The organism is Tardiphaga robiniae, assembly GCF_001618955.1.
In the GTDB taxonomy this organism is placed as follows: Bacteria; Pseudomonadota; Alphaproteobacteria; order Rhizobiales; family Xanthobacteraceae; genus Tardiphaga; species Tardiphaga robiniae_A.
Window position 1 is genome coordinate 230,687 of record NZ_LVYV01000053.1, and the last position, 93,270, is coordinate 323,956.

Genomic DNA, 93,270 nt, shown 5'->3' on the forward strand with positions numbered 1-93,270 from the left:
TCTTCGCCTGATACTCCGAGGCCCACTTTGCGAGGATCGGATACACGAACGTCGATCCGGATCCGTTGCTTTCCGCCGCGAGGGCAGCACTTCCCGAGTGGACAAGGACTGCGCCGACAGCCATGGCCCGAAACAGCTTGATCATGAGACGATCCTCCCTTATATGTCGATATGTCTCGACATATATACACATCATGACAACCCTTTGACAATCGGAGTCTGAACGGTGGCGATACTGGAGCCCGATCCAAGCGAAGTCGCCGTGGAACGCTTCGCGTCGATCGCTCAGCCGACCAGGTTGCAGGCGCTCCGGCTGCTGCTTTCCGTTTATCCGGAAAGCCTCGGCGCGGGCGAAGTCGCCAGGCGTTGCGAGGTGCCGCACAATACGATGTCGACCCATCTTGCGACGCTGATGCGCGCCGGAATGATCGAGGCGGCCAAGGACGGCCGGGCGATGAACTATCGCGCCGACCTGACCGGCTATCGCGGCCTCATCGATTATCTCACCCGAGACTGCTGCGGCGGACATCCAGAACTTTGCGCCCCGACGGCACCGCCGTTCGAAGAAACCCCTACACCTGACGTCCTTACGCCTGCCTTCAACGTCCTTTTTCTCTGCACCCATAACTCCGCGCGGTCGATCATCGCTGAAGCGGTCCTCGAACGTATGGGCAAGGGCAAATTCAGGGCCTATTCCGCGGGATCGGACCCCGGAAAGGCGCCTCTTCCGGAAGTGATCGAACGGCTTCGCCAGTTAGGCCACGATGTTGGCGGGCTCCACTGCAAATCGCTCGACGATTTCTCGGGCCCGGATGCGCCGAGGATGGATTTCGTCATCGCCCTCTGCGACACGCCGGAGGGTCAGTTCTGTCCGGACATCGACAGCCGGTTCGTGACGGGCGCATGGCCCCTTCCGGACCCCGCGCGCTTCGACGGCTCTCCCGTCGAGAAGACCACCCTCCTCAACGAACTGTACGCGATGATCCGCCGTCGCATCGAAATCTTCGTGAGCCTTCCGTTCGCCGCCCTCGACCGCATGGCGCTCAAGGCGCGCTTGGACGAGATCGGCGATAGCACGCGCATATCAATCTAGAAGGCATCGAAATGAAAATCGGCATCAACGGAATGGGCCGGATCGGCCGCCTTGCTCTGCGGGCGGGGCTTGGCGGCATGTATCGCCCCGATGGCGATCCACACCGTTCCAACCGGCTGGACGTCGTTCACGTCAATGAACTCAAGGGTGGCATCGACGCGACAGCCCATCTACTGGAATTCGACAGCGTCCATGGCAGGTGGCATGGCGAGATTGGCGTACACGGCGGCCGGTCGATCAGCGTGGCCGACAGGCGTATCAGCTTCTCCGAAGCGGCTGCTCCGGGCGATGTGCCTTGGGGCGACCTCGGATGCGACGTCGTGCTCGAATGCACCGGCAAATTCCTGAAGCCGGACCAGTTGCAGGGGTACTTCGATCGTGGCGTCAAACGCGTCATCGTTGCAGCACCGGTCAAGGATGATGCGGCTTTGAACGTCGTGGTCGGCGTAAATCACAAGACCTACGACCCGGCACGTCATCGGCTCCTCACCGCCGCATCCTGCACAACCAACTGTCTCGCCCCGGTCGTCAAGGTCATCCACGAAGCCATCGGTATACGTCACGGGCAGATTACGACGATCCATAACCCCACCAATACCAACGTCGTCGTCGATGCGCCCCACAAGGACCTTCGCCGGGCCCGGTCGTCAATGCTGTCGATGCAACCGACCACGACGGGTAGCGCAACCGCGATATCGCTCATCTACCCCGACCTAAAGGGCAAGTTGAACGGTCACGCCGTCCGCGTTCCTGTTCTCAACGCCAGCCTGACAGATTGCGTGTTCGAGATGGCCCGGGAGACGACGTCCGTTGAAGTCAATACGCTCTTCGAGGGGGCCGCGAAGACCGTGCTTGCGGGCATCTTAGGCATCGAACACCGCCCTCTTGTCTCCGCAGACTACACGAACGATACGCGAAGTTCGATCGTCGATGCCCAGAGCACGCTGGTCACCGACGGGACCCTGCTGAAGATCTACGCCTGGTATGACAACGAGGTCGGCTACGCCTGCCGCATGGTCGATCTCGCCAACATCGTGCGGAAGGCAGGATTCTGATCATGGTGCGCAACTACATCATAGTCACCGCTTCGTATTGGGGATTTACCCTCGTCGATGGCGCGTTGCGCATGCTCGTCCTGTTTCATTTCTTCAGGCTTGGATATACGCCATTTACCCTCGCGTTCCTGTTCCTGCTCTATGAAGCCGCCGGCATAGCCGCCAATCTTGCTGGCGGCTATTTTGCCTCCCGCTTCGGCATTCCGCGCATGCTGGCAATCGGACAAGGACTGCAGATCGCCGGGCTCCTCATGTTGTCGGCTCTTGATCCCGGTTGGGGCGCAGTCGCGTCCGTTGCGTGGGTCGTCGTCGCACAGGGCATCGCCGGCGTCGCAAAGGACCTGACGAAGACCGCCTCGAAGTCCGCCATCAAGGCCACTTCCGCTGAAGGTAGCGGCCAGCTTTTCAGATGGGTGGCCTGGTTCACGGGTTCGAAGAACGCGATGAAGGGCATCGGCTTCTTCGTCGGCGGCCTGCTGCTCGATCTTGTCGGCTTTTCGCATTCGCTGTGGTTGATGGCCGGTCTTCTCGCCATCATCTTCGTTGCAGGCCTGCTTCTGCTGCCTTCCGAACTCGGCAAGGCCAAGTCATCCAAGACAATCCGTGAGCTCTTCGGCAAGTCCAGGGGCGTCAACCTCCTGGCTGCTGCACGAATCTTCATGTTCGGCGCGAGAGACGTGTGGTTCGTGGTCGGACTACCCGTTTTCCTTTACGCCAATGGATGGAAATTTCTGCAGGTCGGCGGCTTTCTCGCAGCGTGGACCGTCGCTTACGGCTTCGTGCAGGCCGTCGCGCCATCATTGGTGACCCGGAGTCCCGACGGCCTCAGCCGCGAAGTGCCGTCCGCACGATTGTGGTCAGCGATTCTTGCGGCAGTCCCCATCATTCTTGCGGTCATCATGAACTCGACCGACGTTGCGAGGCCGGATCTCATTCTTGTAGTCGGACTCGCGCTGTTCGGGATTCCGTTCGCGGTCAACTCGTCGCTTCATTCCTACCTGATCCTGGCCTATGCCGGGTCTGAGAAGGCGGCTGAAGATGTCGGCTTTTACTACGCCGCGAACGCGGCTGGCCGCCTGCTCGGCATCACGCTGTCAGGCGTCCTCTATCAGGCTGGCGGCATTACTGGATGCCTCGTCGGATCGGCGATCATGCTGCTGCTTTGTTGCTTCATCACCTTCCTCATCCCGCTGAATCCAGTTCCTCTCGCCGAGCGCGCCGCGGCGACGAAGGACGGTGGACTGCCCACATCTTCAGCTTCATAACGACGGTCCCGTCATCTGCTCGTCACCAAAGTTGTCGATAATTCTAGACAACTTGAACAGGAGCAGAAAATGAACATGCGTCTCGCTTTGTCTGCAGTCAGCATCGGTGCTTGCCTGGCGACCTTTCCCGCAATGGCCGAGTCGTGGAAGGACAAGTACCCGGAGATCGTGCTGGCCATGGTGCCGAACGAGAATGCCACCGGCAAAAATGACCGGGTCACGTCGTTCGCGGACTATCTCTCGAAAGAACTCGGCGTGAAAGTCGTGCTGCGCATCGCCAACGACTACACGGCAGTGATCGAAGGCCAGAAGAACAAGCAGATCCATATCGGGCTTTACGGCCCTGGCTCCTATGCCCGTGCCAACACGGTCTCCGGCGGCAACGTGATTCCGTTCGTCACCACCCGAAACGCGGATCAATCCATCGGCTACTATTCGGTGATGTACGTGCGCGCGGACTCGCCCTACAAAACGGTGGAAGACCTCAAGGGTAAGGTCCTTGGCACCGTGGACGTAGAATCCACCTCCGGCTTTAAGGCTCCGAACTACTTCCTTACCGAACAAGGCTTTCCGATCGACAAGCACTTCAAGCTCGTGCAGACCACAGGCAGCCACGAAAACGCGGTTCTGGCGCTTGCGTCCGGTACGGTCGATGCAGCCGTCAATTGGTGGAATTCCGACGACGACTCCAATCTGACGCGCATGCTCAACAAGGGCATGGTCAAGAAGCTGGACGGCTCCCCCATGAAGAAGGAGGACTTCCGCCTGCTCTGGAAGTCTCCGCTGCTCCCCGGCCCGCCCTATGCATATCTGGCTGACATGCCCGACGACATGAAGAAGGCGATCGCGAAAGCGTTCCTGGACGCCCCGACCAAAGACAAGGAAGCATTCTCCAAGCTTTCGGACGGTAAGGACATCGAATTCGTGCCGGTGACGACCAAGGACTACGAAGAGTCGGTGAAGATGAACCTTTGGCTCGACGCTCAGCGGAAAAAGAAGACCTGATCTCGATCCACTCGTCGAACGAGGCCATTTCGGTGACCGTAGACACCGCAGACGTCACGCGGCAGCGAGCCATCTTGCTGCTGCGTGACTACAAGGCTGCCGTCCGTAGCAAGCGCATCCGCGCGGCGCTGCTCGCCGCCGCTGTGCTGATTTGCGCTGTGGCTGCCGCCTGGTCTGGAGAAGTCGACGTAAAGAAATTCGTCGAAGGTCTCCCCCGCTTCGGGTCCTATTTCCGCGACATCATGCCGACCTTGCGTCCAGCGACCTTCTGGTCGGACGTCGCCGAATGGTATTGGAATTTTCCGACCTGGATCGAGCTCCTGTTGGAAACCTTGTTGGTTGCCTACGTCGGCACGTTGACAGGCGCGACCGTCGGCTTTGCTTTGTGCTTCCTGACCAGCGCAAACATCTTCAGGAACCACGTGGTTGCCTTCGTCGTGAAGCGCACCCTGGAATTCTGCCGCACGGTGCCGGATATCGTCTTCGCACTGCTGTTCGTTTACGCGATTGGCTTGGGACCCGTTCCGGGCGTCCTTGCAATCGCCATTCATACCGTCGGCGCTTTGGGCAAACAATTCGCCGAGGTCGTCGAGAATATCGATCTCAAGCCAGTCGAGGGGCTCCGCTCCACAGGCGCGAATTGGGTTGAACAAATACGATTTGCAGTTCTGCCTCAGGTCATGTCGAACTTCGTCAGCTACGTCCTGTTGCGGTTCGAGATCAACGTCCGCGGTGCGACGGTGATGGGCTTCGTCGGCGCCGGGGGGATCGGTAAGGAACTCCTGAGCTCAATTCGACAGTTCTACTATTCGGACGTGAGCGCGATCCTCCTGATGGTCATCGCGACGGTCTTTGTGATCGACCTGCTGACCGAACGCCTGCGGCATCGGCTTCTCGGGCTGACGGGACACTGAGCGAATGCGCTTGCAGAACATCGATGGTCCGGAACGCGAACGTATCTTGGCATCCTACCCGAAGGTGTTCGCTCCCGACTATGGGCGGCGGGCGGCGACGATTCTCGCTACGGCAGGCATCGTCGGCCTTTTCGTCTTCGGGCTTGTTTGGCTCGGCTTTTCGCCTAGTGCATTGCTCCGCGGCGTCTCGAGGCTCGGCATCATCCTGCAAGCCATGTTTCCGCCGACGGCAGGGCAGCAGTTGCCGGTCTATATCACTGCGCTCGGCCAGACGCTTTCGATCGCATTCCTGGGGACAATGCTGGCGGCGGCGTTGGCGTTCCCCCTGGCCTTCTTCGCTGCCAAAAACGTAGCAGGCATGTGGGTCGTCCGTTTCTTGACCAAGCGCAGCTTCGACGTCATGCGAGGCATCGACACGCTGATCTGGGCGCTGATCTTCATCAACGTGGTGGGCCTTGGTCCGTTTTCCGGCATCCTGGCGGTCGCCATGTCGGACCTGGGATCCTTCGGAAAATTGTTCTCAGAGGCCATCGAGACCGCGAGCCGGAAGCAAGTAGAGGGCGTCCTATCGACCGGGGCATCCAAAGTGCAAGAAGTTCGCTTCGCCATCATCCCCCAGGTTCTTCCGATTTTTCTCAGTCAGGTCCTGTACTATTTTGAATCCAACGTGCGGTCGGCGACCGTAATCGGCATCGTCGGCGCTGGCGGCATCGGGCTCTATCTCTCCAACGAGATCAGTCAGCAAAGTTGGGATCATGTGTCATTTATCATCCTGATGATCCTGGGAACGGTCGCGGCCATCGATTTCGTGTCGGCACGGGTTCGGCGGTCCATCATTGGCATGCCGGTCCGGGCCTGAACTGCCGAACTTGGGGCACTCTGAAGTCGCGACACGGGCTTGACAGCGGCAGAATACATCCATAATTCCGGATGCATGGATTATGATGGTGCACTTCTCGCTTTTGCCGCCTTATCGCAGGGGACGCGCCTCGACACGTTCCGGCTGCTTGTGAGCAATGAGCCCGACGGTATTGCCGCGGGAGACCTCGCGCGAAAGGTCGGTGTTCCTCAGAATACGATGTCATCGCATCTAGCGATACTTTCGCGCGCCGGGCTGATCATAGGCGAGCGACAGAGCCGCTCGATCGTCTACCGCGCGAATCTTGCAACTTTCCAGGCTTTGACCATCTTCATGGTCCAGGACTGCTGCGGTGGACGGCGTGAATTCTGCGAGCCGCTTCTTGAGAGTCTCACGCACCGTCCTGCCAAGTCCCGAAAGAGCAAGACACGTGCTTGACCAAAATTGCATTTCAACATCCCCCGCTTTGGAGGTCCGCCCGTGACCGTCACCATCTATCACAACCCCGACTGCGGCACCTCCCGGAACACGCTCGCCATGATCCGCCAGAGCGGCGTCGAGCCCGAGGTGATCGAGTATCTCAAGAACCCGCCGTCCCGTGGCAAGCTCGTCGAATTGATCGCCGCCATGGGCATCTCCGTCCGCGACGTCCTGCGCGAGAAGGGCACCCCTTACAAGGATCTCGGCCTAGCCGATCCGAAATGGACCGATGACGAGCTGATCGAGTTCATGCTGGCCCATCCCATCCTGATCAACCGGCCGATCGTGGTGACCGACAAGGGCGCGAAGCTCTGCCGTCCATCGGAGGCTGTTCTCGATATTCTGCCGAACCCGCATATCGGCCGTTTCGTTAAGGAAGACGGCGAGGTCATCGATGCTGGCTGATCTCCCGAACATCGACTCTGCCGCCTTCCGGCTTCCGGATGCGACCGTCCTGCAGCATGGCCCGCTCGTCGGTCACCGGCCCCGTATCCTGTTGCTTTACGGCTCGTTGCGCGAGCGGTCGTTCAGCCGGTTTGCGATCGAGGAAACAGCCCGCCTGCTGAACGCTTTCGGCGCGGAGACACGCATTTTCAACCCCACAGGCCTGCCCCTTCCGGACGACGCGCCGGCGACGCATCCGAAGGTCGAGGAATTGCGTGAACTGTCCGCCTGGTCGGAAGGTCAGGTGTGGTGCAGTCCGGAACGCCACGGCGCCATGACCGGCATCATGAAGGCCCAAATCGACTGGATTCCGCTCTCCATTGGCGCGGTTCGTCCGACGCAGGGCAAGACGCTGGCAGTGATGCAGGTCAGCGGCGGTTCGCAATCGTTTAATGCCGTCAATCAGCTCCGCGTCCTTGGGCGTTGGATGCGGATGGTCACCATCCCTAATCAAAGTTCGGTTGCGAAAGCCTACGAACAATTCGACGACAATGGCCGGATGAAGCCGTCTCCGTATTACGATCGCATCGTGGATGTCGCCGAGGAGTTAGTGAAGTTCACACTGCTCACTCGGGACATCTCGGCGCATCTAACAGACCGCTACAGCGAAAGGAAGGAAGCCGCGATTGACTTAGCAAACCGGCTCAAACTGGAACAAGCCCTCTAAGATGGGCGCCGACCCGAACGCGGTGCGCCTCAAGCCCCGCAGACTGGAAGTTCGCCGCGGATAGGGGCAAAGTTTGGAGCCGACACACACTAAGAAATCTGAAACTTCGGTCTAGGTCATCTCCAAACGAGCTAAGAAGAACATTTCGACTAACGGACAGTAGGATTCTAAGTGCGGCTGGTGCACATTCCGAAAAAATAAGGATCGGGGGCGCCTTTGCATGACCAAGCAGCGATCATTGACCGATAGTGAGATCGCCTTCGTCAAAGCGATGCTACGCAAAGGTTGGCGCAACGACGCGATCCATTACTACTTCAACCGCTCTGACCGTCTGATCAGCTCCGGCCGTATTGCACAGATCAAGGCCGAGAAATATGGCGCGAACGTCGAAGAGGCACTTCCTGAGGAGCTGGACGCGTTTCTCGCATCCTGGGGCGACGGGAGCGCTGAAAGACCCCCCGCCCCTTCGCCGGTAGATCAGCGCGTCTTGCGAGCTATGTTCGTGCGCGCGGGCGGTGGATGGAAGCTCATCGGAGGTGAAACTGATCGTGCGGAGTGCAAGGCAAGCTTTCGCCTTCGGCCCGAAGACCACTTCTCGAAAATCCTGCGCGCCGTAGCCGGCCTCGCCAATAACAGAGGCGGCTACATCCTGTTGGGCATAACAGACGGAAGCTTCCAGGCCGAAGGGTTACGGGATGCCACTTTTACGAACACCGACGTGGGGTTGATCAATAGAGCCTTGGCAAGTTCTCTCGACCCTGTCCCTCATGTCACCAAGGCGTCACTTGATCTCGGAGGTCGATTGGTCGGCGTGTTGTATGTAGAGAAGCACGCCGATGCCCCCGTTCTTGCCATCAAAAATGTTGGTCAAGATATAAAGGAAGGGGGTATTTACTTCCGATATGTCGGCGAGACCAGGCTCATCAAGCCCGGAGAACTTCGCCAGATCATTGCCGCGCGAGAGCAACGCGCGATTGCAGAGTTCGGCGCGCGCGTCAGACGCGTAGCATCAGGTAAAGACGCGACGATCGACCTCGACAGTGGCGAGGTTTCCGGCGCCAGTGGCAGATTTGTAATAGACAAGTCCCTGCTCGCCTCCATCCAATTCGTTCGAGAAGGAGACTTTACGCAGCAGAAAGGATCACCCGCGCTCAAACTTATCGGCAACGTGGAGCCCGTGTCTGAAGCCGAGAAAGAACGTACACACGTTATCAGGCAGCACGTAACTCCAGATGCCGTGGTGCGCAACTTTCTTTTAAATGAAAAAATCGCTGAGCCGCTTTCATATATCCACTTTCAAGCATTCAATCAAAGACGTTGGATGCCGATTTGGTTCTATATCAATCAAACAACGCAAACAGCGTCGAAGATCGCTGACGATCTTCGATCAAGTGTTGCAACCCATCCCTCTTCACGCGACGCAGTCGTTAGACGTATCGAGGGTAAAGACTTGGCATTTCGTTCAGCTTCTGGAAAGCCTGGAGCGCTCGCGAAACAACTGATAAGAGGCGAAATTTCCGAACCGACCACAATCGAAGAAGACGTCGTCTTTGCTGGTGCGGTTCAGTCTTTGCCGGACACCGTCAAGAAAAAAGACGTCGAAACCATTCGGAAGATCCTTACTGCATGCCTGGACCGGGCCGAAAACGATATGAAGGGCAGCCGCAGGGGGATGATCTATCGTGCCGCTTGTCGCGTCGACGAACTCTTGAATGCGGCGAAGCAAATCGCACCTGAAAGCGTCGCAACGGTAGGGCAACCCGAGGCGAGCGGACGGTGACGTTCATCAGTGAAGTTGAATAAGCTTGCTGCCGCCCCGAAGCAGTACCGGCCAATCAGGTAAATGCTACGCCATCATTCATGAAAGCGAAGTAGACGGCTTCGTCTTTGTCATTGAACCTGACGTGAATAATGGAGCTGCCCCACACTTCGTAAGCCCAACCCGAGTTTCCCCAATAGGAAACTCGGTCGAGCATGTAACGTAGCCCGTCCGTCTGACAATCTACTAAAACGCCGTAGGGATAATCCCAGAATTCCCGCATTCAAATCTGCTTGGCATTCAAGTTGTAACTTGTGCAGCATTCGGCATGTACTTCCCCAGCTAATTGTTCGGTGGGCCCAGGTAGTCCTCTCTCAGTTGAGCCGCGACGCCGTGATCGTCCGGCATATGCATCCCAGAAACGATCGCAGTGTAGCTGAGGTATCGCGCCAATTCCTGAAGCACCCCCATCATTCTCTGCCCGGAAAACTTGTTCGTCCCCTTGGCGCACAGCACGGTGAACTCGGTGGACGTAAACGCCAGCTCGTAGACTTCTGAGCCCTCGATTCTCACTTTGTCCCCTATACTTGGCACCCTTAGTAAAGGCCAAAATCTGGCCATTTATCCCCATTCCACACAAGATAAGGTATTAACAAGAAAATAAACGACACTTCGCCCCTAGCTCTTGTATATTTCTGGAATAGCGATTTGCGAATCGCTCAACCACGGCCTGCGGGCTCACAACGATAAGAACAAAATGAGTCTTCTGGGTTCGTTCTCATAAGGGGCTTTGGATGGCAAATGGCAAACCTGCCGTTTCCAGTACCGTAAAGCGTAAGAGTTCAGACCAGCAGCAGCTACCCTGGCGCCCGTTCAAGGACAGGCCGTCAGGGATTTGGATCGACGAGACGGTGGCGCGGATCAAAGAGACCGCCCAGCCGGAGCTGATCGATTCCCTGTTCCGAAACCACATCCCCAAGGACGCAAAGTTCAGGGTACTCAAGCATCTCATCACGGTAGACGGCCGGAAACGGCCGGAGGGCGACAACTGCCCCTGTCCCATGTGCACGCCGAACCGCTTCCTGACCGGGTCGCTGGTCTGGTTCTACGAACTCCAGTGCTGCGCCTTCATCGGCAACTGCTGCGCCAACGATGACGTCCTGGCCGAGGCGGAGAAGGAAAGGAAGTGGCGCGACCGGCGCGACAGCGAGGAGGGCTACCTTCTCGATGCTTTGCCCCTGGTGGCGCCAAGACTGAATGTCTTGGAAAGCCTGAAGTCAGTCGCGGCCGAAGCGGTCAGAGCTTATCGGAAATTCCGCAACACTATCCCGGAAGTCCATGAGCTGCTCCGCCAGATGAAGCACCATCATGGTGGGCAGCTCACCCTAACCGAAATCATCCGGGACGAATCTCAGGAACAGGACGACGACTATTTCGGCCCGGCTGGTTTCAAGGGGCGCGGCAAGGATGGCGTAGAGAGCCGTGACCACGTCCTTGGAACTTTCAGCGGTCAGATCGCCGTTCAGAAAGACTACAATCCGACGAAAGAGCTGGAAGATATGCACCGCATGCTTTTGTCGGTCGCGTCGGACTCATACAGCCAGGATGCCTTGAACTTCATCGTCGGCATGTCTGAAAACCAACGGCACGCCGCCGTTGTCATTCTTCGCGACGTCGAGGAGCGCATCGTCAAGTTCAAGGCCAGGCTTCAGGATCTAGCTTCTTTCTACACGGCCGAGAATGCTCAGACCTTGCATGAGTTTTTTACCCATGACCTCAATAGGCTCTACTTCCGGGTCGAGTTCTCCAATGGGCGGGACGGGCCGACACTTAAGTTCAAGCGCGGAGCCAGCATCTACACCCTGATCCGGGGGACGTGGGCCAACAAGCTGGAGTTCGATTGGCCAAGGGCGGAATAAGGGGGTTATCTAAGTCCGTCTGCCTTCGGCGAACCTCCCCACGGCCTCCCGCCCAAGGGCTTGTCAAAGGCCGCTTGGAGACACCGGGCATCGTCGATAGGCCGGAGATCGGCATGGGCACCCGTCGCCCAGCCAGAGAGTCTAATTCGTCGCAGGGTTGAACCTTATCTTCACATCGGTGCTCTCTGAGTGGAAGACGCATGGGACGGGCCGGAGCCGGCAGGCCGGGGGCCTGAACGCGTTGCGGGTTTCTAACGCAGCTCCACTACGGCAACGAGGGCACACAAATACGGCCTGGCCGCCACGGGGCATTTGGCACAATCTCGCTTATGGCGCCGTCGCGATAGCTGTCGGCCACTCCATTGTGGGAGTTTGGTTCGCACGCCGCGCCGTTATTGCTGCTCTCACCTGACAGCGGAAAAACTGCGGAAAACACCGCAAAGCCCCGATAACATGCTGATTTTATTACGGTAGGTGTCGCCTTCACACGGGAGAGGTCCAAGGTTCGATCCCTTGTGCGCCCACCATTTAAAGCCTGTGATTGCTGGGCTTTTTTCGACCCTCCGAAAATCCGATCGGCAAGTCGGCATAAAACGATGCGCAAACCGCGCACGTCGATCCGTGGAAAATCCGTGGAATGCGTTCCCCTCTCGTCCGCTCGGGGGCTGGGATGAAGATCGCATGGGAAGAATGGTGCGGCTCGTTTGATGACCGCCCGTCGATGTTGATCCAACGTCTGCTGGATCGCTGGGGCTGGCGTGTGTGGGAATAGAGCACGTGGACAGGTAATGGCGGTGGCAGAAAGTCGGTAAGCACCTCGACCAGCGCGTTTTTCGGCGACCTTGCCCAAGCGAGATCTCCGACATGCTCGGGAATATCCGCAATCCGCACGCGACCTCATAAGGCCCCATGCGGCAACCGGGACGTCACATCGGAAAAGTGCGCTGACGCGCCCCATTCAAGTCTGGAGACCGCTATTGCCGTGCGCGTCGCGTTGCAGCTTCATGTTAAAAATATCAGCGTGGATTCGCGATGCAGCCTTTCACCCTGCCCCCTATGAACACTTAAGCAGACCAGCTCATGGACCCGCTCGACAGCCCCAATTCCAGGCCAGCGCGCCTGGCAGCGCATTCATCGCCGCAAGGAATTGCGGCTGATCTTGTTGCAGTGCTGGTAGCCGTGACCTCGGGTGAGCCTCGTGTTCTAACGATTCAGGATCAGCGCGCCCTGCCCTCCGGGCCTTTCGAACTCGCCCATCGTTCGCTGCAATCGGGGCTACGTGCCTGGGTCGAACGGCAGACACGGTTGCCGCTCGGTTATGTCGAACAGCTCTACACCTTTGCCGATCGTGATCGCGCGGGCACCACTGGGCAGCATGTCATCTCGATCAGCTATCTTGGCCTGACACGAGAACAACCGGCATTCGGCGAACACGAGGCCAGATGGCGCGGCTGGTATGATTACTTCCCCTGGGAGGATCATCGCGACGGCCCACCGCTGCTGATGGAGAAAGCTCTGCAGCCAGGGCTCAAAGCCTGGGCTTCTGCAGCATCCGACCGGGCGGCGCAGCGCGCCCGTCGGCAGCGCGCCGCAATGCTCTTCGGTTTCGAAGAGCACAGCTGGAACGAGGAACTGGTTCTGCAACGGTACGAGCTATTATATGAGGCGAAACTGATCCCGGAGGCGACACGCGGAAATTCCTCAACATCCACGTCGACCCGTGCGGCCTTATCGAACACGCCGGGTCACCCCATGATCCTGGACCATCGCCGGATTCTGGCCACTGGAATTGCAAGACTCAGGGCCAAGATCAAATATCATCCTGTCGTATTTGAATTGATGCCGGACACATTCACGCTGCTGCAATTGCAACGCTGTGTTGAGGCGCTGGCGGGACGGCAAGTGCACAAGCCGAATTTCCGCCGCCTGATCGAGCAGCAGGAACTCGTTGAGGAAACTGGCGAAACCAGCCAGGACACCGGCGGACGTCCTGCAAAGCTTTTCCGCTTTCGCCGTGCCGTCCTTGCGGAACGCGCCATTGCCGGAACCAAACTTCCCGTCTCGGGGGCTTGACAAGACTTATACTCGATTACAGTATAATATATGCTCAACGAGAGTATATATCATGCTGTCGATACCCGAACTGCGTCCTTCGGAACATCTCTATGCGAAAGTGCGCCACGCGATCCCTGCGATCGAATGGTCGATGCTGTCAGAAGATATCGACGCGATCATCGCGTTGAAGAAGAGCCGCAACGCGGTCATCCTTGCCCACAATTATCAGACACCGGACATCTTCCATTGCGTCGCGGACATAGTCGGCGACAGTCTCGCACTGGCGCGCGAAGCGATGCATGTGCAGGCGGATGTCATCGTTCTCGCCGGCGTTCACTTCATGGCCGAGACGGCCAAATTACTCAATCCGTCGAAGACCGTGCTGATTCCCGATCGCGGCGCCGGCTGCTCGCTTGCCGACTCCATCACGCCCGAGGACGTGAGGCTGCTGCGGCAAAAGTATCCTGGCGTGCCGATCGTGACTTATGTGAACACCTCGGCAGCGGTGAAGGCCGAGTCGGATATCTGCTGCACCTCGGGCAATGCCAAGGCGGTGATCGAGTCGCTTGGCGTTGAACGCGTGATCATGCTGCCGGACGAATATCTGGCCAGGAACATCGCTGCCGAGACCAAGGTTAAAGTGATTACCTGGACCGGGCATTGCGAGGTACATGAGCGATTTACCGCCGAAGAGGTGCGCCAATTGCGCGAGAACCACCCCGGTGTCGTCGTACTGGCGCACCCGGAATGCCCGCCGGACGTCCTGGCGGAGGCCGATTTCGCCGGCTCGACGGCCGCCATGTCATCCTACGTCGCAAGCAAACGACCACCGCGGGTCGTGCTTCTGACGGAATGCTCGATGAGCGACAATGTCGCCATCCAGTACCCGGACCTCGAATTCATTCGTCCGTGCAATCTTTGTCCGCACATGAAGACGATCACGCTCGGCAACATCCGTCACGCGTTGGAGACGATGCAGCATCAGGTCACGATCGACGACAGTGTCGCAGCGCGCGCACGCCTCGCGGTCGAACGAATGCTGGCCGTCACATGACAGCATTACACGATACGGACGGCGCTCCCGTCATTATCGGCGGCGGCATCGCCGGCCTCATGACCGCCCTGGCGCTGGCGCCGCGGCCAGTATTGCTTCTGACCGGCGCGCCGCTGGGCTCGGAATCGTCGAGCGCACTCGCGCAAGGCGGCATCGCTGCCAGTATCGGGGCGGATGATAGTGCTTCGCTGCATCTGGCAGACACACTCACCGCCGGTGACGGCTTGTGCGACGAAACCATCGCGGCCTCAATCCTCGCCGCAGCGCCCGCCGCGATCGAACAGTTGGCGCGGCTCGGCGTCCTTTTCGATCGGGATGCCAGCGGCAAGATCATCCTCGGCCTCGAGGCCGCGCATTCGCGCCGCCGGATCGTCCATGCCGGGGGTGATGCAACAGGCCGGGACGTCATCCGAGCCCTGGTCCGCAAGGTCCGTGAGACGCCTTCGATCACGGTGGTCGAGGGAGCCACGGCACAGCGCCTGGTCGTCGAAGACAATGCGGTGGTGGGTCTTCTTGGCCTTACCGGTCGAGGACCCGTGTTTTTTGCCACCGATCGTGTCGCCATCGCGACCGGTGGCATCGGAGGTCTGTTTCTGCATGGGACAAATCCGGCTGGATCCTTTGGCCAGGGCCTCGCGCTCGCAGCACGCGCCGGCGCCGTCATGGCCGATCTTGAATTCATCCAGTTCCACCCGACGGCGCTCGACAGCAAGTCCTCTCCACTGAAGCTCATCAGTGAGGCGGTGCGTGGAGAAGGCGCGATCCTGGTCGACGGAAATGGCGATCGCTTCATGGCCGGTGCCCCCGGCGCCGAGCTTGCGTCCCGCGATATCGTTGCACGTGCCGTCTGGCGGCACATCGCGGCAGGGCATCGGGTTTTTCTCGACGCAAGGGGCGTGAAGGGCCTCGACTTTACGCGGCGTTTCCCAGCCATCACGGCACTTTGTCGCGACGCAGGAATCGATCCGGTTACGCAGCCGATCCCCGTCCGTCCCGCTGCGCACTACCACATGGGCGGCATACTGGTTGACCGGACCGGGCGGAGCTCCGTCGACGGTCTGTGGGCCTGCGGCGAAGCCGCCTGCACCGGTCTCCATGGGGCAAACCGGCTCGCCAGTAATTCACTCCTCGAGGCGGCCGTGTGTGGCGGCTGGGTTGCCCAGAATATTGCCGCAACGACCTCCATCCGGCGGCGTCAGCCAATGTTGCCCGGTGGAGTAACGGACAGCGACCCAAGTTCGGTGCGCCCTATTCTGGCGCGTGCCGCAGGCGTGTTGCGCGATGGCGAAGGCCTGCGTGCCGCCGCCCGCTCGCTCTATCCCCTCGCGATCTCGCAGCAAGCTGCAAGCGATCCCGCAATTGTCGGCCTGATGATCGTGATCGCTGCCTTGCGCCGCCAAGAAAGCCGCGGCGCGCATGCACGCACCGACTTCCCGAAGCACACGAGTCTGGCACAGCGTTCGACGCTGCGCCTTGATGATGCGCTTCAAGCCGCGCGAGACGACATCCCGGAACTCGTCGCCTAACCCAAAGGATCGCCATGACGCCCTCACCGCTCCCCCATGTCATAATCGAGCCACTGGTTCGCATGGCATTGCTCGAAGATCTCGGACGAGCCGGCGATCTCACGACCAATGCGATCGTGCCAGCCGACCGACGCGCCACGACTCTTCTTGTTGCGCGCCAGCCCGGCGTGGTGGCCGGGCTCGACCTCGCTCGACTCGCCTTTCAACTGATCGATCCCGCGATCGAGGTGCATATCGAGCGCAACGACGGCGCAGTCCTGGCGCCCGGCGACGTGATCGCCACGATCACCAGCCCGGCGCGCGGTATTTTGACCGCTGAGCGGGTCGCATTGAATTTCCTGTGCCGCCTGAGCGGAATCGCGACGGCGACTGCTTCTGTGGTTGCAGCGGTCCGAGACTACCAGACGAAAATTGTCTGCACGCGCAAGACAACGCCAGGGCTGCGCGCCATCGAAAAATATGCGATCCGCGTTGGCGGTGGCAGCAATCACCGGTTCGGCCTCGACGATGCTGTACTCATCAAGGACAATCACGTCGCCATCGCCGGCAGCGTAACCGAGGCGCTGAAGCGGGCAAGAAATGGCGTCGGCCATCTGGTCAAGATCGAACTCGAAGTCGACACGCTCGATCAGCTGCGCGAGGCGCTCGATCACGGTGTAGACGCGGTACTCCTTGACAATATGGATCCACCCACGCTCACGGAAGCCGTCGCGATGGTCGCAGGTCGGGCGGTCACCGAAGCCTCCGGCCGCATCACGCCCGCTACAGCGCCACACATCGCTGCGACCGGCGTCGATCTGATCTCAATCGGATGGCTCACCCATAGCGTCGGCGTTCTCGACATCGGGCTCGATTTCAAACGGGACGATTTGAAGATGTGAGTCAAGCTACTGATGTCGTTGCGGTCGAACTCAATATCAGCAGAATGCCTTAGCAACTATCTCGATTGCAACTTTGTACCAGTCTGTTTGCAGGGACAGGCGAACTAAGCACCTCGACGATGATGGCGGAAGCCTGCTGGACTTTACCGGGCGTGCCCGATCGGTAAAGGCATCGTCACGTTCTAACTTCGCGTGGCGATGTTCCTCAACGCCTGAGCATTGAGAAGGACAAGTGTACGATTCTTGACCAGAACCCAGCCGCGCTCGGCCCAACCGGATATGATTTTATTTGCGCGCTCCCGCGAAATGCCCACCATCTCGCTGACGTTCTGTTGCGTCATATTCACTACTAGGGATCCATCCATTTGCAGATTCGGCTCCGCAAATTTTATGACGATATGGGCAAGACGAGCCTCAAGGCCGTGAAGAATTACCTCTTCCAGATGCTCGCTCGTCCATCTCAGGCGGGCGCATAACAAATCAATGAACTTGGCAGCCAAAGCCGGCTCGGTTCTAACCAGGGGGATCAGATCGCGCCGCGCAATTCCCCAGATTTCACAATCGCTGTTTGCAATTGCATCCGTTGTTCGGTCGAGGCCATCCAAAACAGCAATCTCGCCAAATGTCTGACCGGCACCGATCAGATTTAACACCGCGCTCTTACCGTCAGGAGAGGATGTACACATCCTCACCGAGCCTTCCACAACTCCGAACAGGCACGTCCCAGGGTCTCCGCGTCGAAAAATGTAGTCTCCGCGTTCGAAGGTCTGGAAAGACGCGCGGTGAAACAGCTGGGTAATCGTCTCTGGCGCAAGGTCGCTGAAGATCGCGTTCATGCGCATTGCCGCCTGACGGCTCGCTGAGCTCGCTGCCTTCGCTTTCGACACCGCGATGTCCCCTGTGCTCCACACGGGTCCAAAATCAAGGTCTGTTTGGACGTCCGCACCGATCGAGCCGGCCAGCCCCGATCCGCACGGCCAATGGTGAGCCGGGACCTGGCGCCTTTGTGTCTCCTGTTTTCGCGATGCGCTGTACGTCCAGACGATCGCAAGCAAGCTGCGAGATCATCAATTCCGAGATCAACCGTGTCACCTGCGGAGCCGCGACACTTGTCCCATTCATCATCACAACAGATCCGCTGCGCGTACCCGCGGCAAGCAAATTCCTGTGTACTGGCGACTCGTCTCCAACTGCCGACACATCGGGGCTTCGGATTGGGGACGCGCCATTTGTGGTCGTGCGCCCTCCAGCTCCCGAATACTCACTGACGGCTTTGTCACTGCGAAGATAAGCACCCACGACGATTGCGTGCGTCCCTGTTGCCAACGCGTTGATCGTACTTTCCCTCCGGACCGGGCTGGAGCCCCTGTCATCTTGCTCCGGTCGCCCGGCAAGATCGAAGCGCACGTAATTCTCGTCTTCAAGCCGAGATTGTCGCCCTGACAACGGATAGCCAAATGGCGTGTCGCCGCGCTGAACCCAGACATCGACTGTCGTGGCTACCCCTTTGTTTTTGAGTTCGATCAGCCACGTCCCGGACGGCGCAGTCAACGAGGGCATTGCGAGATCAGCCGTGGGGGCCATAGCAAGGAGTATCTGCGATCGCTCCCCGACTGCAGTATAGTATTTCGCGAAAAACCGGAGCTGGCCTGATATGCGCCACTGCCAGTTCTGGTTAGCCCCAATCCAAGGGCTGCGCTGGTTCGTCGGGGTGGTAATCCTGATGGCGATTTCGGGCTGGGACTTCTCTGTTGCCTGTTTGGGCAGCCACAGCTCCATAAAGCTGTTGGCTTTATTGTCGGGCTGCACGCGCCACCGCAAGCGCTTGGGCAGCTGGCCAGGGACTGATGCCTGAGACAGTTCGACCAAGGCATGACATCGCGCCAGATAGTGATTTCCGGCTGGCAGAACGACCCTGAGCGGCGCGGTGCGTGACGCTATCAACTGATCGATCGCAGCTTCCAGCTGTGACGTACCATCGTGCGGGCCGGCAATGGTCCCATAACTCAAATTGATGACCACAGGGATCGGCCCCGTTCCCTCGGCGGCGGAGATCTGATCCGCACGACTGAGCACATAGGAGATGGCGGCGTAGACATTCGGAGTCAGGAATGCGCCCGACGTCTCCTCTGTCACCCACTTCGGCAATTGAACGCCGATGATATAGGGAAGGTTGGGATCTTCGGGAACCGCATGTTTCGGGTCGAGCCCGCAAGCGATATCCATGACGTGCGTACCGTGCTTGGCGCGGCGAGCAGCCAGATTCTGGCCGGCCAACCGATAGAACTCATCCTCATCCAGCAATCCAGTATGCGTGCAGGACGCCAGCAGCTGATTGATCTCGTTCTCCTGCAACTCGCGTCCCCAGCCGAATCCGGCCGGCCGGCCTGTATTTGTGTGATCGTCCTGGTTCCAGAAATACTTCACCCGCGATCGGCCATCCTGAAAGCGGAATCTCTCATGGGCGAACGCCAATCCGTCATCGATGATCGCGACAATTGCCCGCCGCGACGGACTCGCGGCAAGCAACGACTGCTCGATCGGTTCAGTTCTCTCGAACAGATTCGTCGTCGGCGTTCCAAGCTCGATTCGATTGATCGAGGACAGTAGGGACGCAAACTGTTTGGCGTCACCGCGCGATACCTTGCCGGAAACAAATGCGGAAAGAGCCTCCCGTCTCGCAATCGCCATACAGCATGTTAGGTCGGCACCTCTCAGCGAGGGTGGCGCCTCCTGATAGACCGCGGGAATTCGAATGACCTGATCTAGCCCCGAGCGCATGACGGAACGGGCAAGGACTTCCGCTGGTCCATCAAGCTCCAACAAGACCCAGAACCACTCACCCGGGAGATAAGCGAACTCGGTCAGCACTGCCCATTCGAGATAAGGTGAAACTCGCTTCCGTTGTTCTGCCATAACGCACACCTCGCGAATGCGATCGCCCTACCGCCATTTCCCAGCAGCTACTTCACCTCTGTAAGCGCCGCGTCCCACAGCCACTTCATAATCGGTGATACAGCTGGCGGCGTGGAGGCGAGCAGATCGACATAGGGCGGATCGATCAGGGGGCTCAGCTTTTCCTGTCCGTTTGCTGGATTATAGAAATCATGGAAATTGAAGTCCTGAGTAGCTCCGTATCGCCCGCCGTCAAAACGCCAGGCGTTGAACCTCGGCCCACCTTTCGCCCGCAGAATGAAATAGCGGGCAAGTGATAGTCCAAGCACCTGACCGGCCGCAGTGTCGACCGGGAAATGGACACCCGCCACTGTGCGGTTGACCGCGATGCGTGCCGCCTGTCGCATCAACTGCTCACCTAGTCTCGGTTCGCGCCCGTACAGCTCCCACAGGATGCGCGCAATCATGTGATTTTCGGTTGAATGACCGCTCGGAAATGTCCCGTGGCCCGGCGTCAGAATGATTGGTTGAACCTGAGACGACAGCTCATAGGGTCGCCAGCACGCCAGAGCATGCTTGATGCGCATTTCCACCGCGGTCGCAAACCGAAGTGCAGCATCGAGCAGCTCGATCGTCTTCTTGGTGCGATCCGGATGCAAGTTCACGACCGAACTCCAGAACGCATATTGAGGGCCGAGTTGGGTCGCTATTTCCGAAACACGATCCTCGCGAAGATCGGAGTATTGATCCAGAAAATCCAGCTGGCCTTTGAAAGTGTCGACCGGCGGGCGAATCAAAGTCGCAATCCGGCTCGATTTCGCTTTGGGGGATGGATCTGTCGCTGTGGTTTGAACGTGGAACTGCCAGACCGTGACCGACTTTTCGCTCGGTGTCCGGGAGACGTTCTTGCCCTGATGCTTGTAGCTGAATCTCTCTGAGTGGCTTGTAAAATGGAGGTGCGACAGCAGTTCGAAGTCGATGACCGCCGCCCGTACCCACGGCTCCCAGAGCGCGAGGTTCTTCTTGTCGTCCAGCGCACGTGGCGAGCGATTGACGGTCTGACCGAGCCAACTTCCGACGATACCATCGCGGTGCTTGACGAGTGCATCGGCAACCAGCGGTGACCCATAACTGCCGTAGGGCCCGGCTCCAGCACCGCCCGCGCCTCCGGCGCCTCCGGCGCCTCCCGCTCCCCCGGCACCACCGGCGCCGCCTGCGCCCCCCGCACCTCCTGCGCCGCCTTCAGGACCCATCGTGCACATGTTTTCGCTCCCGTTCTGCTAATTCGGTACGCCAGCTCCCTGCAATGCGCTCGACCAGATGCGGCCGGTTTCATATCCCCCACTGGGGTGACGCTCGCGATATTTCGCGACCGTCAGGCCCGGCTCGAGTTTCATCAGTTCGGTCACCGTCTTGCGCGCCTCTTGCTGAAGGCCGAGTTGCCATTGCGCGATCGCCAGCGCGCGAAACGTGGATGTATGCGTGCGATTTGCGCGCAACGAACGGTTCGCAAGATCGATGGCGCGCTTGAATTGCCCGGCGGAGAGCGCAGCCGTTGCGGCCAGGGAATCGTAGAAATATCTGTGAGGGTCCAGCGGCGACAGTTTCAGCGCGTGCTCGGTGTGTTCGACTGCCGACTTTCCTGCATCCTTGAAGGCGAGAAGCGTTCCCTTTAGCAGCCACGCCATCGCATCGTTGGGATTGACGCGCAGCGCGAGGTCATACTGCTCCTGCGCGACGTCAAATTGTTTCAGCAGATTGGTATGAGCAAAGCCCATAACCACCAGCGCGAGGGAACAACGCGGATCGGCACTCAGCGCTCGCCGCCCGCAATCGAGCGCCAGTTGCGTGTCCGCACTCCGGTCATCGGTCCATCCCTGCTGGACCCGCAATATGTGCCACTTGGCCATCCATGCCCATGGTACGGCCTGCCGGGGCATACGCTCGGTCAGGACCTGGAGCATCTGACGCGACCTGTCAAAATCCTGCACCGAAAGGCGATGCATGAGCGCAATCGCCCCCATCAACAACGTATAGCTCTCGACGGTCGGGAGTGATTGCGACTGTGCACGTTCAAGCTCGCGCGCCATAATCGCCAGGCTGACCGCCGTCACAATGCCCGCGACGGCGCCGTCCTTTCCGCTGATCAAAGCTGTCGCGCTACAAACAAACGAGTCAGACCAAACGATCGTCAGATTCGACGACGATGCCAGTTCGAGATTCATCCGCAGCTTGCTTCCGGCCTTGCGATAAGAGCCCGACAGAACGTAGTTCGCCGTCAAATAACTGCTGATCTCCTCGACCGAACTATCCCGCCCGCGAAAGACAGACGTCGACAGGCGCGAGATGACGTTCAGCTCCGATGAGCGCGACAGCGCGGATATGACTTCGTCGGCGAGCACTTCGCCAATGACCCGATGTTCCGGACCATCATCCAGCCCGGCAAAAGGCACGACCGCGACAGTGGGGCGCAACTTCGGCATTGATACAGCACCTGGCTCGATCACGGGTCGCGGCCCCGGTGGGCCGATACGATACGCTCGAACGGGTTCATGCACATGTTTAAGGTAACAAGCTCCCAAATCCTCGACGTCGGCATCCAATACGGGCACGAGCTGGTCGCGAACATCGGCCGATACGACAATTTCCCCCGGCCCCGCTAAACCTGTGAGCCGGGCTGCAAGGTTAACGTCAGCCCCGTAAACATCGTGCTCGTCAGCAAGGAGATGACCGACGTGAGCTCCTTCACGGACGAGGATATACTGATCTGGCGGAACGCCTTCATTGATGCCCGCACACGCATTCTGAACTGCAAAGGCAGCTTTCACTGCGAGGGAAGATTGAGGGAATTCCATCAGGAGCCCATCCCCAAGGCTCTTTACAAGCCGCCCCTCGAACCGCGGCAGGATATCTTCATCTACCGTTTTAACGAGTTTACGCCATCGCTGTACGGTGCTGGCCTCGTTCTCTTCCATCAGTCGCACGGACTCGACCACGTCCACGAAGAGCAGTGTGCGCACCACCCATTCCGGATTCTCGAATGCGAGTGAAGCGCTTGATCTAACCATCAGCCACGCTGGTCACTGTTCTGATCTGCACTCTTGTGCACTAATGCGCACAAATTCAGTATCACGGGCGGATCGCACTCAATTTTGCCCGCCAAGAACTTGTTAGCTAGACTTGAACAACGGCGATTTCAGGACGCCGCTCCTGACAACTAGATTGCGCCCACATCGCCGCGTGACTCGACTTCGATCCGCCAGCCGTTGTCTTCAATGCCTGCCGGACCGAATGGTGCTATCCCGATCATAGACCAGGAGTTCTTCAGCCGGCAACTGCGACCTGCGCGTAGCGATGGCGCCTCTGACCCTGACGACGTGTGCATATCGTTAAAGCCTGAAACGATTTGCTTCACGATGGCAGGGACTGCGGCGCTCTGCGCAACCACGATCGCACACATGAGGACGACGCAAATCAGTCCGGCCCTGATCATCAAGCGGTGGTATAATCGACGATAGGATTGCTCCAGTTCATCTTCCGATGCACTCATGATTGCCTCCAGATAAGGCACATAGCCTTACTGCGTCCCGCTGGAGGTGGATGTGACGAGCGTCACATCTCGGGATGATTTTGTCTGATTGCCGATGCTCTTGTCCGGCCTCGCCGTCCAACTGGAAGATAGTGTATCATGCTACGCGTGGCAGACGATTGGGTAGCAAGCGACGTTGCCGCAATTCGTCGGGATGGAAAGTGAGTTCTGCAGGCTTCTTCAACTTCGAGGAAGCGCAGCGTACTCTTGGTCGTAGCTGGCGTAGGATTCCTTGAGCGTCGCCAGATTGAGCAGCATCGTCGCGACCGGCGCATTCGAATTGTCGAAGACTTCGGTGCGCACCCACAGGCTCTCGGTACGCTTGCTGCCGGACATCGCGACGACCTGGCGGTCTAAGCGGTAGTCTTCTCCAACGAACAGCGGACCTCGCAGCAACCGGATTTCCTGATCGGCGAACAAGCCGACTGACGGCCCCTTGACCGGCAGACGATCTTTCTTGCTGCCGTGCTGGAACAACACGCTGAGCATTTCCATCGGAATGATCGCGCGTCCCCATGGCGAGCTGCCTGCGCTCTCGGGCGCGTAATATGGCGACGGCTCGGTGATGACCTTGAGCTTCTGTTCAAGCGAGAATGGATAGAGCTCGCCCATGTTCTGATCGAAATCCATCCGAACCGTCTGAGATGCGGTGGTCATGCCAAGCTTGATGTCGCGCAGGATGACGGCATCACTCAGCGGCTTCAGCTCGGTGAGTCGGATATCCAGGGCGGAGGCCGGCGCATCGATGCCGATCGACGCGCTGCCACGCAGCACTTCGGTGCCGTCGCGCTTCATCATTCGGATCGTTGCATAGTTGCCGCCGTCGGCCGGCTTCTCGACGATGGCCTGCACCTCTTCGCCCTCGAAAGCGGCGGCGCGGTAGTGTGCCGAGATGCAGCCGGTCTCGAACCACGCCTTGCCCCATAGCCGCTCGCAGAGTGGTGCGAACTGGCTGAAATGAGTCGGACCTTCGATGGTGCCACCCTTGAAGCCGAGCTTCTGCGCAGTGGCGTCGTCATGGATGGACGCATGCGAGTCGTAGGTTTGCCCATGCAGCATCTGGCGCGGCTGGCGCCACGGGCCGGTGAGCGCCTCTACAGTTTCTTCGATCGACGTATCGAATGCGGCTGATGTCATGGGAGTTCTCCGAAATAAGATGTCGGTTCGTTGTGGCTACCAGGTATCGACACAGGGACGCTTGCGGCCCTCGCGTTGCGGCGGTTTTGGCACCGATCGCAAGCCGGCCATCACCCAGCGCCGCGTCTCGGCGGGGTCGATGACGTTGTCGATCTCGAACACCGAGGCGATCGAGGTTGCCTTGCCGTTGGCATAGAGCTCAGCGACCTTGTTCTTGTAATAGGTCTCGCGCTCGACCGGGTCGGCAATCGCCTCCATCTCTTTGCGGAAGCCGAGCCGGACGTAACCTTCCAGCCCCATGCCGCCGAATTCTCCGGTCGGCCACGCCGCCGTGAAGAACGAGGCGTGAAAACCGCCACCGATCATCGACTGCGCGCCGAGCCCATAGCCCTTGCGCAGCACGATGCCGAATAACGGCACCGTGATGCTCGCGCCAGTGACGAACATGCGCGCGACATGACGCACAATCGCAGTCTTTTCCGCTTCCGGCCCAACCATGAAGCCCGGCGTATCGCAGAGCGACACGATCGGAATGTCGAATGCATCGCAGAGCTGCAGAAAGCGCGCGGCCTTGTCGCCGGCCGCTGCATCGATGGCACCGCCGAGATGTTTCGGATTATTGGCGATCAGGCCGAATGGCTTGCCCTCGATGCGAATGAACGCCGTGATCATGCCGACGCCGAAATCGCGCCGGATTTCGAGCACGGAGTCCTCATCAGCGATGAGATCGATCACCGCGCGGATGTCATAGACGCGCAACCGGTTCTCCGGGATCGCACGGCGCAGCAGCCGCTGGTCAGGCGCACGCCATTCGGTGACGGCGCCCTGGAAGTAGGATAGATATTTCTGCGCGGCCCGTGTCGCTTCCTCCTCGTCCTCGACGAGAATATCGACGACGCCGTTCGGCGATTGGAACGACACCGGCCCGACTTCGGCCGGATGATAGACGCCGAGGCCCCCGCCTTCGATCATCGCAGGACCACCCATGCCGATCGAGGCGTTCTTCGTGGCGATGATAACGTCACAACAACCGAGCATCGCAGCGTTGCCCGCGAAGCAATAGCCAGACACCACGCCGACCACCGGGACGAGACCCGAAAGTTTGGCGAATTGCACGAAGGACGGCCCGTCGAGACCCGTCATGCCGAGCCGGTCGGTATCGCCGGGACGACCGCCGCCGCCTTCGGCATAGAACACCAGCGGCATCCGCCACTGCTCGACCAGCGACAGCATGCGGTCGATTTTCTTGTGGTTCATATGGCCCTGGGTGCCCGCCAGCACGGTATAGTCATAGGAGATCACCATACAGCGCGCTTCGTGCTCGCCGAATTTCGCAGCATTGACCGTGGCCGTACCGGCGACCAGGCCATCGGCCGGCGTGTTCTTGATGAGATCATCGACCGCGCGGCGGCGCCGCTGGCCGGCGATGGCGAGGCTGCCATATTCCATGAAGGAGCCGTCATCGACGAGTTGCGCAATATTCTCGCGCGCGGTGCGCTGATTGGTCTTGCGCCGGCGCTCGACCGAAGAGGGCCGGTTTTCATCGAGCGTGATCCCCTGGCGAACGATCAGTTCGGCAAGGTCGGGACGAATGTGGTCGAGATCGATATCAGCTTCTTCGGTGGCGAGGTCGCCGGCCACGTCCTGCGGTTCGATATACAGAATGGGCTCGCCTTGCATTAGCGTGACGCCATCAAATGCCTTGATCCGGGTGACGCGACCGCCCTGCTCCGCAGTCACCAGATGCTCCATCTTCATGGATTCGATGATGACGAGTTGCTGGCCGGGTCTGACAACATCGCCTTCGGCCACCGGGATGGACACGACCGTCCCCTGCAGCGGCGCCGCGACCGGGACCGATCCTTCCGGCGCGGGCTGCACGACGCCGGCGGAGGTCCGTGCATCACCGGTTGATCCGCTAGCGGCGAATAGCGGCTTGCTTGCTGTCAGTGCGGCAGCGACCAGATCGGCAACATTGCGATCAATGAAACTGGTGCTGATCCGGTTGGCCTGGAAGTCGGCATTGGCCAGGATCGCCTGCATCAGCGGGATATTGGTGGCGACGCCCTCGATGCGGAATTCGCGCAGCGCCCGCGTGCCCTTGGCGATAGCGTCGGGCCATTTCGACGACGGCGTGTGGACGATCACCTTGGCCAGCAGCGAGTCGAATGCCGCACTGGTCTTGTATCCGGCATAACCGAACGTATCGACACGCACGCCGGGGCCTGACGGCGGCTCGAAAATCGCGAGCGTGCCGCCGGTCGGCTTGGTGGCACCGGTGGCATCCATGGTCTCCATATTGATGCGGAGCTGCATGGCGAAACCGCGCGGGCTCGGCACCGAAGCCTGATCGAGGCCGAGCGACGCCAGCGTGGCGCCACCGGCAACGGCGAGCTGCGACCGCACCAGATCGACCGACAGCACTTCCTCGGTCACGGTATGCTCGACCTGCAGGCGCGGATTGGCCTCGATAAAGGCGAAGGCGCCATCGCCCTCGCCAGCCTCGCCATCGACGAGAAATTCGAACGTGCCGAGGCTGTCATACTTCGCCTCCGCCGCGAGATTTTTGGCGGCTTCAACGATGCGGCTCCGCAATTTGTGTGACAGCGACGGGCTCGGCGCAACTTCGACCAGCTTCTGATTGCGGCGCTGGATCGTGCATTCACGCTCCCAGAGCTGGCTGATATCGCCGTGACGATCGCCGATGATCTGCACTTCGATATGACGGGCATTGCGAATGAGACGCTCGACATAGACGCCTTCGCTGCCGAAGGCCGCCTTGGCTTCCGACTGGCAGCGCGCATAGGCATCTTCGAGATCCTCCGCGCGTTCGACCACGCGCATGCCGCGCCCCCCGCCGCCGGCCATCGCCTTGATCATTACAGCGGCATTGCTGCCGAGCGACGCGAAGAACGCCTTGACCTCGTCGAGCGTCGACGGGCCCCTGGTGCCCGCGATGATCGGAACGCCGCAACGTTTGGCGAGTTGCTTGGCCGCAACCTTGTCGCCGAACAGCTGCAATGCCGCGGGTGATGGGCCGACGAAGGTGATGCCCTCTTCGACGCAGCGGCGGGCCAGATCGGCGTTCTCGCTGAGAAAGCCGTAGCCCGGATGCAGCGCATCGCAGCCGGTGGCTTTCGCGGCACCAATCACACCTTCAATGTCGAGATAAGCACGCGCACCACGGCCGGGGATTTCCGCGGACTCGTCGGCGATCCGTACATGCAGCGACAGCGCGTCATCGGCGGGATACATCGCGACGGTGGCAAGACCTGCATCCGCCGCGGCGCGCGCGATACGAATGGCGATCTCGCCGCGATTGGCGATCAGCAACTTGCGAAAGGGCATCAAAACTCTCCGTGAACAATAGACGCGATCCGGGGTGGCATCATCCACACCGGGGGCCATGTAACGTCTCGATTTACTGCGGCGCGTTGGCGTCGAGTTCCTGCTTCTTCACCTTGCCGGTGGCAGTCATCGGCAGCGCGTCGATGATGCGGATCTCGGGCACCTTGTAGACGGCCATCCGTTCGGCACACCACGCCTGCAGTTCCGCTGGCGTGACGGTGCCCCTCTCTTCCGGCTTGAGCTGGATGAAGGCGACCGGCACTTGCCCCTTGCTAGCATCTTCGCGACCGACCACGCCCGATCCGAGAACCTTCGGATGCTGACCGAGCAGCGCCTCGATCTCCGGCGGGAATACGCTCATGCCCTTGACCTTCAGCATCTCTTTGCGACGACCGAGGAAATGCAGGAAGCCGTCGGTATCGATGGTGCCGATGTCGCCGGTGCGCAGCCAGCCATCGATCAACGACTCCGCTGTCGCTTCCGGCTTATTCCAGTAGCTCTTCAGCAGCGACGGCGTGCGGACACGGATCTCGCCCTCGCCGCCGAGCGGCACCAGTTCGCCGGTTTCGAAATCGGTGATTTTGAACTCGGCGCCGGGCACCGGGAGCCCAACGAAGATCGGCTGTGACAGAAGATCGAAATCATCATCCTGGAAACCCGCCGTAAGGGTGTTGGACGTATGGGTCTCGGTCATCCCCCACGAGGCTTCAGTCAGGATCGTGCCGGTGAGATCCTTCCAGCGCTTGCGATAGGCCGGATTGAGCTTCTTCACGAAGGATACGACACGCACCTGATTAAGCGACGACAGGTCGAATTCCCCGAACCGCGGATGATCCATCAGCTCAACGGCGCCATCCACCGGCATCGCAGTGACATTGACCTTGTAGCGATCGATTGCCGACAGTGCCCCGATCGCATCCCAGCGCGCCAGCAGGACAAGCGTTGCGCCCGTAAACATCGGGAAGATCAGGCCGAAATTCTCGCCGGCAATCCAGAACTCCGGGAAGAACGACAGAAAGACGCTGCCTTCATTGGCGACGACAGAGATGCCGTGATTGGCCGCGGCCGTATAGACCATATCGCGCTGGGTGTGCACGCAGCCCTTCGGCATGCCGGTGGTGCCACCGGTGTAATTCAGCGCAGCGACATCATCGAGCCCGGCGGGCGGCAGCGGCTTTGGCTCAGGCAGCGCAGCCAGCGCCGGCAACAGATCGGTCGCACCGGAGATGGCAATGCGCGGCGCGCTGATCGAGTCTGGAACGGGAATGGTCGGCTTGGCCGGAAGCACATCCGCAAAACTGGTAACGATCACTTCGCGCAGCTTGGATTCGCTCCGCACCTGGTCGACCACAGGCGCCAATTGATCCAGCGCCACGATGACTTCGGCGTCGGTATCATTCAACTCGTAGGACAATTCGAACGCGCGCGACAGCGGGCTGACGGGGACATGGATAGCACCAAGCTTGAGGATGCCGAAGAATACGATATGGAATTGCGGGCAGTTCGGCAGGAACACCGCGACACGGTCGCCCTTTCGGATGCCCTTCTCCATCAGCAACGCCGCGAAGCGATCACTCTGCGCGTCGAGTTCGGCATAGGTGGTGACGTGACCGTAGAAGATCACCGCAGGCTTTTCAGGATTACGTTTGGCCCACGCGCGCAAATATTCGGTCAGCGCCACTTCGCCATGCAGATATTGCGGCTTGTTCGGCGTACCCTTCGGCCAGGCCTTAGCCCACAGCTCGTGCAGCTTGGCGAGATATTCAGTTTCTTCGGCGCTTGCGGTCATCACCGTCTTCCTTGTTCTTGGTCTTGGTCAATTGCGTTTCATGGTCGGGTCGAGCGCGACGCGCAGCGATTCACCCAATGTGTTGAAGGCCAGTGCGGTGAACAGGATGGCGAGGCCGGGCGGATACATCTGCTCGGGCGCGATTTCCATGTTCTGATAGGCGCGCGCCAGCATCGAGCCCCAGCTCGGATCCGGCGGCTGGATGCCGAGGCCTAAGAAGCTGAGGCTCGCTTCCGCCAGGAGCGCCGCGGCGAGCAACAGCGTGACCTGCACGATGACGGGCTGGATGGCATTCGGCAGCACGTGGCGCCACAGGATGCGTGGCGTTGATCCGCCGAAACAGCGCGCGGCATCGACATAAAGCTCATTGCGCACCACCAGCGTGCGCGCCCGGACGAGGCGCGCAAGCTGCGGCGAAAACACGATGCCAACCGAGATCATGCCGTTCGTGAGGCCGATGCCGAGCGCACCTGTCACGGCAATCGCCAGTACGATGGCCGGGAACGACAGGAAGCTGTCGATAACACGGCTGATCACCGTATCGACCCAGCCGCCAAGGTAGCCGGCGAGAATGCCGACCGGCACGCCGATCAGAACGGCGATCGTGACCGCAAGGAAACTCGCATAGAGCGACGCCATACCGCCATAGATCAGGCGGCTGAGCATATCGCGACCGAGATCGTCAGCACCCAGCCAATGTTGAGTCGACATGGTCGCCAGCGCCGCGTCGAGATCCTGTGCGGCCGGCGCGTATGGCGAGATCCACGGGCCGAGGACCGAGATCACGAACAGCGCGACGAGGAAAGTCAGGCTGAAAGCGCCGCGTAGATCACTGACGAACCAGCGTACAGAACCCGAGAAACGTCCCGGCCGACGCTCGGGCGCCATCACAGCATCCGTCATGAGGAGATCCTCGGATCGAGGACGCTGTAGAGAATGTCCGTGAGCAGATTGAGTGTGACGACAATGAGGACCATGGTGAACACCACGCCCTGCACCACTGGGAAATCGCGGTTCATCGCACCGTTGACGATCAGGCCGCCCATGCCGGGAATCGCGAACACGGCCTCGACCACGACCGTTGCCGCGAGCAGGCGGTTCGCGAGCAGGCTGACGACGGTGAGCAGGTTGACGCTGACATTCTTCAAACCGTGACGCCACAGGATCGATGATGGCGGCAAACCCTTGGCGTGCAACGTGCGAACCTGTTGCGACGACAGTATCTCGACGAGTGACGACCGCAGCTGCCGCGCCACCTCGGCAATGCCGCCGGACGCAAGTGCCACCGCCGGCAGGATGGCATGACTAAGCGACGCCCACGGATCTTTCATGAGCGATACTGCACCCGTGGCCGGCAGCCAATTGAGCTGTAGCGAGAAGAACGCCACCAGCAGCATGCCGAGCCAGAAATTCGGCACGGCAACACCGAGTGAGGCAATCGCCATGACGAAGCCGTCGATCCACGAGCCGGGCTTGGTTGCCGCTGCAATGCCAAGGGGGATGCCGACCAACATCGCCATGAACAGTGCGAGTGCGACGATCAACAGCGTATGCGGCAGGCAGCGCTGGATCGAGGTCAGCACCGCCTCGTTGGAGATCAGCGAGCTGGAGAGATCGCCATGTGCCGCCTTCCAGAGCCACGAGCCATATTGCAGCAGGAACGGCTGGTTCAGACCATAGAGCTCGCGGATTTCGGCGATCCGCTGCTCCGACGCATTGTCGCCAGCAAGCGTCACGGCAACATCGCCCGGCACCAGCTTGAGCAGGCCGAACACGATGAAAGTCGACAGCACCACCACCGGGATTGCCTGCAGCAGGCGACGACCGATGATGCGGAGACGTCCGGAATTCAACATGCGCAATTCACACCAGTTGAGGGCGCCGCGATGATCGCGGCGCCGGTTGCTGTGTCGGACGGATTAGCCGAGCGAAATGTTTTCGAATTTCGGCTTGCCGAGCAGGTTGGGCTTGAAGCCCTTCACCTTGGCGGATAGCGCATCGAGTTCGAACTGGAATGCGAGCGGTGCCGACAGAGCGTTCTCCACCGTGAATTTCTGGATCTTGGCGAACACCTCGGCGCGCTTGGCGAGGTCTTCGCTGACGCGGCTCTCCTGGATCAACTTCGACAACTCCGGCTCGCCACTGCGGCCCGCATTGTAATAAGCGCCTTTGTCGAAGCTCAGCCCGTAGGTCATGCTTGGATCTGGACGCCCGGTCCATGCCGAGACAAGAAGGTCGAACTTCTTCTCGGTGGCGAAGAACTGCGCGCTGATTTCGGCGATGGTGCCGCGAGTGAATTTCAGACGGATGCCAGCCTTGCCGAGCTGATCCTGAATCACCTCGCCACGCCGCACGGAATCCTGATCCATATAGCCGCCTATGGTCAGTTCAAGACCATCCTTGTAGCCGGCCTCGGCGAGCAGCTGCTTCGCCCTTTCCGGATTGTTCGGATACATCCCGGCGACATCCTTGTTGAACGCCCAGTGCGAGCTCGGCAGCGTCATGCGCGCCGGTTCGCCGAGTCCGTTAAGGGCCGCCTTGACGAAGGCATCGCGGTCGAGTGCGAAGTTGATCGCCTGACGGACCTTGACGTTGTCGAGGGGCGAGCGGGCGTAGTTCAAGTAGAGCTGGATGCAATACAGCGTTGGCGACGTGACCGTCTCCAGATTCTTGGCGCGCTCGATCACCGGCTTCAATCGCGCCGGCAGCTGAAACGCCATATCGTTCTGGCCGGCAACAACCGAACGCAAAGCCGTGGCGTTTTCCGGGATGATGTTGAATTCGATGCCGTCCAGATAAGGTCGGCCCTGACGCCAGTATTGGTCATGCCGCGCCACGACGATGATCTCGTTGTCGTTCCAGCGCACAAACTTCCATGGACCAGCGCCGACCGGCTTGCGGTCGGTCTCATTGCCGAGCGCCTTGATATTGCTCGGCGACACCATCATGCCGGCGCGGTCTGACAGGATCGCCGGCAGCGCGGTGTCAGGGTTCTTCAGCTTCAGCGTTACCTGCAGCGGACCCGTTACCTCGACCGCATCCACACTGGACAGATCGGGCTTGACGTTGGAGCGCTGATCGGTGCGGTTGCGTTCGAGGTTGAACTTGACGGCCTCGGCATCCATCGGTGTGCCATCGTGGAATTTGATGCCGGTGGTGATGTCGAGCACCATGGTCTTCGGATCGGGAAACGCCCATTTCGCCATCCCCGGCTTCGGCTTCAGTGTCTCGTAGTCCCACTCCACCAGCGTGTCGTACATGGTCCACAGAATGCTGTGGTCGGAGCCGGCGCCGCCGGTGGCCGGATCGAGCGACGACGGATTGGCCGGCGCGGCGACCTTCAGCACGCCGCCCTTCTTGGCCTCTTGCGCCCAAGCCGGCAGGCCGAGTGCGCCGGTCACGGCAGCTCCGCCCATCAGCGCCAGAATGTCACGACGACGCAATGTTTGCTTGCCCAGATCAATTGTCTTCATTTGAAAATCCTCCCATTGATTATGATGCGCGTTGCGCTTTTTGATTGTCTGGCGGTGGACCGTCCGCCGTGGCGAAATGGCAGGCGACGCGGTGTCCCGGCTTGACGTCGCGCCAGGCCGGCACTTCGTTGGCGCAGCGCGGTTGCACCGACGGACAGCGCGTGCGGAAGCGGCAACCCGACGGCGGCGCCACCGGGCTTGGAATTTCACCTTCGAGAATGATGCGGCGGTCGACCCGCAAATGCGACGGCAACGGGACTGGCTCGGCCGACAGCAGCGCACGCGTATACGGATGCAGCGGGTGCTCGACGACATCCTCGGCCGGACCGAGCTCCATCAGCTTGCCGAGATAGGTGACGGCGATGCGGTCGGAGATGTGCGAGACCACCGAGATATCGTGGGTGATGAACACATAGGTCAGGCCGAATTCGCGCTGCAGATCGGCAAACAGATTGAGCACGTCGCCGCGGATGGAGACGTCGAGCGCCGCCACCACCTCGTCGCAAACGATGACCTTGGGCCGCAACGTCAGCACGCGCGCGATGTTAACGCGCTGCTTCTGGCCGCCGGACAGTTGATGCGGATAGCGATCGGCGGCTTCGGCGGCGAGGCCGACGCGCTCCAGCACCTCGATGCCACGGCGGTGGCGCGAGGCATGATCGCCCTCGCCCATGATCTCCAGCGGCTCGACCACGCTGTCGATGATCGTCATGCGCGGATTGAGCGCGGCATTCGGATCCTGGAAGATGATCTGGTAATCGCGGCGATGCTTGCGAAACGCGCTTATGCCAAGGGCAGCCGGATCGGTGCCGTCATGCAGAATTTTGCCGTGGCTCGGCGGCAGCAGCGACACCAGCGCACGGCCGAGCGTGGTCTTGCCCGAGCCGGACTCACCGATGATGCCGAAGGTCTCGCCAGCGCAGACCTCGAAGTCCATGCCGTCGATCGCCTTGACGGTGTCGCGGCCATCGCGGGTCGGGAACAGAATGCGCAGATCGCGCACCGCGAGAATTCCGCTATCGCTATTATGGTGCTGCGCGGAAGACATCAATTCACCGCCCCCGGCAGCACGAGTTCGGGGGCACGCCAGCAGCGCGCAGTACGACCGCTTTCGATCTCGATCATCGGCTGGCTCTGCTCGCAGCCCGCCACAACATGCGTGCAACGTGATCGGAAGCGGCAGCCGGCCGGCATCGCATTCGGCGATGGCACACGACCTGGGATCGAGGTCAACACGCCGCGGCGCTTGCTGAGGCCAGGCAGCGAGCGCAGCAGCCCTGACGTGTAGGGATGACGTGGCCGCGTCAGCACATCGTCCACCGGGGCATCCTCGACAACTTCGCCCGCATACATGGTGATCATGCGGGTGCAAGTTTCGGCGACGACGCCGAGATCATGGGTAATGAAGATCAATGCCGTGCCGGTGCGCTCGCTCAACGAACGCAAGAGATCGGTGATCTGCGCCTGCACCGTGACATCGAGCGCCGTGGTCGGCTCGTCGGCGACCAGCAGCTTCGGCTTGCAGATCAACGCCATCGCGATCATCACGCGCTGGCGCATGCCGCCCGAGAGTTGATGCGGATATTCGTCGCAGCGTCGCTCCGGCGCGGGGATACCGACTTCACGCAGCGCAGCGATGGCACGCTCGCGCCCCTCCGCGCGACTGACCGGAAAATGGATGCGATAGGCTTCGCTGATCTGATCACCGACGGTGAAGACCGGATCAAGCGCGCTCATCGGCTCCTGAAAAATCATCGCGATCTCACGGCCGCGCACCGCGCGCATGCGTCGCGGCGACAGCGTGGCCAGATTGGTCCCGTTGAACAGGATATCGCCCTGAATGCGCGCCGACTGCGGCGGCAGCAGGCGCAGCAGCGACAGACCAGTGACGGTCTTGCCACATCCGCTCTCACCGACCAAACCAACGCGCTCGCCCGGTGCGATGGTGAAATTTACGTTCCGGGTGATCGGCAATGCGCCGCGCGCCGTCGCGAAAGACAGCGATAGATCGCGTACTTCGAGCAAAGGCGGCTGCGGCGAAACGCCCGCGTCGGGCATTCCAGCAACGCGTGCTGACGTGGGAGCGGAGATGTCGATCACGCCTGTCATCACGCTTCGCCAGCCAGAACACGACCAATGACGCCGCGCATCATCCACTGCTGCAGGGTTTGCCGGTGCTGCACTTGCACATACGGATGAAAGCCGCAGACGCGTGTCTGTTGGGGTGTTGTCAGTCGGACATGCGCCGACGCGAACAGAGCCGCCATGTTCACCTCCCTTGCCATCCCTGTTCTGCAGATCTTGCATCGGGACGTTCCATCGCGGTCCGGCTTGTGCCGGTATGTATTGAAGCGACAGTAACCCAATGAAAGGTCATCGACTGTCAATTGTCAACAATTGACTTCTGCGGTAGACAGGACCGTATGACGCGGCAAGCGTGCATCGACAGGAGGCGGCCATGGCAGCGACACTTCGCAGGCCATTCAATGATAACGAGCACGACGTCGAACGGAGATTTGCGCCGCGGACGATCCCCGACCAGGTTGCGGAGGAGCTCGGCGCCGAGATCGTCTCCGGCCGTCGCAAAGCGGGCGAGCGTCTTGTCGAACTCGACCTGGCGCGCGATTTCGGCGTCAGCCGTGGCCCAATCCGTGAAGCGATCCGCATTCTCGAGCGCCGGCGCCTGGTCGACATCTTTCCGCGGCGCGGCGCCTATATCAGGCCGCTGTCACTCAAATCGGTGGCTGACCTATTTAATGTCCGCACCGCACTGTCGATGCTAGCAGTGCGCACCATGGCGGCCACGCCGGTCGAAAGCTTCATCGATACATTGGCGCGCCGCTGCGACGAGTTGAAAGCCGGAGTCGAGATCGATGATCCGATGGCTTTCGCACGCACCACGACGCGGGCAGTAAAGACCATTGCACGCGGCTCGGGCAACGAACTGCTCGTCGAACTGCTCACCGACCTTGCCAATCAAACCGTATGGGAAACCATATGGAAGACGCCGCTGGACTATCAGACCCGCGACATCCGCCGACTCAGCGCCGACCTGATGGCGTCGACATTGAAGGCGATCCGGCAGCGCAAGCCGAATGCCGCTGTCGCACATCTCGGTCAACTGCTGGAAAGTGATCGCGACCGCGCCTTATCCACCCTATCGCGCATTCGCGGAGAGACATTCGACCTGAGTGCACTAACACATAGCGATGGGCACGGTACTATGCCAGCGGACATTGCGCCCGCTCCGCGCGGGTGAAATTCGACGGGACGGCAGGCTCAGACGGTAGCGACCGCAATTCATCAAGGCAAAAACGTAAGGTGCACACGGGGCGTCAGTAACGCCCCGTGTGCCATGTCCGCCGCTAGACGAAGCGGAAGTCGTCAGCGGTAAGCGACGCCAAGCTGGTGTTGGCGAGCGTAACTGCGTGGTTTTCATCCAGCGTCACCACGATGCTGCTGCCGACCTGGGCGGTGTGAGACATCACATCGGCATAGTCGGAGAACAGATCGCTGGAGAACTGGATGAAGTCCTTGGAAGCCCCGCTCGCGACGAAGTCGGTGATCATATCCTTTCCGAACCCGGCGGCGAACACGAACACATCGGAGCCGGAGCCGCCGGTCAGAGCATCGTCGCCGATACCGCCGTTGATGATGTCGTTGCCCGAACCGGCGTTGACCTTGTCCGCACCCGCACCGGCCACGATGATGTCGTCGCCCGAGCCGGCATCGATGATGTCGTTGCCATCGCCGCCATCGACACTGTCATCGCCGGACCCAGCCTTCAGCGTATCGTTGCCGATGCCGCCGGACACCACGTCGTCGCCGGAACCGCCGTCGATCGCGTCATCACCAACGCCGCCGCTGAGCGCATCGTCACCCGCACCGCCATTGATGGTGTCGTTGCCGGCACCGCCATCGAAGGTGTCGTCGCCATTGCCGCCGGTGATCTGATCATTCCCGGCGCCGAACAGGATCGTCTCGATATTGGTGAAGTGATCGGTCCCGATCCCGGCACCGGTCACCGTTCCAGCGGCGTAGTTGACGGTCAGCGCTCCGGTCGCATCCGACAGGTCGAGCACATCGTAACCTGCTCCGCCGTCGATGGTGTCGTTACCGGCACCGCCGCGCAGGATGTCGTCGCCATCGCCGCCGTTCAGAACGTCGTTGCCGGCGCCCCCGATCAGCGTGTTGGCACCGCTGGTTCCGATCAGGAGATCGTCGTAGCCGGTACCGACCGCATTTTCGATATTGCTGAAATGATCGGCGCCTGCGAGATAGCCGGGGTAGTAGGCCAAGCCGGAGGCGAGATCGACCGTTACCTTAAACGTGATCTGGCTGTAGTCGATCGTGTCGGTGCCGTCGCCACCGTCATAGGTATCGAGACCTCCGGTGCCGACGAACGTGTCGTTTCCGCTGCCGCCGAACACCAGATCATTGCCGGCAGAACCGGTGATCGCGTCGTCGCCGTCGGTACCCGCCACCACGGCCCAGACCCCATCGGCAAAGCTGAGCCGCTCGACGTTGCGCAGCGTGTCGATGCCGTCCGGCATGCCATTGCGCAGATCGGTCACCTTGATGGAGCCATCCGCGTTCAACGCGTAGCCGTGGTTGTTGAACGTTCCCGTGTAGTGGGCGGTATCGAGCCCCTCACCGCCATCGATGCTGTCATTGCCTCCATCACCATGAATGGTGTCAGCTCCAATGCCGCCGACGATGTCGTCATTGCCGGCGCCGCCCTTGATCAGGTCATTGCCGTCATTGCCGTACAGCGTGTCGTCGTCCGCACCGCCATCGATCTGGTCATCGCCGGCACCGGCATAGATGTAGTCATTGCCGTTTCCGCCGCTGAGGATGTCGTTGCCGCCATATGCATAGTCCATGGCCATCGTGTCGCTGCCGTCACCACCATCGATCACGAAGCCACCGGCCGAGGTCGAGAGCGCCACGTCATCACCGGCGCCGAGCAGGATCTTGCCGGACACCGTGGCGCCGACATAGAGGTTCACCTGATCGTTGCCGGCGCCCATGTCGATCGCCGATCCACCCGTCGCGATGATCGAGCCGGAGTTGTTCAGGGTATCCCTGGCTCCGCCCATCGAGACGCCACCGATGATTCGACCGGTGCTGTTGTTGCCGACAAAGTCCTCATAGTCGCCAACCAGGTTGATCGCCTCATTGCCGCGCAAGTCAAAGCGGGCGGCGTCTCCTGCCGACACGCCTTCCGGACCGTGACCATCGCCCTGGATCAGGCCATCATTCACGATCGTGGACACACCCAGCGCATTGCCGTTGCCGGAATTGTCCACCTGGATGGCACGACCGTAACCATAGATCTCGCCAGTGGCGCTGTTGACCACGGTGCCACCGCCAATGGCGATGCCTTCGGAGACATTCGGTTCGCCATCGTGATAGCCCTCTGCACCGAGGCCGGCGATGCGACCATAGTTGAGGACCTGGACCAGACCGTCGACATCAATGGCGTCGCCATCGGAGTCGGCGAGTTCTGCCGAGCGGCCTTCCATCGTGCCGTGATTGGTGATGAAGACCTTCTCGGCTTCAGAACCGCCATTGTCGATGTTCACCGCCGAGCCGTTGCGACCGATCATCGTGCCTGCGTTGACAACGGTCACGGCATTGTCGCCGGTCACGACATGGCGCGAGCCCTCCATCCAGCCGCCGGCATAGTTGTTGACCTTGCCGCCGGTATCGCTCTGGAAGTCGATCAGGTCACCTCCACCGACGAAGCCCGGATCGGTCGTGATCGTGCCCCAGTTGTTGACAACCCCGTCATTGCCGGGGCGGATCACATCGGTGTCGCTGCCGTACTGGCGGATGATGCCGCCGGCAAGGTTGTTGATCACCGCAGAGGCGTCAGCTCCATCGAAGCTGCGGAAGTCCAGGACGCGACCGCCCGCTTCCATCACGCCGGCATTGTTGATCGTGAGGGTCGCATCGGCGTGTCCCGCCTGTTGCGGGCTCAGCGCTCCGCGGACAGTGCCGCCTGTTTCGTTGTTGAAGACCAGCGAGCCCGTCGCACCGATCGTGGTGTTGAGCACGCGGCTCGACCCTTCGATTAGTCCGGCATTATTGACCACAGCGGCGCCACCGCCCGACCAGGTGATGGCGGTGCCGGCGATCAGCCTGCCGCCAGCCTCAACGGAAAGCAGATCGCTGTTATCGACAACTACATTGCTGGTGAGCGTAGCGGCGCCCTTGACGGTAACCGAAGAGTAGTCGCTGGCAGCAACCGACCAGGTACCTTCGCTCACCACCAGATTTTCGACGTTGACGACGATGTTGCTGGTGTCGATGCCGCCGGTCGCGGAGCCCACCAGTTTCAGGGTGTCATTGCCGTTACCGCCGTCGATCAATGCCGGCGCATAGTCGTCGGTCGAGACCTCGATGACGTCGTCGCCTTCGCCGCCATACGCGATGTCGCCCTCGCCGGCGACCAGCCGATCGTTGCCGCCATCGCCTTCCAGCGTGTCATAGCCTTCGCCGCCGTCGAGGGTGTCGTCGCCGTTGCCGCCGGAAAGCGTGTCGTCTCCTTCGCCGCCCGCGAGAACGTCGTTGCCAGCATCGCCGCTGAGGGCGTCGTCACCCTCGCCACCGGCGAGCGTATCATTCCCCGCACCGCCGAGCAGCGTATCGTCGCCTTCGCCGCCGTCGAGGTTATCATCACCGCCAAGACCTGTCAGCGTGTCATCGCCCTCGCCGCCGGAGATCGTATCGTTGCCGAGTGCGCCGGTGAGGATGTTGTCATCGTCGTCGCCGACCAGCACGATCGGCTGCACGGAGAGCACCGTATCCGACCGATAGTCGAGGTTCTGGATTCGTGTGTCATGCGCGCGGTCGGTGTCGAGGACATCGTAGGCCGTTTCGGAATAGTGCGCCGCGAGATATTCGGCGAATGCGTCCTGTTCGGTGCCTTCAGCCGCGAAGTTGGCCACCTGACCAGCATCGGGCACGAGACTCGGAGACAGGTTCACAACATTGGCAAAGCCCGGATTGGCCGCAATGAAGCTCGCGAACGGATAGCCGTCGCCGCCCGTGAGCAGGAAGCTCAGCGTCACGACCCGGATCGCCATGTCGGCGTTGACGACGAGTTCACCGTTCTCGACCAGAACAAGGACGGGATTGCCGTTCTCGTCGATCAGCGCAGCTGACTGAATGCGGTTGCCGGCCGGGCTGTCCTTGTCGAAGGAGTAAGCGATACCGCCAACCTGAGCGAACTGACCGGGGGTGGCGCCATTCGCAGTCGCGGCCACCGCATGCTCCAGTACCGTCAGCAACTGTGTTGCCGTCACGGTAACCATGGACAGGGCATTGTTGAAGCGCAGCGAGTTGGCGATATCGAGCTGCGAGATGTCGCCCTCTTCCTTGCCGACACCGGGATTGGCCGATGGCGGGTTTTCCTGAGCGACGCCGCCCACTGCGGAGACGCTGCCGATCGAATCGCGGACACCGCCGCCATTCTTGATCGAGACCATCACCGTCGCATCGGCCTTCTGGGCGTACCAGAGATTGGCGTCGGCCGTGAGGTCGCCCAGATTGGTCTCCTCGGTGCGGACCTCGCCGCGACGGCCTTCCAGATAGACATTGGTACTGCCGAACAGATTGCCGTCCTGAGCGTCGATCACATTGCCGACCCCCTGGGCGATGTCGTTGACGAGATCGCCCTTGCTGCCTTCCGCAAACGGATTGGCATCCGCCGCATCGATATCGCCGTCACCGTCGACGTCGATGACGTCGTCATAAAGATCGGCGACCTCTTCGTCAGTGGTCGCATAAGCACCGCTGACATTCGGATCGACACTTCCCGCGGTAACGTTGCCATTGGCGTCGAAATCGACCACCAGCCGGCCGACATAGGAGTATTCGCCGTCAGTATTGACGATCAGCGTGGTATTGCCGTCGGCATTATGGGTCACGATCGGGTAAGTGCCATCGGCGGTGTCGCCGGGACGCAGCGTATCCTGCGCATCGGCAAGCAGCGTGTTCGATCCGCCCGAGATGATGATGTCGACGCCGTGCAGCAACGGTGCAAGCGCCTGCTCGAACGCGATCTGCTGGAGATGGCTGACCAGGATGATCTTGTTGATACCCTGGGCGATCAGGCTGTCGATAGTTGGCTGCAGGATCGCAGCAAGTGCGGCCATGTCGTCAACATCGTCGCCGATCACCTCGACGCCGCCGGTCGAAGAAATGCTTTCGACGATCTGAGTGGTGGCGCCCACCACGCCGATCTTTTCGCCGCCCTCCTCGATGATGGTCGCAGGCGCGATCTTCTTGCCTATGCCGGCAGCCGGCGGGAAGCCGGAATAGTTGTCAGCGTTCTGGATGAGGTTGGTGTAGAGGCCGGCAAGATTGGGATCGCCTGAGAAATCCAGATTGGCAGATAGAAGGGGGAACTGTGCGCCCGGGAAGCCGGCGGTTTGCCGAATGATCGCTGCGAGCGGGTTTGTGCCTGCGTCGAATTCGTGATTTCCGATCGCCGAGGCCTGCACGCCGATGATGTTCAGCATCGAGATGTCGGCACTACCGAAGCCCGGCGTGATGTTCAGCGTGCCGCTGGCAAGACCGTAATAGGTCTCGAGCGCGGTCTCATACACTTCCTTCAACGAGGCGTCGCTGCCGGCGCTGAAGAACGGGCTGGGGATGAAGTTGTCGCCCGACGACAGCGTGATCGAATTCGCCTGTGTTTCTTCGAGGTAATCGACGATGGCGGCGAAATTGCCCGCGCGATCGACCGCATCGAGACCGGCCTCGAAATCCGACGCATGCAGGATCTGCAGCCTGTAGGTCGACGGCGTCTGGTTCTGGTTCAGATCGAGGCCAACGATGACCGGATCGTGGTCGGAAACGCGGACATTCGTATCGGCATCGAAGATCGCCGGATCGCGCGAAAAGTCCGTGTTGTAGTCGAGGGCATCGGCCTCATCGGCATTGATGTGCCAAGTAGTGACGCCAGTAACCTGCGACGACAGGCTGTCATTCGCGAACGCGTAATCGAGGGTGCCGGTCTGACCGTCGAAGACGTAGGAATAGGCGTCGTTCTCCCGGCCATGCAGGTTCTCATAGCCTGCGTTCTCGATGATGCCCGTTGCCTGCTCCTTGGCGTAGCTGTTGAAATCGCCGAGCATCAGCACGTCGCTGTCGCCGGAACCGGTCGGGTCGCTATTGGCCCAAGCGGTGAGTGCAGTCGCCGCGAGTTCGCGCTGGTTCTGCCAGTTGCCCTGGCCGTCACTTTGGTCAGCGTCGAGGCCGGTGCCGGTGCCGCTCTTGGATTTGAGGTGGTTGGCGATTGCGGTGAAAGTTTCTCCAGTGGCGATCTGCTCGAACGTCACCGCGAGCGCATTGCGGCTGGTATTCGCGCCGTCGAAGATGTGCCCGATGGTGCTCTGGCTCAGTAGGCCAGAAAGCCCGAGTCCAGGCAGATCGGCATCGTTGAGGATCGCGACCGTCGTCCCGTCCGCGATTTTCACATCCGCGGTCTTGTAGATGAAGCCGACCGCGATGGCATCACCACCAACAAACTGCTGACCGGGATTGACCCAGGCATAGGTGCCGGGACCCGCAGCGGCATTGAGCTGGCCAACCAGATATTCGATCGCATTGCCCGACGAGCCGGGAAGAAAATCGTTCTCAAGCTCGGTCAGCGCCAGCACGTCGACATTCATTGCAAGAATGGTATCGACGAGCTTGCCGGTCTGACGGGAGAATTCGACGGAGTCGTTGGCGCCGCGCGGCTCCTGGCCGATGGCGGTGCTGGCGCCATCGTCCAGCGTCTTGAAGAAATTCAGGACGTTGAAGCTTGCGACCTGGAGCGTACCTCCGACATCGTCGGGAGCAGCAGTCCGCGGCGCGGCGCCGTCGTCGAATGTATTGGTGCCGTTCTCGACCGAGCGGACCCGCCAGGTCGCGCCGGAGGCGGCGTTTCCGGCCCATTGATAGTCCAGCACGCCGGTCAGACCGGTGATCGTATCGCCCATCCGCGGCGCGGTGGCGGTGTTGTAGGTCGGGCCGAAGCCGTCGAGATTGCTGATAGCCGCGTTCTGGGCGTTCAGGCCGTCATCATAGGTGATGGTGCGCGAACCGAGTTCGGCAAGATAGACCTGGTAGGCTGCAGCGTCCGGCGCATTTTCCTGCGTGAACTGGGCCGGGCGATCGCCTGCCACCAGCTTGATTTCATTGAAGCGATCGAGGTTGAATTGCTCGGTGATGACGAGCGTCTCTGGCAGCGTGACCAGCATGCCCTCATAGGCTTCGAGGTTCGGCTGATAGTCGCCGTCCTGGCTCAGCGTGGTGCCGGCGCCCGGGAGATCGATCACGGTCGCCATCGTGCCGATGTCGGCAACCGCGCCCGCTTCAACCACGGAAATGTTGGTCGCGGTGAGTTCGGTGAGACCGAAATACTCGCTGATCGAGCCGGTGACACGGACACGGTCGCCGACGGCCACATCACCGTTGCCGCCGAATACGAAGATGGCTTCGGAGGTCAGGACATTACCGTCGGAGTCAGTTACCTCTTCCTGAACATAGAAGCCGTTCAGATTGCGGCTGTTGTCGCCGTCCCCGTTCTGGAAATCGCCGACGACGATGGCTTCGACAGTGACCGTCTGGCCGACCATTCCGCTGGTGGCGCCCGTGCCCTGGATGGCGCTGATCTTGGTGATCGCAACATCATCATTGACGATGGTGCCGGTGGCTTGTGCAGTGCCGATCGTGGTCGCCACGGCGGCGGAATTGGAAGCGCTCTGAAGCGTCAGCGTGAAATTTTCATTCGGCTCGCTGGTGGTGTCACCGGCGACCATAACGGTCACCGTTGCCGATCCCTGCCCAGCCGGAATCACGCCGCTAAAGCTGCTCGGCACGCTTCCAACGAAGTCTGATGCGTCGGTCTGCGCAGAGGCAATCGTTCCGGAGAATGAGACATCGCCATCGGTGCCACCGCTGCGCTCAACAGTGAATTGATAGACCGTCGAGCCGCTATTGCCCTCGTCATGCGAGACCGACACCGTGCCTGCAGAAAAGCCGACGGTCTGGCCTACGACCGGGGTGCTGGCGTTGCTCGTGACGCGGATATCGTCGATCCCGACCCACTCGTCATTGCCACCGGCATTGGCGGTGAGGATCCGGACCTGCAAGTCCGCGTGACCATTGACTTCGGACGGCAGCAGCAAATTGAAAGGCGTCACTTGAGTTGCGGCATTCGCGGTGGTGACGTCGGCAGCGTAGCCACCCGTCACATTCGTCCAGGACCCGGTGGAACCGATCCGGTACTGCACGGCAATCGGCTGGGTCGCGTCGTCCACGCTGCCGTCGAGATCGCGCGCATTGAAAGTCAGTCGCACATTATCGCGGCCACTCGCATCGAGATAAAGCACGAGGCTCGGCGCGTCGGCAGTACCCGAGCCGTTCAGCGCAATGGTCGGATTGGCAATTGCGAATTCCGCAACGCCACCGTTGGTAACAGAATTCGGGGCGGTCTGATTGGCGATCACATCGACAGCGCCGAGCCCAGCGCCGGTCAATGTCCGCGGATCGGTGCCAGTTGGCGAACCAGCGTTGATGTCACCGAGATAGCCGACGATCGATGGAACGGAAGACCAATTGTCATCGGCGCTGATCGCGCCAGCATTGGACCAATCCTGGACGAGATCGCTAACGGCAAGAGCGTGATATGTCGTTGACATGAAATCTGCTTCCATCTTTGAGGCACGCGTCGAACATCGCTCGCTCCGCAAATGCGAAGACGCGCGACCGACCGCCTGTTGGTTAACGAAAAGTTAATGCGCCGGATGTAGCCACGTCGATTTAACAGCCGCATGACTGGTTTCTTACGTCGCAGTGAAGCCCCGCGCCGACCGCTCTTTTTGCTCGACTATACAAAGGCGACACAGAAAATCGCGACATCGTGCCACACCCGCAGGAGTGCAAAGCGTTGCGCGTTGCTACACCTCGGATTGGTAGCACCTTGCATCGAAGGACGATGGAAATGATCGAGCGACACTGAATTCGGACTCCCCAACGATCACACGGCAAACAACGGCCGAAGTTCACGCACGCAACGCGCAAGAACAAATGTGTTTGCTGTTGCAATGTCTTGCCGCGCAACATCGCTCACAATTCGTGTGGCCGATCGCGCGACTGCAACATTGCACGCGCACGCAGTCCACGCGCTGTCACGCAGTTGACGCTGAAGCCAGATAACGAACTCGATCGGCGCGCATCGCTGTCGCTTACTGGCCCAGGTGAAATATGACCGCAGCATTTTCGGCAGACAAAGCAGCCGGATCGAGACACCGAGACCTTCCAAGCGCTGCTCTCGCTTCTTGTCGCAGCGCATTCCTGTCTGTCGGGTTGTTCTCCGCCGTGGTCAACATCCTGATGCTGACCGGATCCATTTACATGCTGCAGGTCTATGACCGCGTCATTCCCTCACGCAGCATTCCTACTCTCGTATCGCTGTCGGTTATCGTAATTGCGATCTACGCTGTGCAGGGTGTATTCGACTGGCTGCGCCAGCGTATCCTGACACGCATCGGAGCTGCACTTGATGGCGCATTGTGGGAGCCGGTGAATTCCGCCATTCTGCGATCACCTTTGAAGTCCAGCCGCGGCGGCGGTGTTCAACTCGCGCATGATCTGGATTCAGTACGCGGGTTCCTGTCCGGCCTCGGGCCGACGACCCTGTTCGATCTGCCGTGGATGCCGCTATATCTCGCCGGATGCTTCCTGCTGCATCCGTATCTTGGATGGACCCTGGTCGGCGGCGCAACCATTCTGTTCGGCATTGCTCTTCTCACGGAAATTCTGACGCGGAAGCCCACACAAGAAGCATCCCGCAATGCCGCCATACGCAACATCCAGCTGGAGGGGGGCCGCCGCAATGCCGAGGTCGTCGCCGCCCTCGGCATGGAGCGACGAGTCATCTCACGCATCGGCGCAGCCAATGCCGATCAGATCGCTGCTCAGCAGCACGGTTCCGATATTGCCGGTGCACTTGGCACGCTGTCGAAGACCCTGCGGTTCATCTTGCAATCGGCATTGCTCGGATTAGGCGCTTGGCTGGTAATCGAAGGACAGGCCAGCAGTGGTGTCATGATTGCCTCCTCGATCATGGGCAGCCGTGCGCTGGCTCCCGTCGAACTGGCGATCTCGGTTTGGCGTCCTTTCGTCGGCGCCCGTCAGGCCTGGCAGCGGTTACGCGATGCGCTGTCGTCTCAAGACGAGAGCCCTTCTGCCATTGCGCCAGAACGTGCTCAGCACATTCTCACGGTCGATCAGGTTTTCATTGCCGCGCCGGGTGGTACCAAGGCCATCGTTCAGAATGCCACGTTCCAACTTAAAGCCGGCCAGGCTGTTGGAATCATCGGACCGTCGGCGTCAGGAAAATCCACATTGGCGCGTGCGCTGGTCGGGATCTGGCCTGCAGCGCGCGGCGAGATCCGCCTCGATGGCGCAACCCTCGACCAGTGGCCCGCCGAAATTCGGGGCGGCTTGATGGGCTATTTGCCGCAAGACGTCGAACTGTTCGACGGCACGGTGGCTGAGAACATTGCCCGCTTCGATCCGGAGATGGATGGACCGACCGTCATTGCCGCCGCGAAAGCCGCCGGTGCCTATGACATGATCCTCAACCTGCCAAAGGGCTTCGAAATGCGGATCGGGGAAGCCGGCGCTGCCCTCTCGGGTGGGCAGCGCCAACGGGTAGCGCTTGCACGTGCGCTCTATAGGGACCCGTTCATGGTGGTGCTCGACGAACCGAATGCCAATCTCGACGTCGAAGGCGACGCTGCGTTGACTCAGGCAATCAAGGGCGTACGTGGGCGCGGCGGAATCGCCATCATCGTCGCGCACCGCCCGGCGGCTCTTGCCGGGGTCGATCTCGTGATGACAATGGCCAATGGCCAGGTCCAGGCATTCGGTCCGAAGGACGAAATCCTGCGCAAGGCGCTTGCCTCGCAACATCCCGCAAACCAGGTAGCGCCGCAGCCAGTGCATGAAGTCCGCATGACTGCTGACGGCAGAGGCTGAGGAAACATGATGTCAAATTCTGCAGTGTCCAACTCAAGCCGCACTGATCCCTTCCGCGATATCCGGCGAACTGCATATGCGGGGCTGGCTCTACTCGCCGTGGCGATCTCCACCGCTGGCGTCTGGGCGGCAACCGCGCCACTCGCGAGCGCGGTGATAGCCCCGGCACAGATCGTGGTCGATAGCAACGTGCGCAGGATTCAGCATCCGACCGGCGGGGTGGTCGCTGAAATTCTCGTCAACGACGGGGACCGCGTGCGCGCCGGCGACGTTCTGGTCCGGCTTGACGAGACCATGACGCGCGCCAACCTGGCGCTGATCGAAAACCAGCTCAACCAGTTCTGGACCCGCCGGGCGCGGTTGCGCGCGGAACAGGAAGGTCGCGACGCCTTCGTCATCCCGGGCGAGCTTGCAGATCGAACGGAAACGCCTGCGATCGCCGATATTATCGCCGGTGAGACAAGCTTGTTGCTCCGACGACGCGAAGCCCTCAGCGGCCAGCAGTCGCAACTGCGCGAACGCACTGGCCAGATTGGCGAGGAGATCCACGGCCTCGCTGCCCAGATCGAATCCAAGCGCGAGCAGATCCGACTGATCAAGCGCGAGCTCGAAGGCGTCCGTCAATTGTTTGAGAAGAACCTCATTCCCTACACTCGGTTGACCACACTCGAACGCGAAGCCGCACGACTGATCGGCGAGGAAGGACAGCTCATCGCCGAAACGGCCCGCGCAAAAGGCCGCATCACCGAGACGGAACTGCAAACGCTTCAGGTCGTTCAGGATCAACGACGCGAGATCGCGACCGACCTGCGCGAGGTGGAGATCAAGATCGCGGATCTCTCCGAGCGTCGCGTGGCAGCGGTTGACCAGCTCGCACGCGTCGTGTTGCGGGCGCCACAGGACGGAATGGTTCATCAGAAAGCGATTCATACGGTGGGCGGCGTCATTACCGCAGGCGAACAATTGATGCTGATCGTTCCGGAGAGAGATTCCCTCGTGGTCGAGGCACGGGTCGATCCGCAGATGATTGACCGTCTCCGACTGGGTCAGTCAGCGAAACTGCGTTTCACCGCCTTCGATTCCGCGATCACGCCAGACCTCACGGGGATGCTCACACGCATCGCGGCAGATCTCACAAAAGACCAGCAGTCCGGAGTGTCCTATTATGTTGCACGCATCACCCTCGCCGAGGGAGAACTCACCAAGCTCGACGGCAAGGCACTCGTGCCCGGCATGCCGGTCGAAGCCTATATCCAGAATGGCTCACGCACCGCCTTCGCCTATCTCCGCAAACCGATCGAGGACCAACTGGCTCGCTCGTTTCGCCACAACTGAATCGAGCCGCACCGGCCTCAACTAGATAGAGATGTATGGGATTGAGATGGTGCAAACAAAGGCTCGACGCGCTAGCGCGTAACGTCGCACGGATTTCAGTTGACCGAGACCGATCGTCGGCCACGGGAGCCGCGCCAGCTTGCTGGCGCATAGGGCAGCGCCGTGTATGACGATGAGCGCCTTACCACTGCGGCGCCACGCGACACGCGGTCCTTCGGCGCAAACATCCATCCGATCAGGCCAAGCGTCGTTTTGCACGCCGTCGCGGGCGTCGACGCTGCCATCGATGTCGCCTTCAGTCCAAATTGTCTAGGCATTCAAACCTCCATCCCGGAATTCTGATTACGCCAAAAGGGCGTTCCGAATCCCAGCCGAGATTGAATTTATACACCGCGAATCTTGTGGCGCACTTGCGCTGCATCAAGTCACCAATCAGTGCAGAACGGCGTGCACCATGTGCTCATCGAACGGACGTGCGGCCATCTGCGCGCGCAACTCGGCCAGCTCGGTCTCGAGCTGCTGGTTAACGAGGATGAGTGCTGCCACGGTACCGCGAGTGTCGCCGTGGCAGGCGGCAATGAGATCGTCGACTTCTGCGTCCAGCTTGGTCATTGAAAAAATCTCCTGCCACGCTTTCGGTTGCCCTCAATAATCGGCTAAGCGTTGCATCAATATTAAACGATACCGGAGTCATCGGCTTCATCCTGACCGTGCATGATTACCGGTTAAAGGTGCCTTTCCGGACTCACAGAATCCACAGGCGACTTTCTGCGATCGGCCGGGACCGCCCGCCGCAATCGCTCCGGTGCAACCGCCCGTTGATCGCAAAATCACCGGTTTCTGATTAGTCATGGGCCGCAAAGGCGGTTACCGCCGCCAGACGGATCACGACGCGAATTCAAGGACATCCCAATGATGAACGACGGTCGCCCGTTCGGGCTCTACATCGATGGTCGCTTCCAGCCAGCCTCCACCGGCCGCACCATCAGGATTGAGAACCCGAAGGACCGGAGCCATCTGGCCGATGTCGCCGAGGGTGACGAGACAGATATAGACCTCGCCATCGACGCCGCGGAGCGCGCCGGCAAGATCTGGGCGGCGACGCCCGGCGCCGTGCGCGGCGACATCATGCACCGGGCCGGTGAATTGCTGGCCAAGGAGCTCCCGGACCTGGTTACCATCGAAGTCGACCAGATCGGCCGTGCCCGCCGTGAAATGACGGCGCAGCTCGGCCGCCTGCCGGAATGGTTTCGCTATTTCGGCGCAGTAGCCCGCACCCATGAGGACACCGTGCCGCCGTTCGGCGGCAAATTCCTGAACTATACCCGCCGCGTGCCGCTCGGCGTGGTCGGCCATGTCACGCCGTGGAATCATCCACTCCTGATCCTCACCAAGAAGATCGCGCCATCGATGGCCGCGGGTAACACCATGGTGGTGAAGCCCAGCGAACTGGCGCCGATCACGCCGCTGCTGCTCGGCGATATCTTCAAGGAAGCCGGCGTGCCCGACGGCGTCTATAATGTCGTACCCGGTTATGGCGCGACCGCCGGCAAGGCTCTGACCTCCAGCAAGCGCATCAAGAAGATCGACCTCACCGGCGGCACCGAGACCGGCAAGATGGTCGCGTCCATCGCGGGCGCGAACCTCACCAAGGTCGCGGCAGAGCTCGGCGGCAAGGCTGCCGTGATCATGTTCGACGATACGCCGATCGAGCGCGGCGTTGCGGCGGCGCTGTTCGCCTCCTTCATCGCCACCGGCCAGACCTGCGTGCAGGGCGCGCGCCTTCTCGTGCAGCGTTCGGTGCATGATGCAGTCGTGGCCGAATTGGTCCGCCGCACCAACATGATCCGCATCGGCAATCCGCAGGACATGGCGACGCAGATGGGCCCGCTCGTCTCGGCCAGGCAACGCGAGCTGACCGAACGCTACGTCAAGATCGGCCTCGAAGAAGGCGCGACACTTGCCGCCGGCGGCAAGCGCCCGAACGGCAAGCTGTTCGAGAACGGCTATTATCACCAGCCGACCATCTTCACGAATGTAACCGGCAGCATGCGCATTGCGCAGGAAGAGATCTTCGGACCAGTCGTCGTTGTGATCCCGTTCGACACCGAAGAAGAAGCCATCGCCCTGTCCAACGGCACCGAATTTGGTCTGGCCACCTCGATCTGGACCCGCGATGTCACTCGCGCCCATCGCGTCGCGCATCGGCTCGAGAGCGGCATCGTCTGGATCAACGACCACCACCGCATCGATCCGTGCTCGCCCTGGGGCGGCTTCAAGATGAGCGGCATCGGTCGCGAGAACGGGCTGATAGCCTATGAGGAATATACCCAGATCCAGAACGTGATCGTCAATCTCTCGGACGAGCCGTTCGATTGGTATGCGGACGATGGTCAGGAGAAGCGGTATAGCTGAGCGATGCCCACGCAGCTTCGACACACACAAATGTCGTCACCCGGCTTGACCGGGTGACCCAGTACACACTGCCATCAACAGGGACACGACGGCGTACACGACCGGCGCCATCGTTTACTGGATCGCCCGGTCAAGCCGGGCGATGACAGCCCGTGTGAGTGGCGACGACGATACGCTGGTCTAACCGAACCCCGCCACCGCATGCGGCACATAGGGCGCTTCGAGCGCCGCGATCTCTTCGCTTGTCAGCTTGAGCGACAGCGCGGCCACCGCATCCGTCAGATGCACCGGCTTCGACGCACCGATGATCGGCGATGTGATGCCCTTCTTCTGCAGCAGCCAGGCCATCGCCACCTGTGCCTGCGGCACGCCACGAGCTCTGGCGGTGGCTGCGACCTGTTCGACGATCGTGCGATCGGACTCCTCGGACTGCACATAGAGCGTCTTGCCGAATTCATCGGTCTTTTGACGCTCGCTGGTCTGGTCCCAGGCCCGCGTCAGGCGCCCGCGCGCCAGCGGGCTCCACGGCATGACGGCGATCTTCTGGTCGACGCAGAGCGGCAGCATCTCGCGCTCTTCCTCGCGGTTCAGCAGATTGACATGGTTCTGCATGCTGACGAACTCAGTCCAGCCATTCAGGCGCGACGTATACAGCGCCTTGGAGAACTGCCACGCATACATGCTGGACGCGCCGATATAGCGGACCTTTCCGGCTTTCACGACGTCATGCAGCGCTTCCAGCGTCTCCTCGATGGGCGTGGTCTTGTCGAGACGGTGGATCTGATAGAGATCGATATAGTCGGTGCCGAGGCGGCGCAGGCTGTGATCGACCTCGGTCATGATCGCCTTCCGCGACAGGCCCATACCGTTCGGGCCCCTGCGCATGCGGTTATAGACCTTGGTCGCCAGCACCACGTCGTCGCGCCTTGTAAAATCCTTCAGCGCGCGGCCGACGATTTCTTCCGACGTGCCATCCGAATAGACATTCGCAGTGTCGAAGAAATTGATGCCGAGCTCGATAGCCTGCTTGATCAGCGGCCGACTCTTCTCCTCGTCCAGCGTCCACGCATGTGCGCCGCGATCGGAGATGCCATAGGTCATGCAACCCAGACACAGACGCGAAACATCCAGACCGGTATTTCCGAATTTGACGTAGTCCACGGCGTTTCTCCCTTGTTGTTCTATTCGATTTTCTATTTGTGTTTGACGAATTCTGCGAAGGCCTCGGCATAATCGGGATGCCAGCGCGACAGCGCCGGCCTGTTCTCGACGACATCGCCGATCGCCCACAACATGCGGCGTTCATCGAGCGCGCGCGGCACGTCGTTGTCCGGGCACAGGATATAAAAGTCGCCGGCTTCGAGTCGTTGCATCATGAAGTCTACCGTCTGCTCGGCTGTCCACGCCGCATCCGGCTTCTCGCTGCGCCCGCCTGCTGCCAGTGGCGTGAAGACGAAGCCCGGGATCAGCAGATGCGCGGAGATCTGACAGTCCTCGGTATTGCGCAGCTCATGGGCCAGCGCTTCCGTGTAGGCTTTCACGCCAGCCTTGGAGACATTGTAGGCGGGATTGCCGGGCGGTGTGGTGATGCCCTGTTTGGAGCCGGTATTGATGATCAGGCCCGGACGCTTGCGCGCGATCATGTTCGCAGCGAAGGCCTGACAGCCATTGACGATGCCCCACAGATTGACCCCGAGCAGCCGCTCCCAATTCTCACGCGGCCCGAGCGCCGAGGTCGGCACCTGAATGCCGGCATTGTTCACCAGCACATCGCAGCCACCGAAGCGGGCCTGCACGTCGGCCGCGAGTCTGGTCATCGCGGCGACGTCACTGACATCGACAGCGGCCGTCATCACATCGTCACGTCCGCCGCGCGCCACACCGGCGATCTTGCCAGCCGCCTCAGCCAGACGATCCTCGCCAAGATCCACGATGCAGATGCGCATTCCCAAGCGCGCAAACGCCGTCGCTGCGGCCAAGCCGATGCCTGACGCACCTCCAGTAACGACGGCAACAGAGCCTGCGGACAGAGCGGGATGGGACATGGTGTTCTCCAGAACTGGGAGGTTTGCGCAAATGCGTATAGCATCAACGCGCGCCTTGGCATCTCACAACAGCGCTAACGCATGGACCGGCGTCCGTTCGCGCATGGCTATGACTTCTTCCCGTGAAACACCTCGTTCACGGTCTTGATCGCGCCGGTGTCCGACGCGGCATAGCCGGGCAGCTTGACCAGCACGTCATGAAACTCTGCGCTGCGCAGCAATGCGAGGATATGCTTCATCGGCTCCTGGTCGAGCAGCGTCTCGCGGCAAACGAAATAGTAGTCTTCGGTCAGCAGCCGTACGAAATCCAGCCCGAATTGCCGCGCCGCAGCCTCGACGCCGAAGGCGACGTCGGCCATGTCGCTGGCGACATAGGCGGCGACGGCCGCATGGGTGAACTCCACCTGCTGATAACCGTTGATCTGCTCGGGATCGATCTTGTGTTGACGAAGCAGCTGATCGAACAGCAACCCCGTGCCGGAATCCTGATCGCGATTGACGAAGCGGATCGCGGGATTGATCAGCGCTTCCATCGATGTGATGCGCAGCGGATTGCCGGGCTTCACCATCAGGCCCATTTCGCGGGTCGCGAAACCGACGACGCGATGGACGCGGTTGTCGACCCACTCCTTGCAGGCATTGACGCTGCGCTTGCGCAATTCGCCGCGCGGCAGATGCACGCCGGCGAGATCGCAGGTGTTATGCGCCAGCGACACCAGCGAGGTCTGGTTGCTGACATAGCGCAGATCGATACCCGTGCCCGCCGTGGTGTTCAGCATCTCGCGCAATTTTGACACGGCAAAACCGTGACTGGCATGAACGCGGATGACCGCAGGATGATTGGGCAGCAGCTCCTTGAGTTCGGTCGCCAGTTCCTGCGCCAGATTGTCGAGCTGCGGTCCGAGCCGCGCTTCCAGCCGTTCGCCGGCCCAGACCAGTTTCTCGCCAAATGCCGTCAGCTTGGTGCCCTTGCCCTTGCTCCGCTCGACCACCGGCACGCCGAAGAAGGCCGACCAGTCATTCACCAGGCTCCACGCATGGCGGTAGGACAGCTGGTTGCGGCTGGCCGCGAGCGTCAGCTTGCCGGTCTCGTTGATGTCCTTGAGAAAGCCGAGCATCACCGATGTCGGCTGGCGCGAGCCCGGCTTGCGGAATCGCCAGATGGTTTCGATATCGATGCGCATCGTGCTTCCTATCGCCCTGCCACCTATGTTCGCGATTGCATATGTGCCGCCGCGCCGTGACTCACGTTCTCATATTTACTGTCGATGCCCCTCCTGATCCGATCGTCGAAACATCGGGAGGTATACACTATGCCAGAGATCTCACATGCTGATCTTGCCATTTCTGCATCGTCGAAACTGACGCGCAAACGTCTCCTCATCGACGGCCAGCAGGTCGAGCCGTTGTCCGGCCGATATTTCGATGTCCTCAATCCCGCGACGGGCGAGATCATCGCCGTCGTCGCCGAAGCCGATGCCAGCGACATCGACCGTGCCGTCCGCGCCGCACGCAGGGCGCTCGAAGGCCCGTGGGGCCGCATGCGCGCGGCCGATCGCGGCCTCGTGCTGCAGCGCTTCGCACAACTGCTGGAAGATCACGCGCAGGAACTGATCGCGCTGGAAAGTCTCGATACCGGCAAGCCGCTCGCCGCCGTGCAGCGCCAGGACCTGCCTGCCGCCATCGACACGCTGCGCTACTATGCGGGCTGGGCCGACAAGATCAACGGACAGGTGATCCCGGCGCGCCATGACGCGCTGACCTATACGGTGCGCGAACCGATCGGCGTCGTCGGCGCCATCGTGCCGTGGAATTTCCCGCTGATGATCGGGATGTGGAAGATCGCGCCGGCCCTGGCCTGCGGCTGCACCATCGTGCTGAAGCCGGCCGAGATCACGCCGCTGTCCGCGCTGCGGATCGGCGAATTGGCACTCGAAGCCGGTCTGCCTCCGGGGACGCTCAATATCGTGCCGGGATTTGGCAAGACTGCCGGCCGCGCCATGGTCGATCATCCCGATATCGACAAAATCACCTTCACGGGATCGCCGACCGTCGGCCGCGAAATTCTCGCTGGCGCCGCCGGCAATCTGAAGCGCGTCACGCTCGAACTCGGGGGCAAATCGGCCAATGTGATCTTCGACGACGCCGATCTGGATTCCGCCACCAAGGCCGCCGCCTCCGGCATCTTCTTCAATTCCGGCCAGGTCTGCTCGGCCGGTTCGCGCATTCTCGCGCATGCGTCCGTCTATGACGAGGTCGTGGAGCGCATGACGGCCCGTGCCAAGGCAATCCGCGTCGGCGATCCCACGCAGTCCGGTACGACAATGGGACCGATCGTCTCCGAATTGCAGATGAAGCGTGTGCTGGACTATGTCGATATCGGCACCAAGGAAGGCGCAACCGTGACGACCGGCGGCACACGCATCGGTGATCGCGGCTATTTCGTCGCGCCCACGGTGTTCGCCAATGTCGAACACGAAATGCGCATCTCGCAGGAAGAGATCTTCGGCCCGGTCGTCAGCATCGTCAGGTTCTTCGATGAGGCCGATGCCATCAGCAAGGCCAATGGCACCAAATACAGCCTCGCCGCCGGTGTCTGGAGCTCGGATATCGGCCGCGTGCAGCGCTTCGCCAAACAGGTGAAGGCCGGTACGGTCTGGATCAACACTTATGGCTATACGGATGTCCGGCTCCCCTGGGGCGGCTCGCGCGATTCCGGCTTCGGTCGCGAGCATGGCGATGCGGCGCTCGAGAACTTTACCGAGCCGAAGGCCGTCTGGATGAATCTCAACGTCTGAGGCAACCAGCGCATCCGTGCGTCGCACAATCGGCTGTTGATCGTTATATTCTTATGGATATAACGATTGCCGGTCAATTGCGTGTGAGCCCCTCTTCATGAACCGTCACCGGCGTTCTGCCGTCGCCCTGCGTCATGTCGCTTTCGAGGACCTGGGCCTGCTGTCGTCGGTACTGGATCGTGAGGGATGGGACGTCTCGTTCTGCGATGCCGCCATCGACGATGTGTCGCACCGCTCCATCGTGGATGCCGACCTCCTGATCGTGCTGGGCGGCCCCATCGGCGTCTATGAGGCTGACGCCTACCCGTTCCTGACACGTGAGATCGCCCTGCTGGAACGGCGTCTCGCGCAGGGGCGCCCGACGCTCGACATCTGCCTTGGCGCACAATTGATGGCCCGCGCGCTCGGCGCCCGGGTCTATGCCGGCGGCATCAAGGAGATCGGCTGGGGCCAGGTGTCCCTGACCAAGCAAGGCGCAGGCTCATGCCTCGGCCCGCTGGCAGAGGATGGCGCCAGTGTCCTGCATTGGCATGCCGATACGTTCGATCTGCCGGAGGGTGCCATTCGTCTGGCCTCGAACGATGCCTATGACAATCAGGCCTTTGCCTATGGTCGCCATGCACTGGCGCTGCAGTTCCATCTCGAAGCCGATCCACGGCAGCTCGAGGAGTGGTATGTCGGTCACGCGGTCGAACTGGCCGCCGCCGGCATTCCCATCGCGCAGCTGCGTTCAAGCACCGCAGCCGTCGCCAACCGACTGCCAGCCCAAGCCGATCGCATTTTCACGCGCTGGATCCACGAGATCAGTTGAACGATTCCAAGCATCAATTCACGATCATGAATTCGCTGCGGAGACCTCCCATGCGCGGCGATAGGGTTCCCCGCCTTTACCCGTTTCGCGAAAACGATATATTCCGCGCGCTACAACGGCACTTCAAACAAACGTCCGGGAGGATCACATTATGGGCTTGATGCAGCCAATCTCTGCCACCGCGCACCCTTACGCGAACGGCTCCTACAAGCAGATGCTGATCGACGGCAAATGGCAGGACGCCCAATCCGGCAAGAAGTTCGAAACGCATAATCCCGCCACCGGCGAACTGCTTGCCACCGTCGCCGAAGGCGATGCTGGGGATATCGACCTTGCGGTCGCCGCCGCCCGCCGCGCCTTCGAAGGCCCATGGAGCAAGGCCAAGCCCTACGAGCGCCAGGCGCTGCTGCTGAAATTCGCCGAGCTCGTCGAGAAGCATTTTGACGAACTCGCAATGCTCGATACGCTCGATATGGGCGCGCCGGTCATGCGCACTTTCGCTGGCAAGCAGCGCATCCTGGGCATGCTGCGCTTCTATGCCGGCCAGGCCACACTGATCTATGGCGAAACGATCGAGAATTCGCTGCCGGGCGAGATCTTCTCCTACACGCTGAAGGAGCCCGTCGGCGTCGTCGGCGCGATCATTCCGTGGAACTCGCCGCTGTCAGCCAGCATCTGGAAGATCGGCCCTGCCATCGCCACCGGCTGCACCATTGTGCTGAAGCCAGCGGAAGAAGCACCGCTGACCTCGCTACGCCTCGGTGAGCTGGCATTGGAAGCCGGCTTCCCGGCTGGCGTCGTCAACGTCGTGCCGGGCTACGGCGAAACCGCCGGCGCCGCGCTGGCCTCGCATATGGACGTCAATAAGGTCGCCTTCACCGGTTCCCACTTCACCGGCCAGTCGATCATCCGCGCCTCGGCCGGCAACCTCAAGCGCGTGTCGCTCGAGCTCGGCGGCAAGTCGCCGAACATTGTGTTCTCCGATGCCGACCTCGATGCCGCCGTTCCCGGCGCAGCCATGGCGGTGTTCGCGAATTCCGGCCAGATCTGCAGCGCCGGTACGCGTTTGTTCGTCGAAAAGAAGATCTATGACGAATTCGTCGGCCGCGTCGCCGAATTCGCCAAGAAGCTGAAGGTCGGTAACGGTGCGAACCCCGACACCCAGCTCGGGCCATTGGTCTCCAAGGAACAGTTCGACCGCGTCACCGGCTATCTCACCACCGGAAGCGGCGAAGGCGCCAAGGCGCTGTCCGGCGGTGGCCGCCTGACGGACGGCGAACTGTCGAAGGGCTTCTTCGTGCAGCCGACCGTGTTCGCCAACGTCCAGGACAACATGAAGATCGCGCAGGAAGAGATCTTCGGGCCGGTGATCTCGGCAATCTCCTTCACCGACATGGACGAACTGGTACAGCGCGCCAACAACACGACATTCGGTCTCGGCAGCGGCGTCTGGACCAGGGATGTCAGCAAGGCGCACCGCCTCGCGAAGTCCCTGCAGGCCGGCTCGGTCTGGATCAATTGCTATCAGGCGATGGATCCCGCGGTGCCGTTCGGCGGCTACAAGATGAGCGGCTATGGCCGCGAGTCCGGCGTGCATCACATCGACGAATATCTCAACATCAAGGCAGTTTGGATCAACACCTGATCGCCGCTGTCCTCGAAAGAGAAAAGGCGCCGAGCAACGAGCTCGGTGCCTTCTTTTTGCGCCGTCATTGCAAGGAGTCCTTGCGACGACCATTGGCGATTAAGCGGCCGGCGCGGCACCGTATCGATCGCGCAGCTTGCGCTTGAAGATCTTGCCGGTCGACTCGCGCGGCAACGCAGTGTGAAAGTGGATCTCCTTCGGCACCTTGAAGTTGGCGAGGCGTTGCTTGAGATAGGCTTGGATCTCGGACGAGGAGAGCTGCGCATCATCTTCCAGCTCCACGCAGCCGACCAGCCGCTCGCCGAACTCATCGTCGGGCACACCGAACACCGCGCAGTCGCGCACGCCGTCCATGCCGATCAGCGTGTTCTCGATCTCGGCGGGATAGATGTTGACGCCGCCGGAGATGACCATGTCGCGCTTGCGATCGCACATGAACAGATAGCCGTCCTCGTCGAGATAGCCGACATCGCCGACGCTGATGAGCCCGTCGCGCCCGGCTTCGGCCCGTGCGTCGGGGCGGCCCTGATAATCGAAATCCGGCACAGAGGTCTGCCGCATGAAGATTTCACCGGGCACATTGACCGGACATTCCTTGCCATCGGCGTCGAAGATCTTGACTACGCCGCCCTCGATGGTGCGGCCGACCGTGCCCGGCTTCCTCAGAGCTTCCTCCGACGAATGCCAGATCGGCACGCCGGTCTCGGTGGAGCCGAGATATTCGTTGATCACCGGTCCCCACCACGCGATCATCGCCTGCTTCACATGGATCGGGCATGGCGCTGCGCCATGGATGATGAAACGCAGCGATGACAGGTCATAGCGCGACTTCACCTCGTCCGGCAGCCGCAGCAGCCGTACGAACATGGTCGGCACCATATGCATGTTGGTGATGCGGTGTTTTTCGGTGAGCTGCAGTAGGTCCTCGGGATCGAAACGCGGTTCGAGCACGATGGTGCTGCCGTGACGGAATGCCATCAGCCCATAGGAACTCGGCGCCGAATGATACATCGGCCCGTTCATCAGAATCATCTGATCTTCATTCGGCTTCAGCCCATAGGCGATGCCGCCGACGCGCTCGGATGCCGCTGCCTGTTCGGGCGTCATCGGCGCACGCGTCACGCCTTTCGGACGGCCGGTGGTACCGGATGTATAGAACATGGTCAGCGCGCGCTTGGAAGCGTTCTCCATCGGCGCTTGCTGCTCGCGCCAGTTATCGAAGTCGGTGCAGCCGGCAGGCACTTCGGTCGCGGTCTCGGGAATACCATAGGCGGCTGAGATTTCCGGTGGCGTGCGGACGACCAGAAGCGGCAACCCCTTTGGCAGGTTTTCCGCGATCTGCGGCAACAGGTCGGCGTGGCAGACCAGCAGCTTCGCTCCACTGTCAGCAAGAATATAGCTGACCTCTTCACCTTTCAGATGCCAGTTGATCGGCACCACACGTGCGCCAAGAGCGCCAGCGCCGAAAGCCGTCTCGAACAGGGCGAAATCGTTGCGCAGCATCATGCCGACCGGCGCATTGGCGTCGGCGCCGAGGCTCTTGAACCCGGTCGCCACCTTGGCAATACGCTGCATGATATCCGGATAGCTGATGGTCCGGTCGCCGCTGATAATCATTGTCCGCCCTTACGCTGTTCTTGAATCGATCGAAGCCATTGCTGGCTTCGATCTCTTTTCTGTCGATGTGATGGCACAGTTGCTCACTGATCGTCGAGCAATTCGCCAAAGCCTTCCCAGTTCTTGCCGTTGAAACGGCGCAGCCGCAGCTGCTGGAACGAAAGATAGTCGTCCTTGGCGGTATTCACCGTGACGCCCGCCAGCAGCAGCGGCAGCTTGACGTTCTTCATCGATGTCGCCTGCCGCAGGATATTCTCCCGGCTGACATCGTCGCCGCAGGCTTTCAGGATATGCGTGATAAGGTGGGCATTCAGGAACCCTGTCGCATAATTGGTGTTACGGGGGTCAGCCGACGGCAGGCTCTCCTTCATGAAGGCGAAATAGGCCTTCACGTCTTCGTCGTTGGCCCATTGCGCGTCATTGATGTCCTTCTGATAGCTCGACGTGATCAGACCGGTGGCATTGTCGAGACCGGCAGGCTCCAGAAATGTGATCGACGAGGCCGAGGTCGGGACGAACATCAGGTCAGGCTTCCAGCCGATTTCGGCAACGCCCTTGATCATCTGCGACGAGAATTTGCCGACCACGGCTCCGAACAGCACATTCGCGCCTGACGTCTTGAGCGTCGCAAGCTGCGACGAGATCGTCGGAGCGCTGGTCTCATAGGTCGCCTCGGACACGATCATCTTCGCGGCCTTGTCGCCCAAAGCCCGCTTGAAGCCGGCCACATAGTCTTTTCCGAGATCGTCGTTCTGCGCGAGAATGGCGATCTTCGCATCCGGCTTGGTCTTCAGGATGTGCTTGGCATAGACGACACCTTCCGATTCGTAGGCGGCCATGCCCGGCATGGTCCACGGAAAGCTCTTCGGATCCGCCCACTTGGTGGCGCCGCTCAGGACAAAGAGCTGCGGAATCTTCTTGCTGTTGAGATAGCGATGCACGGCATTGTTGGTCGCGGTGCCGAGCGTCCCGAACATCATCAGGACTTCATCCTGCTCGACCAGCTTGCGGGTCTGCTCCACAGTTTTCGGTGGCGAATAGGCGTCATCAAGGCTGATAAACTTGATCTTGCGCCCGTTGATGCCGCCGTCCGCATTCAGCTTGGCGAAATAAGCCTCCTGCGCGCGGCCAATCACGCCGAAGCCCGAGAGCGGACCGCTATAGGGCAGTGTCTGCCCGATCTTGATCTCTTCCTTGCTGCTGGCCGCAGCTTGCGTCGGCGCATTCACGCAGACGGCAAAAGCAAACAGCCCAAGCGTCCTCAGCATGACTGATGTCATGATTGTCTTCTCCCTATTTCGTTTTATCGAGCCGCGCTTATGCGCGTGCCCGTCTCGCAAAGTCAGAGGTCGCTTCCGCATATTCGCGCTTCAGGCGATCCACGAGTGCTGCCACCGACGGCGCATCGACGATTTGTCCGATGCCCTGGCCGCAGCCCCAGATGTCCTTCCAGGCCTTGACCTTCATGTTGCCGCCGGAGCCGAAGTTCATCTTGGTCTTGTCGGCCACCGGCAGATTGTCGGGATCGAGACCAGCTGCGGCGATGGACGGGCCGAGATAGTTGCCGTGAATACCGGTGAACAGGTTGGTGTAGACCGTGTCATGCGCGGCGAATTCGGTCAGCGCCTTCTTGTAACCCGCTTCGGCATTGGCTTCTTCGGTCGCAATGAAACGCGTGCCCATGTAAGCGAGGTCTGCGCCGAGCGCGAGCGCCGATGCAATCCCGTAACCGTCGGAGATTGCACCAGATACCAGCACAGTCCCCTTGAACCACTGCTTCACTTCACGCACCAGCGCGAAGGGTGACAACGTACCGGCATGCCCCCCGGCACCGGCGCAGACCAGGATCAGTCCATCGACGCCCTGCTCGGCTGCCTTGCGCGCGTGCTTGACGTTGATGACGTCGTGAAACACCACGCCGCCATAGGAATGCGCGGCCTCGACGATTTCTGACGGCGGGCGCAACGAGGTGATAATGATCGGAACCTTGTGCTTCACACAGGTCTCCATGTCCTTCATCAGCCGGTCGTTGGACGCGTGGCAGATCTGGTTGACCGCATAGGGTGCAACCTTCTTGCCCGGATTCTTCGCCTTGTAATCGGCCAGTTCATCCTCGATGCGCGTCAGCCACTGATCGAGCATTTCGACGGGCCGCGCGTTCAGTGCCGGAAACGAGCCGACGATGCCGGCCTTGCATTGCGCGATGACAAGTTCGGGACCGGAGACGATGAACAGCGGAGAGCCGAGCACAGGCAGCTCGAGGGTGCCATCGAGAGCTTTGGGGAGCGACATAGGCGTTTCCATTTTTATAACCGAACTATAGGGGTTGACCGCCCCCGCGTGTTGTTCGAATTTGAACAATAAGTCTTCCGGATTTGATCACATGGACTGGGATCTCTGCCGCACCTTCAATGCCGTCGTCGATGCCGGAAGCTATCTCGGTGCGTCCAGGCAATTGCGCACCAGCCATCCGACTGTCAGCCGCGAGGTCGCTGCGCTGGAGAAACAACTTGGCACCAAACTGTTCGTGCGCTCCGACGAAGGGCTGGTGCTGACCGCGCGCGGCCGCCGGTTTCACGAGAACACCAAGGCAATGGCCGAGGCCGCGCTGAAGGCGGAAGCCGTGGCCGGCGCGTCGGGCCAGAGCGCACGCGGCGTGGTCAAGGTATCGATCGGGCCGACGCTGGCGAATTTCTGGCTGATGCCGCATATCGGCGCCTTCATCCGCCAGCACCCTCATGTCGAGATCCAGCTCGTGACGCATCCATTTCCGGTCAGCGTGCGCAAACGCGAAGCTGACATCGTGCTACGCCTCTACCAAACCGGCGATGAAAATCTCACCGGGCGGAAAATCGCCAAGCTTGGCGTCGGCTTCTATGCGTCGCGCGATTACGCAGCGCGATGTCTGCTGCCGGAACAGCGCGCGGCGTGGAAGGACCACACGGTCATTGGCTTCGCGGACAAATCCTCGAATTCCGAATTGGGCCGCTGGAGCGACCACGTCACCAAGGACGCCACTGTCGCCATCCGCTGCTCGTCGCAGGCCGACATGCTCGCAGCGGTCCGCGCCGGAATCGGCATCTGCGTGCTATCATGCATCGTCGGTGACGCTCATGCGGATCTTATCCGCGTGGCGCCGCAGAAACTGACCAGCCTGTCCGATATCTGGCTGCTGGCCCATCCCGATCTCACGGATCAGCCGCCGGTGCGCGCCGTACTGGAATTCATCACCGCCTGCGCGCGCGACGACCGCGCGCTGTTACGCGGCCGTTGATGTCGCGCCCTTGCCGGGAAATGGCGCAGCACGGCTGACATAGCGTCCCTCGACTTTTCCGCCGACGAGCTTGCCGTCGCGCGTAACGAATTTCCCGCGCAGCATCGTTGCCACCGGCCAGCCCGTAATCTCCAGACCTTCATAAGGCGTGTAATCGGCGCCGTGATGCAGGTTCGCTTGGGTGAGCGTTGCTTGGCGCTTCGGATCCCACAGCGCGATATCGGCATCGTTGCCGATGGCGATGGAGCCCTTGCGGGTGAGGCCATAGGTCTTCGCATGATTGGTCGATGTCAGTGCCACGAACTGGTTGAGCGTGATGCGGCCCTTGCTGACACCTTCCGAGAACAGGATCGGAAGGCGCGTCTCGACACCTGGAATGCCGTTCGGAATCCAGCGGAAGCTGGTACGCGCGTTGGGTGGTTGCTTGCCCTGCACGTCGTCATAGCGAAACGGGCAATGATCCGACGAGAACAGTGAGAATACGCCCTGCTGCAGACCTTCCCAGCACGCCTGCTGGCTGGCGAGATCGCGCGGTGGCGGCGAGCAGACATATTTCGCGCCCTCCATACCCAGATCTTTCAGGTCTTCCTCGGTCAGCACCAGATATTGCGGACAGGTCTCGCCATGGATCGTCAGACCGCGCTGCTGCGCACGGCGGATTTCTTCCATCGACTCCCGGTTGGAGACGTGGACGACGACCATCGACACGTCGACCAGTTCCGCCAGCGAGATGGCCCGGTGCGTGGCTTCGCGCTCAACGACGATAGGCCGCGACTTGGCGTGAAAATACGGGCCGACATTGCCGTCGTGTTCGAGCTTGTCGACCAGAAAGCGGATGGCGTCGTAATTCTCCGCATGAACCTGAACCAGTGCACCGGATTCACGCGCCACGGCCAGTACCTGCAGGATCTGCAGATCGCTCAGCGCGAGGTCTTCATAGGTCATGAAGACCTTGAGCGAGGTGTAGCCATCGGCGATCAAGGCTGGCAGCTCCTGCCCGAGTACCGCTTCACTGGGATCGGCGATGATCAGGTGGAAGGAATGATCAATATGGCAATTCTGATCGGCAAGCGTGTGATAATTCTTCAACGCCTCGCGGATCGGTTGGCCCTTCGCCTGCAGACAGTAAGGCATCACGAAGGTGTTGCCGCCGAAGGCTGCCGCGCGTGTCGCACTCTCGAAATCATCGGCCATGACGATGCCGGGGCCGGATGGTTGCGCAATATGAACGTGGCTGTCGATACCGCCGGGCAGCACTAGCAGACCGGTTGCATCGACCGTCTCGTTCGCGTCGGTCAGCGCTTCGCCGATGGCAACGATGCGGCCGTTCCAGATGCCGACATCGGCTTTGTAGGTTTCGCTCGCGGTTGCAATGGTGCCATGACGAATGACGGTATCGAAAGCGGTCATGAGCAAAACCTCGTCAATTCAGCAACGCAGGATGCATATAGACAAATACTAGACTTGCTGAAACAGCGATCCCCATTGGGTGACGCGTTTGGTATCGACGCCAGCCATCTTCAGGCATTTCCAGACCACCGTGGCAATGGTGTCATAGACTGGAATGCCCGTTTCCCTTTCCAGTTTCGCCGCGGATGGTGCAACTCTCAAATTGGTGCAGATGATCGTGATAGCGTCTGGCTTTTCCTTGGCCACGTCCCGCGTCATATCCTCAAGTTGCACAACGGGCACTTCGGAGAACGAGAAGTTATCCTGCAGGCCGAGATGGCGTTCACCCTGGCACGCAAAGCCTAGCTTTTCATAATTCTCCAGAATCTTGGCCTGAACGTCGTCCAGATATGGCGTCACGTACCCCAGACGCTTCACCTTTTGATGTTCAAGAATCTCATTGAGAGCCAACATCGACGTCGTCGCAGGAATCCCGGTTGCTGCGGTGATCTGCTCGCACAGGCGGACATCCGCCTCAAAGCCGAGCCAGCCAGAGGATGTTCCATTCCAGCCGATGACATCGACCTTCGCATGAGCCAGCAATTCTGCGGCCCGCAGGATTTCCGAATTGTCGAATTGGGCGAGCGCCTTGTTCGACAGCGCGATCTCCGTGACCTTGAAACGCGAGAAATGCGCCGAGACTTCGGGCAATTCGCCAAGCATGGCAGTCGTGATCGGCTCCAGCGCCGTGTTCGACGAAGGCGTCAGCATTCCGAGAAGGACACGTTTGGTCATGGATGATCCAGAGTTTCGAGGGATGGTTTCGTCCGTTCAGATCGAAGCAGATCGAGAACGTGACGTTTGATTTCGTTGAACTGCGGGCTGGTGATGTCGCGTGGCCGCGGCAGGTCCAACGGGATGATTTCGCGTATAAGCCCCGGGCGAGCGCTCATCACGGCAACATGCGTGCCCAGCGTCAGTGCTTCGTCGATGCCGTGCGTCACGAAAACGATCGTGCCCTGGTGTTCCTGCCAGATCCGGACGAGTTCATTCTGCATATCCATCCGGGTCTGCTCATCGAGCGCGCCGAACGGCTCATCCATCAGGATGACCTGCGGATTCATCAGCAATGCACGGGCGATGCCGACACGCTGATTCATGCCACCTGACAGTTCGGACGGATAATGATTTTCAAATCCCGTGAGCCCGACCATGTCGATATAGCGCTGTGCTGTTTCGCGGCGCACGGCCTTCTGGCCGCCGCGCAGCAGCAGGTGGAAGCCGACATTCTCCCAGACCGGGAGCCACGGCATCAGGTTGGCCTGCTGAAATACCACCCCGCGCTCCGAACCGGGCGCCGTGATCAATTGACCATCGACGGTGACGGTGCCGGATGACGGCTTCTCGAAGCCTGCGATCATATTGAGAAGCGTGGACTTGCCGCATCCGCTGGGGCCGAGCAGACAGAGAAACTGGTTCTTCTCCACCTTGATATTGATGTCGTCGAGAGCCGTGACATCGGCCTTGCGTTTCGCGTCCTTGAAGACCTTGGAGACACCGGAGATTTCGATCGTCGCCATGACCTAGATCTCCCCGCTCTGGATCGTCGTGTTGCGCTGCCAGTGCAGCACGCGCGCCATCACGAGACGGATGCCGAAATCGCTGAGAAAACCGAGCAGGCCGATACTGGCCATCGCAGCCAGCACAAGATCGTAGCGCAGGAAGTAATAGGAATCCCACAGCACATAGCCGAGACCGCTTTTCACAGCGACCATCTCCGCCGTCACTGTCAGCATCCAGGCCGAGCCGATGCCGATCCGCAGACCGGCAAAGATGCTGGGCAGTGCGGCCGGCAGCACGATGAAGCGCAGCAATTGCCGATTGCCGCCACCCACCATCGCGCCGGCGCGGATCAGATTGCGATCGCAGGTCTTCACGCCGTGAATCGTATTGAGCAGGATCGGAAAGAACGCACCGAGGAACACCAGGAAAATCGCCGGCTTGTTGGCGATGCCGAACCAGATGATGGCGAGCGGAATCCACGACACCGGCGGGATCGGCCGGAGCGTCTGCAGCGTCGGCTCGATGATCACCTCGACAGTGCGGGACCACCCGATGGCGACCCCGACCGACACGGCCAGCGCCGTGGCAATGGCGAAACCCGCGAGAACGCGCGACAGGCTGGCGAGCATGTCGAACAGCCAGTGGCCGCTATAGGTCTGGGTATTGCCGTCGGTGCCGAACACCCAATCCGCCCAAGCCCAGGCCACGGTGGAAGGCGCCGGCAACAGCGCCGCAGGCAGTGCGCCGGATCGGGAAAATGCTTCCCAGCCGGCGAGGATCAGGACCGGCACGATATACCGATCCAGTCGCCTGAACATTGCGAGGGCCTGGGGCATGACCAGGCTCAGTAACCGAGTTCGGATTTCGGCTTGCCGGTGGCAGCCTCCAGGAAGCGGTAGTCCATGTTCTTCTCGACGGCCGCCGAAACGTCGGAATTGATATATTTCAGATCGCGCATCATCGCTGCGATGGCGAGCGCCGATGCGCGGTACATCTTCGGATCCGGATCGAGGTTCTCGACAGCGCCAGTGGCGATAGCTTTATCGAGGCCGGTGATCTTGGATATCACGTCGATCAGGGCACCCTTGTCCGCCGCGACGAATTCATCGACTTTCACAACCGCACGCACGGTCTCTTCGAGCTGCTTCGGTTTGTCCTTGACGACATCCGACCGCGTCAGAATCAGGTTGGTGAGCTTTCCCGCAGCCTGATCGTAGGGAAGGCCGAACATCTTGGCGGCCTTGGCCTGAAGGATCTGGGTGGCGAAGGGCTCCACGGTGCAGATCAGCTCGATTTCACCGCGACGCAGCGCCTGAAGGTGATCGGAGGGATTGGGAATGTTGACGAACTGCACGTCCTTGTTGATGTCGATGCCCTGCTTGGCAAAGGCGCCGCGCATATGAATGTCCTGCGCGTTGCCGCGGGACGCCGCGACGCGGAATGGCTTTCCCCCCGCCTTGTAGTCAGCGATGACTTTCTTGAGCGAAGCCCAGTCATTCGGAACGATCGACAGATCATTACCAACCAACATTGCCGAACCGCCATTGACCTGCCCGGAAATAGCGACCACGTCGAAACCCTTGTCGAGCGCGATCGCATAATGAAGATAGGTCACCTGCGCTACGTCGATGTTCTTCGAGACAAGCGCAGTCAGCGCATCCGTGCCTGTGTTAAATCCAACCGCATCGATCTGAACGCCCTTGGCGTATTGCGGGGTGAGCGACATCGGTGTGCAATGCGCACATTTCGCATAGCCGAGCTTGATCACCGACTCGGACTGGGCCATCGCGGCCGGGGCAATCGATGCCAAACAAAGCGCAATCAGAATGCCGAGCAGATTTTTCTTCATCGTCGCAATCTCCGGAGCGGGTGGCGGTGAATTCACGATACGTCCACCACTCAGCAAGCCTCATGCCAATCCGGATACGATATGCAATTATAAAATTATATAGTAATATCAATTACTATGAATTATTATCATCTCGACTTCGATGCTGCATTTTTGGGCGAAGGATGTCGTTTGGAGGCAACCTCGCCACCCGAGAGACTGAACCATGAGTGAGATTGCCCCACGCGCGAAGCTTCGGACGCGCTTCAAGCCGACACGGCTGAAACTCTCCTCGGATCATTCAAAACGGCCGCTGGACCGTATGTCGCTGCACGATCAACTCGTCGCGAAGGTGCGCGAAATGATTGTCGATGGCGAACTCCAGGCCGGAGCCCCTTTGCCAGAAAAGATGTTGTGCGAAACGTTCGGCGTATCGCGCACACCGTTGCGCGAAGCATTCAAGATACTGGCCTCCGAGGGGCTGATCGAACTGCGCCCTCACCGCACCCCTGTCGTCACCCCGGTCGACAGGGAAGAAATCGCAAACAGCTTTGCGATCATGGTCGCGCTGGACGGCGTTGCCGGCGCCGAGGCCGCAATGCGCGCGACGGATGAAGATATTGCCCGGCTCAGTGCGATGCATGACCAGCTTGTTACCCTTCATCGCGAAGCATCGCGCCCGGCCTATTTCAGGCTGAACCAGGACATCCATATCGAGATTACCAGGCTCGCCAAAAATCCTGTGCTCCTCAATATCTGGACGACGTTGAACGCGAATATCTATCGGGCACGGGCCACCGCCAATTATGACGCGGCACGATGGACGGAATCCGTAAGGGAACACGAGGCTTTCATGGCTCTGCTTCGCGCGCGCGACGCGCAAGGATTTGCAGCCTCCCTCAGTGCGCATACGCGCAAGACGGGCGATGCCGTTCTTGCGACATTGAAGATTGCGACCGACACGAAGACCTAGCAGGCCTCTATCACGACGAATAAAGCCTGGGCCCGTATCGCTGCACACCGCATAATCGCCAAGCGCCTGCAAAACGTGCTTTGGGCGTGGAGCGCAATGGTCCAAACAGGGGCGAAGGACCGCCTGGCGGTTCATAGGCTGATCGATGAAGATTCTCGTTTTTGGCGGCACCGGCTTTGTCGGATTGAATATCGCAGAAGCCCTGTTGAAGCGCGGCCATGTGGTGACCCTGTTCGACCGTTCGGGTCTGCCACCGGCGGCGCAGCTTGCCTTCGCTGACTATGGCGATAGGCTTTCGGTGATCATCGGCGATGTGCTCGACCGGACATTGATCGACAGTGTCATCACCACCGGCTTCGATGCCATCGTTCTCGGCGCTGCGATCACGGCAAGCACAGAGCGCGATGCCGCCGATCCGGAAAGCATCCTGCAAGTCAACCTGATGGCGCAAACGCCGATCCTCGCGGCAGCACGCCGCCATGGCGTGAAGCGGGTGATCAATCTGTCGTCCGCTGGAGCATACGGCACCTCCGCGTTCAAATATCCTGTTCTCGACGAAGAACTGCCCTGCGATCCCGTCTCGCTCTACGCCATCACCAAATTCGCATCCGAGAAGGTCGCATCGCGTCTTGCCGCGCTCTGGCAGACCGATTTCATCAGCGTGCGGCTCAGCGCCGTGTTTGGGCCATGGGAGCGTGCAACAGGCGTACGGGATACGCTCAGCCCGCTGATGCAGATTTTCACGGCGCACGCGAAGCAGAGCGCCGCCATTCTGGTCCGTTCCGGCGTGCGGGACTGGATCTATGCGCCCGATGTCGCCGATGCCATGACTTTGCTGATCGAGGCACCAAAGACGCAGCATCGCCTCTACAATATCTCGAACCCGACATCGTGGTCGGCGCTGGAGTGGGGCCAGCAAGTGGCAGAGCGCCGTCCGGGCTTTGTGTGTCGCCTGGCGAGCGTCGGTGAAACCCCGACCATCGATCTGCACAGCGACAGCGACCGCGCACCACTTTCGACGGCGCGACTGGAACAGGAATTCGGATGGCGCGCCAAATTCGGCTGCACCGACTCAGCCGCGGATCTGATCGACTGGTCGGCGCGGCACAGCGAAGGATGAGCATATGAGGCTTCAGGGACGTACCGCGATCATCACCGGCGGCGGCTCAGGGATTGGCCAGGCCAGCGCCATCCTGTTCGCACAGGAAGGTGCCTTCGTCGCCCTGGTGGACCGCGATCAGGCGGGCCTGAAGGAAACGCTGACGGCTTTGCCCGATCAAAACAATGCTTCGATGCATGTCGGCGATGTCGGCGACGGCGATTTTGCGCAGACAGTCACCAGCGAGATCATCGCGCAGCGCGGCCAACTCGACGTGCTGATGATATCGGCCGGTTTTTCCTGCGGCGGCACGGTGATCACCACGGCGCCTGAGGATTGGGATGCGGTATTTCGCACCAATGTCGGCGGCACCTGGCTGTGGGCGCGTGCGGCCGTCCCGCAAATGCAGAAGCAAGGCAAGGGCTCGATCATTACGCTGGCTTCGCAGCTCGCGATCGCCGGCGGCAAGGGCAACAGCGCCTATATCGCTGCCAAGGGCGCAATCATCAGCCTGACACGGACCATGGCGGTGGATTTCGCCACCGACGGCATTCGCGTCAACGCGATCGCGCCGGGCGCCATCGACACGCCGCTGCTGCGCCGCAGTTTCGCGCGCCATGCGGACCCCGAACCCGTGCGCGATGCCTCGCGCAATCGTCACGCCATGAAGCGGTTCGGTCTCGCCGAAGAAGTCGCGCAGACCGCGCTGCATCTGGCGAGCGATGCATCCTCCTTCACCACCGGCACGGTCATGCCGGTCGATGGCGGATGGCTCGCAGCATGAACGACGCGCTCAAGGCGCTGGAAGCGCAGGTCCGCGACGATCTCCACAAGATCGCCCATCCGAACATGCCATGGCTGCAGCCGAAATCCGCGCCGGACGGCACGCCCGCACTGGACGTACTGATCGTTGGCGCCGGTCAGTCCGGCGTCGTCACGGCCTTCGGCCTGCTGCGCTCGCAGGTCAGCAATATTCTCGTTGTCGACAAAAGCGCAGAGGGCCGCGAAGGCCCCTGGCTCACCTACGCCCGCATGCCGACGCTGCGCAGCCCGAAGCACTTCACCGGCCCTGATCTCGATATCCCCACCCTCACCTATCAGTCATGGCACGAAGCCATGTTCGGCAAGGATCACTGGCAGGCGCTCGATCGCATCCCGCGCGGCCACTGGGCGGACTATCTGCTGTGGTTCAGGCGCGTTACCGACGTGCCTGTACGCAATGGCTGCGAGGTCCTGGACATTGGGCCTGCCGCGAACGGCTTGCTTACAGCGACCGTGCAGAGCGCCGGCGGTATTGAAGTTATTCATGCGCGCAAGATCGTTCTGGCCACCGGCCAGGAAGGCATGGGCGACTGGATGCTTCCGGAGCAGCTCCAGCACCTGCCACGGTCACTCTGCGTCAACGCATCCGCGGATATCGATTTCGAAGCCCTGTGCGGCAAGACCGTCGCCGTGATCGGCGCCGGTGCATCCGCCTTCGACAATGCGGCGACCGCACTCGAAGCCGGCGCTGACGTGCACCTGTTGTGCCGCCGCGCGGAAATCCAGATCGTCCAGCCCTATCACTGGCTAACCTTCCGCGGGCTGCTGCGTCACTTCAGCGAGCTCGACGATGTCTGGCGCTGGCGCTTCATGCGCCGGCTGATGGACTTGCGCGAAGGCTTCCCGCAGCCGACATGGGATCGCTGCGCGCGGCATGCAAGCTTTCACTTGCATGAGAACGCGCCCATTCAGTCAGCACAAAAAATAGGCAACCAAGTTACGCTGCAGACACCACAGGATACCTTCACTGCAGACTTCGTGATCTGCGGGACCGGCATCGACATGGATTTCGCGAGCCGCCGCGAATTGCACAATTGCGCCGGTAACATCGCGACCTGGTCCGATCGCTATCAGCCGCCGGAAACCGAGCTCAGCCCGCGCCTTGGCTATTTCCCCTATCTCGGCGATGATTACGCGCTGATGGAACGCGTTCCCGGCACCACGCCGTGGATCTCCGACATCCATCTTTTCGCAATTGCGTCCACCATGAGCTTCGGCCCGTCGGGGTCATCGATCAATGCGATGACCACCGCGATTCCGAAACTGGTGCATGGTCTGACGCGCGGCTTGTTCCGCGCGGATATCGAGCGATACTGGACCGCGTTCGAGGCCTATGACGTTCCACAAGTGACCATTGCGAGGCAGCCGGCAGCTGCGTCGAAAAGCTAAAGGACCAAATTATCCCAGGCGGAAAACTCCTCCCGCCTGGCACCTATCGACCGTCGTTTGGCGCGTTCCTTGCTTCAATGGATGGGTCGCTCGACAGCCTCGGCACTGACGAGTCCGTTCAGAGTTTCCGTCGAATTCAGAGGATAGGGTTTATGGGACTGATCTATTCGAAGCAGATGCTCGGCGCCGCCGCAGCGCTGGCATTGTTTACCGCCGCCGTTCCTGCCAATGCGCAGACCCGTGCAGAAACCCTGCGCTACGTGACCGGCGCCGCCGTCAACACGCTCGATCCCAATATTCCAGGCTCGACCCGCGAAGCTTTCGCCGTCAGCCTCTCGACCTATGACCGTCTCGTCTCGTTCGGCCGCAAGCAGCTGAACGGAAAATGGGTGTTCGATCTCGACACGATCCGCGGCGAGCTCGCAGAGTCCTACACCGTCAGCCCGGATGGCCTGAAGATCACCTTCAAGCTGCGCAGCGATGCGAAATTCCAGGACGGCTCGCCGGTCACGGCCGAGGACGTGAAGTGGTCGCTCGACCGCGCCGTCACTGCGAAGATCCTCGGCAAGGCACAGCTACTGACCGGTTCGCTCACCGATGCCAGCCAGTTCAAGGTGATCGATGCTTCGACCTTCGAAGTGACACTGCCGCAGCCGGACAAACTGGCGCTGCCGAACCTCGCCACGGTCTATCCGATCATCATCAATTCGAAACTCGCCAAGGCCCACGCCACCGAGGAAGATCCGTGGGCACAGGCCTGGCTCAAGGAAAACACCGCCGGATCCGGCGCCTATATCGTCGAGACCTTCAAGCCCGGCGAGCAGGTTATCCTCAAGCGCAACGACGCCTGGAATCGTGCCGCCGGCGACAAGCAGGCCTTCTTCAAGCGCCTGATCATCCAGTCGGTGCCGGAGCCGGCAACGCGCGCCAACCTGGTTGAAAAGGGTGACGCCGATATCGTCATCGATCTGCAGGCCAGCGACGCGCAGGCGTTAGAGGCCAAGGGCAAACTGCAGGTGATCTCGACGCCGCAGTATAACGCGATCACCTTCATCTCAATGAATAACCAGATGGCTCCCTTCGACAAGCCGGACGTGCGTCGCGCCGTGGCCTATGCGCTGCCTTATGACGACATGTTCAAGGCCGCACTCTTCAGCCGCGGTGATTTGCTGGCCGGCGCGACCTGGGCCGATGGCAAGCCGCCGAGCGGTGCATTTCCGATCAAACAGCCGATCAAGCTCGACCTCGAAAAGGCCAAGGCCTATCTGAAGGCCGCAGGCTATCCGGACGGTTTCTCCACCACGTTCAGCTTCAATGTCGGCCAGTCGGCCACGGCTGAGCCGATGGCTGCGCTGCTGAAGGAATCGCTCGCCAAGATCGGCATCAAGGTCGATATCCAGAAGCTGCCGGATGCGCAGATGTCGACGCAGATCACCGAGAAGAAGCTGCCCTTCTTCACCGAGGGCATCGTCGCCTGGCTGCCGTCGACCGACTACTTCTACCGCAACTTCTACACCGGCAATCAGCGCTGGAACTACTCGTCAATCGACAACGCCGAGTTGACCGCGGTCGCGCAGAAGGCTCGTTTCGAGGCTGACAAGGCTAAGTACGAAGCCGACGGCAAGATGCTGAACGCGATGAACTTCGACTTGATGCCCCAGATTCCGCTGTGGCAGCCGAGCCAGGACGCGGTGATGGCCTCGAACCTGACGGGCTACACCTATCAGTTCCATCGCCAGGTCGATTACCGCGACCTCAGCCGGAAGTGATCGCCCGACCACCATGCGAGCAAATCCCGAAGCGCCCCTCTGCGGCGCTTCGGATCTACGCAGCTTGCGAACTTCACTGCAGCGAGCTGCCCATGACTACGAGTAACCGATCATGACGACACTGGGCGCAACGGCCATCCGCGCAGCGCGACGCTTCGCATCCTCTTTGCCTGCGTTGTTCGGCGTGCTGATCTTCACCTTCCTGCTGATGCGCGTTTTGCCGGGCGATCCCGCCGTGTTCTTTGCCTCCGGACCCAACTCCGGCAAGGAAGAGATCGAGACGATCCGCAAACAGATGGGTCTCGACAAGCCCGTGCCACAGCAACTGTTCCTGTATCTCTACGACGTCGGCCGCGGCAATCTTGGCCGTTCGCTGATGACGGGCCAGAACGTCACCAAGGACTTGCGTGAGCGCCTGCCCGCCTCCCTCGAACTGACTTTCTCGGCACTTCTGATCGCACTTGTTCTCGCAATCCCGCTGGGTGTCCTTGCAGCGCTGAAACCAGGATCGCTGGTCGATCACGGCGTGAGGCTCTTCTGCGCGCTCGGGGTCTGTGTCCCGACCTTCGTGTCGGGCCTGCTGCTGATCTATATCTTCTATTATCTGTTCGGCGTGTCGCCCGATCCGACCGGGCGCGTCGATATCTTCACAACGCTGCCGCCAGCACATACCGGCTTTCTGTTGATCGACTTTGCGCTCGCCGGCGACTTCGATGGCTGGTGGGCCGCATTCAAGCAATTGATCCTGCCGGCCTGCACCATGGCGCTGTTCGTTATCGCGCCATTGGCGCGTATCACCCGCGCCTCGATGCTGGCCTCGCTCGGCAGCGACTTCGTTCGCACCGCGCGTTCTGTCGGCCTGTCATGGTGGCGCATCATCATCACCTATGCGCTGCGTAATGCGATCCTGCCCGTCATCACCATCGCCGGCATCGTGTTTTCGACCATGCTCGGCGCCAATGTGCTGGTGGAGAAAGTGTTCTCCTGGCCCGGCGTCGCCTCCTACGCGCTCGACGCGCTGCTGTCGTCGGACTATGCCCCGGTGCAAGGCTTCGTGCTGCTGATGGCTTCGGTCTTCGTTATCGTCAATCTCGTCGTCGATGTGCTCTATGGCATCGCCGATCCCAGGATTTCCATCGGATGAGCAGCGCAACACTTCAACACGCCGCATTCATCCTGCGCGGCAACCCCATCACCGGCATCGCCGCCATCGGCGCCGCGCTGCTGATCTTCGTCGGCATCTTCGGTCCGTGGATCGTACCCTATGATCCCATCGCATCGAACGTTCAAAATGCCCTGATGCCGCCGAGTGCCGCGCATTGGGCCGGCACCGATCAACTCGGCCGTGACGTTTTCAGCCGCATCATCGTGGCCGCGCAACTCGATCTCGCGATTGCCGTCTCCGCCGTCGGCATTTCTTTCGCGCTCGGCGCCGTCATCGGCGCCCTCTGCGGCTATTCCGGCGGCAAGCTCGATCGCGCCGTTGGCCGCTTCGTCGACGTGCTGATGGCCTTCCCGCTGTTCGTGCTGGCTATGGCGATGGTCGCCGCACTCGGCAACCGCGTCGAAAACATCGTCATCGCCACCGCGATCATCAACCTGCCGTTCTATATCCGCTTCGCGCGCGCCGAAGTGAACGTCCGCCGCAATCTCGGCTGGGTCGAAGCCGCGCGCGCCTGCGGCGACAGCCATGTCTCCGTCGTGCTGCGCTTTCTGCTGCCGAACGTCCTGCCGGCAATGGTTGTGCAGATGTCGCTCAATCTCGGCTGGGCCATCATCAATGCCGCCGGCCTCTCCTTCATTGGCCTCGGCGTCAAGCCGCCGACGCCGGAATGGGGCATCATGGTCGCCGAAGGCGCTCGCTTCATCTCCACCGGAAAATGGTGGCTTGTGGCGTTTCCCGGCCTGGCGCTGATGCTGGCCGTGTTGTGCTTCAATCTGCTCGGCGACGGGCTGCGCGATATTCTTGATCCGAGACAGCGAACGTGATGACGACACCAAAACCGTTGCTCGATATCGAGAATCTTCAGGTCACCTTTTCAACGCGCCGCGGCCCAGTTGAGGCCGTGCGCGGAATTTCGCTGTCGCTTGCCGAGGGCGAGACGCTTGGCATCGTCGGCGAGAGCGGCTCCGGAAAATCCGTCACCGGTTTTGCGATGACGCGTCTACTGGACGCGTCGGGTAAAATCGCCGGCGGCCGCATCAGCTTCCGTGACCGCGATATTACCAAAATGACTAGCGCCAGCCTGCGCGAGATGCACGGCTCGGCGATGGCCATGATCTTCCAGAATCCACGCGGCGCGCTCAATCCGATCCGCGCCATCGGCCAGCAGATCGCCGACGCCATTCTGGCGCATCGCAAGATTTCCGCATCGGAAGCCCGCGCAGAGTCGCTCGAACTGCTGCGCGCGGTGAAGATCCGCGATCCCGACAAGCGAATGAACGCCTACCCCCACGAACTTTCCGGTGGCATGTGCCAGCGCGTGATGATCGCGATGGCGATCTCCAGCAATCCCGCATTGCTGATCGCCGACGAGCCGACCACCGGCCTCGACGTCACCACGCAGAAAGTGGTGATGGATCTCCTCGCCAGTATCGCGGCCGAACGAGGCATGGCGACGATCCTGATCACCCACGACCTTGGCCTCGCCGCCCGCTATTGCCGCCGCGTCGTGGTGATGGAACAGGGCAGACTGGTCGAGGAAGCCGACGCCCTGACGCTGTTCCGGTCGCCCCAGCATCCCTACACCAAGCGGCTCGTCGCAGCGTCGCCAACCGCGACCTCGCGGGTCCAGGATCTCGTGACCGACGACGAGAAGCTGCTGGTACCGGCCGTCCCCCTCGCTCCGCCGCCAAAGCCGGCGCATGGCACGCCGCCGCTGCTGGAAGTTCTCGATCTCGTCAAACGTTTCGACGACGGCACTGTTGGCGTCGAGAATTTCTCGATGGCCATCGCGCCCGGCGAAAGCGTCGGCCTGGTCGGCGAATCCGGCTCCGGCAAGAGCACGACCTCGCGCATGATCTGCCGTTTGCTCGATCAGACCGAAGGCACCATCAATTTCAACGGGCAGTCGATCAGCCATATTCCCGCACGCGACTTCCACCGTGCGCCGCAGCGCCGCGAGATCCAGATCGTTTTCCAGGATCCGAACGACAGCCTCAATCCGCGCTTCAACGCCTTCGATTGTATCGCGCATCCGCTGATCCGCCTGCTCGGCATGCGCAATGGAGCGGCGCTGCGCCAGCGCGTCGGCGAATGCGCTCACCGCGTCGGCCTGCCCGCCAATCTTCTGGAGCGCTTTCCGCACCAGCTCTCCGGTGGCCAGAAGGCCCGTATCGGCATCGCCCGCGCGATTGCCTGCCGGCCGAAGCTTCTGGTGCTGGACGAGCCGACTGCCGCCCTCGACGTCTCCGTTCAGGCCGTGGTGTTGCAGCTCCTCGACCGTTTGCGCCGCGAAGACAATCTCGCCTTCCTGTTCGTCAGCCACGATCTCAACGTCGTGCGCATGATGTGCCAGCGGACCATCGTGCTGCGCAACGGCGCCATCGTCGAAGAAGGCGAGAGCCATCAGTTGTTCGACAGCCCGAAAACTTCCTATACCCGCGAGCTCGTCGATGCAGTTCCGCATATCGAGATGATCGCCGCGGAAAAAATGGCCGCCGGCGCCTAGCCGCGGGTGGCCAGCGGCGAAAGGCCTCAACTGTCGGCCTTGTCCGGTTCCATTGGCGTAACCATACCGACTATAGTGTGAGTTGTACCGGCGCCGGATACCTTGCATCCGCGCCTTATCTCGCAGAACATAAGACCAAGCGTCCCCAATGACGCAATAAAATCGGGAGGATTCCGTGCGGATCAAAGCCGTTCACGTTGCCTTGCTTGCCGTCATGGCGAGCTGTTCTGCGATCACGACCGGCGCGTACGCCCAGTGGCCGCAGAAACAAGTCACCTTCATCGTTCCCTTCGCTGCCGGCGGCGGCACCGATGCCTTTGCGCGGCCACTGGCGGCGCAGCTCGATACCCAGCTTGGCAAGCGCGTCATCATCGAGAACCGCGCCGGTGCGGGCGGCACGGTCGGCGCCTCGGCAGCGGCCAAGGCCGCACCGGACGGCTACACTTTCTTCATGGGTGCGGCGCATCACGCGATTGCGCCGTCGCTCTATCCCACCCTCGACTACGACATCGAGAAGGACTTCATCCCGGTCGCTTTGATCGCCCGGCCACCGCAGGTCATCGTGGTCAATCCCGACAAGATCTCGGCCAAGACGCTCGGTGAATTCATCGCCTATGCGAAGGCCAATCCGGACAAGCTCTCCTATGGTTCGGCCGGCGCCGGCACAACGCATCATCTGGCCGGCGAGCTGTTCAAGATCCTGACCCAGACCAAGATCCAGCACGTGCCCTATCGCGGCGCGGGGCCCGCCATGCAGGATCTGATCGCCGGCCACGTGCCGGTGGTGTTCGACGGTCTCGGCTCATCGGCCGCACCGATCCGTGCCGGCCAGCTCCGCGCGCTGGCGATTGCCGCCCCGAAGCGCGTGGCGGCCTTCCCCGATCTGCCGACCGCGGCGGAAGCCGGTTTGCCGAATTATGAAGTCGCCACCTGGTACGGGCTGTTTGCGCCCAAGGGCACACCGCCCGACATTGTCGAACGCATGGCGAAGGAATTGAAGACGGCAATGCAGACGCCGGCGATCAAGGAGGCGTGGGAGCGCAACGGCTCCGATGTGCCCGATGTCGCCGGCGCTGACTTCGGCAAGATGGTGTCGGCCGAAGTCGCGCGTTGGCGCAAGGTCGTAACCGAGGCCAACGTCAAGCTCGACTGATCCGAGCGAACAAACGAAAGCCCACCGGACGCGGTAACCTGCGTCTGGCGGGCTTAATTTTATACGGAAACGACTTCCGCCTGCCTGGCGCCCGGACCGGCGAACATCGCGCGGCCGGGGATCGCATCCAGCAGCGCACGCGTATAAGCGTCGCTCGGATTCTGGAAGATCTTCTGCGTTTCGCCCTGCTCGACGATCTCGCCGCGCCGCATTACCACGATGCGGTCGGCGATTTCGGCGGCGACGCGCAAGTCATGGGTGATGAAGATCATCGCCAGGTTCATCTCCTCGCGCAATTCGGCGAGAAGCTGCAACACCTGCGCCTGCACCGACACGTCGAGCGCCGAGACGGCTTCATCTGCGACCAGCACCGAAGGCTTCAGGGCCAGCGCACGCGCGATACAGATGCGCTGCCGCTGACCGCCGGAGAATTCGTGCGGATAGCGGTTGGCTGCGCTCTCCTGTAGGCCAACGCGGGCCAGCAGGCGCTTGGCATCGGCCATGGCTTCCTTGGAGGGCGTGCCATAGGCAATCGGGCCGCCGGCAATCGCGTCGCCGACCTTCTGCCGCGGATCGAGAGCCGCGAAGGGATCCTGGAACACGATCTGAATCTTGCGGCGCATCTGGCGCAACCGCTCGCCGCGCTGTGACAGCAGATCCTTGCCATCGAAATGAATCGAGCCCGTGTCAGGCTCGATCAGCCGCATGATCAACCGACCCAGCGTGGACTTGCCCGAACCGGACTCGCCGACGATGGCCACGGTCTCGCGCGCCTTCAGACCAAGCGAGATGTTCTGCACTGCATCGGTCCGACGCGGCGGCAGAAACATGCCCTGCTTGGTGATGAAGGTCTTGTTCAGGCCGACCGCATCCAGCAATGGCTCGCCCGTGATCTTGCGATCAGCTTTGGTCAGCGAGCGCGCGCCAGGAACGGCGGCGATAAGACTCTTAGTGTAGTCGTCCTTCGGATTGCGCAGCACCTCATCGACGGTGCCCTGCTCAACCACGCGGCCATTGCGCATCACAACGACACGATCGGCGACGTCAGCAACGACGCCAAAATCGTGGGTGATCAGCAGCACGCCCATGCCGCGCTCCGACTGGAGCTTCTTCACCAGCGCCAGAATCTGCTTCTGCGTGGTGACGTCGAGCGCCGTGGTCGGCTCGTCGGCCAGGAGCAGCGCTGGATTGTTGGCCATCGCCATCGCGATCATGATCCGCTGGCGCTGGCCACCCGAGAGTTGAAACGGAAAGCTGCGCGCGAGCGCCACCGGATCCGGCAGACCGACGTCCCGGATCAGTTCCTGCACGCGCGCATCCACCGCCTCCTTGGACGGCGTCGGCTTGGTGTGCGTGATGATCGATTCCGCAATCTGCTGGCCAACGCGGGCCAACGGATTGAGCGCACTGAGCGGCTCCTGGAAAATCATCGAGATGGCGCCGCCGCGCAGCTTGCGCATCGTGGGCTCGTCCGCCTTGGCGATGTCATTGCCGTTGAAGCTGATGCTGCCCTGCGCAACGCCCGTTCGGTCGGGCAGCAGTCGCAGGATCGCATGCGCAGTCATCGACTTGCCGGAGCCGGACTCACCGACCAGACACACGATCTCGTTGCGGTTGACGGTGAGCGACACGTCTTCGATTGCGAAAGGACGATCAGCGCCCGGCGGCAGGCTGATGGAGACGTTCTCGATGGCAAGCAGTGTTTTGTCGGTCATGAATACTATCGCTTGCGTGAGATACGGGGGTTTAGCGTGTCATTGAGACCTTCACCCACGAGATTGATGGCAAGCACGGTGAGCAGGATGGCGAGACCGGGAAACACACTCATCCACCATGCCTGACGGATCACGGTGCGCGCAGCACCGATCATGAAGCCCCATGACATCAGATTTGGATCGCCGAGACCCATAAAGCTCAATGCGCTCTCGATCAGGATGGCGCTGGCAACGGCGAGCGATCCGGTGACGATAATCGGCGAAATCGCATTGGGCAGGATGCGACGCAGCACCACGGTCAGCGGACGCTGACCCTGGCAGACCGCAGCCTGGACGAACTCGCGCCCGCGCAGCCGCATGAACTCCGCACGCGTCAAGCGTGCCAGCGGCGGCCAGCTGACGATGCCGATGGCGAAGATGATGTTGGAGATCTTCGGCCCGATGGTCGCGACCAGCAAGATGGCGAGAATGAAGCCCGGAATGGTCTGAAACAGCTCGGTGATGCGCATCATCACCTCATCGACCTTGCCGCCGAAATAGCCGGCGGTTGCGCCGATGGTGACGCCGATGACCAGGGAGGTCAGCGTCGAGATGACGCCGATGATCAACGAGATACGGGCGCCATGCGCGATGCCGGCGGCCACGTCACGGCCAAGCATGTCGGAGCCGAGCCAGAGCCCTTCGCTGAACGGCGGCTGGAACGGCGCGCCGACCATCTCCCAGGGATCGTCAGGAAACAACCACGGGGCCGACACCGCGAGGAGAACCACCGCGAGAAGGACGAACAGACCAATCATCCCGGTGGGATGGCGGAGAAACGATTTGAGCGTAGACATCATAAAATCCCGTTCACGATGCTGCGCGTACGGAGACGCGTGGATCGATCACCCGGTAGATCGCATCCGTGAGAAGATTGAGCGCGATCACGATCACCGACATCACCAGGAATACCCCGAGCAATACCGGATAGTCGCGCTGCAGCAGCGCGTCATAGATAAGACGGCCAAGACCCGGCCAGGCAAACACGGTCTCGATCACCACCGCACCGCCAACCAGCGCACCGGCCTGCATGCCGGCGACGGTCACGATCGGCAGCATCGCATTGCGCAGGATGTGGCGAATGATGATACGGCCCTGCTTCAAGCCCTTGGCCTTGGCGGTCTTGATGAAATCCTGATGGGTTACGTCCAGCACCGACGAGCGCATCAGGCGGGTGTAGATCGCGAGATAGACGGCCGCGAGTGACACCGCCGGCAGGATCAAATGCCAACCGATGTCGACCATGCGCTGCAGTGCGGTCATCGGCACACCGATGGTCACGTAGCCAAACGCCGGCAGCCAATCGAGTTGCACCGAAAACAGCAAAACCAGCATCAGGCCAAGCCAAAACACCGGCGTTGCATAAAGCAGCAACGACACGACGGTCAGCACCGTGTCGGACCACTTGCCGGCGCGGACACCGGCCAGCATGCCGAGAATGATGCCTGACAGAAGCGCGAGGCTGAAAGCCGTCGCTGTCAGCAACAGTGTCGCCGGCAAACGCTCGAGAATGAGCGATGCCACAGTCCGCTGCTGGCGATAGGAATAGCCGAGGTCCAGCGTCACGACGCGCTTCAAATAATTGGCGAGCTGAATCGGATAGGGCTTGTCGAGCCCGTATTCAGCGCGCAGCTGCGCCAGAAGCTTTTCGTCAGAAGCACCGCTCTGGCCGGCGATCACCTGCGCGGGATCACCGGGTGCGGCGTGCACCAAAATGAAGTTGAAGGTCGCAATGACCAGAACGACCGCGATGAATTTGACAACCCATCCCGCGAGCGCGAGGGCGATCGCGAAAACACGGCCGCCTTTTGCATCGACCGATACCGCCGTCATCCGAAGCTCACGTCGCTGAACGATTCATGCACGCCGATCGCTGTTGTAGTCACGTTCTTGAGGCGCTTGTCGATGAAGGTGGGATAGGCCTGCTCGAACATCCAGACCACCGGCACGTCCTCGACCAGGATCTTCTGCACCTGGCTGTAGAGTTCCTGACGCTTGGCCTCGGAGGTCGAGGTTGCAGCCTCTTCGAACAGACGGTCGACTTCCGGATTGGAATAGCCTGCCGTGTTCGAGAACAGGATGCCCTTCTTGATATTCGACGAGATGTAGGTGCGCGACACGCCGAGCGCGGGATCGCCGAACTGATAGACCAGGTTGCCGGTCATCTCGTAGTCCCAGTTGCTGAACTTCTCGGCCCAGCCACCGACATCGGTGTTCTCGATCTGCAGGTCGATGCCAACGCGGCCGAGGGACTGACGAATGAATTCGGCAGCGCGCTGATAGATTTCGCCGTAAGGCGGGGTCAAATACTTGATCGTGACCCGCTTGCCGCCAGCACCGGGCTTCAAGCCCATGTCGTCGAGCAGCGCCTTCGCCTTGTCCAGCGAGTAGTCATAGCGCTTGACGTCCTTCTCGTAGAACCTGGTCGCCGACGACACCGGACCGGTCGCGACCTTGGGCAGACCGAAGTAAACACGCTGCGCCATCGACTTGAGATCGAGCGCATAGGCAATGGCCTGACGGAAACGCTTGTCGTCCATCGGCTTGATGCGATTGTTGAGCTCGAGCCACTGATGCGGGGCGAAATATTCGTAGCCCTTGGTGGTCATCTCGAAATTCGGCAGCTTCGACAGCCGCGCGACGTCGAACATTTCAATGTCGTTCCACTGCGTCAGCTGGATCTTACCCTGCTCCAGCGCCACCGCGCGCGAGGCCGAGTCGGGAATGATGCGGTAGATGATTTCGTCGAGATGCGGCTCGTCCTTGCGGTAATAGCCTTCGTGCCGCACCAGATGCACATGGGAGCCCTTGACCCATTCCTTCAGCTTGAACGGGCCCGAGCCGATCGCCTGCGCATTGGCCGGGTTCTTGCGATATTCGGTGCCGTCATAGATATGCTTGGGCACGATCGGTCCGGTGGTGCAGTCGAGCGCTGTCAGGAACGGTGCAAAGGTCGACTTCAGCTTGAACACCACGGTGAGCGGATCCGGCGCGTCTGCTTTCTCGATACGCGAGTAAATCCCACGCGCACGCGCATGGGTCTCCGGCAGCAGCTTGGTCATCGAGAAGATGACGTCGTCCGCCGTCAGCGGCTTGCCGTCGTGGAAGGTGATGCCCGGAAACAGCTTGAACGTATAGGTCAGGCCGTCCTGCGACACTTCCCACGACTGTGCAAGGCCGGGAAGCGGCTTGAGGTCGGGGCTGTAGCGCAGCAGGCTTTCATAGATCTTGCCGCCCAGGGTCAGTGTTGGCTGTTGCTGGTTCAGTGCAGTGACGAGAATCGGAGGTTCAGGTTGAATGATCGTGTTCAACGTGCCGCCCTTGGTCTGGCCAACGGCACGAGTGACGCCGAGGGGGATACCCGAGAGAGCGACCGCGCTCACGCCCATCAGCTTTGCGAATTCACGTCTATTCATAACCTAGTCCTTCAAACAGTGCATCTAACAGTGGCTGCAGCCAGACGCTTGCGCATCTGGCTGCAGCCGAGTCATCAAGTGACTTTGAGTGACCCTATCTTCAACCGAGCGTCACGGCCCCGAAAGTCTCATGCACACCAATGCCGGTGGTGATGACGTTCTTCAACCGCTTATCGATGAAATTGGGGAAGTCTTGCTCGACCATCCATGCGATCGGGACTTCTTCTACGACGATTTTCTGCACGGCCGTGTAGAGTTCCTGACGTTTTGCATCAGAGGTCGCCACGGCGGCTTCCTCGAATAGCCGGTCTACTTCCGGATTGGAATAGCCCGCGATATTTGAGAACAGAATACCTTTGCGGATATTCGCCGTAATGTAACTGCGCGACACACCGAGCGCGGGATCGCCGAACTGGTACAGCAGATTACAGGTCATCTCGTAATTCCAGTTGCTGGTGCGTTCGGCCCAGCCGGCAAGATCGAGGTTTTCCAGCTGTAAATCGATGCCCACTCGACCCAGCGACTGCTTGAAATATTCAGCCGAGCGCTGCCAGATTTCACCGTAAGGTGGAACCAGGAATTTGATGCTGACACGTTTGCCATCGGCACCGGGCTTCAGACCCATCTCGTCGAGCAGGGCTTTCGCCTTGTCCAGCGAGTAGTCGTATTGCTTGACGTCCTTTTCGTAGAACCGCGTCTTCGACGAAACCGGTCCGGTCGCGACCTTGCCGAGATTGAAGAACACACGTTGCAACAGCGCCTTGCGATCGACGGCGAACATGACGGCCTGGCGAAAACGCTTGTCGTCCATCGGCTTGACGCGAAGATTGAACTCCAGCCAGAAATGCGGTGCAAAGAACTCGTAGCCCTTGGTGGTCATTTCGACATTGGGCAGCTTTGAGAGACGCGCGACGTCGAATAGTTCGACGTCGGTCCACTGCGTCAACTGGACTTTGCCCTGTTCGAGCGCGACAGCGCGCGACGCGCCGTCCGGAATGACGCGGTAGATGATCTCGTCGAGATGCGGCTCGCCCTTGCGGTAGTAGCCCTCGTGCTTGACGAGATGAACGTGCGAGCCCTTGACCCATTCCTTGAGCTTGAACGGGCCCGAGCCGATCGCCTGCGCATTGGCAGGGTTCTTGCGGAAGTCCGTGCCGTCATAAACGTGCTTCGGCACGATCGGCGCGGTGGTGCAATCGAATGAATTGAGGAATGGCGCGAACGGCGCTTTCAGCGTGAATACGACGGTGAGTGGATCGGGCGCCTCGGCCTTTTCGATGCGCAGGAAGGTGCCGCGCGCGCGCGCATGGGTCTCAACGAGAACCTTGGTGACCGAGAACACCACGTCTTCCGAGGTCAGCGGCTTGCCGTCATGGAAGGTGATGCCCGGAAACAGCTTGAACGTATAGACGAGGCCATCGGGCGACACGGTCCAGGATTCAGCGAGACCGGGCAGCGGCTTGAGATCGGAGCCGTAGCGCAGCAGGCTCTCATAGATCTTGCCACCAAGGGTCAGCGTCGGCTGCTGCTGGTTGAGCGCCGTCACCAGGATCGGCGGCTCGGGCTGGATGATCGTGTTGAGCGTGCCGCCCTTGGTTTGGCCGACCGCGCGCGTAACGCCGAGGGGAATTCCCGAAAGCGCAGTCGCACTCAAACCCAATAGCTTCGCGAATTCACGTCTGTTCATCGTAATTCCTTTGTAACAAAGATATTTGAAACGTTCAACGTCACCCGAAGCTCACCGACCCGAATGTCTCATGCACCCCGATCGCCGTCGACAACACGTTCTTCAGCCGCTTGTCGATGAAGTTCGGATAGTCCTGCTCGAACGTCCAGACCACGGGAACATCCTCGACGAGGATCTTCTGCACCTGGCTATAGAGCTCCTGCCGCTTGTCATCGGACGTCGCCACAGCTGCTTCTTCGAACAGGCGATCAACCTCCGGATTAGAATAGCCGGCGGTGTTCGAGAACAGGATGCCCTTCTTGATATTCGACGAGATGTAGGTGCGTGCCACACCGAGCGCGGGATCGCCGAACTGGTAGACCAGGTTGGCGGTCATATCGTAATCCCAATCGGCGAACTTTTGCGCCCAGCCGGCGATATCGGTGGTCTGCAGTTGCAGATCGATGCCGACGCGCCCGAGCGACTGGCGCAGGAATTCGGCGGCACGTGTGTTGGCCTCGCTGACCGGCGAAATCAGAAAGCGCAGCGTGACGCGCTTGCCGTCCGGGCCAGGCTTCAGCCCCATCTCGTCGAGCAGCGCCTTCGCCTTGTCAACGGAGTAGTCATAGGTCTTGACGTTCTTGTCGTAGAACCGTGTCTTCGACGAGATTGGGCCGGTCGCCAGCTTGCCGAGCCCGAAATAGATTCGCTGCAGCATCGTCTTGCGGTCGATCGCATGCATCACGGCCTGACGAAAACGCTTGTCGTCCATTGGCTTGACGCGGTTGTTGAGTTCGATCCATTGATGCGGCGCGAAGAACTCGTAGCCCTTGGTGGACACCTCGTAATTCGGCAGTTTCGACAGCCGCGGCACCTCGAAGAATTCGATATCGCCCCACTGCGTCAGCTGCACCCTGCCCTGCTCGACCGCCACGGTACGCGACGCACCATCGGGGATCGCGCGGTAGATGATTTCGTCGAGATAGGGCTCGCCGGGCCGATGGTAACCTTCATGTCGGACAAAATGGATGTGCGATCCCTTGACCCATTCCTTGAGCTTGAACGGACCGCAGCCGATTGCCTGCGCGTTGGCGGGATTCTTGCGATAGTCGGTCCCCTCATAGATGTGCTTCGGCAGGATCGGCGCCGTGGTGCAATCCAGCGACGTCAGGAACGGCGCGAAGGGCGACTTCAGCGTGAAGATCACCGTCAGTGGATCGGGCGCTTCAGCCTTTGCGATGCGCGCAAATGTCACGCGACCGCGCGCATGGGTTTCCATCAGCACCTTGGTCATGGTGAAGATCACGTCTTCCGACGTCAGCGGCTTGCCGTCGTGAAACGTAATGTTCGGGAACAGCTTGAACGTGTAGGTCAGCCCGTCCGGCGAAACCTCCCAGGACTTGGCGAGACCGGGAATCGGCTTGAGATCGAAATCGTAACGCAGCAGGCTCTCATAGAGTTTGCCGCCTACGGTGAGGGTCGGCTGTTGCTGATTGATCGCCGTGACCAGGATCGGCGGTTCGGGCTGGATGATCGTATTGAGCGTACCGCCTCTGGTCTGCCCCGTGGCGCGGGTGATGCCGAGCGGAATGCCCGACAGCGCCGTAGCGCTCAGACCCAGCAATTTCGCAAACTCACGTCGATTCATTCAGCTCTCCCGATGGACACAGAGGGTTGAACGTCAGTGTATCCGACCGATCGCAGCAGGCCTGCGGCCTGAATTCCGAGGGTCCCGAGCCCCAGAATGCCGACGCGCTTGTCGGCTGCGGCGACCTGATCGTAGCGATGCCAGTGACCATTGCGGGCATTGGCGGAGACGCGGTCGAACTCGCGATGAAAATACAGCGTGCCCCACAGCACATATTCGGCCATCGCCTTGCCCAGCAGCGGATCGACGATCCGGCAAAGCGGCAGGTCCGGCAGCGCCGTGTCGGACAACACATTATCCACACCAGCGGCGATGGAATGGATCAGCCGCAAATTCGGCATGGTCGCCATCACGCCTGCGGGTGGTTTCCAGCAGACCACCACCTCCCCGTCCAGCGCACCTTGCTCCGGCCAATGGCTGACAACCGCGCCGGGAACCGCCCGCTTCAGATGGTCCTCCAGGAAGCCCATGGTGTTGGACAGGGTAGTCATGAGAGTAATACGGGTCATCAAATTCCTGCGTTTGTTTCTGCCATTGGCATGAAGCCTGCTTTGAGAATGGCAACGTCCGGAACGATGCGCCCAAAACCTCTATCCCAGGGTACGATGTTGGCGCATCATCTCCGTCTTCACAGGGTCAGGATTTGTCGCGTATGGGCCATATCTCTTCAATTTCATGCGCCACGCCGCGCCAGCGCGTCGCGCCGCCGGCCATGGTGAGTTTTTCCGGCTTCGAGGCCAGCGGCCGCCGTGCCGATGCACTCCAGGCCGCACAGCGGCCGGTAGTTGCGATGGCAGCCGAATTCTCCTCGGGCGGCGTCGGCGTGCGGCACAGCCACCGCCGCGCGCAATTTCTGCATGGCCTGACCGGGGTCATGACGGTGATCACCGAGACCGGCAGCTGGACCGTATCGCCGCAGCACGCGCTGTGGATCCCGCCCGGCGTCGTCCATCAAAGCCGATGCTGGGGAACCGTGCAGCTCCGCACGCTTTACGTCGAACCCGACGCGACGGTCGGCCTGCCAACATCGTGCCAGCTGATGGAAGTCTCCTCGCTCGTCCGTGCACTGCTCAACGAAGCCGTCACCTTCCCGACCGAATACGACATGGATGGCCGCGAAGGCCAGATCATGAATTTGATGCTCGCGGAAATCGGCCTTATGCCCGCCGTGCCATTGCGCGCGCCAATGCCGCAGGACCGCCGCCTCGCGCGGATCTGTGAAGCGATCCTGCGCGAGCCCGGCAACAATCAGGATCTGGAATCCTGGTCGCAGATCGGCGGCCTCGGCCGACGGACGCTGACACGGCTGTTTCGCCGCGAGACCGGCATGAGCTTCGCCGAATGGCGCCAGCAGGTGCGATTGATGGAAGCGCTGTCGCGCCTGACCATGCGCGAACCGGTGACCAATGTGGCGCTCGATCTCGGCTATGATAGTCCAAGTGCCTTCAGCGCCATGTTCCGTCGCTCGATGGGAATTTCACCACGCGACTATCTGCGCTGGAGCGAACAGACGGAGGACTTGGCAACGTGACCGACGCGCACCAGCTTAGGACTCGACCGCTGGCCGCGTTTCCATCGAAGCACGCAAACGCCGGATACCGGCTTCGATTTCGCGGATGTCGTCGTCGAGCTGCCCGAGCAGTACGCCGAAATTGAAGTCCATTCTGTTGCGGACGGACGCCGCCAGCGTTTCGCGATGCACCTTGAGATCTTGCAACGCACTTAGCTGGTTCGTATCGACATAGGCGGCAACCACAAGCTCAATCGCGCTTTTCACCGCAACGCTTTCTTCTCGGCTTCATCGATTTGCGCTTTCAGCCGCGCCTTGGTCGCTCGAACACCGGGGAATGGTGCTCCGAGCCGGCGTGCCTGGATCTGAACGGAGCTCTGCGGTCGTTTCATGATCACCGCGGCTCTGGCCAGCGATACTTTACGCGCGATAAGCCCTTTCAAAATTTCAATCTGTTCGTCGTCCCAACGATTTTTTGCCATCTGATCTTATGAGTGCGCTGAAATAACTTGTCTGTGCGGTAGCTGTCCCTTTGCAACGCGATGTTCACAACTATTGTTCCCGATGCACCCAGGTTGCAGAGCACAATCCCTGCCGGAGAAAGCGCTGCGTGGATTTGTGCCGGAAAATCGGAACGTGTTTCCATTGGTATCATTTCGTCAGCAGGGGACAGTACTGAAAAGGCTCCGGAGTGATCCGGAGCCTTTCTCTATTTGGCAGGCACCCCGCTTGGTAGCGGGGTATCTGTCAGCCGCGGCTTAGCCGCTGCTCACATCACCACTTCGATCAGCTTCGGACCCTTCGCGGCGATTGCGTTGGCGAGCGCCTTGTTGAAGTCGTCGACGTTCGACACCGAAACGCCGGGGACGCCCATGCCCTTGGCGAGCGACACCCAGTCGAGCGTCGGGCGATCGAGGTTGAGCATATCGAGCGCGCGCTGGCCGGGCTCGCCGGCATCGACGCCGGCGAATTCGCCGAGCAGGATTTGATACTTGCGGTTGGCGAACACGATGGTGGTGATGTCGAGTTCTTCGCGTGCCTGTGTCCACAGCGACTGCAGCGTGTACATCGCGCTGCCGTCACCGACCATGCAGATCACCTTGCGGTCCGGGCAAGCCACGGCGGCGCCGGTGGCGACCGGGGTCGAGAAGCCGATCGAGCCGCCCATGTTCTGCAGCCAGTCATGCGGCGCAGCCGCCGCGGTCGGCGGGAAGAAGCCGCGGCCGGTGGTCAGCGACTCGTCGACCATGATGGCGTTTTCCGGGATCGCATAGGCGATCGCCTGCGCAATCGTGGTGTGGTTCAGCGCACCGGTCGGCTTCACCAGTTCGGTAAGCTTCTGCGGCTTCACATCCGACGGCTTGGCACCGAGCGCGCCGGCCAGCGCTTCGAGCGCAGCGATCGAGTTCTCGCCGCCTGCGGTTATGCGATGCACTTCGCAGCCTTCCGGCTTCAGCATGCTCGGCTTGTTCGGATAGGCGAAGAAGGCCACGGGATCGTTGGCCTCGACCAGCACGATGTTCTTGAAGTCCTTCAGCAGCGGAAGTGCGGCTTCGATCACATAGGGGATACGGTCGATGGAGAAGCGGCCGCGGCCACGCGCCATGCGCGGATTGTAGGTCTGGCCCATCACCTTGCAGCCGGTCTTGCCGGCGATCTGCTCGGCCAGCGCCACGCCCTTTTCGGTCAGCCCCTGGCCGGTCATCAGCAGCAGCGTCGAGGCGCCACCGTCCTTCATGATCCTGGCGGCGGTCTCGACGGCCTGCGCCGAATAGCCGGCGCTCTGCTTCTCGGCCGGCACCGGCGCCACGCCATCGGCTGCGCCCCATGCGGTGTCAGCGGGCAGGATCAGCGTCGCAATCTGGCGATCCTTGGCGGCGGCAATTGCTGCGGCGCCGTCCTTGGCCACCGACTTGGAATCCGGCGAGGTGTGCACCCACTGCGACATCGGACGGGCGAGGCCCTCGATGTCCGAGGTCAGCGGCGCATTGTATTCGATGTGATAGACGGCGTGCTGGCCGACAATGTTGACGATGCCCGAATTGGCCTTCTTGGCGTTGTGCAGGTTGGCGAGGCCATTGGCGAGGCCGGGACCGAGATGCAGCAGCGTCGAGGCCGGGGTGCCCTTCATGCGGAAGTAGCCATCCGCCGCGCCGGTGACGACGCCTTCGAACAGGCCGAGCACGCAGCGCATGCCTTCGACGCGGTCGAGCGCCGCAACGAAATGCATTTCCGACGTTCCCGGATTGGCAAAGCAGACATCCACATTGCCCGCCACCAATGTCCGCACCAGGCTTTCCGCACCGTTCATCGTCTCACTCCGTTTGATTCAGGGTCGTATCTCGGTTTCTTGATCTCGGGGGCTGATGAACCATTGTTCGGAGGGCCCGTCAAAGGGTCGGAACGCAAGGCTTCGTTGTGAGGGCCGCGGGGCGGGCTGAACGCCGGTTATTATCGCTCCATCCGGGCTGTCCTCACACGGCCGTGGGTTGCGGATCGGGGCGATTTATGGCCTGTCTTGGGCCTCAATTTTTTCTGGCGAGGACCATGATGAAGCGCCTTTTTGCTCTCTTTTTTGCCGCAGCCGCGTTCACCACAATTGCGTTTCCTGCCGATGCACGCGTCCGCAACCAGCCACCAGCGCAGGACTTCGAGGTCGACGACGGCCCGTCGCTCTCCAACTTCTTCTCCAATTTCGGCAATGGCGGCGGCAACAGCTCCGGCCCGATCCAGCGCCAGACCGTCGGCTTCCACAGCAATTACGCCCCGGGGACCATCGTCGTGAACACCGCCGAGCGCCGGCTCTATCTGGTGCAGCCGGGCGGTCAGGCGCTGCGCTACGGCATCGGCGTCGGCCGCGATGGCTTCCGCTGGGGCGGCGTCCACCGCGTCACCGCCAAGAAGGAATGGCCGAGCTGGACCCCGCCGGCCCAGATGCTCGCCCGCCGGCCCGATTTGCCCCGCCACATGCCCGGCGGCATCGACAACCCGCTCGGCGCCCGCGCCATGTATCTCGGCTCGACGCTGTACCGCATCCACGGCTCCAACGAGCCGGAGACCATCGGGCAGGCCGTGTCCTCGGGCTGCTTCCGCATGACCAATGACGATGTCACCGATCTCTATAACCGCGTCTCGGTCGGCGCGACGGTCATCGTCAAGAACTGAGCTTGACCTGAGAACGAAGGCTTCCTGCGGGAAGCCTTCGAATAGTCCGCGGGGGCGGCACTGAACGCTTGCGCAAATACGCGCATTGCGAGAACTTGAGTAATAATGCCCGCCCCGACACCAGATCGATTCCTCGTCCGGACGATTGCCGCGCTGCTGGCGATAGCGTCTTTGACCACCTTCGTGCCGCAGCCGTCTTATGCCGGCGCGAGCGAACCGCCCGCCGTTACGGCGCGCCAGCGCACCGAGAAGAAGACCTTCACCGACAGCGAGATCATCGACGGTTTTTTCAAGACCGCCTTTGGCGCCGAATATCACCTCGCCGGCCGCGTCGACCGCATCCGCAAATATGAGCTTCCGGTGCGGGTCTTCGCCGAGGGCCGTGCCGACCGCAAGGCTCAAATCGCCAAGGTTGTGACCGACATCGCGCGCCGGGTGCAGCATCTCAACATCGCCATGGCGGACAACCGCGACGACGCCAATGTGCTGGTGAAGCTGGTGCGCGACCGCGATCTCTATCGCACCATCTCGACCTTCTACGGGACCGACCGGGCCAACGAGATCCGCGACTCCCTCGACCCGCAATGCCTGTCCGGCTTCCGCAAGAACGAGGCCTTCGAGATCGAACGCTCCGACGTGATCCTCACCGTCGACAATGGCGACTTCGTCTTTCTCGACTGCGCCTATGAGGAATTGCTGCAGTCGCTGGGCCCGATCAACGATACCAGTACGGTGCCGTGGACGATGTTCAACGACAACGTCCAGATGGGCTTCTTCGACGTCTACGACCAGTACATCCTCAACATCCTCTACGATCCCCGCATCAAGGCCGGCATGACCGTGCAGGAGGTCAAGGATGTGTTGCCGCAGGTGCTCACTGACGTGCGGATCTGGGTAAGCAAGGTGAACGATCTGCAGGATTAGCGGCGCGTCTCTTATCCCTCCCCCGCGCGAAGCGAAGCTTCGCTAGGCGGGAGGGATTCCACGACCGCCTGCGCGTCTCAGCGTCTTCGAATTTCAAACAGCCACTGCTCTTCAGACATGCGTCATCGCCCCCATTGTTTGCGGCGCGGGGGCGCCGTCGTCTGCTGCATTCCCTCCCCCTTGTGAGAGGGCGTGCGGAACGCCAGGTGCCCGTTGCACCCTTGGGCCTGATGCGAATGCGGTCTTCCGCAAGGATAATGCATCAGGACTTTCGGAGGCGCCGAGCGATTGCCCGACGTTCCGCATACGGTGTTTTTTCGGTTGCTTGCGCGTTGCCATGG

General features: G+C 60.9%; 75 protein-coding genes (1 of these 75 running past the window's edge). 35 read left to right on the forward strand and 40 right to left on the reverse strand.

Annotation, left to right across the window (positions count from 1 at the left end; translation table 11 throughout):
* On the reverse strand, positions 1–145 hold the beginning of the coding sequence (pstS, locus tag A4A58_RS25105) for a phosphate ABC transporter substrate-binding protein PstS (RefSeq protein ID WP_068737295.1). 872 nt of this gene lie to the left of the window's left edge; the window shows 145 of its 1,017 coding nt (coding positions 1–145); it begins with the start codon at positions 143–145; its stop codon lies beyond the left edge, outside the window.
* A gap of 81 nt (positions 146–226) precedes the next feature.
* Between pstS and A4A58_RS25110 the strand changes: the two genes are divergently transcribed.
* From A4A58_RS25110 to A4A58_RS25155, 10 genes are all read left to right on the forward strand, one after another.
* Positions 227–1,093, forward strand: a complete 867-nt coding sequence (locus tag A4A58_RS25110) for a helix-turn-helix domain-containing protein (RefSeq protein WP_068737297.1) — start codon at positions 227–229, stop codon at positions 1,091–1,093.
* Between the two features lie 11 nt (positions 1,094–1,104).
* The gene (locus A4A58_RS25115) at positions 1,105–2,148 is read left to right on the forward strand and encodes an ArsJ-associated glyceraldehyde-3-phosphate dehydrogenase (RefSeq protein WP_068737298.1); all 1,044 of its coding nucleotides are present in this window, start codon (positions 1,105–1,107) and stop codon (positions 2,146–2,148) included.
* A gap of 2 nt (positions 2,149–2,150) precedes the next feature.
* On the forward strand, positions 2,151–3,413 hold the full coding sequence (gene arsJ, locus A4A58_RS25120; protein ID WP_068737300.1) for an organoarsenical effux MFS transporter ArsJ: 1,263 nt from the start codon (positions 2,151–2,153) through the stop codon (positions 3,411–3,413).
* 69 nt (positions 3,414–3,482) lie between these two features.
* Positions 3,483–4,418: a phosphonate ABC transporter substrate-binding protein gene (gene phnD / locus A4A58_RS25125; protein WP_068737302.1), complete on the forward strand. Its 936-nt coding sequence runs from the start codon at positions 3,483–3,485 to the stop codon at positions 4,416–4,418.
* 32 nt (positions 4,419–4,450) lie between these two features.
* Positions 4,451–5,332 (forward strand): phosphonate ABC transporter, permease protein PhnE, encoded by an 882-nt coding sequence (gene phnE, locus A4A58_RS25130; protein ID WP_068737303.1) that lies wholly within the window; start codon positions 4,451–4,453, stop codon positions 5,330–5,332.
* A 4-nt stretch (positions 5,333–5,336) separates the two neighbouring features.
* Complete coding sequence (gene phnE, locus A4A58_RS25135) at positions 5,337–6,191, forward strand: phosphonate ABC transporter, permease protein PhnE (protein ID WP_068737305.1); 855 nt, start codon at positions 5,337–5,339, stop codon at positions 6,189–6,191.
* A gap of 75 nt (positions 6,192–6,266) precedes the next feature.
* Positions 6,267–6,629 (forward strand): ArsR/SmtB family transcription factor, encoded by a 363-nt coding sequence (locus tag A4A58_RS25140; protein ID WP_068737307.1) that lies wholly within the window; start codon positions 6,267–6,269, stop codon positions 6,627–6,629.
* A 42-nt stretch (positions 6,630–6,671) separates the two neighbouring features.
* Entirely contained in the window at positions 6,672–7,076 is a 405-nt protein-coding gene (arsC, locus tag A4A58_RS25145; protein ID WP_068737309.1) for an arsenate reductase (glutaredoxin), read from the forward strand.
* Entirely contained in the window at positions 7,066–7,782 is a 717-nt protein-coding gene (arsH, locus tag A4A58_RS25150) for an arsenical resistance protein ArsH (RefSeq protein WP_068737311.1), read from the forward strand. Before arsC ends, arsH begins: the two co-directional genes overlap by 11 nt.
* Before the next feature lie 220 nt (positions 7,783–8,002).
* Complete coding sequence (locus A4A58_RS25155; RefSeq protein ID WP_068737313.1) at positions 8,003–9,562, forward strand: AlbA family DNA-binding domain-containing protein; 1,560 nt, start codon at positions 8,003–8,005, stop codon at positions 9,560–9,562.
* A 321-nt stretch (positions 9,563–9,883) separates the two neighbouring features.
* Here the strand turns inward: A4A58_RS25155 and A4A58_RS30955 are convergent, their stop codons facing one another.
* Positions 9,884–10,114 carry a hypothetical protein gene (locus A4A58_RS30955; protein ID WP_158005742.1) on the reverse strand — a complete coding sequence of 77 codons (231 nt, stop codon included), beginning with the start codon at positions 10,112–10,114 and terminating at the stop codon, positions 9,884–9,886.
* 221 nt (positions 10,115–10,335) lie between these two features.
* Here A4A58_RS30955 and A4A58_RS25170 point away from each other — a divergent pair, with 221 nt between their 5' ends.
* The 5 genes from A4A58_RS25170 to nadC all read left to right on the forward strand — a co-directional run bounded on the left by A4A58_RS25170 (position 10,336) and on the right by nadC (position 16,976).
* Positions 10,336–11,460 carry a hypothetical protein gene (locus A4A58_RS25170; protein ID WP_068737319.1) on the forward strand — a complete coding sequence of 375 codons (1,125 nt, stop codon included), beginning with the start codon at positions 10,336–10,338 and terminating at the stop codon, positions 11,458–11,460.
* Positions 11,461–12,540: 1,080 nt separating this feature from the next.
* The gene (locus A4A58_RS25175; RefSeq protein ID WP_068737321.1) at positions 12,541–13,533 is read left to right on the forward strand and encodes an NUDIX hydrolase; all 993 of its coding nucleotides are present in this window, start codon (positions 12,541–12,543) and stop codon (positions 13,531–13,533) included.
* A 52-nt stretch (positions 13,534–13,585) separates the two neighbouring features.
* Positions 13,586–14,569 carry a quinolinate synthase NadA gene (nadA, locus tag A4A58_RS25180; RefSeq protein ID WP_068737323.1) on the forward strand — a complete coding sequence of 328 codons (984 nt, stop codon included), beginning with the start codon at positions 13,586–13,588 and terminating at the stop codon, positions 14,567–14,569.
* The gene (locus A4A58_RS25185) at positions 14,566–16,095 is read left to right on the forward strand and encodes an L-aspartate oxidase (RefSeq protein WP_068737325.1); all 1,530 of its coding nucleotides are present in this window, start codon (positions 14,566–14,568) and stop codon (positions 16,093–16,095) included. Before nadA ends, A4A58_RS25185 begins: the two co-directional genes overlap by 4 nt.
* 14 nt (positions 16,096–16,109) lie before the next feature.
* On the forward strand, positions 16,110–16,976 hold the full coding sequence (gene nadC / locus A4A58_RS25190) for a carboxylating nicotinate-nucleotide diphosphorylase (RefSeq protein ID WP_068737327.1): 867 nt from the start codon (positions 16,110–16,112) through the stop codon (positions 16,974–16,976).
* A gap of 182 nt (positions 16,977–17,158) precedes the next feature.
* Here nadC and A4A58_RS25195 read toward each other — a convergent pair whose 3' ends face one another.
* From A4A58_RS25195 to A4A58_RS30960, 14 genes are all read right to left on the reverse strand, one after another.
* On the reverse strand, positions 17,159–17,863 hold the full coding sequence (locus A4A58_RS25195) for a Crp/Fnr family transcriptional regulator (RefSeq protein ID WP_081422057.1): 705 nt from the start codon (positions 17,861–17,863) through the stop codon (positions 17,159–17,161).
* A 34-nt stretch (positions 17,864–17,897) separates the two neighbouring features.
* Positions 17,898–19,892, reverse strand: coding sequence for a S8 family serine peptidase (locus tag A4A58_RS25200; protein WP_068737329.1), 1,995 nt, complete (start codon positions 19,890–19,892; stop codon positions 17,898–17,900).
* 47 nt (positions 19,893–19,939) lie between these two features.
* Positions 19,940–21,133: a phosphatase PAP2 family protein gene (locus A4A58_RS25205; protein WP_139069943.1), complete on the reverse strand. Its 1,194-nt coding sequence runs from the start codon at positions 21,131–21,133 to the stop codon at positions 19,940–19,942.
* Between the two features lie 18 nt (positions 21,134–21,151).
* Positions 21,152–22,891 (reverse strand): adenylate/guanylate cyclase domain-containing protein, encoded by a 1,740-nt coding sequence (locus tag A4A58_RS25210; RefSeq protein ID WP_204378205.1) that lies wholly within the window; start codon positions 22,889–22,891, stop codon positions 21,152–21,154.
* Positions 22,892–23,088: 197 nt separating this feature from the next.
* Positions 23,089–23,421: a hypothetical protein gene (locus tag A4A58_RS25215; protein WP_139069944.1), complete on the reverse strand. Its 333-nt coding sequence runs from the start codon at positions 23,419–23,421 to the stop codon at positions 23,089–23,091.
* 219 nt (positions 23,422–23,640) lie between these two features.
* Positions 23,641–24,597: a hypothetical protein gene (locus A4A58_RS25220; RefSeq protein WP_068737337.1), complete on the reverse strand. Its 957-nt coding sequence runs from the start codon at positions 24,595–24,597 to the stop codon at positions 23,641–23,643.
* 36 nt (positions 24,598–24,633) lie between these two features.
* A complete protein-coding gene (locus A4A58_RS25225; protein ID WP_068737339.1) occupies positions 24,634–27,945 on the reverse strand; it encodes an acetyl-CoA carboxylase family protein in 3,312 nt (1,103 codons plus the stop codon).
* A gap of 73 nt (positions 27,946–28,018) precedes the next feature.
* Positions 28,019–29,734: an AMP-binding protein gene (locus A4A58_RS25230; RefSeq protein ID WP_068737341.1), complete on the reverse strand. Its 1,716-nt coding sequence runs from the start codon at positions 29,732–29,734 to the stop codon at positions 28,019–28,021.
* Positions 29,735–29,761: 27 nt separating this feature from the next.
* Positions 29,762–30,637, reverse strand: a complete 876-nt coding sequence (locus tag A4A58_RS25235) for an ABC transporter permease (RefSeq protein ID WP_068737343.1) — start codon at positions 30,635–30,637, stop codon at positions 29,762–29,764.
* Positions 30,634–31,590, reverse strand: a complete 957-nt coding sequence (locus A4A58_RS25240; protein WP_068737345.1) for an ABC transporter permease — start codon at positions 31,588–31,590, stop codon at positions 30,634–30,636. Before A4A58_RS25240 ends, A4A58_RS25235 begins: the two co-directional genes overlap by 4 nt.
* A gap of 63 nt (positions 31,591–31,653) precedes the next feature.
* Complete coding sequence (locus A4A58_RS25245; RefSeq protein WP_068737347.1) at positions 31,654–33,207, reverse strand: ABC transporter substrate-binding protein; 1,554 nt, start codon at positions 33,205–33,207, stop codon at positions 31,654–31,656.
* 19 nt (positions 33,208–33,226) lie between these two features.
* The gene (locus tag A4A58_RS25250) at positions 33,227–34,255 is read right to left on the reverse strand and encodes an ABC transporter ATP-binding protein (RefSeq protein WP_068737349.1); all 1,029 of its coding nucleotides are present in this window, start codon (positions 34,253–34,255) and stop codon (positions 33,227–33,229) included.
* A complete protein-coding gene (locus tag A4A58_RS25255; protein WP_433993654.1) occupies positions 34,255–35,316 on the reverse strand; it encodes an ABC transporter ATP-binding protein in 1,062 nt (353 codons plus the stop codon). Before A4A58_RS25255 ends, A4A58_RS25250 begins: the two co-directional genes overlap by 1 nt.
* Positions 35,316–35,474 (reverse strand): hypothetical protein, encoded by a 159-nt coding sequence (locus tag A4A58_RS30960; protein ID WP_158005743.1) that lies wholly within the window; start codon positions 35,472–35,474, stop codon positions 35,316–35,318. Before A4A58_RS30960 ends, A4A58_RS25255 begins: the two co-directional genes overlap by 1 nt.
* A gap of 191 nt (positions 35,475–35,665) precedes the next feature.
* On the opposite strand from A4A58_RS30960, the gene A4A58_RS25260 reads away from it, so the two are divergent.
* Entirely contained in the window at positions 35,666–36,466 is an 801-nt protein-coding gene (locus tag A4A58_RS25260) for a GntR family transcriptional regulator (protein ID WP_068737351.1), read from the forward strand.
* Between the two features lie 106 nt (positions 36,467–36,572).
* Here A4A58_RS25260 and A4A58_RS25265 read toward each other — a convergent pair whose 3' ends face one another.
* Entirely contained in the window at positions 36,573–44,906 is an 8,334-nt protein-coding gene (locus tag A4A58_RS25265; RefSeq protein WP_068737496.1) for an ExeM/NucH family extracellular endonuclease, read from the reverse strand.
* Between the two features lie 565 nt (positions 44,907–45,471).
* Between A4A58_RS25265 and A4A58_RS25270 the strand changes: the two genes are divergently transcribed.
* A complete protein-coding gene (locus A4A58_RS25270; RefSeq protein WP_068737353.1) occupies positions 45,472–47,250 on the forward strand; it encodes a type I secretion system permease/ATPase in 1,779 nt (592 codons plus the stop codon).
* Positions 47,251–47,259: 9 nt separating this feature from the next.
* The gene (locus A4A58_RS25275; RefSeq protein ID WP_068737498.1) at positions 47,260–48,585 is read left to right on the forward strand and encodes an HlyD family type I secretion periplasmic adaptor subunit; all 1,326 of its coding nucleotides are present in this window, start codon (positions 47,260–47,262) and stop codon (positions 48,583–48,585) included.
* A gap of 95 nt (positions 48,586–48,680) precedes the next feature.
* Here the strand turns inward: A4A58_RS25275 and A4A58_RS25280 are convergent, their stop codons facing one another.
* Together A4A58_RS25280 and A4A58_RS25285 are read right to left on the reverse strand one after the other, a co-directional pair.
* A complete protein-coding gene (locus A4A58_RS25280; protein WP_139069945.1) occupies positions 48,681–48,902 on the reverse strand; it encodes a hypothetical protein in 222 nt (73 codons plus the stop codon).
* Positions 48,903–49,017: 115 nt separating this feature from the next.
* Positions 49,018–49,197, reverse strand: a complete 180-nt coding sequence (locus tag A4A58_RS25285) for a hypothetical protein (protein WP_068737357.1) — start codon at positions 49,195–49,197, stop codon at positions 49,018–49,020.
* 303 nt (positions 49,198–49,500) lie between these two features.
* On the opposite strand from A4A58_RS25285, the gene A4A58_RS25290 reads away from it, so the two are divergent.
* Positions 49,501–51,000: an aldehyde dehydrogenase gene (locus tag A4A58_RS25290; protein WP_158005744.1), complete on the forward strand. Its 1,500-nt coding sequence runs from the start codon at positions 49,501–49,503 to the stop codon at positions 50,998–51,000.
* A 180-nt stretch (positions 51,001–51,180) separates the two neighbouring features.
* Here A4A58_RS25290 and A4A58_RS25295 read toward each other — a convergent pair whose 3' ends face one another.
* The 3 genes from A4A58_RS25295 to A4A58_RS25305 all read right to left on the reverse strand — a co-directional run bounded on the left by A4A58_RS25295 (position 51,181) and on the right by A4A58_RS25305 (position 54,229).
* The gene (locus A4A58_RS25295; RefSeq protein WP_068737361.1) at positions 51,181–52,161 is read right to left on the reverse strand and encodes an aldo/keto reductase; all 981 of its coding nucleotides are present in this window, start codon (positions 52,159–52,161) and stop codon (positions 51,181–51,183) included.
* Between the two features lie 32 nt (positions 52,162–52,193).
* Positions 52,194–53,045, reverse strand: coding sequence for an SDR family NAD(P)-dependent oxidoreductase (locus tag A4A58_RS25300; protein WP_068737363.1), 852 nt, complete (start codon positions 53,043–53,045; stop codon positions 52,194–52,196).
* Positions 53,046–53,152: 107 nt separating this feature from the next.
* Positions 53,153–54,229 (reverse strand): substrate-binding domain-containing protein, encoded by a 1,077-nt coding sequence (locus A4A58_RS25305; protein ID WP_068737365.1) that lies wholly within the window; start codon positions 54,227–54,229, stop codon positions 53,153–53,155.
* 129 nt (positions 54,230–54,358) lie between these two features.
* On the opposite strand from A4A58_RS25305, the gene A4A58_RS25310 reads away from it, so the two are divergent.
* The 3 genes from A4A58_RS25310 (at position 54,359) to A4A58_RS25320 (ending at position 58,299) form a co-directional block, all read left to right on the forward strand.
* On the forward strand, positions 54,359–55,843 hold the full coding sequence (locus tag A4A58_RS25310) for an aldehyde dehydrogenase family protein (protein ID WP_068737367.1): 1,485 nt from the start codon (positions 54,359–54,361) through the stop codon (positions 55,841–55,843).
* Between the two features lie 97 nt (positions 55,844–55,940).
* Positions 55,941–56,654, forward strand: coding sequence for a glutamine amidotransferase (locus tag A4A58_RS25315; protein ID WP_068737369.1), 714 nt, complete (start codon positions 55,941–55,943; stop codon positions 56,652–56,654).
* 151 nt (positions 56,655–56,805) lie between these two features.
* The gene (locus tag A4A58_RS25320) at positions 56,806–58,299 is read left to right on the forward strand and encodes an aldehyde dehydrogenase family protein (protein WP_068737372.1); all 1,494 of its coding nucleotides are present in this window, start codon (positions 56,806–56,808) and stop codon (positions 58,297–58,299) included.
* A gap of 99 nt (positions 58,300–58,398) precedes the next feature.
* Here the strand turns inward: A4A58_RS25320 and A4A58_RS25325 are convergent, their stop codons facing one another.
* The 3 genes from A4A58_RS25325 to A4A58_RS25335 form a co-directional block, all read right to left on the reverse strand.
* Positions 58,399–59,916 carry an acyl-CoA synthetase gene (locus A4A58_RS25325; RefSeq protein WP_068737374.1) on the reverse strand — a complete coding sequence of 506 codons (1,518 nt, stop codon included), beginning with the start codon at positions 59,914–59,916 and terminating at the stop codon, positions 58,399–58,401.
* 83 nt (positions 59,917–59,999) lie between these two features.
* Positions 60,000–61,184: an ABC transporter substrate-binding protein gene (locus tag A4A58_RS25330; protein ID WP_068737377.1), complete on the reverse strand. Its 1,185-nt coding sequence runs from the start codon at positions 61,182–61,184 to the stop codon at positions 60,000–60,002.
* A 49-nt stretch (positions 61,185–61,233) separates the two neighbouring features.
* Complete coding sequence (locus A4A58_RS25335; RefSeq protein ID WP_068737378.1) at positions 61,234–62,208, reverse strand: NAD(P)H-dependent flavin oxidoreductase; 975 nt, start codon at positions 62,206–62,208, stop codon at positions 61,234–61,236.
* Positions 62,209–62,299: 91 nt separating this feature from the next.
* Between A4A58_RS25335 and A4A58_RS25340 the strand changes: the two genes are divergently transcribed.
* Positions 62,300–63,190 (forward strand): LysR family transcriptional regulator, encoded by an 891-nt coding sequence (locus A4A58_RS25340; RefSeq protein WP_068737380.1) that lies wholly within the window; start codon positions 62,300–62,302, stop codon positions 63,188–63,190.
* Here A4A58_RS25340 and hydA read toward each other — a convergent pair.
* From hydA to A4A58_RS25365, 5 genes are read right to left on the reverse strand one after another with little or no spacing between them, the layout of a single operon-like run.
* Positions 63,176–64,600, reverse strand: coding sequence for a dihydropyrimidinase (gene hydA, locus A4A58_RS25345; RefSeq protein WP_068737382.1), 1,425 nt, complete (start codon positions 64,598–64,600; stop codon positions 63,176–63,178). The two genes, A4A58_RS25340 and hydA, sit on opposite strands and share 15 nt — an antisense overlap.
* A 48-nt stretch (positions 64,601–64,648) precedes the next feature.
* Complete coding sequence (locus tag A4A58_RS25350; RefSeq protein ID WP_068737385.1) at positions 64,649–65,374, reverse strand: maleate cis-trans isomerase family protein; 726 nt, start codon at positions 65,372–65,374, stop codon at positions 64,649–64,651.
* Complete coding sequence (locus A4A58_RS25355; protein WP_068737387.1) at positions 65,371–66,159, reverse strand: ABC transporter ATP-binding protein; 789 nt, start codon at positions 66,157–66,159, stop codon at positions 65,371–65,373. Before A4A58_RS25355 ends, A4A58_RS25350 begins: the two co-directional genes overlap by 4 nt.
* A gap of 3 nt (positions 66,160–66,162) precedes the next feature.
* Complete coding sequence (locus A4A58_RS25360; RefSeq protein ID WP_068737389.1) at positions 66,163–66,978, reverse strand: ABC transporter permease; 816 nt, start codon at positions 66,976–66,978, stop codon at positions 66,163–66,165.
* 8 nt (positions 66,979–66,986) lie between these two features.
* Positions 66,987–67,991, reverse strand: coding sequence for an ABC transporter substrate-binding protein (locus tag A4A58_RS25365; protein ID WP_068737391.1), 1,005 nt, complete (start codon positions 67,989–67,991; stop codon positions 66,987–66,989).
* A gap of 205 nt (positions 67,992–68,196) precedes the next feature.
* Here A4A58_RS25365 and A4A58_RS25370 point away from each other — a divergent pair, with 205 nt between their 5' ends.
* The 9 genes from A4A58_RS25370 to A4A58_RS25410 all read left to right on the forward strand — a co-directional run bounded on the left by A4A58_RS25370 (position 68,197) and on the right by A4A58_RS25410 (position 78,846).
* Positions 68,197–68,943, forward strand: a complete 747-nt coding sequence (locus A4A58_RS25370; protein WP_068737393.1) for a GntR family transcriptional regulator — start codon at positions 68,197–68,199, stop codon at positions 68,941–68,943.
* 145 nt (positions 68,944–69,088) lie between these two features.
* On the forward strand, positions 69,089–70,063 hold the full coding sequence (locus A4A58_RS25375) for an NAD-dependent epimerase/dehydratase family protein (RefSeq protein ID WP_068737395.1): 975 nt from the start codon (positions 69,089–69,091) through the stop codon (positions 70,061–70,063).
* Positions 70,064–70,067: 4 nt separating this feature from the next.
* Entirely contained in the window at positions 70,068–70,826 is a 759-nt protein-coding gene (locus tag A4A58_RS25380; RefSeq protein ID WP_068737397.1) for an SDR family oxidoreductase, read from the forward strand.
* Complete coding sequence (locus tag A4A58_RS25385; RefSeq protein ID WP_068737399.1) at positions 70,823–72,253, forward strand: NAD(P)-binding domain-containing protein; 1,431 nt, start codon at positions 70,823–70,825, stop codon at positions 72,251–72,253. Before A4A58_RS25380 ends, A4A58_RS25385 begins: the two co-directional genes overlap by 4 nt.
* A gap of 152 nt (positions 72,254–72,405) precedes the next feature.
* On the forward strand, positions 72,406–74,022 hold the full coding sequence (locus A4A58_RS25390) for an ABC transporter substrate-binding protein (protein ID WP_068737402.1): 1,617 nt from the start codon (positions 72,406–72,408) through the stop codon (positions 74,020–74,022).
* A gap of 112 nt (positions 74,023–74,134) precedes the next feature.
* Positions 74,135–75,166 (forward strand): ABC transporter permease, encoded by a 1,032-nt coding sequence (locus A4A58_RS25395; RefSeq protein ID WP_068737403.1) that lies wholly within the window; start codon positions 74,135–74,137, stop codon positions 75,164–75,166.
* Entirely contained in the window at positions 75,163–76,011 is an 849-nt protein-coding gene (locus A4A58_RS25400; RefSeq protein ID WP_068737405.1) for an ABC transporter permease, read from the forward strand. The genes A4A58_RS25395 and A4A58_RS25400 overlap by 4 nt, the downstream gene beginning before the upstream one ends.
* The gene (gene nikE, locus A4A58_RS25405; RefSeq protein ID WP_068737407.1) at positions 76,011–77,693 is read left to right on the forward strand and encodes a nickel ABC transporter ATP-binding protein NikE; all 1,683 of its coding nucleotides are present in this window, start codon (positions 76,011–76,013) and stop codon (positions 77,691–77,693) included. Before A4A58_RS25400 ends, nikE begins: the two co-directional genes overlap by 1 nt.
* A 175-nt stretch (positions 77,694–77,868) precedes the next feature.
* Entirely contained in the window at positions 77,869–78,846 is a 978-nt protein-coding gene (locus A4A58_RS25410; RefSeq protein ID WP_068737409.1) for a Bug family tripartite tricarboxylate transporter substrate binding protein, read from the forward strand.
* Between the two features lie 59 nt (positions 78,847–78,905).
* Here A4A58_RS25410 and A4A58_RS25415 read toward each other — a convergent pair whose 3' ends face one another.
* The 7 genes from A4A58_RS25415 to A4A58_RS25445 form a co-directional block, all read right to left on the reverse strand.
* A complete protein-coding gene (locus A4A58_RS25415) occupies positions 78,906–80,561 on the reverse strand; it encodes a dipeptide ABC transporter ATP-binding protein (protein WP_068737411.1) in 1,656 nt (551 codons plus the stop codon).
* Positions 80,562–80,566: 5 nt separating this feature from the next.
* On the reverse strand, positions 80,567–81,397 hold the full coding sequence (locus tag A4A58_RS25420) for an ABC transporter permease (RefSeq protein ID WP_068737500.1): 831 nt from the start codon (positions 81,395–81,397) through the stop codon (positions 80,567–80,569).
* Positions 81,398–81,410: 13 nt separating this feature from the next.
* Positions 81,411–82,433 (reverse strand): ABC transporter permease, encoded by a 1,023-nt coding sequence (locus tag A4A58_RS25425; protein WP_068737413.1) that lies wholly within the window; start codon positions 82,431–82,433, stop codon positions 81,411–81,413.
* On the reverse strand, positions 82,430–84,016 hold the full coding sequence (locus A4A58_RS25430; RefSeq protein ID WP_068737415.1) for an ABC transporter substrate-binding protein: 1,587 nt from the start codon (positions 84,014–84,016) through the stop codon (positions 82,430–82,432). Before A4A58_RS25430 ends, A4A58_RS25425 begins: the two co-directional genes overlap by 4 nt.
* Before the next feature lie 100 nt (positions 84,017–84,116).
* Entirely contained in the window at positions 84,117–85,703 is a 1,587-nt protein-coding gene (locus tag A4A58_RS25435) for an ABC transporter substrate-binding protein (RefSeq protein WP_068737417.1), read from the reverse strand.
* A 40-nt stretch (positions 85,704–85,743) separates the two neighbouring features.
* Positions 85,744–87,330, reverse strand: a complete 1,587-nt coding sequence (locus A4A58_RS25440) for an ABC transporter substrate-binding protein (RefSeq protein WP_068737419.1) — start codon at positions 87,328–87,330, stop codon at positions 85,744–85,746.
* Positions 87,327–87,821 (reverse strand): hypothetical protein, encoded by a 495-nt coding sequence (locus A4A58_RS25445; protein ID WP_068737421.1) that lies wholly within the window; start codon positions 87,819–87,821, stop codon positions 87,327–87,329. The genes A4A58_RS25440 and A4A58_RS25445 overlap by 4 nt, the downstream gene beginning before the upstream one ends.
* A gap of 161 nt (positions 87,822–87,982) precedes the next feature.
* Between A4A58_RS25445 and A4A58_RS25450 the strand changes: the two genes are divergently transcribed.
* A complete protein-coding gene (locus A4A58_RS25450) occupies positions 87,983–88,861 on the forward strand; it encodes an AraC family transcriptional regulator (RefSeq protein ID WP_204378206.1) in 879 nt (292 codons plus the stop codon).
* A 15-nt stretch (positions 88,862–88,876) separates the two neighbouring features.
* Here A4A58_RS25450 and A4A58_RS25455 read toward each other — a convergent pair whose 3' ends face one another.
* The 3 genes from A4A58_RS25455 to A4A58_RS25465 form a co-directional block, all read right to left on the reverse strand.
* Positions 88,877–89,107, reverse strand: a complete 231-nt coding sequence (locus A4A58_RS25455; protein ID WP_068737422.1) for a hypothetical protein — start codon at positions 89,105–89,107, stop codon at positions 88,877–88,879.
* Positions 89,104–89,322, reverse strand: a complete 219-nt coding sequence (locus A4A58_RS25460) for a hypothetical protein (protein ID WP_068737424.1) — start codon at positions 89,320–89,322, stop codon at positions 89,104–89,106. The genes A4A58_RS25455 and A4A58_RS25460 overlap by 4 nt, the downstream gene beginning before the upstream one ends.
* A 287-nt stretch (positions 89,323–89,609) precedes the next feature.
* Positions 89,610–91,151: an acetolactate synthase large subunit gene (locus tag A4A58_RS25465; RefSeq protein ID WP_068737426.1), complete on the reverse strand. Its 1,542-nt coding sequence runs from the start codon at positions 91,149–91,151 to the stop codon at positions 89,610–89,612.
* 239 nt (positions 91,152–91,390) lie between these two features.
* Between A4A58_RS25465 and A4A58_RS25470 the strand changes: the two genes are divergently transcribed.
* Both A4A58_RS25470 and A4A58_RS25475 read left to right on the forward strand, forming a co-directional pair.
* Complete coding sequence (locus A4A58_RS25470; protein ID WP_081422064.1) at positions 91,391–92,005, forward strand: L,D-transpeptidase; 615 nt, start codon at positions 91,391–91,393, stop codon at positions 92,003–92,005.
* Positions 92,006–92,110: 105 nt separating this feature from the next.
* The gene (locus A4A58_RS25475) at positions 92,111–92,929 is read left to right on the forward strand and encodes a DUF2927 domain-containing protein (RefSeq protein ID WP_068737430.1); all 819 of its coding nucleotides are present in this window, start codon (positions 92,111–92,113) and stop codon (positions 92,927–92,929) included.
* Positions 92,930–93,270 lie beyond the last annotated feature (341 nt).

Coding starts and splice junctions, on each gene's coding strand:
- A4A58_RS25330 (WP_068737377.1), bottom strand. CDS start 61,184: ATGCTGAGGACGCTTGGGCTGTTTGCTTTTGCCGTCTGCGTGAATGCG.
- A4A58_RS25390 (WP_068737402.1), top strand. CDS start 72,406: ATGGGACTGATCTATTCGAAGCAGATGCTCGGCGCCGCCGCAGCGCTG.
- A4A58_RS25340 (WP_068737380.1), top strand. CDS start 62,300: ATGGACTGGGATCTCTGCCGCACCTTCAATGCCGTCGTCGATGCCGGA.
- A4A58_RS25275 (WP_068737498.1), top strand. CDS start 47,260: ATGTCAAATTCTGCAGTGTCCAACTCAAGCCGCACTGATCCCTTCCGC.
- A4A58_RS25265 (WP_068737496.1), bottom strand. CDS start 44,906: ATGTCAACGACATATCACGCTCTTGCCGTTAGCGATCTCGTCCAGGAT.
- A4A58_RS25460 (WP_068737424.1), bottom strand. CDS start 89,322: ATGGCAAAAAATCGTTGGGACGACGAACAGATTGAAATTTTGAAAGGG.
- A4A58_RS25450 (WP_204378206.1), top strand. CDS start 87,983: ATGGGCCATATCTCTTCAATTTCATGCGCCACGCCGCGCCAGCGCGTC.
- A4A58_RS25355 (WP_068737387.1), bottom strand. CDS start 66,159: ATGGCGACGATCGAAATCTCCGGTGTCTCCAAGGTCTTCAAGGACGCG.
- phnE (WP_068737305.1), top strand. CDS start 5,337: ATGCGCTTGCAGAACATCGATGGTCCGGAACGCGAACGTATCTTGGCA.
- A4A58_RS25465 (WP_068737426.1), bottom strand. CDS start 91,151: ATGAACGGTGCGGAAAGCCTGGTGCGGACATTGGTGGCGGGCAATGTG.
- A4A58_RS25200 (WP_068737329.1), bottom strand. CDS start 19,892: ATGGCAGAACAACGGAAGCGAGTTTCACCTTATCTCGAATGGGCAGTG.
- A4A58_RS25155 (WP_068737313.1), top strand. CDS start 8,003: ATGACCAAGCAGCGATCATTGACCGATAGTGAGATCGCCTTCGTCAAA.
- arsJ (WP_068737300.1), top strand. CDS start 2,151: ATGGTGCGCAACTACATCATAGTCACCGCTTCGTATTGGGGATTTACC.
- phnD (WP_068737302.1), top strand. CDS start 3,483: ATGAACATGCGTCTCGCTTTGTCTGCAGTCAGCATCGGTGCTTGCCTG.
- arsH (WP_068737311.1), top strand. CDS start 7,066: ATGCTGGCTGATCTCCCGAACATCGACTCTGCCGCCTTCCGGCTTCCG.
- A4A58_RS25300 (WP_068737363.1), bottom strand. CDS start 53,045: ATGTCCCATCCCGCTCTGTCCGCAGGCTCTGTTGCCGTCGTTACTGGA.
- A4A58_RS25270 (WP_068737353.1), top strand. CDS start 45,472: ATGACCGCAGCATTTTCGGCAGACAAAGCAGCCGGATCGAGACACCGA.
- A4A58_RS25230 (WP_068737341.1), bottom strand. CDS start 29,734: ATGACCGCAAGCGCCGAAGAAACTGAATATCTCGCCAAGCTGCACGAG.
- A4A58_RS25470 (WP_081422064.1), top strand. CDS start 91,391: ATGAAGCGCCTTTTTGCTCTCTTTTTTGCCGCAGCCGCGTTCACCACA.
- A4A58_RS25350 (WP_068737385.1), bottom strand. CDS start 65,374: ATGACCAAACGTGTCCTTCTCGGAATGCTGACGCCTTCGTCGAACACG.
- A4A58_RS25435 (WP_068737417.1), bottom strand. CDS start 85,703: ATGAACAGACGTGAATTCGCGAAGCTATTGGGTTTGAGTGCGACTGCG.
- A4A58_RS25240 (WP_068737345.1), bottom strand. CDS start 31,590: ATGTTGAATTCCGGACGTCTCCGCATCATCGGTCGTCGCCTGCTGCAG.
- A4A58_RS25280 (WP_139069945.1), bottom strand. CDS start 48,902: ATGCCTAGACAATTTGGACTGAAGGCGACATCGATGGCAGCGTCGACG.
- A4A58_RS25315 (WP_068737369.1), top strand. CDS start 55,941: ATGAACCGTCACCGGCGTTCTGCCGTCGCCCTGCGTCATGTCGCTTTC.
- A4A58_RS25250 (WP_068737349.1), bottom strand. CDS start 34,255: ATGTCTTCCGCGCAGCACCATAATAGCGATAGCGGAATTCTCGCGGTG.
- A4A58_RS25420 (WP_068737500.1), bottom strand. CDS start 81,397: ATGTCTACGCTCAAATCGTTTCTCCGCCATCCCACCGGGATGATTGGT.
- nikE (WP_068737407.1), top strand. CDS start 76,011: ATGACGACACCAAAACCGTTGCTCGATATCGAGAATCTTCAGGTCACC.
- A4A58_RS25415 (WP_068737411.1), bottom strand. CDS start 80,561: ATGACCGACAAAACACTGCTTGCCATCGAGAACGTCTCCATCAGCCTG.
- A4A58_RS25365 (WP_068737391.1), bottom strand. CDS start 67,991: ATGAAGAAAAATCTGCTCGGCATTCTGATTGCGCTTTGTTTGGCATCG.
- A4A58_RS25115 (WP_068737298.1), top strand. CDS start 1,105: ATGAAAATCGGCATCAACGGAATGGGCCGGATCGGCCGCCTTGCTCTG.
- A4A58_RS25325 (WP_068737374.1), bottom strand. CDS start 59,916: ATGATTATCAGCGGCGACCGGACCATCAGCTATCCGGATATCATGCAG.
- A4A58_RS25445 (WP_068737421.1), bottom strand. CDS start 87,821: ATGACTACCCTGTCCAACACCATGGGCTTCCTGGAGGACCATCTGAAG.
- A4A58_RS25440 (WP_068737419.1), bottom strand. CDS start 87,330: ATGAATCGACGTGAGTTTGCGAAATTGCTGGGTCTGAGCGCTACGGCG.
- hydA (WP_068737382.1), bottom strand. CDS start 64,600: ATGACCGCTTTCGATACCGTCATTCGTCATGGCACCATTGCAACCGCG.
- A4A58_RS30960 (WP_158005743.1), bottom strand. CDS start 35,474: ATGGCGGCTCTGTTCGCGTCGGCGCATGTCCGACTGACAACACCCCAA.
- nadC (WP_068737327.1), top strand. CDS start 16,110: ATGACGCCCTCACCGCTCCCCCATGTCATAATCGAGCCACTGGTTCGC.
- A4A58_RS25425 (WP_068737413.1), bottom strand. CDS start 82,433: ATGACGGCGGTATCGGTCGATGCAAAAGGCGGCCGTGTTTTCGCGATC.
- A4A58_RS25285 (WP_068737357.1), bottom strand. CDS start 49,197: ATGACCAAGCTGGACGCAGAAGTCGACGATCTCATTGCCGCCTGCCAC.
- A4A58_RS25400 (WP_068737405.1), top strand. CDS start 75,163: ATGAGCAGCGCAACACTTCAACACGCCGCATTCATCCTGCGCGGCAAC.
- A4A58_RS25375 (WP_068737395.1), top strand. CDS start 69,089: ATGAAGATTCTCGTTTTTGGCGGCACCGGCTTTGTCGGATTGAATATC.
- A4A58_RS25310 (WP_068737367.1), top strand. CDS start 54,359: ATGCCAGAGATCTCACATGCTGATCTTGCCATTTCTGCATCGTCGAAA.
- A4A58_RS25305 (WP_068737365.1), bottom strand. CDS start 54,229: ATGCGCATCGATATCGAAACCATCTGGCGATTCCGCAAGCCGGGCTCG.
- A4A58_RS25215 (WP_139069944.1), bottom strand. CDS start 23,421: ATGAGTGCATCGGAAGATGAACTGGAGCAATCCTATCGTCGATTATAC.
- A4A58_RS25225 (WP_068737339.1), bottom strand. CDS start 27,945: ATGCCCTTTCGCAAGTTGCTGATCGCCAATCGCGGCGAGATCGCCATT.
- A4A58_RS25380 (WP_068737397.1), top strand. CDS start 70,068: ATGAGGCTTCAGGGACGTACCGCGATCATCACCGGCGGCGGCTCAGGG.
- A4A58_RS25220 (WP_068737337.1), bottom strand. CDS start 24,597: ATGACATCAGCCGCATTCGATACGTCGATCGAAGAAACTGTAGAGGCG.
- A4A58_RS25255 (WP_433993654.1), bottom strand. CDS start 35,316: ATGACAGGCGTGATCGACATCTCCGCTCCCACGTCAGCACGCGTTGCT.
- A4A58_RS25170 (WP_068737319.1), top strand. CDS start 10,336: ATGGCAAATGGCAAACCTGCCGTTTCCAGTACCGTAAAGCGTAAGAGT.
- A4A58_RS25360 (WP_068737389.1), bottom strand. CDS start 66,978: ATGCCCCAGGCCCTCGCAATGTTCAGGCGACTGGATCGGTATATCGTG.
- A4A58_RS25185 (WP_068737325.1), top strand. CDS start 14,566: ATGACAGCATTACACGATACGGACGGCGCTCCCGTCATTATCGGCGGC.
- A4A58_RS25290 (WP_158005744.1), top strand. CDS start 49,501: ATGAACGACGGTCGCCCGTTCGGGCTCTACATCGATGGTCGCTTCCAG.
- A4A58_RS25205 (WP_139069943.1), bottom strand. CDS start 21,133: ATGTGCACGATGGGTCCTGAAGGCGGCGCAGGAGGTGCGGGGGGCGCA.
- A4A58_RS25235 (WP_068737343.1), bottom strand. CDS start 30,637: ATGACGGATGCTGTGATGGCGCCCGAGCGTCGGCCGGGACGTTTCTCG.
- A4A58_RS25245 (WP_068737347.1), bottom strand. CDS start 33,207: ATGAAGACAATTGATCTGGGCAAGCAAACATTGCGTCGTCGTGACATT.
- A4A58_RS25175 (WP_068737321.1), top strand. CDS start 12,541: ATGGACCCGCTCGACAGCCCCAATTCCAGGCCAGCGCGCCTGGCAGCG.
- A4A58_RS25430 (WP_068737415.1), bottom strand. CDS start 84,016: ATGAATAGACGTGAATTCGCAAAGCTGATGGGCGTGAGCGCGGTCGCT.
- A4A58_RS25370 (WP_068737393.1), top strand. CDS start 68,197: ATGAGTGAGATTGCCCCACGCGCGAAGCTTCGGACGCGCTTCAAGCCG.
- A4A58_RS25320 (WP_068737372.1), top strand. CDS start 56,806: ATGGGCTTGATGCAGCCAATCTCTGCCACCGCGCACCCTTACGCGAAC.
- nadA (WP_068737323.1), top strand. CDS start 13,586: ATGCTGTCGATACCCGAACTGCGTCCTTCGGAACATCTCTATGCGAAA.
- A4A58_RS25395 (WP_068737403.1), top strand. CDS start 74,135: ATGACGACACTGGGCGCAACGGCCATCCGCGCAGCGCGACGCTTCGCA.
- A4A58_RS25140 (WP_068737307.1), top strand. CDS start 6,267: ATGGATTATGATGGTGCACTTCTCGCTTTTGCCGCCTTATCGCAGGGG.
- A4A58_RS25385 (WP_068737399.1), top strand. CDS start 70,823: ATGAACGACGCGCTCAAGGCGCTGGAAGCGCAGGTCCGCGACGATCTC.
- A4A58_RS25335 (WP_068737378.1), bottom strand. CDS start 62,208: ATGTCGCTCCCCAAAGCTCTCGATGGCACCCTCGAGCTGCCTGTGCTC.
- A4A58_RS25475 (WP_068737430.1), top strand. CDS start 92,111: ATGCCCGCCCCGACACCAGATCGATTCCTCGTCCGGACGATTGCCGCG.
- A4A58_RS25260 (WP_068737351.1), top strand. CDS start 35,666: ATGGCAGCGACACTTCGCAGGCCATTCAATGATAACGAGCACGACGTC.